Source organism: bacterium, assembly GCA_016703265.1.
Lineage (GTDB): Bacteria > Krumholzibacteriota > Krumholzibacteriia > LZORAL124-64-63 > LZORAL124-64-63 > CAINDZ01.
In genome coordinates this window covers 57,672-139,358 of the sequence record JADJCK010000002.1, presented here as the reverse complement: position 1 = coordinate 139,358, position 81,687 = coordinate 57,672, and the positions used below count along the sequence as shown (strand labels likewise).

Genomic DNA, 81,687 nt, shown 5'->3' with positions numbered 1-81,687 from the left:
CGCCAGTCGCTTTCCATCAGATAGTCGATGTCCGCCAGACCCTGCCAAAGCCGTCAGGCGTCCAGCAAAGTCTTCCAGCGCGACCGATTAATCGGTGAGGCCAGCGATGTCCACCTGGCCCGGCATCCGTTACACAACGCACGAGTTCTCGCGTTGCGTCACGCACCAGCCACCGGCCGCCTTCACGAGGCGCACGCCGGCCAGGCCGTACTCGCCCATGCCGGTCATAACGGCCGCGAGCACGCGTTGCGCACCGGCGATCCGGGCCAAGGAACGCAGCATCACGTCGGCGGCGGGGCGAACGCTCTGTTCCGGAGCGTCTTCATTCAACCTGACCACAGCCTGAGCGCCTTCCCGAACCGCCGTCAGGTGACGGCCGCCCGGCGCGATGTAGACCTTGCCTGCATGGAGCACATCGCCTTCGGCCGCTTCGACAACCGTCAGCGCCGACTTTGCATCGAGGCTGCGGCCAGGAGCGACACCGTGGTGGACCACGAAGTCCGGCAGCGAACCCGGCAGGCAGCCGCGGGATCACCCGCGACAGGGCTTCGGTGCCTCCTGTCGAAACGGCACGACCGTGATCCCGAAGCTGGCGGACGAGCCGCGCACGGATGGCACCTCCTCTTCCCGCTCTCGCTGGCCGCACATCGAGCACGCACGAATCCCAACGGGATCGGGGAAGGATCAGACAAGACCTGCGAGGACCGCGGCAGCGCGCAGGGTCCAGTCGGCATCAACAAGACGCGTCGGCGCAGCCGGGAACCGGCAGAGCCCCCGGTGACAACGATCTCCGATGGCCCGTGGGCGGCCTGCAGGCCGTGACGAGGTTCTCGACTCCGCCGATTCCGGCGTGGAACGCGCCGGCGGCCATGGCCGAAGACGTGTCGGCCCCGGCGACGAGGGGCACCTCGGCAAACGGGACGTGGCGCAACCGGGCCGCCCGCGCGCCGATCTGCTGCAGCGCGAACGCCATGCCCGGCGCGATCACCCGCCCTCGAAAACGCCTCGCGCTCAGGACATCGACCGTCGTGGCGGTGCCGACGTCGACACGATAAGGGCGTCGGTGAGCCCGGCAGCTACCGCCGCCGCGACATTGCTCAGGAACGGTCGGCACCAGTGGCGCCCGGTTCGGCGAGACGGTGCCGGTACGGCAGCTTTGCCGTGTGGTCAAGCTTGAAGAGTCCGGGAACGCCGATCGCCAACAGGTCGTCGACCCGCGGCACAACCGAGACCAGGATCACAGGGAGATCCGCGGTTACAGCCAGGATCGCCAGCGAATCCCTCAGGAAGGATTCGCCTTCAGGCCGGTTGCCGGGCGTCGCCAGTTCCCCGAGGCGGCGCAGTCGGGCGCCGCTCGCCGTCCCCCCGCCTCCCGCCGCGGGCAGTTGTCCGCGGCCGTCCAGGCGGCGAAAGCCACGCGGGTATTTCCGGCGTCAACGATCACCGCCCGCATCGGCGCCTCCTTCGCGGGGCTCATCGGCGGCAGGCAGCAGGTGTACGTCGCCCACTCGCACGGCATCGACACGCTTTGAACCGTCATCCAGCTGGGTTTCCACGAGCAACGCACCCTGGTCATCGATCCCGATCGCGCGACCCCGGATCTCGCCTTGTCGCGTCACGAGCCGGACCCGCTGGCCCAGCAGGCTGTCCAGCAGTTCCAGGGCCGGCCGGTACTCCGCCCAACCCTCGTCGCAGAAACGATCCAGTTCCGCCTCGACGCGCGAAAGCAGCCGGGCGCACAATTCCCCCAGGCGCGGCACGCGACCGCCTTCGGAGGCCAGGCTGGTTGCCGTCTCGCGCAAGGCCCACGGCATGTCGTGGGGCCCGGCCGACAGGTTCAGCCCCAGCCCGGCCACAACCTGCGCCGACTCGCCGGTTCCCGCGCGCTCGAGCAACAGTCCGCCCAGCTTGCGCCGGTCGACGACGATGTCGTTGGGCCACTTCAGGCGGGCGTCGATACGCTCACCCTCGCGCAGGACGAGCGCGACGATCAGTCCCAGCCAGACCGAGAAACCCCGGTTGAACGCCGCCCGGTGTCGCGGCACGGAGACCGAAAGGTGTAGCCCGCCGCAATCGACCCATTGGCGCCCCTGGCGGCCCCGTCCGGCGGTCTGGCGCCGGGCCACGACCACGGTTCCCGGCTTCAGCTCGCGGACCGGCGCCTGGCGCGACCGGGTCTGCGCCACCCAGCCCCAGCCGTCCCAGCGGCACAGCCGCCCCACGGCGTCCGGGCCCCGCCCGCGCAGGAAATCGTTCGTGCTCCCGACCTCGTCCAGCAGGTACAACTGACCGCCGTCGCGCGTGAAGCGCGGCCCCGGCAGGAACGCCTCGAGCCCGAACCAGTCCCGGTCGACCGGGCCGCTGCCGCTTCGCAATTTCATGTGAGGTCCAGGTCCAGTCCCAGGTCAAGGGCGGGCGCCGAGTGCGTCAGGCGCCCGACCGAGACGGCATCGGCGCCGGCCTGTGCGTACGCCGCGACCGTATCGAGCGTCACGTTGCCGGAGGCCTCGAGGCGGGTCGATGATCCCGCGCGGTTCCGCTCCCCGACCGCCGCCGCCACCTCGTCAGGCGTGAAGTTGTCGAGCATGATCCACTCCACGCCCAGCGGCAGCACCAGGTCCAGCTGCGCCGCCGTGTCCACCTCCACCTCGATGGGCAAGGCCGGCCACCGCAACCGCGCCCGAGCGACCATGTCGGCGATGCCGTCGCCGGCAGCCCAGTGGTTGTCCTTGAGCAGCACGCGATCGTAGAGCCCGAAGCGGTGGTTGGCGCCGCCGCCGCAGCGCACCGCGTACTTGGCGAGCTCACGATAACCAGGTAACGTCTTGCGCGTATCCAGCACCAGGCAGCGGGTGCCCGCCACCGCGGCCACGTACCGGGCGGTCAACGTCGCGATGCCGCTGAGATGCTGCACGAAGTTGAGGGCCGTGCGTTCACCCGTCAGCAGCGAACCCGCCGGGCCGGACAGTCGCGCCAGCGACTGGCCGGCGGTCACGGCCACGCCGTCCGCCACCAGGGGTTCGAAGGACACCCCGGGATCGAGTTCACGGTAGACCCGCGCCACGAGCGGCAGGCCCGCGACAACGCCGGCGCTCCGCGCGCGCAGGGCGCCGGCCGCCCGCGCGCCGGCCGCAACGGCCACATCCGTGCTGACGTCGCCCGGACCCACGTCCTCGCGAAGGCTGCGGACCACCAGCTGGTCCAGCCATTCACCAGCCGGGAACCCGGCAGCCGCACCCGCATCCATGCTCATGCCTTCCCCTCCGGCCCGCCCAGTCCCCATTGCGCCTCCAGGTCTTCCAGCCGGTCGCGCAGCGCCGCCGCCTTCTCGAACTCAAGGGCCTCGGCAGCCTCCAGCATCTCGCGCTCGAGAAGATCGGCCAGGTCCCGCGGCGAGAGGTCGCGCGCTGCCAGGTCGCGTGCACGCGCGTGCTCGCCGGCCATTGGTCCGGGCTCACGCCCGCGATCACCTGCCGCGGCGGTGGCCTGCATGATCTCCTGCCGCGTCTTGGTGATCGTCCGCGGCACCAGGTTGTGCACGCGGTTCCAGTCCAACTGGCGATTGCGACGCCGTTGTGTCTCGGAGATCGCCGCTGCCATCGAGCGGGTGATGCGGTCGGCGTACATGATCACCTCGCCGTTCACATTGCGCGCCGCGCGTCCAGCGGTCTGGATAAGCGAACGCTCCGAACGGAGGAACCCCTCACGGTCCGCGTCGAGAATCGCGACCAGCGAGACTTCAGGCAGGTCCAGTCCCTCGCGCAGCAGGTTGACGCCCACCAGCACGTCCGACTCGCCGAGGCGAAGGTTGCGCACGATCTCGATCCGGTCCAGGGCGTTGATGTCCGAATGCAGGTAGGCCACCTTGATGCCGGCCTGCCCCAGATACTCGGTCAGGTCCTCGGACATCTTCTTCGTCAGGGTGGTCACCAGCACGCGCTCGCCTCGGGCCGTAACCACGCGGATCCGCTCCAGCAGGTCGTCCACCTGTCCCGTTACCGGCATCACGGTAATGGGCGGGTCCACCAGGCCCGTGGGCCGGATGACCTGCTCGACCACCTCGCCCCCGCTTCGTTCCAACTCGTAGTCGGCGGGCGTCGCGGACACGAAGATCGTGCTCGGCATCAGCGACTCGAACTCCGCGAACAGCAGCGGCCGGTTGTCCAGGGCGCTGGGCAGGCGGAACCCGTGCTCAACCAGGTTCAGCTTGCGCGAGCGGTCGCCCTGGTACATCGCGCCGATCTGCGGGATGGTCGCGTGCGATTCGTCGATCACGAGCAGGTAGTCGCCCGGGAAATAGTCGAGCAGGCAGGCGGGCCGCTCGCCCGGCGACCGCGCGTCGAAATACCGGGAATAGTTCTCCACGCCTGCACAGTGACCGACCTGCTGGATCATCTCAAGGTCGTAACGGGTCCGTGAGGCAAGTCGCTGCGCCTCCACCACGCGGCCCGCCTTGTCCAGTTCGTGCAGTCGATCCTCGAGGTCCTTCGTGATCGCATCGACGATGGCACCCGTGCCGCCCTTCTCCGCCACGAACTGGGTTGCCGGGTAGATGGCCGCTTCGCCCACGGCGGCCAGCGCCCGCCCTGTCAGGGGCTCGACCCAGGTCAGCGCCTCGATCTCGTCCCCGAAGAACTCGATGCGCAGCACCCGTTCCTCGAACGCAGCCCGAACCTCGACGGTGTCACCGCGCACGCGGAACGTGCCGAATGCCGGGTCACGGTCATTGCGGGCGTACTGAATGGTCACCAGCGACTCGAGCAGTTCGTCACGGTCGCACGACTGGCCCCGCCTGAGCGCGATGATGCTCTCGCGGAACGTACGCGGATTACCGACGCCGTAGATCGCCGAGACGCTGGCCACGACGATTACGTCCCGACGCGTGAGCAGGCTGCTGGTCGCGCGCAACCTCAGCCGCTCGATCTCGTCGTTGATGCTCGTGTCCTTCTCGATATACGTATTGGTGGCGGGGATGAACGCCTCGGGCTGGTAGTAGTCGTAGTACGAGATGAAGTACTCGACGGCATTCTCCGGGAAGAACGCCTTCAGTTCGCCATAGAGCTGGGCCGCCAGCGTCTTGTTGTGGCTGAAGACGAGCGCAGGCCGGTCGAGCTGGGCTATGACGTTCGCGATCGTGAATGTCTTGCCGGAGCCCGTCACGCCCAGCAGTGTCTGGCAGTGACGCCCCGCGCGCACGCCGGCCGTCAGTGCGGCGATCGCCGTGGGTTGATCCCCGGTCGGTTCGAACGGGGCGACGAGCCGGAACACTCCCACGATGCGATCACGCCTTTCAAGGCAGCGGCGACGCCGCGGCTTCGAGGTCGAGAATGAGCTCGCCGCCGTCGAGAGGCAGGTCGACGCGTCGAGGTTCCCCGTTGACGGTCAATTCGACACCTTCCGCGGCGCCGAGCACCAGGCTCAGCCGCCCTACCGCGCCCCAGTAGATCACGAACCCGGTCGGCGTCGCATAGGCGCTTCCGGCGACAATGGCCCCCACGGGAACCGGCTGATGCGCCCCATCCGCGGGCCACGCCACATCGGCGTAGAACTCGTCCCCGTCGCGCCGGGCCCTGACGAGCGCCGGCGATGCCAACTGCAAACGCACGACCAGGGGCCAGGTCATCCCGTCGGCGAACCCGAGCCCGGGCCGCCCCGTCGGCAGCGAATCCGCCGCTGCAGCCACCGGCACCGCCGGTTCGACCTCCGGCAGTGCGTTCCCGCGCACGGATGGCCCGGCAGCCGCCCTGGCTACCGGCTGCGAGGCGACGGCGGCCTGGCTGTCCGATGCGTCGTTGCCCGGGCGGGTCAGCACAAACGACAGTACCGCCAGCCCCGCAACAGCGGCGAAACCCACGGCCAATTTGGCCCACGGCAGCCCGACACGCTTGATACGTACGGCGGAAGGCACCTGCGGCGGCTCGCCTGGCGCTCGGACCGTCTCGCCGCTGTGGCGGTTGTAGAGGTCGAGCACGTCTTCCACCGGCAAGCCGAGTTCCTTGGCGCAGGACCGCAGGAAACTCCGGGCGTACAGAGGGCCGGACAGGCGGTGGTACTCGTCCGCTTCCAGCGCCACCAGCAGGGTGACGGGGATCTTCGTGCGCTCGGCAAGATCGTCGGCTGAAAGTCCCCGCTTCCGGCGGGCTTCGGCGATCATGGCGCCGGGCGTCCTGGCTTCGGGCAGCTTGGCTTCGGGCAGCTTGGCTTCCGGCTTCCGGGCATCCGGCACCTGGGCATCCGCCTTCCGGGCTTCCGGCTTCAGGGCCTCCGGCCTTCTGGCGCCGGGCAACTTGGGATCGGAAGTGCCGGACATATCGGTCCTTTCAGCTTGCCGCGACGGCCGGCGCCTCAGGTCAGCGACCTGATGCGCTCGGCAATCGTTGCGGCCTTCGCCTCATTCTCGGCCAGCATCTCGCGTTGCTGCGCGACCACCTGCGGCGGGGCGTTGGCCGTGAACTTCTCGTTGCCCAGCTTCGCCCGCGTCCCTGCCAGCCAACCCTGCAGCTTGTCGAGTTCCTTCTGCAACCGCTGGCGCTCCTTGTCGAGGTCGACCAACCCCTTCATGGGCAGGTAGATCTCCACGGCGCCCGCGACACCGATCCCTGCCGGGTCCGGCGCGTCTCCGCCAGCCGACACGGTAACGCTTTCCAGCTTGGCCAGCAGCGCCACCAGCGGCGCCTGCGCGCGCAGGGCCCCGCAACGACCGGCGTCGGCCGGCCGCAGCACGCCTTCTCCGCGCAGTCCCGGTGCGACGCCCAGTTCCGCGCGCAGGTTCCGCAGCACGCCCACGATCTCCATGACCTCGGCAAACGACGCGGCTTCCGCGGCGAAAGGCGCCGGCCCCGTGCAGACCGGGAACGAAAAGGTCATCAGAAAGCCGCGCGCCGGAGGCAGCCAGCTCCACAGTTCCTCGGTGATGAACGGCATCACCGGGTACAGCAGCTTGTAGGAGATCCCCAGGGTCAGGACCGAGACGAGAAGCACCGGCTGGCGCCGCGACTCGTCCCTCAGGCGCGGCTTGATCGCCTCGAGATACCAGTCGCAGAACTCGTGGCGGAAGAAATTGAACACCTCGTATGAGGCATCGTTGAGCCGGCGCCGCTCCAGGTTGGCATCGCAGTCGGCCGTCACGCGGTGCAACTGGGCGATGAGCCAGCGGTCGGCCGGCTCCAGGTCGTCGTCCGTCACCGCCACCGGCAACTCGCCGCCGAACACGCCTCGCCAGAGTGCGCCCAGCGACGCGGCCGGCGCGGCGTCCCAGCCGGTGGCCGGCGCCACCGTCGCCAGGTCCAGTTCACGCGGCGCGGCCGGCTGCTGCTCGCTGCCGGCGCCCAGGCCGGCCTCGTCCCAGGAGCCCAGCACGAGCTTGGTGGCCTGGAAGATCTTGTTGCAGAAGTTGCGCCCCACCTCGAGCGTCGTCTCGTCGAAGAAGACGTCGGCGCCCGTCGGCGTCAGCATGACCAGGCTGCAGCGCAGCGCATCGGCGCCGTACTTGTCCATCAGGTCGACCGGGTCGGGGCTGTTGCCCAGCGACTTGCTCATCTTGCGGCCCTGGCCGTCGCGCACGATGCCCGTGAACAACACTTCGCCGAACGGCTTCTCGCCCAGGAACTCGTAACTGGCCATGGCCATGCGGGCGACCCAGAAAAAGATGATGTCCGCGGCCGTCACCAGCACGGACGTCGGATGGAAGCGCTTGAGATCGTCGGTCTGCTCCGGCCAGCCCAGGGGCGAGAAGGTCCAGAGCCAGCTGCTGAACCAGGTGTCCAGTACGTCGGGGTCGCGCTCCAGCTTCGCACTCCCGCATTTCGGGCAGGTCTGGGGCGTCGCAGCCGCAGCGATGTCGGCGCCGCAGTCCTGGCAGTACCAGACGGGGATCTGGTGCCCCCACCACAGCTGCCGGCTGATGCACCAGTCGCGGATGTTCTGCATCCAGTTGTTGTAGACACCGACCCAGCGTTCGGGATAGAGCCGGATCTCGCCGTCGGCGACGGCCGCCAGCGCCGGCTTCGCCAACTGGTCCATGCGCAGGAACCACTGCCGCGACAGGTACGGCTCGATCACGGTGCCGCAACGGTCGTGGTGGCCCACCTGGTGCACGTGCTTCTCGATCTTGTCGACCAGTCCCTCGGCTTCGAGAGCCGCGACCACTTCCTTGCGCGCCCGCTTGCGGTCGAGGCCGGCGAACCGGCCGGCCTGCTCGTTCATCACGCCCGACGGCGTCATGCACACGACCTGCGGCAGCCCGTGCCGGCGGCCGACCTGGAAGTCGTTCGGGTCGTGCGCCGGCGTGATCTTCACGAAGCCGGTGCCCTTCTCCGGATCGGCATGGTGGTCGCCGATCACCGGAATCTCGCGATCGGTCAGCGGCAGCCTGACGAGCTTGCCGATGAAGCGGCTCCGCTCCGGATCGTTCGGGTGCACAGCCACCGCGACATCGCCGAACATCGTCTCGGGCCGCGTCGTCGCGACCGTGACATGCCCCGACCCGTCTGCCAGCGGGTAGCGCAGGTGCCAAAGGCTGCCCTCCACCTCGCGGTGTTCCACTTCGTCATCGCTGATCGCGGTCAAGTCGTGGGGGCACCAGTTCACCAGGTAGACGTCCCGGTGGATCAGCCCCTTCTCCCGCAGGCGCAGGAAGGCCTCGGTGACGGCGCGATTGCGCGCCTCGTCCATCGTGAACGCCTCGCGGCTCCAGTCGAGCGAACAGCCCAGGCGCCGGATCTGCGTGGTGATGCGCCCGTGCGTCTGCTCCTTCCACTCCCAGGCCCGGCGCAGGAACTCCTCGCGGCCCGCCTCACGCTTGTTGAGCCCCTGCTCGGCCATCTGCCGCGACACCACCTGTTCGGTGGCGATGCTGGCGTGGTCGGTACCCGGCACCCACAGCGTGGGCCGGCCCTTCATGCGGGACCAGCGGATCAAGGTGTCCTGGACAGAGTTCCCCAGGCAATGCCCCATATGCAGGATTCCCGTGACATTCGGCGGCGGCAGGGTGATGACGAACGGGTCGCCGGTGGTATCGGCCGCCGGCTGGAACAGCCCGGCCTCCTCCCAACGCCGGTACCATTTTTCCTCAAGGCCGCCGGGGGTATACTGGGCCATCTCACGGAGTTCAGACACGGGATGCGCTCCTGTCGGGACGTTCAGCGGAATGCCGGAATCGCTGGCCAACCAGTGAGTTGGGAAACTAGCATCCAGCCGCCGGGGGGGCAACGGGTTTGGACCCGCAACGCCGCCTGAAGAACCGGTATCCGGCTGGCTGCGAGGGTCAAATCGTATATATATTCATTAAATACAACAAGTTAAACAATCATTGCCTCGATTCACGAGAAATTTGCCGAGACAGGTAAAAATTATGCTTCCCATCGCGGATCGTTTCGGGTAGTTTAGCTGAGCAACGAGCAGGAGTTCGCCCGGGCTGTCTCGTCAACAGTTGAGCTACGAGACCCAACACCGTGGGGGATTGTCATGAGGAAATTGCTTCTCGCGCTGTTCATTCTGCCGGCCCTCGCCGGTGTTTCCTATGCCCAGCTGGATCCGGATGACGACGGCATCGGCGTCTACTTCGATCCCTGTGCCTGCAACAACTGCATCTCCATGGATGTCGGCGCGCACCGCGGCTACCTGGTGATCACGCACCCGACCAGCCCCGCCGGCGTGCATGGCTGGGAATGCAAGCTGACGACCACGGGCCCGATCTTCCTGACGAACGTGGGTATCCAGGGCTCCGCGGTCAACGTCGGCCTGCTGCCCGGCGAGTACATCGTCGGCACGCTCGCGCCGCTGATCAACCCGTACACGTACCCGGCCGTCGTGATCGCGGTCCTCGACTTCTACCTGACGGACACCGCGACCCCGTCGCAGTTCTTCATCGACGGCGTGTTCTTCCATTCGCTGCCGGAGAAGGTGCCTGCGTATCTGGACGGCGCGAACATCGATTCGATCAAGGAACTGCGGCAGTCGACCGGCGGCCGCACCTTCCCCGTCGCCACGATCAACGGCGACTGCGCCGTGGCGATCGAGGGCGAGACCTGGGGTGGCGTGAAGGCCCTGTTCCGCTAGTCCCACGATTCCGACAGATCGTTCCCAAGGGGCCCGGCAATGCCGGGCCCCTTTCATTTCCCAGGAAGCCATCCCCCGCCTTCGACCATTGGGATCTCCAGCATTTCGTGGTAGGATCGGGCAGCGCGGCGTGGGACCACGCCGGCCGACAGCCCCCATGCGCGGAGCTTCATTGTGCGGCACCCAGCCGGGCATCGCCAAACCCGCTTCGAGAGCGTGACGCGCACCATCGCGCTGCTCCTGCTGGCGCCGATGATGCTGGCCCTGTCCCTGCCCATCACCTTCCACATTGCCCGTCGCGCAGAATACGGCTTATCCGTCCTCGACCTGCGCGTGCTGCGCGTCGAGCCCGGCGGCCCGGCCGACCGCGCCGGGGTTCGCGCGGAGGATCGCCTGCTGACGGTGGACGGCCGCCCCCTGGCGCGCATGATGGACTACTACGCAGCAACCGCCGGTCACTATCGCCTGGAGCCGCTGGCGCTGCAGTTGCAGCGCGACGGAAGCACCGTGGCCGTCGTCGTCAGGCCGGATCCGCCCTCGCAGGCGGTCATGATCACGCAGTACACGCAGTGGGTCAGCGGCCTGGCGTTCCTGCTCATCGGCTGGTGGGTCCTTTCCCGGCGCGCCGACCCGGTCGCCCGCCACTTCTTCGCGATGTGCGCGATCTTCGCCTTTTTCCTGATCGACATCCCGGACGTGGACCGCATCGGCTACGTCAACGTCAAGTACCACCTGCGCGCGCTGCTGCAGATGCTCCTGCCAGCCTACGTGCTGCGGTTCTTCCTCCAGTTCCCCTCGCCCTGGCGGACCGGCGCCGACGGCGCCGCGCCGCACCGCTGGATCATGATCCCTGCCTGGGTCCTGTTCGGCCTCACCTCGGCAAACGAGATCCTGCGCGGCCAGCGCCCTCACGGTGGCATCGATACCGTCATCGAGACCGTGTCGCTGATCTATATGCTCGCGTGTTTCCTGATCGGTCTCGGCCGCTTCGGACGCGGTGCCTTCCGCCGCGACAGACCCATTCGCCGCACGAAGATGCTGGTGATCCTCACCGGCCTGACTGCCGGTCTGGTGCCGTTCCTGGTGACCATGGCGCTCGGCAACCTGGCCCCAGGTTCGAGCGTGCCCCATCTGCGCTACCTCGGCTTGTCCCTGCTGCTGGTGCCGGCCAGTTTTGCGCTGGCGATCATGCGCTACGGCGCGCTCGACACGGCGTTCGTGGTCCGCATCGGGCTTATCTACGGCTCACTGACGGCGCTCATTGTCGTGTGCTACCTGCTCGTGACGGTCGCCGTCGGCACCTTCCTGTCGACGCAGTTCGGCGTGGACTCGTCCTATGTCCTGGTGCTCCTGGTCGCGGGTACGGCCCTCGTTGTCGCGCCTTTGCGTGAACGCGTGCAGCGCCTCGTCGACCTGGCGTTCTACCCTTCACGACGGGTGAACCGCGAGGCCATTGCCCGCCTGGCGGATCGCCTGACGGGCCTGATCGAGGCCGATTCCGTGCTGGAACACCTGGCTGCGGCGCTCGGCGAACTTTTCCGCCCCCGCTCGTTCGCCATCGTCCTGGCGGCACCGGCCCCCGGCAAGGGCTTCAGCCTGCGGACCTCCTGGCCCGCGTCAACGCCCGGAGCGCCCCAGCTGCCGTCCCTGCCACCGGACGACCCGCTGACCCTCCTCCTCGACCGCGTGCGCCGGCCCGTCTTCTGCGAGGAGCTCGAGGATCTCGGGCCCGGCGGCCGGCCCGACGACCCGTCGTGGCAACTGCTCCGCGGACTGGACGCCTCGCTGCTCGTACCTCTGGTGTCGGGCAACCGCCTGCTCGGCTTCCTTGCCTTCGGACCCAAGGCCGGCGGTCAGCTCTACGGCCAGGAGGATATTGCGAACCTCCAGGCTTTGGCCGTGCAGGCCGGCCCCGTGGTCGAGAGTCGCCAGTTGTACGAGGAACGGCTGCGCGGCAAGCGCCTGGAAACCGAGTTGGCGGTGGCCCGCGGCATCCAGGCGAACCTGCTGCCCGTGGCGCCGCTGGTCACCCCGCACGGCACGATCTGCGGACGCAACGAGCCGTGCCGCACCGTGGGCGGCGATTATTTCGACTACTTCACCATGGATGGCGGTCGCCTCGCACTCGCCATCGGCGATGTCTCGGGCAAGGGGATCCCGGCGGCGTTGATGATGAGTTCCTTGCGCGTCGCCTTCCGGCTGGCTGCCGAGAAAGGCGCCCCGCCGCGCGATGTGGTCTCGCACATGAACCCCGTGGTGGCGTCGCTGGTCGGTCCCAGCCACTTCATCTGCTTCTTCTACGGTGTCTGGGATCCGGCTGCGGGTCTGCTCCGTTACTGCAACGCGGGCATGGATCCGCCGGTGCTCCTGCGCCGGCAGGCGCCGCGCCGCCAGCACCTGCGCAAGGGCGGCCCCGTCCTGGGCGTGGAACCCGAGTTCGCCTATCGCGAAGGTACCGTGGCCCTGATGCCCGGCGACCGCCTCTTCCTCTACACCGACGGCCTCACCGACCAGCGCGATCCGGAAGGCTGCTTTTTCGACAGTGAGCGCCTGCTGGCCCTCGTGGAGGGTGACCTGGACGACGATCCATCGGGCGTCCTCGAACGGGTGTTTGCCACCATCAGTGCGTTCGGCCATCACCACCGCTCAGACGACCAGACAGCTATGCTATTGCAAGTAAAGTAATTAACGTCACGATGCCCGATTCGGCCCCGATATTGCTAATGATTTCCCGGATGCACCGGAGGCCCCTCTCCCAGTCCCTGAGGGAATTTCTCAAGCCGACCCGGCGCGATCCGATCCCTGTGCTGGTGTCCCTTCCGGCCCCAACCGCAGAAAGGGGGGGATCGAGATGGAAACCGGAATCATCGTGCTGGCCTTGTCGTTGCTCGATCTCTTTTGGTGGTTGAGAAAATGATCAGCGCTCTCTAGCCCCTGGCTGCGGGTTCACGCCACAGCCAGGGGTTCTTCTTTTTGTCATCCGTGCGCACCAGGACCATCGGCCTCACCTGCACTCCGCTTCACGACGGCAACAGCGCCTTGACCGCCCTCTCGTACACAGGCAGCGATTGCGACCCGACCCAGCGGCGCTGGATCACGCCATCAGGCCCGACCAGGAAAGTTGTCGGCAACTGCTCGACGGCGCCGAAAGCCGCCGTCAGGTCTCCCTGCGCCTCGAACATCATCACCGGGAAGGGCAGTTGCAGCTTTGCGACGACGTCGCGCACCTTCGCCTCTCCCTCCTGCCCGAGCGCTACCGCGATGACCACCACGTCGTCCGGGTGACTCGTGCTCAGTTCCTTCAGGTGGGGCATCGCGCGAAGGCAGGGGCCGCACCAGGTATCCCAGAAATCGACCACGACAACCTTGCCGCGCAGCGAGGCGGTCGTGTACTCACGGCCGTCCAGCGCCGTCAGCTTCACTTCAGGAAGGGCGGAACCTTCGCGGCCCCCCGCCCCCTTGGACGCGGCCTGCCCGTTCCCGCAGCCGAACAAACCCGCGATACAGACGACAAGGGCGATCGCGACCATGGCTCCCGGCCGCAACCGGCGAAGATCCTGTCCTGCTGAACGCATCTCGACTCCAATGTGGGAAGTGCCAGCCACCTGTCCGGCGCCCGCCGCTGCAGGCGCCGCTGTGTTCCAACCCGACACGCCGGGAACCCGGGCTTGTCGCGCGGCCTATATGGCTTATTCTAGGCGCAACCGAACCCCCAACGCCAGCCGCAAACCTGCGCAGCCGACCCGGGAGAACGCGATGAAGTCCGCCAGAGCCGCCCTTGTTCCCGCCTGCGCCCGCCTGTTCACGATTGCGCTCCTGGCCGCCGCCTTGCCGGCCATGGCGCTGGACCTGCAGGTGACGCCGCGCACGGCGGAAATCGAGCCCGGGCGTGACCTGGTGCTGGACCTCGTCGTGACCCCTGCCGACGACGAATTCCTCGACTCCGGCAGCCTGCAGGTGAAGGTGACCCTTCCCGACGCACCGGGATTCGTCGGTGAGCCGTACCCGCTCCGCGTCACGCCGGGCGAGAACGGTGCGCTCCTGCTCGAATGGGCCGCGCCGGTGCCGGGCAATGCCCCGACCGGTGAACATCGGACCGAAGTGACGGTGACCGGTGCGACCGTCGATGCCCGCGCCCTCAGCGCGACCTGGCAGGGCACCGTCACGGGCGCCTATGGCGAGGGCTGGTCGGCGGATCGCATCCAGAATTTCCTCGACCGCCGCGGCCTGCCGTTCTTCCTGGTCCTCGTCTTCGGCTTCGGCCTGTTGATGAGTCTCTCGCCGTGCATCTACCCGATGATCCCCATCACCCTGGCCGTGATCGGCGCACGCAGCCAGGAAAAGGGCGCGCTCCACGGGCTGGGCCTCTCGGTCACCTATGTGCTGGGCATGGCGCTCGTGTACGCCGTGCTCGGCGCCCTCAGTGCCTCGGTCTTCAGCGGGATCACCGCCTTCATGCAGAGCCCGGTGGTCGTGGCGCCCATTGCCGTGCTGCTGATGGTGCTCGCCTTCAGCATGTTCGGCGCCTTCGAACTCCAGGCACCTGCTTTCCTGCGCGACCGGCTGGCCGGACCCGGCGGCGCGCGCGGCGGCATCTTCGGTGTCTTCGCGATGGGCCTCGTCGCAGGGCTCGTGGCCTCGCCGTGCGTCGGCCCGTTCCTGGCAGCGCTGCTCGTGTGGGTCGCCACGACAGGCAACTGGGTGCTCGGGTTCTTCTCGCTGCTGACGTTCGGGCTCGGCATGGGCATGCTGCTGATCGGTGTCGGCACCTTCCCCGCGCTGCTCGGCACGTTGCCCCGCAGCGGCGGCTGGATGGACACGGTGAAGAAGGGCATGGGCCTGTTGCTGGTGGTCATGGCGTTCTGGTTCGTACGGCCGGGCGCCGTGCTGCCGGCTGCCGTCTTCTATCCCCTGGCCGGCGCCGCCGCCATCCTGACGGCCGTCTTCATGGGTGCGTTCGACCGGCCGCAGGAAGGCTGGGGCTGGTGGCCGCGCACCCGCATGGCCCTGGGCTTGGTGGTCTTCGTGGCGGGGCTGTGGCTGCTCGTCGGATCGTTCCTGGCCCACGGGTTCCTGCTGCCTTCGCCCCTGCAAACAGCAATCGGCCCGGTGGCCGGTCACGGTGAATCGGCGGTCGTTGCCGCGGCAAACGCACCCCGGACTGCCCCGGCGACGATCACGGCGACCGGGAGCGCGACACCGTCGGGAAACGCGCCGGCAACGGCGACCGCTGACGCGGGCAAGGTGGCCTGGGACGTGATCGCAACGGGTGCGAACGCCTCGGCGCGGCTCGAGGCGATCCGCGCTGCTGCGCGCGCGGCAGGACAGCCGGTGCTGGTCGACTTCTGGGCTTCGTGGTGCGTCTACTGCAAGAAGCTGGACAAGTCGGTGTGGAATGATCCTGCGGTCGTCGCCGAGTCGCAGCGCTGGGCGACCGTGAAGATCGACGCCACCGCGACCGACGACGACGAGATGGCCGCGATCAAGGCCGAGTTCCAGGTAACCGGCCTGCCGCGCGTGATCTTCATCGACAGCCGCGGCGCCATCCTGCACGCACGCGCCACGGGCTTCGTGCCGGCGCCGGAAATGCTGGCCCTCATGCAGAGTGTGCGCTGAGGCGGCTGCCCGCCCTACTGGAAGCGCACCTCGCGGCGGCCGCCGATATCGAACACCTTGAGCGGGCCGCCGCCCGGCGTCTCGGTCAACACTTCGAGAACGCCGTTTCCGTCGAGGTCCAGCAATTCGATCTGGCCGAAGAACGGCTCATCCTCCCACTCCACATCGCCGGAGCGGGCATCGACGACCTTGCCCGAGTTGAGCACGACCTCGGCGCTGCCGTCGCCGTCCACGTCGCCGCAGCGGATCTGCGTGGCGGAATACTCGTTGATGCTCGTGAACTGCTTGGTGAAGGAACCGCCGTCCACGTAGACGATGCGCTGGTCGGCGATCATCACGATTTCCGCTGCCGGGTCCTCGTCCACGTTGGCGGCCGTGAAGCACTGCACGATCGCGTACTCACCCGACAGCGATTCCCAGAGCGGCGAGAACTCATCGAGCGCCCACGCGTAGATCCGCGCGGCCGAGGTACGGCACAACAGCGCGTCGTCGAGTCCGTCGCCGCTGAGGTCGGCAACGATCACTTCCTCGGGAATGCCTGCCAGCTGGTTGCTCTTCCAGACCGTGCGGACGCCGCGTCCGTCAGCCTTCAGCACCTGCACTGTGCCGAAGCGTTCGGCGATCGCGAAGAACATGCCCGGCTCACCCTGCAGGGGCTCGAACTGGGCGACATGCTCGAACCGGTCCGCAAGCGCCGCCAGGTCGCGATACTGCCGATAGCTGAGTTCCGACTGGGCCAGCACCGCCCCCGGAATCATGACGGCCAGAAGAAGGATGGACAGGCAGGCCGGGCGCACACGGGAAGTGGCCATGCGGGACTGCGAAAGCGGGCCCATGCGAAACCTCGCGGGCGCTGCCCGGCAGCGGGCGCGTCGGAAGAGCGTGGTGGAATTCACTGACCCCGGGAGTATAGACGATCCGTTCCCGCCAGCCAGCAGGTTTCCCGGCGCTCTACCAGGGGAAACGGCAACTACCAGGGGAACGGCAACCCGGCCCCGACCAGCACGGACCAGGTCGACCAGTCGACACCGTCCTGGCGCAGCAGGCGCAATTGCCCCTTGGCGAGCAGCAGCCAGCCTCCGTCGAAGCGCCATTCCTGCCCCGCCTCCAGCACGAGCGACCAGTACTTGAGCCCCGGCGCATCACCGGAGGTTCCGGGCCAGGCGCTGGTGGCGCCGAAGCCGCCGCCGACGAAGGGCAGGATCGAGGTGCCGGTGCCGCCGCGCTCGGCCAGGTAGCGGCGGAACAGGAGGTCGGCCGAAAGCAGGCGACCGCCGTTCCCCAGGGAGAAGCGGTCAACCTGCAACACGAGCCCCGTGTTCCAGTCATTCAGGAAATCCAGGAAATCAGCGGCCGCCGGCGGCCGGAAGATAACCGAACCGCCGTAACCGAAATTCCCCTGCTCATGGGAGAACGTGCCGCCGAACGACAGGTGCCCGCAGATGAACGGCGGCTCGCCCTCGGGTCGGTTCAGGCGGCTGACCGGGGACGACAGGCGGCGATTCGTCTTCTGGTCGCTCCCGGCCCGACCCGCCCCGAAGGCCGTCCCGGGCATGGACGTCCAGAGCAGGACCAGCGCCAGGACGACGGCCAGTGGACGCGTGGTGCGGGTAAGGTCGGCAGACGACACGGGACTTGTCCTTTCGGCCCGCGCCGATTCCGGCGTCGCGGGACAGACGGAGTTTGCAATCCCGATGCCAACCACAGATTTCCTCCCGTGAGGCAACCGCTTGCCTGCCAATCATCTGCACGTTAGGATGCCGGCATAGCGCCGGGCCACGCCCCCGTGGGTGAACGGTTTCGGGCCGCCTGCGGAAAGGACGGATCGTGACGGACCAGTCGACCTTCGAGCCCGGGCTGCCGGACAGCGTTCGGGTATTGGCCGGCCCCGGCCAGGGGGAATTGACGGAACAGCGGTCGCGCTTCCTGGCTTTCGCGTTCCCGGCGCCGGACGAAGCTGCGGCGCGCGAGGCCATCGCCGGGGTGGCGCGGCGCTACCACGATGCCCGCCACGCCTGCAGCGCCTGGCGCCTGGGCCACGGCCCGCTCCCGCTCGAACACCGCAATGACGACGGCGAGCCATCGGGCACCGCCGGCGAGCCGATTCTCGCAGCCATCCGCAAGCGGGACCTGACCGATTGTGTCGTCGTGGTGGTCCGCTATTTCGGCGGCGTCAAGCTCGGCACCGGGGGGCTGGCGCGCGCCTACGGCGGCGCCGCGGCACTGGCCCTGGACTCCGCGCCGGTTGCCGACCTGCCGCTCGGGCGTCGGTTCCGGCTGCGGTACCCGTATCCGCTGCGGCGGGTGATCGAGCACCTGCTCCACGCCCGTGGCGGACGCACCGAGACCGAGGACTACGCGGTGGAAGTCACCTGGGAGGTCTGGCTGCCCCATTCCGGGAGCCGTGGCTTCACTGCGGCGGTCTTCGAGGCGACCGCCGGCGCAGTCACGGCCGAGGAAATCACGCAGGCCTGATCCCGCGCTCGGGAAACGCGGCTGGCAAGAACGCGGCTGGAAAAAACGGGGACCCTGGCCACTCGGCCAGGGTCCCCGCGCTTCGCTCGTCTTCCCGTCATCCGGTCGTCCTGTCGGCCCGCTGTCCGGTCAGCCTCACCGGAACGATCGGACCCTCCGCGCGCCCTCAGACCTGGCGGTCCTCGGCGTAGTCCTGCATGTACTTGAAGGTCTTGCTGGTCCTGATCTTCTCGAAGGCCTCTTCCTTGATCTGCCGGATGCGCTCACGCGTCAGGCCCATGATCTGGCCGATCTCCTCGAGCGTCAGTTCCTGGTCGGTGCCCAACCCGTAGTAGAGCTTGAGGACCTTGGCCTCACGGTCCTTGAGGTCGCAGAGCATGCGCCCGATGCTCGAATTCAGGTCGTCGTCCAGGACCTTCGAGTCCGGACCTTCGCTCGCCGTGTCTTCGAGGAAGTCGAGGTACGTGCTGTCCTCGTCGTTGCCCACGAAGTCATCCAGGAAGAAGTTATCCTGCATGAGGGGCAGCGTATCCTTGACCTCTTCGACCGACAAGCCGAGGAACTTCGCGATCTCCTCCGGCTCCGGCTTGCGACGCAGCTTCTGCTGCAGCTCGCTGCTGGCCTTCTTGATCTGGTTCAGCACACGCGCGCGATTCAGCGGCATGCGCACGATCTTGCTGTGGTTCGCCAGCGCGGCGAGGATCGACTGCCGGATCCACCACACCGCGTAGGAAATGAACTTGAAGCCACGCGTCTCGTCGAAGCGCTGGGCGGCCTTCAGCAGGCCGAGGTTGCCCTCGTTGATCAGGTCCTCCAGGGGCACGCCGTAGTGCGCGTATTCCTTGGCGATCGAAACCACGAAGCGCAGGTTCGCCTTCACGAGCTTGTGCAGGCTCTCGTTGTCGTTCGCGTGGATGCCGCGGGCCAGTTCGCATTCCTCGTCACGGGTCAGCAGCGAGTACGCCTTGACCTCCTGGAAGTACAGGTCGAGGTTGCTCATCAGCTGGGCAGCGGGAGCCGCCTGCTCCTGGGCGGCACGAGGGCCCCGCTTGGCCTTGGCGCGCGCCCGCGGGGCGGCCTTGACCGCCACGCCCTTCTTCGCCGCTGCCGCCGCCGGAGCCGCCTTCGCGCTCAACGTGACGGCTGCCTTCTTCGTCGTCCGGACCTGCTTGACAGGCTTGGCCATGATTGCCTCTCCATCCGCTTGGCTTTTGGGTCGCCGGCAGTGGGGCCGCGCTTCCCGTGGCGTCCCGGCGGGCAGCGCCGGGGAGCGTGTTTCTTTTGTGACCTGAGCCCCTCTATACAAGTTGTATACCAGCCGCATCATTTCCGGGCATGTTTGTTCAGTATTGTAAGTGTCACCTTAACAATCTGTTACATCGACATCAGGACACGTTAAGCGAAGGCTGGAAACGTTTTCAGGCGACTTTTGACAATTTGGCAAAAGCAGCCTGCGTGCTGTCGCCAGATTGTCAAGAAGGTGTAAGCACCGGCTCCCCGGCTGGTGCGACGGCCCGGCCCCTGTTAAGGTTGCCGCGGCTCTTTCCAGACAAGGCGGCGGTTCGATGCGTCCAGACCCGGCTCCCGGCCCCCAGGGGCGAAGCGAAGTGAAGGCGTCCCGCACCGTCAGCGGCGACCGCGCCGTGCCGCGTCCGGAGATCGCCCTGCCAGGCGACCCGGCGCGGGGTGTGGTGCTGCAGGGCATCGTCGTGGCCGCCGTGCTGACCGTTGCCCTGCTGCTGGCCTGGCATCCCCTCGAGGACCTCGACATCTGGTTCCACCTCCGCGCCGGCACCGACCAGCTCGCGCACGGCCCCCTGCCTGCACTCAACCAGTACAGCTTCACCGAGCCGCGCCATCCGTGGCTGAACCACGAATGGCTGTTCCAGGCACTGGTGCATGCGACCGCATCACATGACGCCCTGCCCGCGGTTGACGCCGCAGGCTGGAACCTGCTGCGCACAGCACTGGCTGGCCTGCTGGCGCTGCTGCTCGTCCTTGGTGACGGCGGCCTGGCGCGCCTGCAGGGCCGCGCGGACGGGACTGCGGCGCCGGGAACCGGACTGGTGCTGCTTGCGGCCCTCGGGCTGCTGTGGCCGCGGCTCATGCTCCGGCCTGAATTGCTGTCGTACATCGCCATCGTCCTGCTCGTGCGCTGGACCGAGGGGCTCGGCACGGAAGTCGCGCGCGATGGACTCGGCGCCCTGCGGCCGCGCCGATGGCTCGACCCGCGAACAAGTGCAGGACGTGTGTGGTGGCTCGTGCTGATCTGGGCCCAGGCACATGGCTTCTCCTCGGTGGCCCCGCTGATCGTCGGCATCGGCCTCGTCGGCGGCACCGCCGACGGACGGCTGCGCCGGCCCACCAGCGCGGCCTGGCGGGCAGCGGGCCTCGGCGTGTTGGCCATGCTCGTCGCGTTGCTGGCCACCCCCAACGGGTGGCAGGGGCTGGTCTTCCCGTTGCGCGCGATCGGCCAGTTCCGCGGCGCGGATGCCGACCTCAGGCGCACTGTTGCCGAGCTGACCCCGTTGCTGGCCAGTCCGGATGCGCTGCACGCGACGATCCTGTTGTTCAAGCTTAGCCTGATCGCCGGCGTGCTGCTGGCCGTCACCGGCTGGCGGCGCATCGGCCTGCTGCGACTGGTGCTGTGGGCGGCGACGGCCGCGGCGGCCTTCGCCACGCAGCGGGCCCTCGGCCCCTACGCTGTGGCCTTCGCCCTGCTCGGAATGCGCTACGCACCCTCGTTGCCGCTGGTCAGCGTTCCGGTGGCGAGACTGTCGTCGCGCGCCCGCGTGGCCTGGGCCGTCGGCATGGCGACGGCTGTGGTCGCGGGCGCCGCCTGGTGGACGCAGGGCATCGTGAGCAACGGCTTCTACCTGGCCGAAGGCGTCGCCCGCCGCTACGGCGACGGACTGGCGACTGCCCAGTACCCGCTGATCGCGGCCGGGCGCCTTGCCGGGAGCCGCCATCGCGCGTGTTCGCGAACCTGGGCGCGAGCGGCCTGCTGCTCGGCACCACGCGGGCCGAGCTCTGCATCGACGGGCGGACCGAAGCCTATTCGCCGGCGCTGTGGCGGGAGTACCTCGAGATCAAGCGTGGCGGCGACCAGGCCCTGGCGCTGCTCGACGCGCGCCATGTCGACCGCGTGTGCCTGGCCGGTCCCGACGGCGCCTTTGCGACGCTGGCCCGTGACCTCCTCGCCTCGCACCGCTGGCAACTCGAGAGCGCCGAAGGCGCCGGCCTGCTCCTGCGCCGCGAGAGCCTGCCCCCTGGCCCCGACGCGGCGCCGCTGCAGGAAGCCGCCAAGAGAAGCGAACTGATGCGCGCCGCCCGCGCCCAGGAACAGGAAGCGCGCGACCGGGGGCTCAGCGCTGCCCGCGCCGCGGATGCCCTGCTGGCGGCCGCATCCCTTCACGGACTGGCCGGCGACACAGGATCGCAGCGTACCTGCCTGGAGCAGGCCGCGCAGCGCGCGCCGCGGCACGGTTTGGCCCAGCACAACCTCGGCAACCGGTTGCTGGCTGAAGGCAGGTTCGACCTGGCGCTGGAACGCTTCAAGGCCGCGGCGGCAGCCAACCGGCGCCTCGGCGGCCCGCGGCTGAACGCAGGGGTCTGCCTCATGCGCATGAACCGCCCTGGCGAAGCCGCGCGGTGGTTCGAGCAGGCCACCCGGCTGGACAATGGCGGCTTCGAGGCGTGGGCAAACCTGGCGATTGCCCGCAACGCCGCGGGGGGACCGGGCCGGGGCGCTGTCGGCCATCGACCGCGCCCTGGTCCTGTCCCCCGCCAATGCCCGCCTGACCGGCCTGCGCGACAGCCTGCGCCGGTCCGGCTCCGCTCAGTAGCGTACGTCGACGCTGTAGGTCAGTACCGTCTCGCCTTTCGCCGGCACGGGCACGGCGAACGACAACGTCGACGCATCGACCTTCCTGGCCGGCAGCGACGACGTCTGCACTTCCCAGAAACCGCCCACCGGCTCGATCACGTCGACGGTGACGGCTTCGCTCTTGTGATTGCGGATGGTGATCGAGAAGCTGTGCCGGTAGAGATCCTCGGCCAGCTTGCGGCTGTCGGTGCGCACGCGCTCGACCACGATGTCGAAGGCGTTGCCGATGCGCAGCTCCACCGTCTCGTCGACGGGCGTGTGCTTGATGCGGTCCTCGCCCAGCAGCTGGCGGCCGCCGCCCGACGAACGTCCATACACCCGCATGACACCGGCCGGCAGCGGCTTGCCGAGGCCGTTCTTCTGCGTATTCGCCCACGAATAGAACACCTCGACCGCCGGTGCGTCGTCGAGCCGGCCCATACCGCGGAAGAAGTACGTTTGTCCCGTTACCCGGTAATGGCGCTGCACACTGAGGCCCGAAGCCTCGAACAGGCCGATCTGCTTGATCTGGTTGTCGAGAAGCGTGGTGGGGTTCTGCAGCGTGTACAGGTGGTAGTCGTAGAGCTCTTCCTCCACGAAGGCGTTCCCGGCGCGCGAGACCTTGGCCATATCCATCGCCATCAACATCTCGGGTTGCGGCCGCACCTGGTTGACGTCGCCGGCCACCAGCAACAGGCGCGCACCCTCGAAGGAACCGCCGCTGCGGTTGTCCACCGACACCCAGGACTGCAGGTCACCGCGCTTGCCCGCCTCGTCGAGTTGCAGCACATAGTCAGCCTGCCAGGACATCCCCTGCGTCACGTACGAAGCCTCGATGTCCAGCGTGCCCTTCCTGGCGCTTTGCGCCAGCCAGGCCAGTGTCGGACGATCGCGGAGGTTTGCCGGCAGTTCCGGCAGGGCCAGGCGGCCGGGCACGTCGAACACGATCTCGTTGCCGACCCGGAACACCGGACCGCCGCTCATGCCGAGGAGCGTCCCCTGCACGCGCGTGCCGTCCTCCTGGATCCAGGCCACGTCGCGCCCGACGTACTTCTCGAGGATCCGTTCGCGCGAAAGCAGGTCGAATTCGTAGTTCTGCTCGAGCAGTTCGAAGCGCCCGTCCGCACCGCCGGTGACCAGCAGCGTGACCGGGCTGATCCTGGCCGGGACGTCACGGAACTCCAGGCGGACATCGCCCGCCGGCAGGTCGACGGTGCGCGTCTCCCGCACCAGGGCCATGTCCTGGTTGTAGACCGTCACGTCGACGCCGCGCCGGGCGCCGGCACCGCTGATGACGGGTCCCGCAGCGTCCGTCGCCGCTGCCGCAGCCGTCGCCAGGGCCGACAGCATGAGGCCCAAAACCGTCCATTTGCGCAACATCCGGCAAACCTCCTGAAAATGCGGCCACCTGCCCGCGCCGACGCGACACTCCGTGGTAAAGTCGGTCCCCGATCCGTCGATCATGGCCGAGTCCGGGAATGATCATTGCCCGAGCCGCCGCGCCGCCGAGCGTCGGCAACGGCTTCCGGTGAACAGCGGAACGCCTGTGGCGTTCCCGCGGAGGATCCTGTGAGCCACGCCGTCCTGATCGTCGATGACGCCGAATTCACGCGCAGCCAGCTGTGCGACATCGTCCACGGCCTGGGCTGGACGGTCGTCGCCGAAGCCGGCGACGGGGCTGCGGCGGTAGCCCTTCACGCGAAGCTCCGGCCCGACCTGGTGCTGCTCGACATCACCATGCCGACGATGGACGGCAACGAGGCACTGGTCGCTATCCTCGCCGCCGACCCCGCAGCCAAGGTCGTCATGATCACGGCGCTCGGCCAGAAGGACCAGGTCCTTGCCGCGATCAAGCTGGGCGCCCGCGATTTCATCATCAAGCCGTTCGACGACGAACGCGTCTCGGCGACGCTCACGCGCCTGCTCGGCGCGGCAGTGCCGGTCGGCGCCGCCTGACCCCTACCGAAGCCCTGTCCAATCCTCTGGATTTCCGGCTGCTCAGGCCGTCCCGCGCTGTTCGCGGGCCGCGCGCGCCTGGCTGTAGTGCAGCCGCGCTTCCTGCGGCATGCCCAGCGCGTCGCAGGTCAGGGCCAGCTGGTAGTGCAGGCGCCCGTCCTCGGGCGTGAACTCGAGCGCCTTCTCGAGCGCCAGCCTGGCTTCCTCGTAGCGCTGCAGCTTGTGCAGGCAGGAACCCAGGTAGAACGGCACCCGCACCAGCCGCGGGTCGAGCCGCCAGGCGGCCTCGAACCGCTTGCAGGCGTCGGCGTACATGCCGCACTTCATCTGGCACAGCGCGGCGTAGTACTGGCCGCGCGTGAATCCCGCGTCACAGCCCAGGGCACGCTCGAAGCACTCGAGCGCGCGCAGGTATTCGGCGGCCCCGTAGTGCACCAGGCCGAGGTTGTGGTAGCCCTCGGCATCGGGCTCGATCGCGATGGCGGATTCGAAGGCGCGGATGGCCTCCTGTGAGCGACCGGCTTCGGCGTAGATCGCACCGAGGTTGTGGAAGGCCACGGCGCTGCCGGCGCCCTTCTGGGTGGAGCGGCGATACCAGAGGACCGCCTCGTCGCGACGCCCCTGGCGATCGCAGCAGACGCCCAGGTTGGTCAGGTAGGCGTGGGCATCGGGTTCAAGTTCGACGGCCCGGCGAAAGACCATCTCGGCGTCGCCCACCAGGTCCAGCTTGAGGAGCACGCAGCCCAGGCGATAGAGCCACTCGTGCCGGGCAGGCTCCTGCTCCAGGGCCAGTTCATAGGCCCGTCGCGCCTCGTCCAGGCGGCCGGCATTCTCCGCCCGGCGCCCGTTCTCGAAACAGGCTGCCGCCGGCGGGGATGTCGTTGCCCTGAGGCTGGTTGTCACGATCGCGTGGTGTCATCAGCGGAATCTAGCTGCAGGGCGCGCGGCGGTCAATGGCCGGCTGCAGGGCATGGGCAGGCATCGCGCGACGGGGCGCAGCCACGGGCGCCGCTGCCTAGAGCGGCGACTCGTCGTCGATCTCGACCTCGAGCAGCAGGCGTACCGGCGTGCTGCCCTGCAGCAGACGACGCGGGATCTTCACCGGCACGATCACCGTCGGCCTCAGTTCGTGGTAGATGGCATCGCTGAGGGCCCGGGTCGATTTCCCGACCTCCGAGCCGGGCAGCGGCGGACCGTAGTCGAAACCGAGCGTCGTGGACGGGGCCGGCCCCGGTGCCGGGGCAGCGGGCCGCTCGGGCGGCGGCGGCGGCGCCGACGCAAGGGCGGCCGCGGCCGGGTTCGACGCCAGGTGGTTGACCGTCAGGCCCAGGACGGCCTTCAGCGTCTCGCGGGCCCCGTCGCCGTTGGCCGCATTGGCCGGGAACGACAGCAGGCCCCAGGGATTGAGCAGGCTCTCCAGGCGATCCACCGGCAGCGTGTCGGGCCGGTCACGCCGGTTGTACTGGATCACGATGGGGATCCGCATCAGGTCGAGGTCCCACGACTCCAGCCACGCCTTGAGCGATTCGAGGGCGGACAGGCTCTGGTCCAGCATGGCCGCGCTCGAGTCGACCACGAACACGATGCCGTCGAAGGGCGGCCGCGCCTCTCGCCCGGCCGTGCGCAGCCGCTCGCGCCCCGCGTCGACTGCCTGCACCAGCACCTGCCAGTCGCCCTGGGCGCCGTGGCGGACGCGGAAGGCGATCTGCCGCTCGGGGTCATCGGTGGCCAGTGCCAGCCGCTGCTCCGGCGGGATCGACCGGTGGATGACGCGCAGGTTGGCGCGCTTGCCGGCGCTCGCGGGCCCGTAATAGAGCACGCGACAGGTACGGCTGGCTGTGAGCTGGGTGGTGGCCACGACTTCCGTCCTTGGTGATCACCGGCGCTGGCAAACCCGCCGGGGCGGGCGCGAACACCCATGCGAAGCAAGGGATGTGCCACGAAACGACAAGTATCTTCTTGTCATTTCATCAGATCCCGCTCCCTTCCCGGGAACGGGCAAGCATTTTGCAACATCGCCCGGGAATTACAGGGCACTACGGCGTCCTGCCCGGTCGGGCCGCCACCGCCAAACCACCGCCCCGGGAGCACTTCATGACCACGAACACCGACAAGATCCTCAAGACGATGTTCGCACGGCTGCTGCAGATCGAGATCGACGATCCGCTCCTGCAGAAGCTCTGCGCGGTCATCGACAGCGTGACCGAACGGGTGGGCGGCAATTTCGACCTCGAGACGGTGCAGGGGCAGAATACGTTCCGTGCGCTGCTGTGCTCCATGGTGGTCCACGGCTGGGGCAACGGCATGCACCCCTACCACAACCCGGCAGCCAACCAGGACGGCAACCCGGTCGAGGTGCGCGTCAGCAAGGACATCCTGATGTCCATGCTCGACCTGCAGGCGCTCCGCTACGTGAAGAAGGACTCGCAGGGCCGGGTCAAGCAGGCCCTCTTCGAACCGGATCACAACGCCCGCGTGCGGCAGCAGATCGACGACATCCTGGCGGAAATCAGCCAGGACAAGTGGACTTCCTGACACCGGCGCCTTTCGGGACCGGGTCACCCGCCCCACGGGACGCCGTGAGACGAAACGGCCGCCAGCCACGAAGGCAGGCGGCCGTTCCGTTGAAAAGCGCGATGCGACTAGAAGACGTTCCGGCCGTCGGCCAGGATCTCGTTCAACGCATCGCGGAAGTAGTCCGTCGAGCCGGCCACCTCGGGCGTGACCTTCTCCTTGTAGAGCTCCCACGACTTCTTGATCTCGGGCCCGAGGGCGTCCAGCAGGTTCCCCTCGGCCAGGGCCCGCTCGTAGACCTCGCGGTTGTAGACCTTAATGTCGGAAACCAGCGCGCGCGCCAGCATCTCTTCCTTGCTCCGGCGGCGACGCGCGGTGGCGGGCTGGTCCATGACCGCGGTGCCCGACGGCGCGGGCCCGCGGACGACCTCGGCGGCCGGCGTGCGGGTCGCGGTGACCGGCTGCGGGCGCGCCGGCGCCGGCGGGGCGCGGTGCGGCTCGGGTGCCGGGCGCACGGGCTGGCGGGATTCGACGTGGACCTCGGGCGCATGGGTCGCCGGCGCCTGGAATGACGGCGCCTGGGCCGCCGCTTCCTCACTGCGCGAACGGTGCCGTCGAGCTGGAAAACGCCGCGGCAGGACGGGCAGCGGACGCGGATCTTGCGGTGCGGCACGCGGTCGGCTTCCAGGCGGTAGCGCGCGTGGCAATCGGTGCACGTGGTGATCATGTACCCGCTCCTTATGGGTGACTCGGAACCCGTCATGAGGCACGACAGGTTTCGGCCGCCGCGGGTCGGCATTTAGCGCAATTTCGCGCCGCGGTTCCCGGGAACGATACTGGCAATCAGGGTCGGTAGACGAGGTCGGTCACCAGCCGCCCCACCTGCCCGAGGGTGGCTGCTGAGCAGCGCTCGGGGGTGTCGTCGGCGGTGTGCCACTGAGGGTAGTCGAAATCGATCAGGTCGACCGCAGGGATGCCGGCCATGAGGAACGGCACGTGGTCGTCGAAAACGGCGCGCCCGGGCACGGCTTCGAAGACCGTGAGCCCCAGCGAGGCAGCACGGGCGAACACGGCGCGGGTCCATTCCGGGGCCCGCTCCAGTGAATAGGCCTCCTGCGGGATCCGGGCGCCGGCCTCGCCGACCATGTCGAGCAGGACCAGGCCGCGCGGGTATCCCTCCGCCAGGGGGCTGCCGAAATCCCCACGCGTGGCCACGAGATGCCGGCTGCCGAGGCAGAAGCCTTCGATGTCGTGCGCCGCGCCCGAGTCCTCCGCGTCGAAGAAGAGCAGGTCCACGCCCTGCGGCGGCGGCGTGCGCCCCAGCAACTCGATCAGGTGCAGCAGCACGGCCGTCCCGCTGGCGCCGTCGTTGGCGCCGATGACCGGCTGCTTGCGCCGGGCGGCGACCGGGTCACGGTCGGCCCAGGGGCGCGTGTCGAAATGGGCGCCGAGCCACAGGCGCTCGCCCCCGGACGGCCCGGCCGAAACGACTAGGTTGCAGGCCTCGATCGCCGATCCGCCGGGGCCCAGCGGCACCTCGAAGCAGACCGGGACGACGCGCAGCCCGGCCTTGCGCGCCGCGGCTTCGATCAGGCGCCGCAGTTCCAAGTTGCCCGGCGAACCGGGCGTGCGCGGTCCAAGGGCGCATTGCTCGCGAATCAACTCCAGGGCACGCTCGCCCGAGAACCCGGGAACAACAGGGCCCGCCGCAGCGGCAGTGCCGACGCCGATGGTCGTCATGATCACGCACACCACCCCGGCAAGGGTTGCGGAAATCAGCCGGTGCCTAGAAGACAAAGGTGGCCTCCACGCCCAGGCCGAGCGTCGTCTGGGTCTGGTCGGTGGCGATGTTGGCGTTGCGGCTGAACTTGAAGCGCATCGCGCCCGTCAGGTTCCGGGAAATCTGGTACGTGAACCGGGGCTCGACGCTGATGCGCTTCGTCCCGGTCGGAGCCGTGGCTGCCAGTCCGGGATTCTCGCGCTCCGTGCGGTCGGACTGGTAGGAGATGTCGACGTCCATGTTCACGTTCTGGCTGGCCCCGGGCTTGTAGAGGCCCATCTTCGCCAGGAAGCGCTCGGCACGGAACTGGTGGCGCAGCTGCAGGCCGTAGCGCGACTGCGTCGTCGAGGTGATCACGCCGTTGCCCCGGGCATCGTCCCACTTCAGGTTCGCATTCAGGGTCGCCGAGAGCCCGCTCGGGAAGGTGAACGACCAGCGCGGCTGCAGCGTCGTCGAGATCGTGGGGTTGTAGACGGTCTCCGTGTAGTTGTTCACGGTCAGTCCGCGCTTGTAGCCGACGTTGAAGCTCGACGAGCGGAACCAGCCCTCGCCTTCCTTCTTGCCCCCGCCGAGCAGGCCCCACTTCTCGATGCCCGACAGGCTCAAGGTCACGTCGGGCCAGTCCTCGCGCCGGTTTTTCGACTCCGAGCCCACCTGCTCCCGCCGGCTGTCGGTCTTGGCATACTTGAAATCCAGTGAGAGCGTGCGCGTGACCTTCATCGACGTCGCCAGCGACAGTGTTTCCTGGTGGTCGAACGAACTGGCCGCATAGCGCGATTCGTCGGAGTCGATGTCCGAAGTGAAACCCGCCTGGTACCAGAACGTGGCCTGGTCCAGGAGGCGCGCGTAGCTGCTGTTGTCGCGGGTGGTGAACGTCACCTTCAGGGCCTGCGTGTTGCGCAGAAGCGACAGGACCGGTTCCACCAGCGACCGCGGCCCGAACCCGCCGCCTCCACCCTCCACTGCCTGCTCGGCCGGGACGACTTCGCCGTCCAGGCGCTGCCGCTCGCGCTCGAGTTCGAGCCGCTCCTCGGCGGCTGCCAGCAGTTGCTCCTCTTCGCGGCGCTGCCGTTCCTCGGGAGTCAACAATTCGTCTTCGGCGGGCGGCACCGTCGGCGCGACGGAGGCGCCCGCGGTCGTACTGTCGGCCGGCGTCGTACCGCCGGGCGGGACGTCGGGCGTACCGCCGCCGGGGCCCGCACCGGGGAACCCGCCCTGGGGCCGCCGCGAGTTCTGGCCTTCCAGCCGGCGCTGCTGATTCACCATCTGGTCGCGCTGGCCGGCACTGTACTTCTGCTCCGGGAACAACGCCTTCACCGCATCGCCGATCGGCACGCTCAGGCGCAGGTCCCAGTTCGCCGAGTTGCTGATGCTCCGGATGTCGTCCGGATCGCCGGGCTGCCGCAGGGCCGGATCGTGCACGTCGTTGAAGCCGCCGCTGTACTGCAGCGAAGGGTTCACCTTGTCCAGCGTCTTCATGAACAGGCGGGCCGGCGCGAACAGGAGCCCGGGGGGAATCTTGACGCCCTTCGGGGTCGAGAAGGTGATGCGGAGGTCGTAGCTGCGCCGGTTCTCCTCGCCGATGTTGACCCCGAACCGTGTCTGCTCACGCAGCAGGTCGCGGTCGGAGTTGGCGCTGAAGGCCATGTCCATGACCGGCAGCGGCGCGTAGTCGAAGGAGCCGGTCAGCTTCCCGGTGCGCTTGCGATCGACCGGGCGCACGGTTTCCACGCCCGTGTCGGTGATGGTCGTCGAGGCGCCCTCGCTGGCGGCAAAGCTGGCGCCCAGCGCCACCTTGCGCGGCACCAGCGAGATGCTCTTCAGGATCGGGACGCGCCCGACCACAGGGTAGCTGGCCAGCGAATAGGCCCCGGGAATGCGCAGGTCGAAGTTGAGGCTGCCCTGCAGGCTCTTGCTGCGGCTGCGCAGGAGCGGCCCCTCGTTCGAATCGCGCGACCCGCTCATCTGCAGCGACCAGGGATCGACCAGGTAGCGCAGCAGCACCGCCTTCGCCGGCGTGTGGTTGAGCCGGGCGGAGACCTGTTCACGGGTGCTGATCGAGGTCATGGCGCCGAGCAGGTCGTTGTCGAGGATCTCGATATCGCTGTTGGCCACGTACCGGGGCTGGTCGATCGTCTGGCGGCGGCTGCCGCTGACCGGCAGGCGGAATCCCGCCAGGGGCACGTAGTCCTCCAGGTTCAGGCTGTTCGCCACGCTCCATTCCTCGTGGTCGATGCCCGAGCCGACGCGCTTGTCCAGCCCGTGGAACGTGTCGTCGTTGTGCTTCCAGTCGAAGTCGACCTTGAAGACATCGGCCATGTTCAGGCGCAGGCCGGCCCGCTGCGCCATGCCGTTCTCGCGCTTGATGCCCTCCAGCCGCACGTCGTTGATGTACAGGTACCCGCTCGCCGGCGTGGTCAGGAGGTTGTTGGCGACGGCCATGTAGTAGCGGCGCACGCGCCTCAGGTCGGGCCGCCCCACCACCCGTACGCGATACTCCTCGCCGGTCTCCAGGTCGGCCAGTCGCGAGTGGACGGCGCCGTCCTCGCGCAACTCGCCGTTCTTGGCGTTGGACAGCTCGGCCAGTCCGACCGACATGCGGCGCCAGCCCGTTTTGGACCCGCTGTCGCTGAACCGGTAGGCCACCTCGTAGTAGTTCAGGGTGTCGGCGCCGACGCGGAACAGCAGGTCGAGGTCGGCCGTGTCGTGCGACGGGTTGTACCAGTACCACGACATGTTGCGGTAGGCGGTGTAGTCGTCACCGCGCGGCGAGACCTGCTTGCTCACGCGCATCATGTGGCCGCGCTCGAGGTCCTGGTAGTTGAGGACCAGCGACTGCTCCTTGTCCGGGATGTTGTTCTCGCTATGGACCGCGAACGGCGGCGGATAGTCCGGGTTCTCCTTGTTGTTCACCTCGCCGAGGAAGAACTCCTCGTCCGGCAGCCGCTCGCCGGGGCTGAGCAGGATTTCGCCGTCGATGCGCCGCACGCCTTCCCGCTCCCAGCGGCTGCCGAGGAATCGCAATTCCGAGATCTGCAGGTGCATGGCCGCGGGCGCCGTCGGGCTGTCGTTCTCGTACCAGATGCGCGCGTGCGTGACCGCCTTGATGTCGGGCGGCGCGTTGCCCTCGACCTGGTCGATGGCCGCCAGCGGGATGCGGTACTTGCGCCAGGCGATATTCCCGGCGACCAGGTCCGCGACGTTGTCGTAGTCCTGGACGACATCCACCAGCGGTTCGGTATCCTTCAGGTCGATCGTGACCGTGAAATAGCCGTCGGTCCGGTCGAGGTTGCCGTTCGCGTTCAGGTCCTCGGTGTCCTCGCGGTTGTTGCGCGAGGTGTTGTTGATGCGCGGATACGGGGAATCGCCTTTGTAGTCGTAGTCCGCACTGTACAGCAGGGCTTCGGCTTCGCTGCCGGACAGCCCGATGTCCTCGGTGGATTGCCAGACACCGTCCCCGATCCCGTCCTCGCCAGGATGCCGTCCTCCTTCTCGTACTCGCCGACCACGAGACCGCCGGCGCCGTCGGAAGGCCAGTAGCCGTCCTCTTTGATGTAGCCGAAGTCGATGTGCAGGCGTCCTGAGCGCGCCGTCGGTTCGCGGCGACCTTGTCGTTGATCCATACCTCGACGAACTGCGACTTCGACAGGTCCAGCCCGGTGCGGCTGATGCCGCGCATGATGCCGCCCCAGTTCCCCGTCTGCCAGGTCCCGTCCGCGCGCAGGTACAGATCCATGGCCGTCTGGGTCTCGTCGCGCTCCTGGTTCACCAGGTCCGGGTTCAGGTACCGCCGCAGCACCCGGTCCTTCGGCAGGAACCAGCGTATCGTCTTCACCCGATCCGTGGGCGCGAAGGTCCGCGTATCTGGATTGTCGCGCAGCCACTCGGCGCCCAGTTGCGGCACGCTGGCGTAAGACCAGCTCAGGCGATTGAGGCTGACCATGTCCGAAGCGTCGACGCCCTCGAAGTCCTCGAGGTAGACGAGCCCCTTGGTGTTGGGATTGGGCTTGCTGATCGCCAGTTCGCCCGAGAACTGCACCGTGCTCTCGCGCTCCGAGTCGTTACGGCTGAGGAAATTCGCCACCTTCGTGAGGAACGTGGGCTTGAACGTGTGCTGGACGTTGAAGTTGCCGACCAGGTTCTTGCTCGGCTCCTCGCCCAGCTTGGCCTTCTCGCCGACGATCGACTCGCTCTGGTACAGCCAGGTGGTGGCTATCTTGCTGTCGCGGCCGAGGTCGTAGCCGAGGCTCAGGCCCATCAGGCTCGTGTTGCCGCCGCCCAGGAAGGGCGCGTACTGGTAGTCGACGCCGATCTTGCTGTCGGCAGAAAGATTCGCCGCCTCGCCCTTGAGCTGGATCTCGCCGAAGGTGTAGTCGATCTCGTAGTCGACGTCGCGTGTCAGGGTACGGCCGTCGAGCGTGACCGTCTCGGAGCCCTCCTCGATGTTCGAGGCGCCGAGGTTGAAGCTGCTGGCGGCGGCGGCGTGCGTGGCGATGATCTCGAAATGGGCGTAGTCCGGGAACTGGGTCGCCTGGGTGTCGACTTCGTACAGCAGGCTGTCCTGCGGGTTGTCGGCCAGTCGGCTCTGCGCCCAGACGAAGTCGGCCGACCCGGCGTACTGCTCGTACTTCTCCCTGGGTCCGGCGAACGGCCGCGGGAAATCCAGCGGGAATTTCAGGAGGCCCTTCGTCAGGTCGAACAGCACGGTGTTGTGGTCGACCTTGCCGTCGGGGACCGGCTCGCCCTGCTCGTTCTGCTGGTCCAACCCGAAGATCCGGATATACTCCAACCCGAGCAGTTCGGTGGTGCCGTCCTTCCCATTCCGGTCCAGCGTCGGTTCGTTCTCGGTGGCTGTCGTCTCGATGCGGAGCGAGAACGTGGTCGCGTCGATATTCGTGCCGCCCAGGGAATAGATGTTGCGCAGCACGTAGTCGAACACATGCGCCACACGCGTGGCGTAGGTGGTCTTCAGCACCTTCATCCGGTAATAGACGCCCTCGACGCCGTTCACGGCCTGTTCCGGGTTCACGAGGTCGGGATCATCGCCGACGCGCTGCGTCACTGCGCCGGCGGCATCAATGACGGCATAGACGACCGCCAGCACGTCGCCGGCATCATAGGAAGAGCGCATGTCGAGGGCGACGAGGTTTCCGTTCGTGTCCTCCATCAGGTCGAAATTCGTGATCTTGCGCCAGCGCGCACCCGTGTAGTGTGCGTTGCTGAAGTCCTTTTCGTCCCAGGCATAGCACCCGAGGGTGTCGACGTACACGGCCACGTTCCGGATGTCGTCGACCCCGAACTGCCCGGTCGGCATCAACTGGTACACCCTGATCGAGCTGGGATCGATCTTCTCTCCCGGAATCTGCCGCCCGAACGGCTCGCGCTCCGGCAGGTCGAGCTTGAAGAACCGGTTGTTGAGGTAGTCCGACGAGCGGATGATGTTGTCGGAGACCTGCCCGCCCTTCGCGTTGAACGACTTCGAGCTGGACTCGGCCTTCTGCTTGGAGGCCACGACGGTGAAATCGGCGCGGCCCACCTGGCCGGTGACCTTCAGGCCGAACAGGCCGGTCTTGTTCGAGCTGTAGCCGAGCAGCTGGCTGCCGGGCAGCGTCAGGCCGACGTCGCCGGTCTCGATGGTCTTGATGATCTCGTCCTCGAGGCCCTTGTACATCAGCTTGATCTTGGTCGCCTCGGGTCCCATCTGTTCGCTGTTGTGGTCGACCTCGAGGATGATCTTCTCGCCGATCGTGCCCGAAAGGTTGATCTGCAGCTGCTGTTCCATGTCGAGCGTCGGGAACAGCGACTGGCTCGTGACGCGCTCGCTGGCGACGAACGGCTTGGTCACCGTGCTCTCGCCGCTGAGGGCGATGTGTTCGCGGCCGGTGATCTTGATGCGTGTCTTCTCGCCCTTGCCGATGATCTTCTCCAGCGTGCGCGGGAGCTTCACCGGGATCGTCAGGTTGATGAGGCTGGTTTCCTGCGCGTTCTTGCCGCTGCCGCTGCGGTCGAGCGCGTCGGTGCGCGTCAACACCGCGCCCACGGCGTGCCGCCGGGCCAGGAACCGATCGATATCATCGACAAAGACATCGACCGACGGGTCGCCGAGGGGCCGCGGCGGGTACCAGGTGAAGCCGCCCGGCAAAGGCTCGGCCAGCGGCACCAGGATGAAGAAATCGGGGTGCGTGATCTCGGTCAGGATGCCGAGCGGGCCGTTGTACTCGCGCAGCTCGGTGCGTCGTTCGAGGTCGATGTTGCCCCGCTCGTGCCACTTGAGCCGGACGAGGCTGGCCATGTCCGGGCGGCGCCCCGGCTCGCGCAGCGGGTCGACGCCCTGGCGGAGCAGGCGCTCCCGCAGGATCAGCCGCTCGGCGCCCAGCAGGCGCGGTTCGGCGGTGGACTTGAGCAGGGGGTCGAGTCCCGGCAGGATGGGACGGCCGTAGTCGGGGTCGGCCAGCGACGGCGCGGCACCCAGCGCCAGCAAGGCCCACAGGGCCAGCACGGCCCCTGGCAGGCGCCGGCCGGGGCGCGCGGCGGCCAAAGGCCGGGCGGCGGGGAACCACCGCCGGCGGAACGGGTTTCCGGACCTGCCATGCGACCGCGACAAAACTCGGGGAACTCCTTGCTGGGGCGGGCCCGGCCGCCGAAATACTGCTGGTCCGCACGGCGTTCGTCTACGAAAATGGTCAGGCTGTGCCCGGAACGATCCGGCCCTGACCGGACCGGCCGCAGCGGCGGGCAGTTTCCGGCGAGGTCCCGGCGGCCTTCAGGGGACGGTACGCAACCCGCGTCAGGTCCAGGTCGGCCGCCGGCAACCGGCGCCCCGATCCGGAGCCCGCTCAACCACGAAAGCCTCTCATGCGCTTGATTGACAGGCACTTGCTGACAGCGACAGCAGGACCGTTCCTCTTCGGCTGGTTCGTCATCACGTTCCTGCTGATGATAGATGTGCTGTTTCGGTACGTCGACCTGTTTGTCAGCAAGGGGGTCCCGTTCCTGTTGGCGACGCGCGTCCTGGGACTGAGCCTAGGGTATACTTTTGCATTATCCGTACCAATGGCGGTGCTCGTCGGGGTGCTCATGGGCGTGGGCCAACTGGCGGCCGATCATGAAATTACGGCCATGAAAGCCAGCGGCCTGAGCCTCTGGGCCCTGGCCCGGCCGCTGTTCGTGGCGGCGGCCCTGATCACCGCCTCGCAGGTGGCCTACAACCACTATGTCTACCCCCGGTCCAACCACACGCTGGTCAACCTGCTGCAGGACATCGGGCGGCAGAAACCGATGCTGGAAGTCCGCGAGCAGCAGTTCACCGACCTGAACGAGCACCTGACCATCTTCGTGCGCCGCAAGGACGACCTGACCGGCGTCATCGGCGACGTCACCATCGTCGAGAAGGGCCAGCCGGGCGACCTCTCCCCCCGGTTGACCATCGCCGAACGCGGCCGCATCGTGCCGGACCATGAGAACGACCTGCTGCGCATCGAACTGGAAGACGGCGAGATCCACGAAGTGCCCGATCCCGAGGATCCGGACACCTACCAGCTGACCCGCTTCCGGCGCCACAACCTGGTCGTCGAGAACATGGAGCAGGATTTCCAGATCTCCGAACGCAGCGCGCGCAGCGACCGTGAGATGGACCTTGGCGAGCTCATGGCGGCGGCGACCACCGAGCGCGAACATCAGGACGATGTGCGCGGGCGCGTGCGCGAGCTGGCCGGGACGGTGCTCGACGCGCAGTGGCGGGTCATGGACGACGGCTATCGCACGGAACTGGGCAACGCGCGGGCCGGCTCCCAGCGCCCGGCCGCGGCCGTGCTGGAAAACCACTTCCGGTCCAGCCGGCAGAAGGTGGAGCGGGCCCTGGAGCAGGACCGCTACCAGTCGCGCCTGCTGGAAAGCTACCGCGTGAAGGAGGCCAAGTACCTGGTCGAGTACCACAAGAAGTTCGCCATTCCCGTGGCCTGTGTCGTCTTCGTGCTGCTGGGAGTGCCGATGGCGGTGGCGGGTTCGCGCAGCGGGCGCGGGATCAGCGTCTCGCTGGCGCTGGCCGTGTTCCTCGTCTACTACGCCTTCCTGATGGGCGGCGAGAAGCTGGCCGATCGCGGCCGCCTGGACCCGGTCGTGGCCATGTGGAGCGCCAACGTGGTGCTGACGGCCATCGGCATTCCGCTGTTCATGCGCACCGTGCGCGAGGGGCGGCTGCCCGACCTGCCTGCCTGGCCCTGGCGCCGCCGCAGTGCGCACCCCGCCGCGACGCCGGGCGGCGCAGCCTGATGACCATCATCCACAGGCAGCTCCTGCTGACCTTCCTGCGCTACCTCGTGATGGCGCTCGTGGGCTCGCTCATCCTGTTCACTCTGATCGACCTGCTCGACCACATGGGCAGCCTGGTGGACAACGCCGCCACGGCGGGCGAAGTCGTGCGCTACTACCTGTACAAGGCCGCCTGGACGCTCGACATCGTGCTGCCGATCTCGATGCTGATGGCCACGCTGTTCTCGGTCGGGCAGATGGCGCGCTACCTGGAACTGACGGCGCTGTTCGCCGCCGGCTGGTCGCTGTTCCGGGTGACCCGGCCCCTGGTGGTGGCCGCCGCGCTGGTCTCGCTGCTGTCGCTGGGTTGGCGCGAATACGTGCTGCCGAAGGCCAACGTGGCGCGCGAGCGCGTCTGGGAAGTGGATATCCACGGACGGCCGGAGACGATCCGGCCCACGCAGAATATCGCCCTGACGGGCCCCGACGGACGGCTGTACTACGCCCGGCGCTACGACCCGGCCGCGAACCAGCTCACCGGCCTGAAGATCGTCACGCGCGAGGGCTCGCGCGTGACCGAGCGCGTCGATGCCGCACGCGCCGAGTGGGACGGCGAGCACTGGACGCTGGTGGACGGCACGCGGCGCGTCTTCGACGGCGAACTCGAGCGCCTCGACGCGTTCACGCGCCTGACCGCCGCCGACCTGACGATCACCCCGCGCGCGTTCGAGAAGGATCGCGTGGCCCAGGAGGACATGAACATCCGCCAGCTCCGCGAGCACGTGGTCCTGGTGCGCCAGACCGGCGGCGACCCGCGGTCGGCCGAGGTCGACCTGCAGTTCAACCTGGCCTTCCCGCTGGTGAACCTGATCGTCGTCCTGCTCGGGGTCGTCCTGGCCTCGGGCCCCCGCAAGACTACCGTGGCGTCCGGATTCGGCCTGACGATCGGCATCAGTTTCGGCTACTACCTGTTCATGAACTTCGGCCGGGCGCTCGGCCACGCCGGCGCGATCCCGCCCCTGCCGGCCGCCTGGGCCGGTAACGTGTTCTACGGCCTGCTGTTCCTGATGTTGTTCGCCCGGGCCCGCCGCTGAACCCGGCCCGCCGATTTTGGCTGGACTCCTTGCCCGGACAGCCCTAACTTGGTACATTGAATTGTCTTGTTGCCTAGATCGTGATGCCCGTGACCAGGCAGATTGGTTCCGGAACGGGGTTTCCGGGGCCGCTGATCGGCACCTCCACGCGACCCCACAGGGAGAGCAGACAAGCTCATGAAACGCGTATCCAAACTCCTGTCGATCTGCCTCGCCACGCTGGCGCTGGCCTTCCTGGCCACCGGCTGCAAGGAAGACAACAAGCCCCGCATCACCCGCATGAACGTCAGCCCTGCCTGCGGCGTGGCGCCGGTCGAGGTCATTGCCACGGCGTACGTCTCCGGCGGTGACGAAACGGGCGATCCCCTGGGCGGCAACAACGGCCTGGACATGACCTGGAACTACGGCGATGGCGGTACGGGCTCGACGTCGGTTTCCTACCACACGTACAACACGCCCGGCGAATACACTGTCGTGGTGACGGCCACGGATCCGGGCGGCGAAGCAGCAAGCGCGTCAGTGCCGGTCGTGGTGCTGCCTGACAGCCTGGTCGTCGAGGTGTCGACGAACTTCCCCGGCAACAATCCGACGACTGCTGATGTCGTACGGTTTGATGCCGTGGTCCAGTCTTGCGCTGTGGATTACCCGGCCGTTCCCGGCGACGCCGTGAAGCTCGCCTTCCGGTGGGAGATGAACGACCCGACGAACCGTGTGTTCACCGAGGCCCAGCCCGATTCCAGCTGACGCCCGAAGGCGACAATGGATTCCGCTTCGCGACAGCCGGTGAATATGATGTTGAATTGGCCGTCACCTATCCCGCCTGGGCCGTGACACGCCACCGGACGATCCACCTTTCCGTGTCCGCTGCGCCGACCACCGAGTAGTCGGGCTGAAGGCGTGCTGAGATCGCGCCGTGGCGAGCTGACATGGTGAAGTGCCGATCATGGTGAAGTGGAAGAGCGGCGGGACATCCGGATGTCCCGCCGCTCTTTCTTCTGCAGGTGTCTTCCACCGGTGCTCGACAGATGTCCTAGCGGATCGCTGCCTTCAGCTTTTCCACCAGGTCACGCCGCTCCCAGGTGAAGTCCTGGTCGTCGCGCCCGAAGTGGCCGTAGGCGGCCGTCGGCGCGAACACCGGGCGACGGAGGTCGAGCCGCGTGATGATGCCCTTGGGCGTCATGTCGGCCACCTCGCGGATCGCCGCGACGATCTTCGCCTCGGGGACCTTCGCGGTGCCGAAGCAGTCGACGTTGATCGACACGGGCTCGGCAACGCCGATCGCGTAGGCGACCTGCACCTGGCAGCGGTCGGCCAGGCCGGCCGCCACGACGTTGACCGCCAGGTGGCGGGCCGCGTAGGCGCCCGAGCGGTCGACCTTCGTGGGGTCCTTGCCGCTGAAGGCGCCGCCGCCGTGGCAGGCGCTGCCGCCGTAGGTGTCGACGATGATCTTGCGGCCGGTCAGGCCGCAGTCGCCCTGCGGGCCGCCGACCACGAAGCGACCGGTCGGGTTGATGTGCTTCTTGAAGCCCTTGTGGTCGACGTTGAACGTCGCCAGCACGGGCTCGATCACATGCGTCGCGATGGCCGCCTGCAGGTCGGGCAGCGTGACCTCGGCGTCGTGCTGCGTCGAGACGACAACCGTCTCGACCTTGATGGGCTTTCCGTCCTCGTACAGGCAGGTGACCTGCGTCTTGCCGTCGGGGCGCGCCCAGGGCAGCGTGCCGTCCTTCCGCTTGGCCGCCAGGCGTTGCGCCATGCGGTGCGCCAGCGTGATCGGCAGCGGCATCAGCACGTCGGTCTCGCGGCAGGCGTAACCGAACATCAGGCCCTGGTCGCCGGCGCCGCCGGTGTCCACGCCCATCGCGATGTCCGGCGACTGCTTGTCGATGGAGACCAGGACCGCGCACGAGTCGGCGTCGAAGCCGATGGCCGACGAGGTGTAGCCGATGCGGCGGATCGTGTCGCGGACCAGTGTCGGGATATCGACGTAGGTCGAGGTCGTGATCTCGCCGGCGAGGCAGGCCATGCCGGTGGTGACCATGGTCTCGCAGGCAATGCGGCCGGTCGGGTCGTTGGCCAGGATCGCATCCACGACCGCGTCGGAGATCTGGTCGGCCACCTTGTCCGGATGACCTTCGGTCACCGACTCGCTCGTGAACAGGTACTGATTGCTCATGTCGACGGTCCTTCCCCTCGTGTCCGTGCCGCCCTGCCGGCGACCTGCTGGATCATGGGTTCTTCGCCCTTGCGAGCGCTTCCTTGAGCCTGATGATGCGTTCGACCGGAACCGGGTCGACCTGCCTGACCTCTGCCAGGTGGCAGCTCAGGTAGTCGCCATACTGCACCAGGGACATGACCCTGGAAAGGGCGTCGGCTCCCCCGCCCCGCAATTCATGGATGGCTGCGAACTGGCCCGCCAGCAGGTCCCGGGTCAACCCCACGCGCAGCGTGGTGCGCGGGTGCTCGTCGGCGGCGCGCAGGATCAACAGGACGAACCGGCGGCGGTCGTCCTCGTCCAGGCACCAGCCGACCAGGTCGTTGTGGTCGAGCTCGGGGAAGGCCGCCAGAAGGGCCGGAACCTTGCTGTTCTCGTTGAGCTGGGCCCTCAGGCGAAGGCCGACGGCGTGGCTCTCCCCGCCGCAAGTGTAGATCACCGGCACCCGGCCCGCCAGTTCGCGCGCCAGGGCCTCGGCCGGCGGGTTGCCGTCCGGGTCGCTGCCCGCGGTTTCCGCACCGGGGCCCCAGGGGTGGCGCCGGGGCGCATCGGCCCGGTCAAGGGTCGCTGCGGCGGCTTCCACGAGGTCGCCGGCGGCGGCGACCAGGCCCAGCCGCCCGAGCACGCGGGTCAGGGCACCCAGGCCGTAGCCGAGGCTGGCCCGCGGCGGCAGGCCGCCCGGCAGCGTCACGGCAGGCACGCCGTCGGCGCCCGCGCGCGCGACGAGTTCACCGCCGCTGGCGATGGCCAGCCGCCGGCAGCCCCGCCGGCCGGCTTCGGCATAGGCCGCCAGGGTCTCTTCGGTGTGCCCGGAGTAGCTGGCGCAGATCACCAGGTCGTCGGGGCCGGTCCAGGCCGGCAGGCCGTAGTCGCGCCAGACGGTCAGCGAAACCCGGCCGGCGGCGAGCAGAGGCTGCACGAGGTCGCCGGCGATGGCCGAACCGCCCATCCCGCACAGCACCAGGCGCCGGACGCCGGACGCCGCGGCCACCGTATCCAGGCCTGCGAGCGCAGCGCTCGCCCGGAGCTGGTCAGGCAGGGCGGCGACGAGGCGGAACATGTCGCCGCTGCCGGCACTTGGCCATTCACTCACGAGGTGCCTCCTTCGGTGGTTCGCTCGCGCTTGCGCGTGGCGATGTAGTCGGCCAGCCAGGCATCAGCCTCGTCGGCGGTGCGCGTTGTCATCAGATGGTCGACCACCGCGCGCGCCTCGCTGTACGGCGTCCAGCGGATCACCTGCTTCACCTTGGGCAGCGCGGCGCCGTGCGTGCTGATCTCGTCGAGGCCCAGCCCGAACAGCACCTCGGCCAGGCGCGTCTCGGCGCTCATCTCGCCGCACAGCCCGGCCCAGATGCCGGCGTCGTGGGCCGCCTCGACGGTGCGCTTGATGGCGCGCAGCACGGCCGGGTGCAGCGGGCGGTACAGGTAGGAGACACGGCTGTTGCCGCGGTCCATGGCCAGCGTGTACTGGATCAAGTCGTTGGTGCCGATGCTGAAGAAGTCGCACTCGCTGGCCAGCAGGTCGGCTTCCAGCACCGCCGAGGGCGTCTCGATCATGATGCCCACGGGCAGGTCCGCCGTGTGCGCCTGGCCTTCGGCGGCCAGTTCGGCAACGGCTTCGGCGCAGACCTCGCGGGCCTGCCGCAACTCTTCGACACCGGTGATCATGGGAAACATGAGCTTGGCCTGGCCCGCCACCGCGGCGCGGTAGATCGCCTTGACCTGCGTCTTGAACAGCCCGCGATTGGCCAGCGAGAAGCGGATGCCGCGCCAGCCGAGGAACGGGTTGTACTCGCGCTTGGCGCCGAGGTAGTCGGACACCTTGTCGCCGCCCACATCGAGCGTGCGGAAGATGACCGGCCTGCCGCCCATGCGGCGCACGATCTCGGTGTAGACCCGGACCTGGTCGTCCTCGGTCGGGATGGTGCCGTGCTGGAAGAACAGGTACTCGGTGCGCAGGAGGCCGATGCCCTCGGCGCCGCGCGCCAGGGCCTCCTCCACCTCGATCGGCAGCTCGATGTTCACCATCATCTTCACGCGGCGGCCGTCGGGCGAGACGGCCGGAAGATCGCGCAGGTAGGCCAGCTTCTCGTTGACCACGACCTGCTGCCGCGTGAGCACGCCGACGCGCTGGCGCGTCTCCTCGTCCGGGTCGACCAGGACCTGCCCCTCGGTGCCGTCGACGACGACGACCTGGCCCACGGCCAGGGCAGCCGCGGCCCCGCGCAGTCCCACGACCGCCGGTACGCCCAGGGAACGGGCAAGGATGGCCACATGGCTGGTGTTGCCGCCTTCATCCATCACGAAGCCGAGGACGTTGTGGCGACCGAGGGCGGCGGTATCCGAAGGCGTGAGGTTGCGCGAGGCGATGATGCTCGGCACCGGCGGTGGCACGGGCCCGGACAGGGCGCCGTCGGTGAAACCGCGCAGCACGCGCTGCTCGACGTCGCGCAGGTCGTTCACGCGTTCGCGAAACGTGGCGTCCTCGATCTCGAGGAAGCGGGCAGCCAGGTCGCCGACCGTGCGCGCGAAGGCGGCCTCGGCGTTGATGCGCTCGAGCCGGATGGCCGCCAGCGTGGCGTCCCAGATCATCTCGTCCTCGAGGATCAGGAGCTGGCTGGCGAGGATGGCGCCCTCGTCGGCGCCGAGTTCGCTGCTCATCCGTTCGCTGAGTTCGCGGATCTGCTCGCGCGCGCGCTCGACCGCCACGCGGAAACGCTCGATCTCCTGCGGCACATCCTTGACCGCGACCGCCCGCCGCCGCGGCACGATGGTGGCCAGGCGGATGGTGTGGATGGGACCGAGCGCGTAACCCGGCGAGGCGCCGATGCCGGCGAGCGTCTGCACCTCAGGCCTCTGATTCCGGCTGCGCGAGCCCGACCTCGATCAAGTGGCAGAGGGCGGCCAGGGCGGCGGCTTCGTCGGGGCCGTTGGCCTCGACCTGGACCAGCGTGTCGAACTCGGCGGCCAGGCTCGCCAGTCCCATGATGCTCTTGGCGTTGGCTACGCGGCCTTCGTAGCGGATCGTCACTTCCGACGCAAACGACTTGGTGAGCTTGACGATACGTCCAGCTGCACGCAAATGGAATCCGACCGGATCGGACACTCGGGCCGTCGCCGACTTCAAGGTTCGCGCTTTCGGTGATCGTGGAGAATGAAAGTCAGGATCCGCATATTAACTCCCCTGTTCGCCGAGCGCAAAGGCCAGGACCACACCCAGGATCCCGGCCGCCATGATGAGGAACTCGCCGGCCGGACGGCGCCGGGCGAGCGAGGGAAACGCCAGTGCCGCCACCAGCAGGGACATGACCACCCAGCCGCCGGTCGCCGGCCGCGATGAGACGTCCCAACCGCCATGCAGTATCCAACCGCCGAGTACGCCGGCGAGCACGAGTGTCGCGCGCTTGGCGGCCCTGATGGCCCGGTGCCAGCGCGGGTCGCCCAGCAGCTCGACGATGTCATAGCCGGCAGCGTAGCCGCGCCCGATGGCCCGCCAGCGCCACACCAGCTGCCCTGTCACGACCAGCAGCGCCAGCAGGCCCAGCGCCAGCGGTGCCGCACCGACGGCGACCAGGCTCACGACGCAACCCAGCAACGCCACGGCAGGGCGCAGCCCGAGCCAGAACAGCTGGTCGCCCAGTGAGGCCAGGGCCCTGCCGAGCGAGTCGCGAAAGGTCTGCGCCTGCCCACGCGGCAACCCGCCCTGGCCCTCGCGTTCCTGCTCCAGCCGCAACAGGCCGCCGATGACATAGCCCGCCAGGTACGGGTTCGTGTTGAAGAACTCGTAGTAGCGCCGGCAGAACAGGCGATCGCGTTCCGGGTCGCGCTCACGGGCGCGCAGCCACGGCATCAGGCAGACCAGCAGACCGAGGTTCTGCATGCGCTGGTGGTTCCACGAGGCCTGCAGGCCCAGCGAACGCGCGAAAACCTGCCACCGAACGCCCTGCGCCAGCCGTGGTGCGGTGCCGTCGGCGCCCGGTTCGATGCGGACGCTCATGTCAGCGCCCCCAGCAGCCAGCCGGCTCCCAGTCCCGCGCCCAGCCAGCCCCAGTGACGCCGCGCCCCGTAGCGCTCGAACACGGCGCCGAGGCCGAGGGCCGCCGCCAGCCAGGGCAGCCAGGCGAACCCGAACCCGAGCCCATGGGGCAGGCGCGCGTAGAGCGGCAGCCACACCGCCGCCATGGCCAGCAGGGCCAGGGCCGCGAACAGGCCGCCGCGCACGAAAGCGGTGAGCAGACAGCGCCCGTGGATGGCCTCCACGCGCCCGAGGTTGCCGTCACGCAGGGTGTGCCGGCCCTCGAGCATCCAGACCATGTGGAGCCGGCGTTCGGCCTGCACGAGCGGGTGTCCGGCCAGGCTCACGGCGGCGGCGCCCAGGAGCAGCCAACCCGTCAGGACCGGGTCGCCCTCGCCGCCCAGTGGCGCCGGCGTGCGCCCGGCCAGCACGGCGCCGCCGACGCCGGCAACGGCAGCGCCCGAAGCATCGCCCGTCACGGTCTGGCCCACCGGCAGGTTCATCGTCAGGGCCATCTGCAGCGGCAGCCCGACGGCCAGCCCGGCGGAAGGCTCCCCGCAGACCAGGCCTGCCAGGAACGCCGCCGGCAGCGGCTGGCTCAGCCAGGTCTGCGCCAGCGCCGTCTCGTCGAGCGCCAGGCAGCCGGCCAGCAGCGCCAGCCAGCCCAGGAGCGCCCAGTCGGCGCCGCTCAGGGCAAAGGCCAGTTCCGGCGCGGTCACAGGCGCGCCTCCATGTCGGCCAGCTGCTGGGTACCGACGGAGTACTCGCGCCCGCCCGGGACCTGCTGGGCGTGCAACGCCAGTCCCGCAGCGAGCAGCCGCTTCAGCGCCTCGAGGTCGCGCCGGTCGACGAACACGAACGGGAGCATCTCGAGCTTGCCGGTCGCGAAGTGCATGCCGCCGAGGTTGACGCCCGGCAACGGTGCGCCGAGGTGCGCGAGGTCGCTCATTTCCGTGGGAGTGCCGGTCAGGACGATCGTGCGTTCGTCCGTCGCTTCCGGCGAACGCAACGAAGCGGCGGCCCGCGCCAGCGAGACGACCGAGACGGCGATCGACGGCGGGACCGAGCTCGCATAGACGCGGCTCTGCCAGGGATCGGCGGCAATCTCGTTGCTGGCCAGGACGATGCGATCGGGCCGCAGGCGTTCGCTCCAGCCGACGGTGACCTGTCCGTGGATGAGGCGGTCGTCGACACGCGCCAGGATCACCGGCATCAACGGCCCCCGACCACGGTGATGGCTTCGCGTCCCTTGCGCACCAGGCGCCCGACGAGTTCGGCGAACTCGTCGTTCTCGCGCCAGGTCAGGAATCCGAGCAGCATGGCCAGGTTGACCCCGCTCAGGATGGCGCGGTCGGGTTCGTGGCCGCAGGCGAGCTGCGCCGCGGTCGCGCAGCTGCCGCCGTAGTCGTCGACGAAGATGACGCCGCCGGTGGCGCCCGAAGCGGCGCCTTCGGCCAGCCACTCGGTGATCGCCGTCCGCAGGTCAGCCAGCGACTTGCCGCTGTTGCTGAGCGCCGCCAGGCTCTTCGACCGGGCCCAGGATGAGCCCGGTGACGCGAACCAGTTCGGCGCCGATGTTGCCGTGGGTGATGACCAGAGCGCGGATCATCCCGCTGCCTTTCCTGCCGGCCGCGCTATTCGCGGTCCTGCTCGAGGTAATCGCGCAACCTCGTGCTCGAGCGCATCGACTGCAGGATGCGCTCGTTCAGCACCTGGGCCGCGTCGTAGCCGTAGATCTTGAGCATGAAGTTCAGGGCGATCACTTCCGAGATCACCGTGATGTTCTTGCCCGGGAACAGTGGTACCGCCACCTGCGGGATGCGCACGCCGAGGATCTCGGTGGTGCGGTTCTCCAGACCCATGCGTTCGTAGTCGGCGGCATCGTCCCATTCCTGGAGCTGGACTTCCAGCTCGACGCGCTTCTGCATGCGAATGGAACGGACACCGAAGATCGCCTGCACGTCGATGACGCCGACGCCGCGGATCTCGAGGTGATGCCGGAGCACCTCGCGATGCCGGCCGATGAGCACATCCTCGGCCGTGCGGCGGATCTCGACGATGTCGTCGGCCACGAGCCGGTGGCCGCGCTCGATCAGGTCCAGCGCGCACTCGCTCTTGCCGATGCCGCTGCGGCCCGTGAACAGCAGGCCGACGCCGTAGACGTCGACCAGCGTGCCGTGGACCTCGGTACTGGGCGCGAACCGGCGCTCGAGATGATGCGCCAGCTCGGTCATGAATTCCACCGCCGGCAACGCCGACCGCAGGAGCGGGAACTCGCGCTCGCGCGCCAGCGACAATACGCCCTCGGGCACTTCCTGGTCCATGGCGATGAAGATGACCGGCGGGTCGAGGCTGAGCACGCGTTCCACCGCCACGCGCTGGCCCGCGTGGTCGAGGGTGGCCAGGTAGGCGGTTTCCGATTCCCCGAAGACCTGGATGCGCGACGGCAGGAAGTTCTCGGCGAAACCCATGAGCGCCATGCCCGGACGATGGACGTCCGGTGCCAGGATGGTCACGGGCCGCTCCGGCAACGCGACCAGGGGCTCGAGCAAGAGCGTCTCGCGCAGCTCCTGGTAGAGCCCCTGGACGGTCACCTTCGACATCGGGCCAACTCCTGCCGTCGCACGGTTGGCGGGACAGCGGTCCCGCGGAGCACCGGTCACTCGCCGGCGGACTCCATGTGCCCGAGCGCCCCGTCGGCGCGGCGGTAGATCACGCCCAGGCGCAGGGTCTGCGCGTTGCGGAAGACCAGGAACGGCAGGGTCCCGGCCGTGAAGCGCGCCTTGGCGTCCTCCACGTCCAGGTCGGGCAGCACCAGGCCCTCGACTTCTCCGCTCGTGTCGCCGACCATCATCTCGCCGTCCACCATCACACGGCCGAGGCCGCCGTCGTCGCCCTTCTTGCGGTCGTCCATGCGCCCCTTGAACTTCACCAGCTGCTTCTTGAGGCTCTCGAACATCTCGTCGACGGCGTATTCGGGCTCGCGGGCCTCGCCGCTGGCACGGAACTCGTGGTTCTTCAGCTGCAGCACGCCGCCGGCCACGAAATGACCGGCATCGTGGTCAATATTGATCTTGAAGCTCTGCACGGGTCGCGGAATGAATTTCTCCAGTTTCTCGAGCGCCGCCTCCACTGTGGCCCGCTGATCGTCACCCAGGGTGAAGTGGCGGGTCTTGATCTCCATCTGCATGGCGTCCTCCTGCGTGGCTGGCGAATTCTCCGCGCTGCGGCCGGCCGGTGGCCGGTCCCTCCCGATTCTAGAACTGCTTGCGCATGCGCGCACTCAAAATCCCCATCTGTTCCCGGTACTTGGCCACGGTTCGCCGGGCAATTTTCAGGCCCTTTTCCTGGAGCATGTCGACAATTTTCTTGTCCGACAGGGGGCGGGCCGTGTTTTCGCCGTCGATGATCTCCCGGATCATGATCTTGACGGCCTTGGCCGAGACATCCTCGCCGCGGTCGGAATCGAGGCCGGCGCTGAAGAAGAACTTCAGCGGGAACACGCCCCGGGGCGTCTGGACATACTTCTGGCGCGTCACGCGGGAGACCGTCGACTCGTGCATGCCGATGGTCGAGGCGACCTGCTGCAGGGTCAGCGGCCGCAGGGCGATGGCGCCCTTCTCGAAGAACTCGCGCTGCTCGCCGACGATGGCCTCCATGACCTTGATCATGGTGCGCCGACGCTGCTCAATGGTCTTGATGACCCACTCGGCGTGCCGCTTGCGCTCATCGATGAACTTCACGGCATCTTCGTTGGTCTGCACGGTCCCTTCGTAGGCCTGGCTGACGCGCAGGCGCGGGATGTTCGCGTCGTTCAGGTAGACGGCGTACTCGAGGCCGTCTTCGTCGACCTTGACCACCTCGAGGTCGGGCACGACGGCGCGCGCACCTTCCGTGTTGACCGACAGGCCGGGGCGGGGATCGAGTTCGCCGATGCGCTGCGCGATCTCCTGCACCTGCTTCACCGGCAGGTGCATGTCGCGCGCGATGTCGTTCAGCTTGCGGTTCTTCAGGGCCTCGAAATGGTGCTTGATGACCACGGCCTCGTCCGACTCGGCCATGCCGCGGGCCTCGAGCTGCAGCAGGAGGCACTCCTGCAGGTCCCGGGCCGCCACGCCCGGCGGGTCGAAGCCCTGGATGATGCGCAGCACCGCCTCGACGGCCGTCGCGTCCACCTCGAAATAGGAGGAGATCTCCGCGATCGTGCAGCCCAGCAGGCCGTCGTCGTTCAGGCTGCCGATGATGTACTCGCCGATCGCGCGTTCCAGACCCTCGGGAATCGCCAGGTGCAGCTGGTCGGTCAGGTCTTCCTGGCCGCTGGGCAGGTATTTCTGGGGCCGCTCGAGTTCGTCCTCTTCGTCCCAGTTCTGGTCCAGCGACACCGACTGGAAGCCGTCGTCGAACGTGTCGCCCCAGTCCTTGCGGTCGTCGGGACCGTCGCCGGTGCCTTCGCTGCCGTCCTCGTCGAAACCGGCGTTCTCGTCGTCGCGATTCATCTCGGCTTCGTGGTCGGCATCGGAATCTGCCGCAGCCACCTCGTCGGCCTGGTCCTGGCCGTCGGTCTCGTCGTCCGGCTCGATCTCTTCCAGCAGCGGGTTGCCCTGCAACTCGATGCGCAGGATCTGCTCCAGTTCAAGGGTCGGGACCTGCAGGAGCTTCAGCGCCTGCTGTAGTCGCTGCGTCATGACCAGTTGCTGGCGCAACTGCATGTTCTGCCGCAGTCCGAGGTTCGGTGCCATCGCGCTCTGCCTTCCTGCGGCTCCTAGAGCCGGAACTTCTCGCCCAGGTAGATCTCCCGGGCCTTGGGAGAAGATACGATTTCGTCGGCGGTACCCGCCAGTTCGATGCGCCCCTCGAAGAGGATGTAGGCGCGATCGGTGATGGTGAGCGTCTCTCGCACGTTGTGATCGGTGATGAGGACGCCAAGCCCCTGCTCCCGCAGGGTGGAGACCACGTGCTGCAGGTCGGCGACGGCAATCGGGTCGATGCCGGCGAACGGTTCGTCGAGCAGCATGAACTTGGGCTCGCTGACGAGGGCACGGGCGATCTCGACGCGACGCCGCTCGCCACCCGACAGTTCGTAGCCGCGGCTGCGGCGGATATGGGCCACGCCCATCATCTCGAGCAGGTGATCGAGCCGCTTCCGCCGTTCGGGGCCGGGCATGCGCCGGCTCTGCAGGATGGCCAGGACGTTCTGCTCGACCGTCAGCCGCCGGAAGATCGACGACTCCTGCGGCAGGTAGCCGATGCCCAGGCGGGCCCGCTTGTACATGGGCAGGCGCGAGAGTTCACGGCCATCGAGCAGCACGCGTCCGCGGTCGGGCGTGATGAAGCCGACGATCATGTAGAACGACGTGGTCTTGCCGGCGCCGTTCGGGCCGAGCAGGCCCACCACCTCGCCCTGGTGCAGTTCGAGGTCGACGCCGTCGACGACGGCACGACCGCGGTACACCTTGCGCAGTCCCTCTGCCCTGAGAACCGATCCGGTCGCGGTTACGGTCACGGCTGGCCTCCGGTGGAGTCTGCGGGCGCGGCGGGCGCGGCGGCGTCGGCGGGGTCCGCCACGTCGGCGGCGACCTCACGCTTGATCTCGACGTACTCCAGGTCAGGCGTGGCGTCCAGGCCATAACCCGTAAGCACGTCTACACCGCGGGTAAAGCGGTTGAAGACCTCGTTGCTGATGCGCCCGGTCACGTTGTCGAACACCAGGTCCTCGGTCTGCAGGCGGCGGCCGTCGTCGGTGACGATGTCGACGGTACCCCAGACATGGACGGCGCGGGTGCGCGGGTTGACCCGCCCGCTGTCGGCATCGAGCACCGAGAAGTGCTCCCCTGCGCGGTAGAAATCCATGTGCACGTCCAGCAGTTCCAGGTCTTCACGACCTGCGTACTTGCGCATCTGCACGCTGGCCAGCATCCACTGCCGCACGCCGCGGCTGGTTTCGGTCAGGCGGTAGTCGACGAGTTCCTGCAGCGGGCGACGCACGCTGTCGCCGGCGGCGGCCGCAGGCACCGCGGCGATCGCGGACGGGGCCGGCTCGGCCGCCCGCTGGCAGCCGGAGGCTGCCAGGAGCGCGATCATCGCCGGTATGCCCCACCTCGTCGTCATGCCCCGCCTTCCGCCTGCCCGTTGCCTTGTCCGTCAGCCGTACGCGATGCCGTCCCGGTGTCCCAGCGGCGATGGTACCAGACCCACTCCGCCGGGTTCCGCCTCACCTCGGCTTCGAGCTGGGCGTTCGTCCAGCGCAGGCACGCGGCCACCTCGACGTCGACCGGCCGGATCGGGTCGGCGCGCCACACGGCGCCGTGGCGCACGACGTGCCCGTGGCCGGCCGCCGCCCGGCCGATGGTGGCCACGACCACCGGTATCTGCAGCCTGACCGCCAGGCGCGCCGGGCCTGCCGGAGTCGGCGCCGGGTGCCCGAAGAATGGAACCGGCTCGTTGCCGACGCCCGTGTTCTGGTCCACCAGCACCGCCAGCAGGTGTCCCTGCCGCAGGCAGCGCACCAGCGGCGCGACCCCGGCGGCGCGCGGCAGCGGCACGAGGCCGAACGATCGGCGACGGTCGGCCAGCCAGGTGTCCACGGCCGGGTTGCGCACCGTCCCGGTCACCACATGCAACGGCCCCACGCCTGCTTCGGCCAGCCGCCCGGCCAGCCAGGCGCCCATCAGCTCCCAGCAGCCGAGGTGCCCCGAGAGCACCAGGACCCCCCTGCCGGCCGCCGCTTCCCGGCAGACGGTTTCCACCAGGGTGCGGCCGTCCGGCCCCGGCTCGTCGCGAACCAGCCCGGGTCGGGACCGCAGGCGCCCCGCCGCCAGGGTGTCGAACAGGTTCTCGCCCGCGGCCACGGCGGCCCGCCCCAGCAGCCGCCGGCGCGCGGCCTGGTCCAGGTCCGGATACGCCAGCGCGAGGTTGGCGAGCGCCAGTTCCCGTTCGCGCCGCCGCCATCGCAGCCCCAGCCGCGCCAGGGACCGCCCTGCGGCCCGCCCGGCGCCCGTCGGCAGGCAGGCAGCCACGCCCGCCACCGCCAGCAGCACCAGCCACCAGGCACGTCGCCGCGCCCGCCGCCAGGCAGGCAACGGCGCCTGGCCGCCGGCATTCCGGGCAGGGGACGGCGGGACGGGCCTGTTCGTTGCCCTGTGTTCAGGAAACGGCCGCCCGGAGGCACTCGTCAAGCATGAAATGTGCCACAGTTTTAACACATTTATCGACAACATGTTACAACACTCAGGCCGGGTCCGCCACCGTCACCCGGCAGCGGCGGTACGGGTTCACAGGAGTCCCGCCCGGAGAATATCGTGGATGTGCAGCAGACCGGTCGGGCGGCCAGCCTCGTCGGCGACGATCAGCAGCGTGACGGCGCCCCCTTCGCGCCGTTCCATCAACCGGAGCGCCCGGATCGCCAGTTCGCCGGCAGTGATCGTGGTCGGCCGGGGGTTCATGGCCTCGGTGATCGGCAGGTCGAGCGCCTGCTCGCGATCCAGAAGGACGCGCTTGATGTCACCGTCGACGCACAGTCCCACGAGCCGGCCGTCGTCGTCGACGACGCAGGCGCCGCCAAGCCGCTTGCCGACGATCTCGGGCAGCGACTGGCGCAGGGTGAGCCGGTGCGAGACGACCGGCAGTTCGGCGCCCGAGTGCATGAGCTCGCCCACCGTCAGCAGCAGGCTGCGGCCGAGGGCGCCGCTCGGGTGGAACATCGCGAAATCCTCGGCGGCGAAACCGCGCAGGCGGATGAGCGCCACAGACAGGGCGTCCCCCATGGCCATGGCCGCGATGGTCGAGGTGGTCGGCGTCAGGTTGAGCGGGCAGGCTTCGCGTTCGAACGGCGTGTGCAGCACCACGTCGGCCGCACGCGCGGCGTCGCTCACCGCGTCGGCCGTGATGGCGATGGTGCGCATGCCGAACGTGCGGCAGAACGCGAGCAGGGCCGTCACCTCGGGATTGGCGCCGCTGCGCGAGATCGCGATCAGCACCTCGCTGCCCGAGACGATGCCGAGGTCTCCGTGCGCGGCCTCCACGGGGTGGATGAACTGGCTCGGCGTGCCGGTGCTCGTCAAGGTCGCCGCGAGCTTGCGCGCGACAAAGCCGCTCTTGCCGAGGCCGGTGACCAGAACACGCCCCCGCGAGCGCAGGAGGATGCGGACAGCAGCGGCGAACGAGTCATCGAGTACGGCCGCCAGGCCGCGCAGGGCCTCGGCTTCCTGGGCGACGGCCTCACGGCCGAGTGCGACCAGGTCGGCGTCGCTCCAGGCGGCCTCTGTCCGGTCGGCTTCATCGTTGCGCGCACGATGGCGCGCGTCACCGGCACCGCTCGTCTTGCCGGATCCGTCGCTGCTCATGAACGCTCCGGTTCACTGCCATAGTCGGACGACAGCTCGCTCCGGGTGGGTTGCCAGGCCTTGTCGCGCAGGCGCACCAGCGCTTGGCCGTAGATTCCCGCGCTCTTCAGGACGAGGTCGATCACTTCGCGCACGGCGCCCTCGCCCCCGCGCGCCTGGGTCACGTAGACGCAGTGGTGGCGCACCTCCTGCGGCGCGCACGGCACCGCAACCGGGACGCCGACCTGGTACAGGGCCGGCAGGTCGATGACGTCGTCGCCCATGTAGAGCGTCTCTTCGGCAGCGCAGTCGGTCTCATCAAGGATCTCGCCGAGCGCGTCGACCTTGTCGAAGCGACCCAGCTTCATCACGTCGAAGCGCAACTCGCTGCAGCGCCGCTCGACGATCGCACTGTTGCGCCCCGTCAACACCGCGAGCTTGAGCCCGGCCGCGCGCGCAAGCACCAGTCCCAACCCGTCCCGGCTGTGGAACGACTTGAATGCCTCGCCCTGCGCCCCGTAGACCATGTGGCCCGAGGTCAGGACGCCGTCGGCATCCAGCACGACCAGCCGCACCTGGGCGAAGCGGTCGGCGAGCTCGCCACCGGCGCGAACGACGGCTTCCTGGCGATAGTCCTCGTCGCTGGCCGGTGGCCACGGAAAGTCGCGGGGATACCTGCGCGAATCGGTCATCACGCCTCGCTTTCGCGGTAGAGTTCTCGGGCCTTGGCCAATTGCGCCAGCAACGGCGCCGCCGCCTCGAGCGGCAACTGGCTGGCTGCGTCCGACCGCGCCCGCGCGGGCTCGGGATGCACCTCGAGGAAGACGGCGTCGGCCCCGGCAGCGATACCGCAGCGGGCCAGCAGCGGGATCATCTCTGGCTGCCCGCCGGTGACGGAGCCCGTGCTGCCCGGCGACTGCACCGCGTGCGTGGCATCCATCACGACCGGATAACCGAGGGCGCGCATCCGCGCGATGCCCCGGAAGTCGACGACGAGGTCGCGATAGCCGAAGAACGAGCCGCGTTCGGTCAGCATGACACCGGCGCCGCCCGCGGCCAGCACCTTGCGCGCGCCGTGCCGCAGGTCTTCGGGCGCCAGGAACTGGCCCTTCTTGACGTTGACCAGGCGGCCCGTGCTGCCGGCAGGCCTCGAGCAGCGACGTCTGCCGGCACAGGAAGGCCGGGATCTGCAGCACGGTGGCGACCTCGGCCGCCGCTGCCGCTTCCTGCGGCTGGTGGATATCGGTGAGCACCGGCACGCCGACCTCGCGGCCGATGCGGCCGAGCAGCGCCAGCCCCTCCTCAGCGCCGGGCCCGCGGTAGCTGTCGCCGCTGGTGCGGTTGTCCTTGGCGTAGCTCGCCTTGAAGCAGTAGCCGAGCCCGAGGCGCCGGCAGGTGTCGGCCAGGTGCGTAGCCACCTGCAGCATCTCGTCGGGGTCCTCGAGCACGCAGGGGCCCGCGATCACGAACAGGGGCTGCCCCCGGCCCACGCGATGGGTCCCGATGGTGACCGGCTCGGCCGGTCCGCGCTCCTGCTCGTTCACGACGTTTCCTTTCGGCGGCTAGCCGGCTGCGCGTTCGGTTGCCTGGGCTTCGGCCGCATCGCGATGGACGACGGCCGCGGCGACAAAGGACCGGAACAGCGGGTGCGGACGGCGCGGACGCGACTTCAGTTCGGGATGGAACTGCGCCGCGATGAAGAAAGGATGCCCCGGCAGTTCCATGATCTCGACCAGGTTGCCGTCCGGGGAGGTGCCGGAGAACACGACGCCCGCACGCGTGAAGGCCTCGCGGTAGTCGTTGTTCACCTCGTAGCGATGGCGATGCCGCTCGGAGATCTCGTTGCGACCGTAGCAGCGGTGGGCCAGGCTCCCCGCCTCGATCACGCAGGGATAGGCCCCCAGGCGCATGGTGCCGCCGAGATTCACGATCCCCTTCTGCTTCTCCATCAGGTGGATGACCGGGTGCGGCGAGTCCGGATCGAACTCGGCACTCCCGGCACGTTCGAGGCCGACCAGATCACGGCCGATCTCGATCATCGCGCACTGCAGGCCAAGGCAGATGCCGAGGAACGGGATGCCCTGTTCCCTCGCGAAGCGGATCGCATTGACCTTGCCGGGAATGCCGCGGTCACCGAAGCCGCCCGGCACGAGCACGCCGTGGACCGTTGCAAAGATCTCGCGAAGCCTCGCGTCGCCGACGTCGGCGCCTTCGAGCGACTCGGAATCGACCCACACCTGGTCGACGCCCACGTGGTTGGGTATGCCGGCGTGGATGAAGGCCTCGGTGACGCTCTTGTAGGCATCCTTCAATTCGATGTACTTGCCCACGATCGCGATGCGGACGCGGTCGGGCGGGTTCAGGATGAGACCGACCATGCGCCGCCACTCGGTCAGGTCGGGCTCGTGCGTCGCCAGTTGCAGGCGCTTGCAGAGCAGCCCGTCGAAGTCCTGCTCGTGCATCGTCAGCGGCACCTCGTAGATGCTCGCGACGTCGCGGCCGTCGAACACGTGCGACACCGGCAGGTTGCAGAACAGGCCGATCTTCCGACGCGCCTCCTCGCCCAGCGGCTGGCAGGTGCGGCACATGAGGAAGTCGGGCTGGATGCCGATGCTCCGCAGTTCCCGAACCGAATGCTGCGTGGGCTTCGTCTTGATCTCACCGGCTGCCGCGATGTACGGCACCAGCGTCAGGTGCACCGAGGCGGTATCTTCCGGCGGCTCCTCGAGCCGGAACTGCCGGATGGCCTCGAGGAACGGAAGGCTCTCGATGTCGCCGACGGTGCCGCCGATCTCGGTGATGACGACGTCGACCGTCGGGTCGCTCTGCGCCGGCAGCAGGATGCGTCGCTTGATCTCGTCGGTGACGTGCGGGATGACCTGCACCGTGCGGCCGAGGTACTCGCCCTTGCGCTCCTTGGCGAGGATGGTCTCGTAGACGCGGCCGCTGGTCAGGTTGTGGATCTGCGCGAGGTCGGTGTCGGTGAAGCGCTCGTAGTGGCCGAGGTCGAGGTCGCATTCGGCGCCGTCGTCGAGCACGAACACCTCGCCGTGCTGGAAGGGGCTCATGGTGCCGGGGTCGACGTTCAGGTACGGGTCGAACTTCTGCAGGACGACCTTCAGGCCGCGCGCCCTGAGCAGGTTCCCCAGCGATGCGCTCGCGATACCCTTGCCGAGCGCCGAGACGACGCCCCCGGTGACGAACACGTATTTGGCCATGCTGGATCCATCCACCTTTCGCCCTGCATCCCCGGACATCAACCGGCCCTCAGCCACCGCCCTGCCGGTCGGCAGGCCAGGCGGCGCGTACGCGCTCGAGGTCGGCCGGCGTGTCTACACCCACGGGCCCGGCCGCAATGGTGACCACGCCGATACGCAGGCCGTTCTCGAGGGCGCGCAGTTGTTCGAGACCCTCGACCTGCTCCAGCGGCGTCGGCGCCAGCGCGGCGAAGCGCAGCAGCGCCTCGCGCCGGTAGGCGTAGATGCCGACGTGCCGCAACGCCGCCGTGTGGCCCGACCGCCCCGACCCCGGGAACATACCGGGAATCGGCGCGCGCGAAAAGTACAAAGCCCGCCCCGCCAGGTCCGTGACCACCTTGACCACGTTCGGCTCGGCCCACGGCGCGGGGTCGGCGAAGGCATGGCCGCAGGTGCCGATGTCCCAGTCGGGCTCCTCCTGCATGCGTGCGATCAGCGCGTCGACGTCGGCGGGCGGGAGCAGCGGTTCGTCCCCCTGCAGGTTCACCACCAGTGAAGCTTCGTGCCGGGCGGCCACTTCGGCAATGCGGTCGGTGCCGGTGGGGTGCTGCGCAGTCATCTCGCAGACGAGGCCGGCCGCGGACACGGCGTCGGCGATCCGCGCGTCGTCGGTGGCGACGATGACGCGATCGGCCAGGCGGACGCCGCGCGCGTTCTCGGCCACGCGCACGATCAACGGCTTGCCCGCAATGTCGGCCAGGGCCTTGCCGGGAAACCGGGAGGAGCCGTAGCGGGCCGGGATGACCACCAGGACGCCTTCGGGCTTGGCAGGGTTCACGGCATCTCCGATCCGGGAAGTGAATGCCAGGGTCCGTCGCCAATAGCGAAGCCCACCCCGCGTGGGGTGGGCTTGGTTTCCTGGCTGCTGTCCATCGGCTACAGCGGCAGGATGTTGACCCGCTTCTTGGTCCCGCGGAAGTCCTGGAACTCCACGGTACCGTCGATGAGCGCGTACAACGTGTCGTCGTTGCCCTTGCCCACGTGCTTGCCCGGGTGGATGCGCGTGCCGCGCTGGCGCACGATGATCGTGCCCGCGCTGACGGTCTGGCCGCCGAAGCGCTTCACACCGAGGTTCTGCGGATTGGAGTCGCGCCCGTTCCGGGTCGATCCGCCTGCTTTCTTATGAGCCATGTCGCACCTTCTCTGTTCGGCTGGCCCCCGCGTCCGTCAGTCGGCCGCGTGGAGGCGGTTCGGCTTCAACCGGTGATGCCGGTGATGCGGATCTGCGTGAACGGCTGACGATGACCCGTCTTGCGCCGGTAGTTCTTCCGCCGCTTCTTCTTGAAGATGACGATCTTGCGGCTCAGCCCGTGGGCGACCACTTCGGCGCTGACCTTCGCTCCGGCCACGATCGGGTTGCCGACCTTGACCGACGCTCCGTCCGCGTACATGAGCACCTCGTCGAAGCTCAGTTTGGCGCCGACCTCGTCCGCCAGGAGCGGAACCTGCAGCGTCGTGTCCGGCTCGACCCGGAACTGCTGCTTCTTGATCTTGACTACAGCGTACATCGCGTTCCTACCGGTTGGCGTTCCGAAGCGTCTGGAACGGGCAAAAGCCGAATGGGCAAAAGCCGCCAGATCGGCATCACCCGCTGATTGGGCATGAGCCGCCTTTGGCACAAGCGCCAATAATAGTGCCACGGCAGGCAGGGCGTCAAGGCTGGCCCCGGGTATTTTTGCCCGCGCCCGGACCGCTTCTGGCGGGTTGACATCCGGCCCGCCGGCCTTACCCTGAAGGGTCGTTATCAGGCACCGGGCGGGCTGCGGCCCGTCATCCCCCTCCACCGGAGTCGAGCGAGCATGAGTGCGTCCCCCGCCCCCAAGGCCATTATCGTGGGATCCGGGCCGGCCGGCCTGACCGCGGCCATCTACCTGAGCCGGGCCAATGTCCCCAATCTCCTGTTCGAGGGCCAGCAGCCGGGCGGTCAGCTGACGATCACGACCGAGGTCGAGAACTTCCCCGGCTTTCCCGACGGCATCACCGGGCCGGAACTGATGATCCGCCTGAAGGCCCAGGCCGAACGGTTCGGCACCGTCGTCAAGGGCGAGACGGTCGAGGCGGTCGACCTGTCCGCGGGGCCGTACAAGGTGCGCACCAATGCAGGCGCCTACGAGGCGCCGGTGGTCATCATCGCCTCGGGCAGCACGGCGCGCTGGCTCCACCTGCCGGACGAGGAACGATTCCACGGCAAGGGCCTGAGCGCCTGCGCCACCTGCGACGGGTTCTTCTTCCGCGGCCAGGAGATCGCCGTCGTCGGCGGCGGCGACACGGCGCTGGAAGAAGCCACCTACCTGACGAATTTCGCCGCGAAGGTGACCCTGATCCATCGCCGCGACGAGTTCCGGGGCTCGAAGATCATGCAGGACCGCGCCCTGGCCAACCCGAAGATCGAGGTGGCCTGGAACAGTGTCCCGAAGCAGTACCTGGCCGACGACAAGGGCATCCTGCGCGGGCTGGTGCTGCAGGACACGACCGGCGGCCCGGACCGCGAACTGCCGGTGACCGGCTGCTTCATCGCGATCGGCCACACGCCGAACACGGCGTTCCTGAACGGGCAGCTGCCGACCGACGCCTCGGGGTACCTGGTCACGACGCCGGGCACCACCTCGGTCGGCAAGCCGGGCGTCTATGCCTGCGGCGACGTGCAGGACCATGTCTACCGCCAGGCGATCACCTCGGCCGGCACCGGCTGCATGGCGGCGATCGATGCGGAGCGCTGGCTCGCGGGGCACGCTGACTAGGCGAGAGAGCGCCTGCCGGAAGCGGGCGCCCCTTGCAAAGCGATGGCCCCGGCCAGGAGCACACAGCCGGCCGGGGCCGTTTGATTTTCTCTGTCGACTATGGTATCGTTATCTGACAAGCGGCCTTAGCCGCCCAGTTTCATGTGATACAATAGTGCGTTATGCCGCGGAGCGTTCCATGCATCGCCGGCGTCCGGCCCGGGTCACCTCCTGGAGTCGGCGCGGCGCGTCCCCACCACCTCGCGGCGGCTGGACGCGCTAACGGCAACGGCCGCTGGGATCGGCCGGGTCCGGGCAGGAGGCCCACCGGGGGAGGCAGTTCCTTGTTCAAGAAGTTCCTGATGGCGGCGGCCCTGCTGCTGGCCGCTTCGCCCGCGGCCGCGGTGGTCGACCTGCTCGCAAGTTGCGACCAGGCCACCGGCACCTTCGAATTCACGATCGTCGTGGTCAATGACCTGGTGGACGGCGACCCTGCGGGCTACGAGATCGTCCTTGAGCAGACGCTGGCCGGTTCGTGCGACAAGCCGACGCTCGCCACGCTGCCGACCATGCCCCTGCCCGCCTGGCAGCAGGAGGCGACCTTCACGGTCAGCCTGGCTGCCCCGTGGCCGGAGCGCACCTGGCACTACCGCGCCGCGCTGCGGCAGTCTGACGGCAGCGTCGAACTGCTCGGCCCCTTCGGCAACGTGACGCCCGTGGCGGCACTGGCCTGGGGCACAGCGCCGGCCGTACGCGGCGTGCTGATGGCCGATGACACGGGCCCGTTCCACCACGTCGTCGCCTGTGTGCAGGACTGCGGCCGCTGGCTGAGCTACGACGCCATCGACCTCAGCCGGATCCACCCCGCGCAGTACGAGCCGTTCCTGCGTTCGGGCGAGGCCGTCGACATCTACGGCGAGTTGCAGGCCTCGGTGCCGGTGGGCGGGCCCCGCCTCTACGCCACCGCCGTCGAGCCGGCGCGCGGCGACCCGTGTGCCCCCACGCCCACGAGCGCCACCTCCTGGGGCGCCCTCAAGTCCGCGTACCGCTGATATGGAGTGACCCATGTCAAGGGCCGTCTTCCTTCAGGGAGGCGGCCCTTCCCTTTTCTGCTTGTGGCCACAGCAACCGGAGAGGGCGGACGGGCAGGACCTTCGACGACGTGTCACCTGATATACGCGGGTTGCGCCGGCGCACCGGTGCCGTGCCGCATGACCGTGCTCCGTCGGGAGGTACCGCCTCTAGCAACGCGAATCTGGACTGTTCGGCCCAGCATAGCGTTAACGCGGGTTCTCCGGATCGTGCCTGCTCTCATCCGCCGTCTCCGATTGCCGACCAGGGTCCGGCCGATTGGCTGCGCTTCCCGCGTCTCCACACCCATCAGCATCGTGGATGGCCGCGATGGTGTTGGGTGTTCCTGCCGACCAGCCCGTTGCGGCCTGTTGTGCCGGTCAGCCCGATACCTGGGGGTTGACCGCCGCGCAGCCTCGCCCACCGCCGCGTGCCGTAGTGCCAGGCGGTCTCGATCGAGGCTCTGATGCGGTTGCCGTCTTGGTGATCTTGCCTCGCGTCGCTGGTCGCCCTGCTGTGCTGCTCGGCCCAGTCCCGTAAGCCAGCAAGGGCGGTGGACCCTGACGTTGCAACCCGCGGCCAGGGACAGGGGTGACCGTGTCATGCCCGCGCGCAGCTGGGCCACCGGTGCGCGGTACGGTTCCTGCGCTGCCACAGCCACCAGTTGCTCGTCCAGAGCCGCCACCCGAGCCTGTGCTGTTCGAGAGCCAGCATGTAATCCTCGAACACGACCTGGTCGGCCGTCCCAGAACTCAACCCTGAGCCAGGTGCGTGCGTCTGCGACCACTGGTTGCCGTCGTGGAAGACCAGCGCCCGACGCGCGGAACTTGCTGAGCCGGGCCGCGCGCCACCAGATCCAGCTGCGCCCTGCAGCGGCACAGGTCGCGCACCGACTCCGTCCTCGGTCGGCGGATGCACCGCCGTCAGCAGCCCGCGGCGTGCAACTGCGCCAGCTTGCGGGCGTCCGATGGTCGGTCTTGATCCGGTCCCTGCGCACCGGGATCGCGACGGAGCGGCGATCGCACTCGATCCCCTCCTTCTGGAGCAGCCGCTGCAGGGCGTAGCCGGTGGGACCGGCCTCGTAGACGCAGCCAACGGTGCGGCGGCGACTTGCGGATCCCCTTCAAGGCAGTGGCCGTTGGCCACATCCCACTGCTGCACTTCCCCGGTTCCGGTCTGGAGCATCGCCACGGCGATCGTCCTCTGTGCATCCAGCCCGACGTGGTATACTGCTCATTGCCGGCTCCCTTCGTCGTCTGCGGCTCTGGCCCTCGGCGCTAACCCGCGACTGCGGTGCTTGCCACCCGGCCGCCATCGCCTACCACCTGAACGACGGTGGCGACGATACGACAAGGGGGCCGGTCACTCCATAGGGTCTAGCTGGGGTTTCTTGTCGCGCTGCGCGTCAGCGAGGCACAAACGATTCGGGGTGCAATCCGCAGGGCCGCAGGCCCGAGGACAGCACCCCGAATCGTTTGTGCCTCGCTGACGCTCAGCTCCAGGGCTTCTCGCGGATCAGGGTCAGGAACTCGCCCCGCGTCTTCGGGCTCTTCTTGAAGCAGCCGAGCATCTCGCTGGTGACCGCGTAGGAATTCTGCTTCTGCACGCCGCGCGTCATCATGCACAGGTGCTGCGCGCGCAGGACGACCGCCACGCCCAGCGGCTGGAGGTTTTCCATCAGGCACTGCGCGATCTGCCCCGTCATGCGCTCCTGCACCTGCAGCCGGCGGGCATAGGCCTCCACGACGCGCGCCATCTTCGACAGGCCGACGATGCGCCCGTTCGGGATGTACGCCACATGGGCCTTGCCGAAGAACGGCAGCAGGTGATGTTCGCAGGTGCTGTAGAAATCGATGTCGTTGACGACGACCATTTCCTTGCTCTCGGCCGTGAACAGCGCGGCGCGCACCATGGCGCCCGGGTCCTGGCTGTAGCCGACGGTCATCTCCGACCAGGCCCGCGCGACGCGGGCAGGCGTCTTGGCCAGTCCCTCGCGCTGCGGATCCTCGCCCAGTTCCACCAGGAGCCGGCGGATGATCTCTTCCATGCGGATTCCCCGTCCTTTCGCATCCTGCCTTGCAGGGTGCACGCCCGGCGGCGGCGGCGGAGGCGCGCAGACCTGCAGCGCGCGGCGGCCAAACCGCTTCCTGTCGCAAGATCGGGGCGCCGCGGGCACCGTCAAGGCGGCACCTGGCCGGCGGCACGATCCATGCAGCCTTCTTGATCGGCGAACGGACCTTCAGGTGTGACAGCGCAAGGGGCCGCCGAACGTATCCGCAGGCCCGTCGAACGTTCCCCCCGTTCGGCGGGCGGAGTTCCGGCGGCCCCTTGACCTTCTCCCGCTGCTTCGCGGTTCCCGCCGCGACCGCCAACGCGCCAAGTCGTTGAAAACGCTAATCATTGTCACAGTTTTGCGCTTGCATGCCCCGGCCGGGACGGTAACTTTGCCGCCACAACCGCAGCGACGGCCGCACGGCCGGCCGCCTGCCGCGAAAGCCCACCGTGCCCAAGGAGCTTGCCGTGGGGAACAAGATCGTTCGCGTCCAGGAACTGGCGCCCCGCACCCGCCTCTTCGAGATCGAAGCCCCGCACATCGCGCAGCGCGGCAAGGCCGGGCAGTTCGTGATCCTGCGGGTCAACGACGAGGGCGAGCGCATCCCGCTGACCCTGGCGAGCCGCGACCCCGGCAAGGGCACCATCACCCTGGTCTTCCAGGAAGTCGGCAAGACGACCGAGATGCTCGGGCGCCTGCAGCCGGGTCAGGAGATTCATGACCTGGCCGGCCCTCTGGGCAAGGCTACGGAGATTCCCACCGGCAAGACGGTGGTCTGCGTCGGCGGCGGCATCGGCAACGCCGTCGTGTGGCCGCAGGTGCAGGCGCTCAAGGAGGCGGGCAACCGCTGCATCGCCATCCTCGGCGCACGCACGAAGGAACTGCTGATCCTCGAGGACGAGATCCGCGCCCTTGCCGACCAGACGATCATCACCACCGATGACGGCAGCTACGGACGCAAGGGCATGGTCACGCACGCGCTCACCGACCTGATCGAGGGCGGCGAGAAGGTCGACGAGGTCATCACCATCGGGCCGGTCGTGATGATGAAGTTCGTGTGCAGGGCCACGCTGCCGTTCGGGATCCCCACCCAGGCTTCGCTGAATCCCATCATGGTCGACGGCACGGGCATGTGCGGCGCCTGCCGCGTGACCGTGGGCGGCAAGACGCGCTTTGCGTGCGTCGAGGGACCCGAGTTCGACGGCCACCAGGTCGATTTCGACGAGCTGATCACGCGGCTGGCGTACTACCAGCCGGAAGAGCGCTCCTCGCTGGACAGTTACCACCGTTGTCGCCTGGAAGCTGCCGCTGACCAGCTGCGGAACTAGAAGGAAGGACCCGTCATGAGCGACGAAAGCCCGAAGCCCAAGAAGGTCCTCAACAAGGCCAAGACCAAGGTTCCCATGCGGGAACAGGCGGCCACGGCGCGCATCTTCAACTTCGAGGAAGTGCCCCTCGGTTACAACGAGCAGGAAGCGACACAGGAAGCACTGCGCTGCATCGATTGCAAGGACAAGCCGTGCGTGTCGGGTTGCCCTGTCGGCATCGACATCCCGGCGTTCCTGCAGCTCGTCGGCCAGAAGGACTTCGAGGGCGCCCTGCGCAAGATCAAGGAGAAGAACTTCCTGCCGGCGATCTGCGGTCGCGTGTGCCCGCAGGAGGACCAGTGCGAGATGGTCTGCACGCTGAACCGGCCGGACAAGGGCCGCGAGCCCGGCGGCATCGGGCGCGTGGAGCGGTTCCTTGGCGACTACGCCATGGAGCACAACCTGAAGATCACCCCGACGGTGGCTGCGCCCACCGGCAAGACCGTGGCCATCATCGGCTCGGGGCCGGCCGGGCTGACGGCAGCCAGCGACCTGGCGCAGAAGGGCCACAAGGTCACGGTCTTCGAGGCGCTGCACAAGCCGGGCGGCGTGTTGTTCTACGGCATCCCCCAGTTCCGGCTGCCGAAGGAGATCCTCATGCGCGAGGTCGACGGCATGCGCGACATGGGCGTCGAGTTCGTCATGAACTACCCGGTCGGCAAGGCCGAGTCGCTCGACAGCGTGCGCGCACGGTTCGACGTCGTGTTCGTCTCGACGGGCGCAGGCCTGCCCTGGTTCCTCGGCATTCCCGGCGAGAACCTCAACGGCGTGTACAGCGCCAACGAGTTCCTGACGCGCGTCAACCTGATGGGCGGCTACAAATTCCCCGAAGGCGCCGACACGCCGGTCAAGAAGATCAAGCGCATCGCGGTGATCGGCGCCGGCAACACGGCGATGGATTCCGCGCGCACGGCCAAGCGCCTGCGGCCCGAGGTGGTCTATCTCGTCTACCGCCGCAGCCGGCTGGAGATGCCGGCCCGCGTCGAGGAGATCCACCACGCCGAGCAGGAAGGCGTCGAGTTCAACCTGCTGCACTCGCCGCTCGAGATCGTCAACGACGGCAAGGGCGCCGTGGGCGCGATCCGCTGCCAGGAGATGGAACTGGGCGAGCCCGACGCCAGCGGGCGCCGCAAGCCCGTGCCCATCGAGGGCAAGGTGCGCGAGTTCGCCGTCGACACCGTGGTGATCGCCATCGGCCAGGGTCCCAATCCCCTGCTGACGGCCGACTGCCCCGAGCTCGACCGCGACGCGAAGAAGGGCACCATCAAGATCAACGACCTGATGCAGACGAGCCTGCCGAACGTGTTCGCCGGCGGCGACATCGTGACCGGCGGCGCCACCGTGATCCTGGCCATGGGCCAGGGCCGCGTGGCCGCCGACGCCATGCATCGCTACCTGATGACGGGCAATCCGCGCGACCCGTTCGCGACGGTGGGCGACAGCGGCGTGTGCCCGAACCTGATGTAGGACCGCTGCACACCGGCAGGAAAGCAAAGTCCCGCGGCCGTGAGACCGCGGGACTTCGTCATGTGGCCGCGTCTGCCCTGCTCAGCGGAAGATGGCCTTCACGGCGCCGAACGTCGACGCCTCGACCGACACGGGCACCCCGTTGAGCCAGGCCACTGCGGGCGTCCCCCACGGCTGTCCGCAGGGCACGGGGCCAGTGCCGGCATAGTCGACCACCGGCAGGTCGCCGGGCAGCGACGGCGGCGCGGCGGCTCCGAACGAGATCTCCTCGAAGTCAGTGCTCGCGGTCGCCAGGAACACCGTCGCCAATACCGTGCCGCCGGCGAGCGCCGGCTTGGGCGACATGAACGTGACACGCTGGTTCACGTTCGAACCCAGGTTGGTGTCGAACATCAGGTTCGTCAGCGGAATGCCGAAATCGCCGGCCGTGCAGGTGATGCCCACCTCATAGCCCTCGATGACCGCTCCCGTCGGGTTCGTCAACACGATGTAGGCAGCGGTCAGGAAACCAGGCGACACCATGGCGCTGGCGGTGGCCGGCGTGAACGTACTGCCGCTGAAGTACAGGCCCAGGGCATTGTCCTGGGCCGGCGCGAGCGCTGCGCAGCAGATCACGGTGCAGATGACGGCGATAGCGAGTCGTTTCATGTAAGTCCTCCCTCATGCGGCGAACTGTCATGACGCGAGGCCCAATGGGCGAACCGGGCAGGTGCATAGGCTCGGGATGTGCGGCGCTCACGGTGACAATACGGGAATGGGCGAGGCGAGGTCAAATCGGCGGCAGTTCACGGGCCAGTGCGGCGAGCACCTGCGGATAGAGTTCGCACTCGGCGGCAAACACGCGCGCAGCGAGGCTGCCCACGTCGTCACTGTCCAGCACCGGCACACGCTGCTGGCCGAGGATGCGACCGCTGTCGTACTCCGCGTCGACCAGGTGCACGGTGCAACCGCTCTCGCGATCACCGGCCGCAAGCACCGCCTGGTGAACCTTGTCGCCGTAGAAACCCTGGCCGCCGTACTTCGGCAGCAGCGCGGGGTGGATGTTCACGACGGGGCCGCCGAAGCCCTGCGGCGGTTCGTAGCGGCAGAGGTATCCCGCCAGCACGATCAGGCGCGGGGCGTGCGGGGCCAGGAAGGCGTTGATCGCCGCGTTGTGTGCTGCCGTGTCGGCGTAGTCCTTGCGGCGGAAGATCCCCACCGGCAGGCCGGCCGCGCGCGCGACCTCGACACCCTTCACGTCACTGCGGCTCGAGACGACGGCGACGATGCGCAGTGGCAGCGAGCCGTCATCGATGCGTTCGAGGAAATTGGCGAGTGTGCGGCCGCTGCCCGAGAGCAGGACCGCGGCGGCGACGGGCGTCACGGCTGTGCTCCCGCGCTGCCCCCGGCCGGTTCGGCGCGAAGTCTCTCGAGCACGCGCCGATGCGAGGCAAATGCGATGGGGCCGGGCAGTTCGTCGAGCAGGAAGAATCCGGCCTCCTCGGCGTCGTCGCCGGCCTGCAACGTGCCGCCGGTTTCCCGGGCCGCATAGAAAATGACGACCACGGGCGTGTCGGGCGGCAGCAGGCCGGACTCGACGGCGTAGAGCGCTGTCAGCTCCACCTCGAGCCCGGTCTCCTCGAGCGCTTCGCGGCGCGCCCGTTTCGGCGGGATCTTCCCCCACTCCATGAATCCCGTCGGCAATGACCACAGTCCCTGTTTCGGCGCGAAGCGGCGCTTGACCAGGCAGACGCGGTCGCCTCGCATGAGCACGATGCCCGCTGCCGGGGCCGGGTTCAGGTACTGCACCAGGCCGCAGGCCGGGCACACGGGACGCTCGGCGCCGCCGTCGTGGCGGCGCGTCATCTCCGTCCGGCACTGCGGGCAGTAGCGGAAGACGTGGCGCTCGGACGGGATCACGGCGCAACCTCACTTTCGCCGGCGCAACGGCTCCAGGGCCCGGCGAGCGTCACCAGCACCCACAGGACAAGGAACCAGGTCACCGGAGCCGATCCCCAGCGCACGTAGCCCGTGCGCGCGTCGCCGGGGCTGATCGTGGCGCTGACGACGCCGCGCTCGCCCAGCTCGAGCCAGCCCAGCAGCCGGCCGTCACGGTCGGCAATGAAACTGATGCCGTTGTTGGCGCAGCGGATCACCGGCACGCCGCACTCGACAGCGCGCAGCCTGGCCAGCCACGCATGCTGCCGCGGACCGGCCGTGCGGCCGAACCAGCCGTCATTGGTGATGACGGCCAGGCAGCGGCTCCCGCGCCGCACGCTGTCGCGCGCGAGCGAGCCGAACACGGACTCGAAACAGATCAGCCCGCTGAAGGGGAAGTGCCCGTCAGGCAGCTTGGCCACCAGCGCGCGTGGCGGGTCGCCCGGGTCCCATTCGGCCTGCCCCACGTTGAGCTGGCCCAGGAACGGCAGGTAGCGCTGGAACGGCATCGCCTCGCCGATGGGCAGCAGGTGATGCTTGGCGTAGCGGTCGACGATGACGCCGTCGGGCGACAGCAGCCCCGACGAGTTGTACAGGCGCATGCGCCCGTCGGTGCGGCGATCCCCGTCGGGGAACCCCGCGTAGAGCCACACGCCCGATTCACGCACCAGGCGGCGCAGCCAATTGAGGTTCGCCACGTCGTAGCGCAGGTAGCCCGGCACGGCGGTCTCGGCCCAAACGACGAACTCGGCGCCAGCGGCGGCAGCCTTCTTCGTGAGTGCGGCATACGGCACCCGCGTGGAGTCGATGCGCGCGGTGTCCCACTTGTCGGCCAGGGACACGTCAGCCTGCACCGCGGCCACGCGCAGCGGCCTCGCAAGCAGCGAATCGGCGTTGATCGCGAACGGTCCGCTGGCGGGCGGCGGCGGCGGCGCGGGATTCATGGCAGCGCCGGCCGCGAGCGCGGTCCAGGCGAGTGCCGTGACAATGGCCAGGGGCCGGCGCGCGCGTCGGCGCGCAGCGTGGGCCGCATCGGGGATTGCAGCAGCATCGCCGCCGCGAGCGGTCCAGGCCACGATGGTCGCCGCCGTGAAGGCGAGCGCACAGCCCAGGCCGAGTTCGCCGGCCCCACGGACCAGCACCATGAACGGCGTGCCGATCGTGCTCGAGCCCGTCAGGCACCACGGAAACCCGAGCTCACCGAAGGAGCGCACGGCCTCCATCGCCGTCCACAACGCCGGCATCAGCAGCAGGGCGCGGGTGGAGCCCAACCGCTGGCGGGCGCGGCCGCAGAGCCAGCCCCAGCCCAGGTAGAACACCGACACGTAGAGGATCGTCAGGCCCGCCTGGATGGGCACCAAGGCCCGCGTGGGGATGCTCTTGGCGGGGTCCAGCAGGAAGAGCCAGTAGAGCAGCGTGGACTGGTGCGCAAGCGCGAAGAACCAGGCGAGGCGCGCCGGCCGCGGCGCGGCGAGCACGAGCGCCATGAGCAGGGCCAGGCCGGCCGGCACCAGCACCCCGGTCCAGGCATGCGGCGGCAGCCCGCCCGTGACCATCATCCCTGCTAGCAGGGCCAGGCCCGTGGCGCGCGAGGGGCGGCCGAAACGACGGCGCCGCAACTGGACCTGGACAGGGTCGCGCATGCGCGGAACATAACCACGCGATCGCGACCCTGTCCAGACACACCACGGACATCGGGTCCACCGGGGCCGGCGCGCTGTCAGCCGGCCCCCGTGGAGATGAGGTCGAGCATCCCGTAGCGGGCGATCTTCTTGTAGAGGCCCTGCCGCGAGAGGCCCAGCCGCCGCGCAGCCGCCGCCTTGCGTCCGTCGCAGGCGGCGATCGCCTTCCGGATGAGGTAGCGCTCGAGCAGCTCGCCGGCCTGGTCGAGTGCGCGCAGGGTGCCGAGGTCGGCGGCCTCCACGCTGTCGCCGCCGGCGCCGCGGATCTCCCGCGACAGGTGCGCGTGACGGATGACGGGTTCCTCCGGGTAGAGCGCCGCCAGGCGCTGCGCTTCGTTTTCCAGCTCGCGCACGTTGCCGGGCCAGTGCCAGCGCTGCAGGGCAGTGAGTGCCTCTTCCGTAATGCGAGTCTTCTCAAGGCTACGGCCTGATCTCTTGAGGAAATACGCGAACAGCGGCGCAACGTCCTCCGGCCGGTGGCGCAACGGCGGGATGACGACGCTGACGACCTTCAGCCGATAGAAGAGATCGAGCCGGAAGCGCCCCTCCCGGATCTCGGCTGTGAGGTCCTTGTGGGTGGCGGCGACGAAACGCAGGTCGACGGGCACACTCTTCAGTTCGCCGATGCGCCGGACCTGGCGCTCCTGCATGACCCGCAGGAGCTTGATCTGCAGCGCCAGCGGCATGTCGCCGATCTCGTCCAGAAAGAACGTCCCGCCGCTGGCGGAAGCGAGCAGCCCCTTCTTCTCCGTGGCGGCGCCGGTGAAGGCGCCGGCGCGGTGGCCGAAGAGTTCGGACTCGAAAAGCGTCTCGGGCAAGGCGGCGCAGTTCTGGGCCACGAACGGCCCGACAGCCCTGTCGCTGCTCACGTGCAGGGCGCGGGCGACGATCTCCTTGCCGGTGCCGCTTTCGCCGTGCAGCAGCACATTGACCCCGCTGCGGGCGATATTCGCCAGGCGCTGCCCGAGCCGGGCCATTTCGGCGCTGATGCCCACGCAGCCGGGAATGCCCGGGACGGTGACCGGCCGCGGCAGCGACAGCAGGGGCCCGCCGCTTTCGCCCGCGACGCGGGCGACCGGACCGGATCCGCCACGGGCGCGAGCGGGCCTGGCCGGGCGACCGCCGGCCGGATCGTCGCCCGCCAGGGAGTACAGCGGCGCCAGCGGGAACAGCGTGGGCTGGTTGAGGGTCTCCCCCGGCACCGGCCCCTGCGATTCCAGCACCCCCAGCACCGGCAGCAGGCGCGGCACCAGGCGCTGCCCCCACAGGAAGATCCCCTCGCGCCAGGCCTCGGCGGCGTCCATCCAGATGCCGAGGCAGCCGACCACCTGGCCGCCCTGGCGCAGCGGCTCGACCCAGAGCGCCACCTCGCGGCTCTTGCGGATCAGTTCCTCGCGATCATCGCCCATCGCGCGCAGGAGGGCGCCCAGCGGCGGACGCGCCGCCAGTCCGTCGCGACGCGCCTGCCCGCTGTCCCAGGCCAGCAGCAGGCGCAGCGGCGCGCCCGGTTCGGCGCCGTCGCGGCGTACGACCCACACGGCGGCGCCGCGGCCGCCGTGTGGAAAGGCGCGCAGTTCCTCGTCCCAGAATGTGCGGTGTTCCATCGCTCCTCCCGTCGGGTGGGGGTACGGGGAAGCGAGGGGCACGAGTCGTGCCGCACGTCAGGGATGTGCCGCGTGGAAGTGATGAGGTTGGCGGGCCGCGAGTTGGCGAGCGCTGCGGCGGGAAGACAAGCCGTGGCCTGTCCCGCCTGTGCCGTGGCCGCCGGGTTATCCCCAGCGGTTGCGGGACATTACGACAGCCACGCGCTGCTCTTCACCAGGGCAGCGCGACGCGTTGTTCTCCAGCGCGGACTTCGCCGATGAGGCGCGCATCGCTGCCGGGCACGGCGGCCAGATCGCATCCGGGCGGCGTGACCACGACCAGGCCGATGCCCATGTTGAACACGCGGTACATCTCCGCGTCGGCCACCCGCCGTGCTCCTGGATGAGCCGGAAGACCGGCAACGGCTCCCAGGCCGTCGGGTCCACGTGTACGCAGAGGCCGTCAGGGACCACGCGAGGGATATTGTCGTAGAAGCCGCCGCCGGTGATGTGGATGAGCCCGCGTACCGCCTCGCGCCCGCAGGCCTTCCACATCGCGCGCACGGGCGTCAGGTAACTGCGGTGCACCGCCAGCAGGGCGTCGGCGACGGTGGCGCCCCCAGTTCCGGCGGCGTGTCGGTGACGGCAAGGCCGGCGCGCTCGAAGAGCACCTTGCGCGCCAGCGAATAGCCGTTGGTGTGCAGCCCCGTGCTCGGCAGGCCCCACACGCGGTCGCCGGCCCGCATGGCGCTGCCGTCGATCACGTGTTCGGGCAACACGCGGCCGACGATGGTGCCGGCCAGGTCGAACTCGCCGTCGCGGTAGACGCCGGGCATCTCCGCCGTCTCGCCGCCAAGCAGGGCGCAGCCGTTCTCGCGGCAGGCTTTCGCGAAGCCGGCCAGCACCTCGGGCAGCACGGCTTCGTCAAGCTTCGCGGTCGCGAAGTAGTCGAGGAAGAACAGCGGTTCGGCGCCCTGCACGAGGATGTCGTCGACGCAGTGGTTGACCAGGTCCTGTCCCACCGTGTCGTAGCGCCCGGCCTGCACGGCCACCATCACCTTGGTGCCCACGCCGTCGACACTCGCCACCAGCAACGGTTCGCCCGGCGCCGGCTGGAACAGGCCGCCGAAGGCGCCGATCTCGTTGCGCACACGGGCATCCCAGGTGGAGCGCACGTGATCGCGGGAGCGGGCGAGCGCGCGTGTCGCGGCGTCGATGTTGACACCGCTGTCGGCGTACTTCATGGCGGTCCTTTCGCGGGCTGCGGCGTTCGGGCGGTGCGGCCGGGGCGGAAACAGGGCCGCCGGCCCGGGCATGATAGGTGCCCGGGGCCGGCGGTTCAAGGCGGGTTGCGGTCCGCCGCGACGGGCGCGGTTCAGCCCTCGGCAGAAGCTTCGCGCAGGGCGAACAGGCCCAGGCGCCGGTTCAGGGCGGCCAGCACCGCGTGCACGATCGACTGTTGCCGGTTGTGCCGGGCGGCACACGCGCCCAGGAGCGTCTCGGTGCGGCGCGATTCCACCAGGTCCACGGCCACGAGCACGGTCGACTGTCCGCCGATCACGTCGAGACGTGCTTCGCGCAGGTGCAGGACCACCGGCAGCGCCAGCAGCCGCCCGACGGCCTCGACCGTCGCACGCGCGATGCAGAGCACGTCGCTGTCGGCATGGTTCGCGCCCTCGGCCACGCCGGTGGCCTCGAGCCCGCCGGCGCCCAGCCGCACCTCGGCGCGCACGGAACGGTCGGAAACGAGCAGGCTGACACCGAGGCAGACAGGACGCGGGAAGGCATCCTCGGCGACGAGGATGGCGGGCAGCGGTTCCGGCGGTCCTGCCGGCTTTTCGGGAACGACCGGCGCGGCAACCGGCGGCAGCGGCGCGCCTGGGCTCGGCACGCGGCGGCAGGAAGGTCACGCCGGCGGCTGCAGGCGACAGCGCGCGCGGGGCGGCATGCGCGGCACCCGCAGCCGTGTCATCACCGCGAGGATTCTCGACCACCTGCACGACACCGATCTTCTTGTAGTAGACGTCCATCTGCAGGCGGGCCTTCAGCAGGCTCTCGACGTCGCGAACGATATGCCGCGGATCACGGTCGAGCCCGGCCACCACATGCACGCCGGCGATCTCGCCCTGTGCGTCGAGGTCGATCTTGCACTGCAGGACGCCCTTGATCTGCGTGATCCAACGCTGTGCGTCGGTCACCCAGGCGTCGCGCTCGTTCGGCTCCCACTCCAAATCGGGTGCTCCAGGACTAGGGTCTGGCCAACATTGGCGCTGAGGCGATCGAATCTTTTGCGAACGGGGATGTTACCACATTGATATTCTTCCCACAACCGGCATTTCCAGGTGACGAAATGCCAAGGACTAGCGCCTGCAGCATGACGAAAAAAGCGCCGCCGGCCCTGGCCTGGGCCGGCGGCGCCCGTCATCGACCCGATCAGGGCGTCATCATGCTCCGCAGTTCGTGCAGGCGGGCATCGTAGGCCGCCTGGTCGACCCGCAGCAGGCCCTCCACGTTGAACCCTTCGGGGCAGAAACTGGCCGTCACGGTACCGTCGAGCATGGCCTGCCGGAAGGCTGCGTCGGGGGCGTCGCGGCCGATCCCGGCCTCGGCCAGCGAGCCCATGAAGCCGCCGGCGAAACAGTCGCCGGCGCCCGTGGGGTCGACGACCTCGTCGAGGATCAGCGCCGGCACGGCCAGCACCGAGTCGCGGCCGAAGAACACCGCGCCGTGCTCGCCCTTCTTCACGATGACACGGGCCGGCCCCATCGCACGGATGGCCGCAGCCGCGCGCGCCAGGCTGCGCTGCCCCGTCAGCAGCCGCGCCTCTCCCTCGTTGACCAGCAGCACGTCCACGCGGGCCAGGATCGTGCGCAGCAGGTCCGGCGTCGTGTCGATCCAGAGGTTCATGGTATCGAGCGCGACAAGGCGCGGTCCGCGCATGAGGTCGAGCACGCCCGCCTGCAATGCGGGGTGGATGTTGGCCAGGAACAGGTATTCCGAATCGCGCCACATAGCGGGAATCTCGGGCTGGAAGTCGGCGAAGACGCCGAGTTCCGTGGCCAGCGTGTCGCGTTCGATCAGGTCGGCGTGATAACGCCCCGACCAGTGGAAGCTCTTCCCGGGCACGCGCTTGATGCCGCTGATGTCAGCGTGCTTTGCCAGCAGCGCCAGGTCCTCTTCGCGGAAATCGTCGCCGACGACGCCGACGCAGCGCACCTGGCCGCGGCCACGCGCAGCCACGGCGAAGAAGCTGGCGCTGCCGCCGAGCTGGCGCTCGCGCCGCTCGCGAGGCGTCTCGACGGTGTCATAGGCGACAGAACCAACCACCACGATAGACATGTCAATCCCTCTTTTCCATCTTCTCCGGCGCCTCGACGCCGACCAGGTCCAAAAGCACGCGGATGACGTGCCGCGTCACCAGGCTCAGGTGGAGCTGCGAGCGGCGCCGATCCTCGGGCTGCTCGAGGATCCGCCGGCACTTCGTGTAGAACTCGTTGTAGAGAGCGGCGATCTCGTCCGCATAGACGGCCAGCCGGTGCGGCTCGCGGGACCATGCCGCCGAGACGATGATGCGCGGCAGGCGGATCAGTTCCGCCACGAGCGCCCACTCGGCCTCGTGCTCGAGATGCGCCAGCGAGGCGGCATCGGGTTCGCCGATGTCGATGCCGCGGGCAGCGGCCTCGGACAGCAGCGAACAGATGCGCGCGTGGGCATACTTGATCTTCAGCACCGGGTTCTTCTCGGTCTGGTCCTTGGCCAGGTCCAGGTCGAAATCCAGGTGGCTGTTCGGCTTCCGGGTCAGGAAGATGTACTTCGTAACGTCGGCGCCCACCTCGTCGATCAGCGCGTCCATGGTGACGAACGAGCCGGCCCGCTTCGACATCTTGATCGGCTGGCCGCCCTCCAGGAAGGTGACATGCTGGAGGATCTGCACCTCGAGCCAGCCTTCCTCGATGCCGAGGGAGGTCATCGCGCCCTGCATCCGGCTGATGTAGCCGTGGTGGTCGGGGCCCCAGAAGTCGATCGCGTGCTCGAAGCCGCGCTGGAACTTGTGGTAGTGGTAGGCGATGTCAGCCAGGAAGTAGGTCGGCCGGCCGTCGGCTCGCACCAGTACGCGGTCCTTCTCGTCGTCGTGCGTCGTCGACTTGAACCAGACGGCGCCGTCCTCCTCGTACACCGCCTCCAGCTTGCGCAGGCGCTCCAGGGCGCGGTCGAGTCGCTTCGTCTCGTGCAGCTCGGACTCGAAGTACCAGGTGTCGAAACGGAGTCCGAAACGCCGGCAGGTCTCCCGCTGCCAGCCGAGGATCGTCATCAGCGCATACTTCGAGAAGCAGCGCACCGATTCCTCTTCCGGCAGGCGCCGCCAGTCGTCGGCGCAGCCGCTCGGTGCGGCAACCCGCTGGAAGCTCTCGTCGTTGAAGGCCGCCGATGCGGCGCGGATGGCCGTCTCGTCCTGTTCGAGCAGCCCGGCAGCCATGGTCTCGAGGTACTGGCCGTGGTAGCCGTCTTCGGGGAACTCGACCGGCTCGCCGAGCAGTTGCAGGTAGCGCGCCCGCAGCGACTGCCCGAGCAGCTCGACCTGGCGGCCGGCGTCGTTGACGTAGTACTCGGCATGCGCATCGTAACCGACGGCCTCGAGCAGCCGGACCATGGTCATGCCGAACGCGCCGGCGCGGGCCGACACCACGTTCAGCGGGCCGGTCGGGTTGGCGCTGATGAACTCGACGTTGATGCGCTTGCCGCCGGCCGTCTGGATGTTCGCCAGCGCACCGGCCGGGTTCCACACGTCGAGCAGCAGGTCGACCTGGTGCTCGCGCGCGATCCGGAAGTTGATGAACCCCGGCCCGGCGATCTCGACCGATTCGATCACCTCACGGGGGAACTTGATGTCGGCGGCGATCTCGCCGGCCAGCTCGCGCGGCTTGCGCCCCAGGCGCTTGCCCAGGACCAGCGCCAGGTTCGTGCTCAGGTCGCCATGACTGCGTTCGCGCGGCTTCTCGAGCTCGACCTGCACATCCTCCTCGAAGACGCCGTACTTCTCCAGCACGGCCAGCAGGCTCTTCCTCAGCAGGTCCTCAAGCATGGCGTCACGACTCCCGGCCGGCGGTTCCCGGCCTCGCGATGGTGAAATTCAGGCCCGGGTGGCGTGCGGCCACTTCCGGTTCGGCGAACCAGCCCGGCACCAGGTCGAGGCGCGGGCAATCGCCCCACAGCCGCTCGAGCTGGAAATACTCGCGCGACTGCTGGTGGAAGACGTGGACCACGACGTCGAACAGGTCGAGCAGCACCCAGCGCCCCTCGGTCATCCCCTCGATGGAATGGGCGTGGTGTCCGGAAGCCGCCAGTTGGTCGTGCGTGTAGCGCGCGCCCGCCTGCACCTGCGTGTTGGCCGTGCCGGAGCCGATGACGAAGAAGTCGCAGACATCGGAACTCCCCCGCAGGTCCAGCACGATCACGTTCTCAAGGTTCTTCTCGAGCAGATGCCAGGCGCAACGTTCGGCCAGCGCGAAGCCAGGCGTGTCGTCGGGAAGGCGCCGCTCGGGATCCTGGTTCCGCTTCGAGCCGCCGGTGGGGTCGTTCTGCATGGTACCTGCCTAGTTCAAACGGTTGATGACGTACTCGACGGCGACCGCCAGGAGTTCCTTCTGGGGTCCCGACGCTACCGGGCCCAGGGCCTGTTTGGCGGCGTCGCCGTAACTGCGCGCCGTGGTGAATGCATAGTCGACGCCGCCGTGGTCCGTCACGAAACTGCGGACCTCGGGCCAGCAGGCCGCGCGTTCCGCGCGATCACGGATGACTGCCAGTTCTTCCAGGCGAGCCCGCGCCGCCGACGGAGCCTGGCGATAGGCGGCGATCAGGGGCAGCGTGATGCGCCCCTCCTCCCAGTCCTGGCCGGTGGGCTTGCCCAGGCGCCGCTCGTCGCCCAGGTAGTCGAAGATGTCGTCGGTGATCTGGAACACCCGACCCGTGTTGGCACCGAAATCGCCGAACTCCGACTCGCAGCCGGCCAGGCGCGCATTGAACGAGACCCCGATGCGGCAGGCGTTTTCGATGAGCGAGGCCGTCTTCTGGTAGATGATCTGCAGGTAACGCTCCTCGCTGATCGCCATGTCGTACCGGTGCTCGAGCTGCAGCATCTCGGCTTCACTCATCAGTACCGTCGTCCGCGCCAGGAGCTCGACCGCGTGGTGCAACCCGGCCGCGCACAGGTTGTGCAGGGCCGTCGAGTACAGGTAGTCGCCCATGATCAGCGCCGCGCTGGGGCCATACTTGACGTTGACCGCCGGAAGGCCGCGGCGGGTGACGGCGTCATCGATGAAGTCGTCATGCACCAGGGTCGCGGTGTGGACCAGTTCGACACTGGCGGCGGCGGTGATCGCCGCGGGCGCGAAGCCGTCCTCGTCCTGGGCCGCCAGCAGCAGCAGGGTCGGCCGGAACTTCTTGCTCTTGCCCTGCCGGATGTGTTCGCAGATCTCGCGCGTCAGGGGGCTGTCGCCGGTCGTGATGCGCAGGAACTCGCGGTCGACGGCCTCCAGGGCCGGGCCGATCTTCCGCTGGAGCGTGGCCAGTTTGATGCGTTCGCGATCGACGAGTCCCATGCCATTCCACTCTCGGGTTCGGGCTCCCGGCCGCCGCGGCCGGGGACGTTCTGGAGTATTCGCAAATCGAGGACCGTGTCAATCCCCTTCGGCCGCCTCCGCGGCCGCGCGGGCCCGATCCCGTTTCCGCACCAGGACCAGGGCCAGCACCGCCGATCCCAGGTAGAGCACCAGGACCGGCACCATCATCATGACCTGGCTGATCACGTCCGGGGGCGTGAAAATCGCCGCGACGATGGCGATGATCACGATCGCGTAGCGCCAGGTCCGCAGCAGCACCTGCGGACGGACGATCCCCGCGATGCAGACCCCCAGGATCACCATGGGCAGCTCGAACACCAGGCCGAATCCCAGACAGAGCCGGAACACGAAACCCAGGTAAGAGGTGACGCTGATCAGGGGCTTCAGCGTCTCGGTGCCGAAGCCCATCATGAAATTCATCACGTACGGGGCCACCACGAAGAACGCGAAGGCCACGCCGAGATAGAACAGGAGCGCCGTCCAGAACAGGATCGGCCCCATGACGCGCCGTTCCTTCCGGTACAGGGCCGGCAGCACGAACGCGTAGACCCGGTACAGAACGAACGGTGCCACGGCAAAGAGCCCGACCACGACGGCAACTTTCAGGCGCGCCATGAACGCGTCGTTGGGCGCCGTGAAATACACGCCCTGTTCGCTGACCGGCGCAATCACGATCTCCATCAGCTGCGCCGACCAGAACCAGCACAGCCCGGCGCCGACCCCCACCGCGACAAGGCTCTGGATGAGGACCTTGCGCAGTTCTTCCAGGTGGTCCAGGAGGCCCATACGTGCGCCTTCGGCCTCGCCCGACGGCAGGTCGGCATCGCCGCCACCGGCTGCAGCAGCGACCGGCGGCGGTGGCGGCGGCGAAACCGGGGGCGGCGGTGGCGTTGCCCCGATGCCCGACGGGATCGCAGGCGCGGACCCGACCCATCCCGGTGGCGGCGGCAGGTCGGCGAACCCCACCTGGTCGCGCGGCCCGGGCGGAAGATCGCCGGCCGGTTGCCCGGTCGGCGCCGCCTCGGATGGCCCGCCCGGCGTCTGCGCGGGCTCCAGGTTCTCGTCCCGCCCGTCGTTCACGGCTTCTCCGTCGCCTGCCGCATGGCGCTGAGCAGGGCGAAGAACTCGTCCACGCTCTGGAAGCTGCGGTAGACCGAGGCGAAGCGCACATAGGCCACTTCGTCGACGTGACGCAACTGTTCCAGCACACAGCCCCCGATCATCTCGCTGGGCACCTCGCGCCGGCCCGAAGCGGCCAGGTCGTGCTCGACCCGGTCGACGATGATCTCGATCTCCTCGGCAGACACCGGACGCTTCTCGCAGGCCTTGGTGACGCCGACGATGACCTTGCCGCGATTGTAGGCCACGCGCTCGCCGCTGCGCTTGACCACCAGCATCGGCCGCGTCTCGACGGCCTCATAGGTGGTGTAGCGTTCGCCGCAGGCCGTACACTCGCGACGGCGACGGACAGCGCGCCCGTCACGCACGGCGCGGCTGTCGATCACCTTGTCCTCGTCGCTGGCGCAGCGCGGGCACTTCATCGGCGGCCCCTTCCGGGTCAGCCCAGGTCCGGGTACAGCGGGAAGGCACGGCAGAGTTCGCTGCTGCGCCCGCGCAGGCGGGCCAACGCTGCATCATCGCCGCGTGCCGCCACGGCCTCGTCCATGATGCCGGCGATCTCGCGCATCTGTTCCGGGCCCATCCCCCGCGTGGTGAGCGCCGGCGTGCCCAGCCGCACGCCGCTGGTGACGAACGGGCTCTGCTGGTCGAACGGCACCGTGTTCTTGTTGGCGGTGATGCCGACGTGCTCCAGCAGCTCCTCCATCTCCTTGCCGGTGAGACCCTTGTTCGTCACGTTGACCAGCAGCAGGTGGTTGTCCGTGCCCCCGCTGACCAGGCGGAAGCCGCGCTCGGTCAACGCGCCGGCCAGGGCCTGCGCGTTGGTCACCATGCGCTTCGCGTAGTCGCGGAACGGCTCCTGCATCGCCTCCTGGAAACAGACGGCCTTGGCCGCGATCACGTGCATGAGCGGCCCGCCCTGCACGCCAGGGAAGTTCAGCTTGTTGATGGCCGCGAAGTGTTCCTTCGTGCACAGGATGAGACCGCCGCGCGGCCCGCGTAGCGTTTTGTGCATCGTCGAGGTGACCACGTCGCAGTGCGGCACCGGGCTCGGGTGGACGCCGCCGGCCACCAGGCCCGCGATGTGCGCCATGTCGAACAGGAACACGGCTCCGACCTCGTCGGCGATGCTGCGCAGCGCCGCGAAATCCCAGGCCCGCGGATACGCGCTGGCGCCGCCGATGAGCAGGCGCGGCTGCTCGCGCTTCGCCTGGTCGCGCAGGCGGTCGTAGTTGATCATCTCGGTGCCCTCGTCGACCTCGTAGTGCGAGGCCTGGAACAGCAGGCCCGAGAAGTTGACCGGGTGCCCATGGGTCAGGTGGCCGCCGTGCGACAGCGACAGGCCGAGCACCTTGTCCCCCGGCTTGAGGAAGGCGAGGTAGGCGGTGAGGTTCGCCGTCGAGCCGCTGTGCGGCTGCACGTTCGCCTTCTCGGCGCCGAACAGCGCGCAGGCGCGGTCGCGCGCCAGCGTCTCGGCGACGTCGACGTTGACGCAGCCTCCGTAGTAGCGCTTGCCGGGATAGCCCTCGGCATACTTGTTCGTCAGCGTCGAGCCCATGGCCTGCATGACGGCCGGGCTGGTGAAGTTCTCGCTGGCGATCATCTCCAGCTGGTCGCGCTGCCGCGCCAGTTCGCTGTCCAGTACCGCCGCGATTTCCGGATCGACCCTGCGCACTACGTCGTGCATCGCGTCACTCCCCCGCCGTTCGGCCGTTCTCGTAGTCCATGATCATCCGCACGCGATTCGCGTGCCGGCCGCCCTCGAAGGACCCGGCCAGGAAAGCCTCGAGCACCGGCCACGCCTGTTCGGGCGTCAGGCCGTCGCCGCTCAGGCACAGCACGTTGGCATCGTTGTGCCGGCGCGTGCCGGCCGCCTGCTCCGGCGTGTGGCACAGCGCCGCGCGGACGCCGCGAACCTTGTTCGCCGCGATGCTCACGCCGATGCCTGAACCGCAGATCAATACCCCGAGCCCGGCCGCGCCGTCGCGCACGAGCGCACCCACGGCAAAGGCCGGGGCAGGGTAATCGACGGAACCGCCAGGGCTGCCGCCACAGTCGCTCACGACGTGCCCCGCTGCCGTCAGGCGCGCCGCCAGCAGTTCCCGGTGCGCGAATCCCCGATGGTCGGAACCGATGGCCAACTTCATGGATTCCATCTCCTTCAGGGGCAGAGTTCGCGAAACACTTCCGCCCAGGCGACGAGCCCGGCGTCGATCTGTTCGCCCGTCCGGCGATAGGTCGCCAGGTCCTGGTGCCAAGGATCGCCTATGTCCAGATCGGCAATGTCCGGATCGCCGATGTCCGGATCGCCGATGTCATGTCCCGTCCGGCCGTTCGCCGTCGAAGGCACGCCCGCGGTGCGCCAGTCGAGCCCCGGGGCCCCGAGCAGCCCCACGCGGCCCTGCCACCGCGGGCTCAGTCGCGCCCGCAGCACCGCCGCATGCATCCGGGTCATCCCGATCACCCACGCCGCGTCCGCCACCGCCCGGGCATCCACGGGCGCACTGCGATGGCCCTCGAGGTCCAGGCCGCGCTCCCGCGCGATGGCGCACGCTTCAGCGGAGGCCGGCTGTCCGGCCGCCGCATCCGTGCCGGCGGAGGCGAAGATCAGGGGCAGTTCGGCGTACCGGGCCCGGGCCAGGACCTCGGCCAACGGGCTGCGGCAGGTGTTGCCCGTGCATACGAAAACGATCCGCCTGGGCATGGTCGCCTTTCGCGCCCGCGTTGCGGGCAGTGAAAGGTAAAGTCGGCGTCGCAAGCGTCAAGAAACGCCCGGGCCGGCCTCCGGCAGCGGCACTGGTCCGCGACGCAGCAGGGTGGGAGGATCGGTGGTCAGGTCGACCAGGGCGCTCGGACTGCCGGCGGCGGCGCCCCCGTCCCCCGGTGCCGGGACACCCTCCCACCAGCCGTCGACCTGGTCGCCGAACCCGTCCACAGCGGCCGCGAGAGCGGCCAACGGCGCCTGCCCCGAGCGGTTGGCACTTGTCGAAGCGAGCGGCCCCCCGGCCTGTTCGATGAGGCGGCGCAGGTCGGCGCGGGCCGGAACCCGGATGGCCACCGTGCCGCGGGCCGTATCGGTGACGGCAGGAGCCAGGCCTGCGCCGGCGGGCAGGATGAACGTGAAGGGGCCCGGCCAGGCGGCGCGGCAGAGGGCAGCCTGCCCCGCCGAAAGGGGACCACAGAGCGTGGTTGCCTGGTCGTAGGAGGCAGCCAGCACCAGCAGGGGCTGGCCGGCGGCACGCCCCTTGAGCGCGGCAATGCGCGCCAGCGCGTCGGGCCGGTCGGCGCGCGCGTGCAGCCCGCAGATGGTGTCGGTAGGCAGCAACAGCACGCCGCCGCCGGCCAGGACGGCGGCGGCGGCGGCATCGGTCAGCGGCAGGAGCATCAACGGCCGCCGTCGGCCAGTTCGCGCCGGTAGTCCTCGACGGCCGCGGCCACGCGCGCGTCGCCCGTGCCGATGATGCGCGCGGCCAGGCACGCTGCGTTCCGCGCCCCGGCACTGCCGATCGCCACGGCAGCCACCGGTACGCCGGGCGGCATCTGCACGATCGACAGCAGCGCATCGACCCCGGCCAGCGGCCCTGCGGCCACGGGCACGCCGATGACCGGTCGCCCGGTCAGCGACGCCACCACGCCCGGCAGGTGGGCCGCCATGCCCGCCACTGCGACGAAGACCAGCGTGCCGCCCTCATTGGCCGCCTTCACGAGCCGGTGCAGCCGTTCAGGCTGGCGATGCGCCGAGGCGACGGCTGTTGCGTGGGTGAGCCCGAAGCGCTCGAGGAGCGACGCCATCTTCTCGATCACCGGCAGGTCGCTCTCGCTGCCGAGCAGGATCAGCACCTGTGGTGCTGCATCATCCGGATTCCAGATGGCGCCCATGTCAGTCCTTTCGCGCGGCGATGTCGCGCCGGTAGGTCAGGCCCTCGAAATGCGTGCCGGCCAACAGGCCGTAGGCCAGCTCGCGCGCGGCTTCCAGGCGCGCCGCCATCCCCACCGCCCCGAGCACGCGTCCACCGGCGGTCACGAGCACCTCGTCACGCTCCTTCGTGCCGGCGTGGATGATCCAGGCGTCGGGGCTCTCCTCCGGCAGCTCGATGGGACGCCCGGCCAGATAGCGGCCAGGATAGCCGTCCGACGCGCCGACAACCACGACACAATGCCGCCGCCACTCCGACAGCCCGGCCCCGGCCCAGTCGGCCGGATCATGCTCGCCGGCCGGGAAGCGCTGCAGGAACGTCCCCAGTTCGCCGGCGGCAGTGGCGGCACACAGTTCGTAGAGATCACCGCGCAGCAGCGGCAGCACCACCTGCGTCTCGGGATCGCCGAAGCGGCAGTTGAACTCGAGGACCTGCGGACCCGAGGCCGTCAACATGAGGCCGGCGTAGAGCACGCCGCGATACGGGATGTCGCGCCGGCGCAGCTCGGCCAGCACCGGCAACACCACGCGCGCATCGATCTCGGCCTGCAGCGCTGCCGGGAGCGCGACCGGCGCGAACGCACCCATGCCGCCGGTGTTCGGTCCCGTGTCGCCCTCGCCGATGCGCTTGTGGTCGCGGCTCGGCGCCAGCAGGCAGTAGTCCTGGCCGTCGGTAACGATGAGCACCGACAGTTCGGGCCCGAAGATGCACTCCTCGATGAGGATGCGCAGGCCCGAGCTGCCGAAGCGCTGCT

At 68.8% G+C, this 81,687-nt stretch carries 73 protein-coding genes and 1 pseudogene (1 of these 74 cut by a window edge); 15 read left to right on the top strand and 59 right to left on the bottom strand.

Annotation, left to right across the window (positions count from 1 at the left end):
• Window positions 1-129: 129 nt before the first annotated feature.
• From IPG61_04385 to IPG61_04355, 7 genes are all read right to left on the bottom strand, one after another.
• A complete protein-coding gene (locus tag IPG61_04385) occupies window positions 130-495 on the bottom strand; it encodes a chemotaxis protein CheB (GenBank protein ID MBK6733316.1) in 366 nt (121 codons plus the stop codon).
• A gap of 238 nt (window positions 496-733) precedes the next feature.
• Complete coding sequence (locus IPG61_04380; GenBank protein MBK6733315.1) at window positions 734-1,171, bottom strand: type III pantothenate kinase; 438 nt, start codon at window positions 1,169-1,171, stop codon at window positions 734-736.
• Window positions 1,172-1,433: 262 nt separating this feature from the next.
• Entirely contained in the window at window positions 1,434-2,381 is a 948-nt protein-coding gene (locus tag IPG61_04375; protein MBK6733314.1) for a biotin--[acetyl-CoA-carboxylase] ligase, read from the bottom strand.
• Window positions 2,378-3,247 carry a carboxylating nicotinate-nucleotide diphosphorylase gene (gene nadC / locus IPG61_04370; protein ID MBK6733313.1) on the bottom strand — a complete coding sequence of 290 codons (870 nt, stop codon included), beginning with the start codon at window positions 3,245-3,247 and terminating at the stop codon, window positions 2,378-2,380. Before nadC ends, IPG61_04375 begins: the two co-directional genes overlap by 4 nt.
• Before the next feature lie 2 nt (window positions 3,248-3,249).
• Window positions 3,250-5,277, bottom strand: a complete 2,028-nt coding sequence (gene uvrB, locus IPG61_04365; GenBank protein MBK6733312.1) for an excinuclease ABC subunit UvrB — start codon at window positions 5,275-5,277, stop codon at window positions 3,250-3,252.
• A gap of 13 nt (window positions 5,278-5,290) precedes the next feature.
• Window positions 5,291-6,310, bottom strand: a complete 1,020-nt coding sequence (locus IPG61_04360; GenBank protein MBK6733311.1) for a helix-turn-helix domain-containing protein — start codon at window positions 6,308-6,310, stop codon at window positions 5,291-5,293.
• Window positions 6,311-6,345: 35 nt separating this feature from the next.
• On the bottom strand, window positions 6,346-9,117 hold the full coding sequence (locus IPG61_04355) for a valine--tRNA ligase (protein MBK6733310.1): 2,772 nt from the start codon (window positions 9,115-9,117) through the stop codon (window positions 6,346-6,348).
• Window positions 9,118-9,465: 348 nt separating this feature from the next.
• Here IPG61_04355 and IPG61_04350 point away from each other — a divergent pair, with 348 nt between their 5' ends.
• Window positions 9,466-10,059, top strand: a complete 594-nt coding sequence (locus tag IPG61_04350) for a hypothetical protein (GenBank protein MBK6733309.1) — start codon at window positions 9,466-9,468, stop codon at window positions 10,057-10,059.
• 174 nt (window positions 10,060-10,233) lie between these two features.
• Window positions 10,234-12,744 (top strand): SpoIIE family protein phosphatase, encoded by a 2,511-nt coding sequence (locus tag IPG61_04345; GenBank protein ID MBK6733308.1) that lies wholly within the window; start codon window positions 10,234-10,236, stop codon window positions 12,742-12,744.
• A gap of 335 nt (window positions 12,745-13,079) precedes the next feature.
• Here the strand turns inward: IPG61_04345 and IPG61_04340 are convergent, their stop codons facing one another.
• Window positions 13,080-13,589 carry a TlpA family protein disulfide reductase gene (locus tag IPG61_04340; protein MBK6733307.1) on the bottom strand — a complete coding sequence of 170 codons (510 nt, stop codon included), beginning with the start codon at window positions 13,587-13,589 and terminating at the stop codon, window positions 13,080-13,082.
• A 226-nt stretch (window positions 13,590-13,815) separates the two neighbouring features.
• Here IPG61_04340 and IPG61_04335 point away from each other — a divergent pair, with 226 nt between their 5' ends.
• On the top strand, window positions 13,816-15,675 hold the full coding sequence (locus IPG61_04335; protein MBK6733306.1) for a thioredoxin family protein: 1,860 nt from the start codon (window positions 13,816-13,818) through the stop codon (window positions 15,673-15,675).
• Window positions 15,676-15,689: 14 nt separating this feature from the next.
• Here IPG61_04335 and IPG61_04330 read toward each other — a convergent pair whose 3' ends face one another.
• Both IPG61_04330 and IPG61_04325 read right to left on the bottom strand, forming a co-directional pair.
• Window positions 15,690-16,487 (bottom strand): hypothetical protein, encoded by a 798-nt coding sequence (locus IPG61_04330; GenBank protein MBK6733305.1) that lies wholly within the window; start codon window positions 16,485-16,487, stop codon window positions 15,690-15,692.
• Window positions 16,488-16,645: 158 nt separating this feature from the next.
• Window positions 16,646-17,305 carry a hypothetical protein gene (locus tag IPG61_04325; protein ID MBK6733304.1) on the bottom strand — a complete coding sequence of 220 codons (660 nt, stop codon included), beginning with the start codon at window positions 17,303-17,305 and terminating at the stop codon, window positions 16,646-16,648.
• Between the two features lie 197 nt (window positions 17,306-17,502).
• On the opposite strand from IPG61_04325, the gene IPG61_04320 reads away from it, so the two are divergent.
• Window positions 17,503-18,150: a YigZ family protein gene (locus IPG61_04320; GenBank protein MBK6733303.1), complete on the top strand. Its 648-nt coding sequence runs from the start codon at window positions 17,503-17,505 to the stop codon at window positions 18,148-18,150.
• 166 nt (window positions 18,151-18,316) lie between these two features.
• Here the strand turns inward: IPG61_04320 and IPG61_04315 are convergent, their stop codons facing one another.
• Complete coding sequence (locus IPG61_04315) at window positions 18,317-19,150, bottom strand: RNA polymerase sigma factor RpoD/SigA (GenBank protein ID MBK6733302.1); 834 nt, start codon at window positions 19,148-19,150, stop codon at window positions 18,317-18,319.
• A 607-nt stretch (window positions 19,151-19,757) separates the two neighbouring features.
• Between IPG61_04315 and IPG61_04310 the strand changes: the two genes are divergently transcribed.
• Complete coding sequence (locus tag IPG61_04310; GenBank protein MBK6733301.1) at window positions 19,758-21,470, top strand: hypothetical protein; 1,713 nt, start codon at window positions 19,758-19,760, stop codon at window positions 21,468-21,470.
• Between the two features lie 518 nt (window positions 21,471-21,988).
• On the opposite strand, the gene IPG61_04305 is transcribed toward IPG61_04310, so the two are convergent.
• Window positions 21,989-23,395, bottom strand: a complete 1,407-nt coding sequence (locus IPG61_04305; GenBank protein ID MBK6733300.1) for a DUF4139 domain-containing protein — start codon at window positions 23,393-23,395, stop codon at window positions 21,989-21,991.
• A gap of 189 nt (window positions 23,396-23,584) precedes the next feature.
• On the opposite strand from IPG61_04305, the gene IPG61_04300 reads away from it, so the two are divergent.
• Window positions 23,585-23,971 (top strand): response regulator, encoded by a 387-nt coding sequence (locus IPG61_04300; GenBank protein MBK6733299.1) that lies wholly within the window; start codon window positions 23,585-23,587, stop codon window positions 23,969-23,971.
• Window positions 23,972-24,013: 42 nt separating this feature from the next.
• Here IPG61_04300 and IPG61_04295 read toward each other — a convergent pair whose 3' ends face one another.
• Complete coding sequence (locus IPG61_04295; GenBank protein ID MBK6733298.1) at window positions 24,014-24,874, bottom strand: tetratricopeptide repeat protein; 861 nt, start codon at window positions 24,872-24,874, stop codon at window positions 24,014-24,016.
• 112 nt (window positions 24,875-24,986) lie between these two features.
• On the bottom strand, window positions 24,987-25,829 hold the full coding sequence (locus tag IPG61_04290; GenBank protein MBK6733297.1) for a hypothetical protein: 843 nt from the start codon (window positions 25,827-25,829) through the stop codon (window positions 24,987-24,989).
• 236 nt (window positions 25,830-26,065) lie between these two features.
• Between IPG61_04290 and IPG61_04285 the strand changes: the two genes are divergently transcribed.
• Window positions 26,066-26,506: a hypothetical protein gene (locus tag IPG61_04285; protein ID MBK6733296.1), complete on the top strand. Its 441-nt coding sequence runs from the start codon at window positions 26,066-26,068 to the stop codon at window positions 26,504-26,506.
• A gap of 142 nt (window positions 26,507-26,648) precedes the next feature.
• Here IPG61_04285 and IPG61_04280 read toward each other — a convergent pair whose 3' ends face one another.
• From IPG61_04280 to IPG61_04270, 3 genes are all read right to left on the bottom strand, one after another.
• On the bottom strand, window positions 26,649-27,212 hold the full coding sequence (locus IPG61_04280) for a zinc-ribbon domain-containing protein (protein ID MBK6733295.1): 564 nt from the start codon (window positions 27,210-27,212) through the stop codon (window positions 26,649-26,651).
• A 116-nt stretch (window positions 27,213-27,328) separates the two neighbouring features.
• Window positions 27,329-28,231, bottom strand: coding sequence for a M28 family peptidase (locus IPG61_04275; protein ID MBK6733294.1), 903 nt, complete (start codon window positions 28,229-28,231; stop codon window positions 27,329-27,331).
• Between the two features lie 40 nt (window positions 28,232-28,271).
• Entirely contained in the window at window positions 28,272-31,997 is a 3,726-nt protein-coding gene (locus IPG61_04270; GenBank protein ID MBK6733293.1) for a hypothetical protein, read from the bottom strand.
• Window positions 31,998-35,120: 3,123 nt separating this feature from the next.
• On the opposite strand from IPG61_04270, the gene IPG61_04265 reads away from it, so the two are divergent.
• The 3 genes from IPG61_04265 to IPG61_04255 all read left to right on the top strand — a co-directional run bounded on the left by IPG61_04265 (window position 35,121) and on the right by IPG61_04255 (window position 38,353).
• Window positions 35,121-36,536, top strand: coding sequence for an LptF/LptG family permease (locus IPG61_04265; GenBank protein ID MBK6733292.1), 1,416 nt, complete (start codon window positions 35,121-35,123; stop codon window positions 36,534-36,536).
• A complete protein-coding gene (locus IPG61_04260) occupies window positions 36,536-37,609 on the top strand; it encodes an LptF/LptG family permease (GenBank protein MBK6733291.1) in 1,074 nt (357 codons plus the stop codon). Before IPG61_04265 ends, IPG61_04260 begins: the two co-directional genes overlap by 1 nt.
• Window positions 37,610-37,786: 177 nt before the next feature.
• Window positions 37,787-38,353 carry a PKD domain-containing protein gene (locus IPG61_04255; GenBank protein MBK6733290.1) on the top strand — a complete coding sequence of 189 codons (567 nt, stop codon included), beginning with the start codon at window positions 37,787-37,789 and terminating at the stop codon, window positions 38,351-38,353.
• Window positions 38,354-38,639: 286 nt separating this feature from the next.
• Here IPG61_04255 and IPG61_04250 read toward each other — a convergent pair whose 3' ends face one another.
• The 21 genes and pseudogenes from IPG61_04250 to rplU all read right to left on the bottom strand — a co-directional run bounded on the left by IPG61_04250 (window position 38,640) and on the right by rplU (window position 56,925).
• Window positions 38,640-39,785: a methionine adenosyltransferase gene (locus IPG61_04250; GenBank protein MBK6733289.1), complete on the bottom strand. Its 1,146-nt coding sequence runs from the start codon at window positions 39,783-39,785 to the stop codon at window positions 38,640-38,642.
• A 52-nt stretch (window positions 39,786-39,837) separates the two neighbouring features.
• Window positions 39,838-40,917: a bifunctional phosphoglucose/phosphomannose isomerase gene (locus tag IPG61_04245; protein MBK6733288.1), complete on the bottom strand. Its 1,080-nt coding sequence runs from the start codon at window positions 40,915-40,917 to the stop codon at window positions 39,838-39,840.
• Window positions 40,914-42,671, bottom strand: a complete 1,758-nt coding sequence (ptsP, locus tag IPG61_04240; protein MBK6733287.1) for a phosphoenolpyruvate--protein phosphotransferase — start codon at window positions 42,669-42,671, stop codon at window positions 40,914-40,916. Before ptsP ends, IPG61_04245 begins: the two co-directional genes overlap by 4 nt.
• Window position 42,672: 1 nt before the next feature.
• Window positions 42,673-42,930, bottom strand: coding sequence for an HPr family phosphocarrier protein (locus tag IPG61_04235; protein MBK6733286.1), 258 nt, complete (start codon window positions 42,928-42,930; stop codon window positions 42,673-42,675).
• Between the two features lie 69 nt (window positions 42,931-42,999).
• Entirely contained in the window at window positions 43,000-43,821 is an 822-nt protein-coding gene (locus IPG61_04230) for a PTS system mannose/fructose/sorbose family transporter subunit IID (GenBank protein MBK6733285.1), read from the bottom strand.
• A complete protein-coding gene (locus tag IPG61_04225) occupies window positions 43,818-44,558 on the bottom strand; it encodes a PTS sugar transporter subunit IIC (GenBank protein MBK6733284.1) in 741 nt (246 codons plus the stop codon). Before IPG61_04225 ends, IPG61_04230 begins: the two co-directional genes overlap by 4 nt.
• Entirely contained in the window at window positions 44,555-45,052 is a 498-nt protein-coding gene (locus IPG61_04220) for a PTS sugar transporter subunit IIB (protein ID MBK6733283.1), read from the bottom strand. Before IPG61_04220 ends, IPG61_04225 begins: the two co-directional genes overlap by 4 nt.
• On the bottom strand, window positions 45,052-45,360 hold the full coding sequence (locus IPG61_04215) for a hypothetical protein (GenBank protein ID MBK6733282.1): 309 nt from the start codon (window positions 45,358-45,360) through the stop codon (window positions 45,052-45,054). Before IPG61_04215 ends, IPG61_04220 begins: the two co-directional genes overlap by 1 nt.
• A 113-nt stretch (window positions 45,361-45,473) precedes the next feature.
• Window positions 45,474-46,442 carry an HPr(Ser) kinase/phosphatase gene (gene hprK / locus IPG61_04210; GenBank protein MBK6733281.1) on the bottom strand — a complete coding sequence of 323 codons (969 nt, stop codon included), beginning with the start codon at window positions 46,440-46,442 and terminating at the stop codon, window positions 45,474-45,476.
• 56 nt (window positions 46,443-46,498) lie between these two features.
• Complete coding sequence (locus IPG61_04205; protein MBK6733280.1) at window positions 46,499-47,029, bottom strand: HPF/RaiA family ribosome-associated protein; 531 nt, start codon at window positions 47,027-47,029, stop codon at window positions 46,499-46,501.
• A gap of 67 nt (window positions 47,030-47,096) precedes the next feature.
• Window positions 47,097-48,578, bottom strand: a complete 1,482-nt coding sequence (gene rpoN / locus IPG61_04200) for an RNA polymerase factor sigma-54 (protein MBK6733279.1) — start codon at window positions 48,576-48,578, stop codon at window positions 47,097-47,099.
• A 23-nt stretch (window positions 48,579-48,601) separates the two neighbouring features.
• A complete protein-coding gene (lptB, locus tag IPG61_04195) occupies window positions 48,602-49,342 on the bottom strand; it encodes an LPS export ABC transporter ATP-binding protein (GenBank protein MBK6733278.1) in 741 nt (246 codons plus the stop codon).
• Window positions 49,339-49,947 carry an LPS export ABC transporter periplasmic protein LptC gene (gene lptC, locus IPG61_04190; protein ID MBK6733277.1) on the bottom strand — a complete coding sequence of 203 codons (609 nt, stop codon included), beginning with the start codon at window positions 49,945-49,947 and terminating at the stop codon, window positions 49,339-49,341. The genes lptB and lptC overlap by 4 nt, the downstream gene beginning before the upstream one ends.
• On the bottom strand, window positions 49,944-50,918 hold the full coding sequence (locus tag IPG61_04185; protein MBK6733276.1) for a lysophospholipid acyltransferase family protein: 975 nt from the start codon (window positions 50,916-50,918) through the stop codon (window positions 49,944-49,946). The genes lptC and IPG61_04185 overlap by 4 nt, the downstream gene beginning before the upstream one ends.
• A 192-nt stretch (window positions 50,919-51,110) precedes the next feature.
• On the bottom strand, window positions 51,111-52,181 hold the full coding sequence (locus IPG61_04180; GenBank protein ID MBK6733275.1) for a KpsF/GutQ family sugar-phosphate isomerase: 1,071 nt from the start codon (window positions 52,179-52,181) through the stop codon (window positions 51,111-51,113).
• Window positions 52,178-52,852: an HAD hydrolase family protein gene (locus IPG61_04175; GenBank protein MBK6733274.1), complete on the bottom strand. Its 675-nt coding sequence runs from the start codon at window positions 52,850-52,852 to the stop codon at window positions 52,178-52,180. Before IPG61_04175 ends, IPG61_04180 begins: the two co-directional genes overlap by 4 nt.
• A pseudogene (kdsA, locus tag IPG61_04170) lies at window positions 52,852-53,587 on the bottom strand (3-deoxy-8-phosphooctulonate synthase). Before kdsA ends, IPG61_04175 begins: the two are co-directional and overlap by 1 nt.
• Before the next feature lie 135 nt (window positions 53,588-53,722).
• Entirely contained in the window at window positions 53,723-55,378 is a 1,656-nt protein-coding gene (locus IPG61_04165) for a CTP synthase (GenBank protein ID MBK6733273.1), read from the bottom strand.
• Window positions 55,379-55,427: 49 nt separating this feature from the next.
• Entirely contained in the window at window positions 55,428-56,168 is a 741-nt protein-coding gene (gene kdsB / locus IPG61_04160; protein ID MBK6733272.1) for a 3-deoxy-manno-octulosonate cytidylyltransferase, read from the bottom strand.
• A 125-nt stretch (window positions 56,169-56,293) separates the two neighbouring features.
• On the bottom strand, window positions 56,294-56,548 hold the full coding sequence (gene rpmA, locus IPG61_04155; protein ID MBK6733271.1) for a 50S ribosomal protein L27: 255 nt from the start codon (window positions 56,546-56,548) through the stop codon (window positions 56,294-56,296).
• A gap of 65 nt (window positions 56,549-56,613) precedes the next feature.
• Window positions 56,614-56,925: a 50S ribosomal protein L21 gene (rplU, locus tag IPG61_04150; GenBank protein ID MBK6733270.1), complete on the bottom strand. Its 312-nt coding sequence runs from the start codon at window positions 56,923-56,925 to the stop codon at window positions 56,614-56,616.
• Window positions 56,926-57,216: 291 nt separating this feature from the next.
• On the opposite strand from rplU, the gene trxB reads away from it, so the two are divergent.
• Complete coding sequence (gene trxB, locus IPG61_04145) at window positions 57,217-58,158, top strand: thioredoxin-disulfide reductase (GenBank protein ID MBK6733269.1); 942 nt, start codon at window positions 57,217-57,219, stop codon at window positions 58,156-58,158.
• 323 nt (window positions 58,159-58,481) lie between these two features.
• Entirely contained in the window at window positions 58,482-59,189 is a 708-nt protein-coding gene (locus tag IPG61_04140; GenBank protein ID MBK6733268.1) for a hypothetical protein, read from the top strand.
• Window positions 59,190-60,700: 1,511 nt separating this feature from the next.
• On the opposite strand, the gene folE is transcribed toward IPG61_04140, so the two are convergent.
• The gene (gene folE / locus IPG61_04135; GenBank protein ID MBK6733267.1) at window positions 60,701-61,255 is read right to left on the bottom strand and encodes a GTP cyclohydrolase I FolE; all 555 of its coding nucleotides are present in this window, start codon (window positions 61,253-61,255) and stop codon (window positions 60,701-60,703) included.
• A 473-nt stretch (window positions 61,256-61,728) separates the two neighbouring features.
• Here folE and IPG61_04130 point away from each other — a divergent pair, with 473 nt between their 5' ends.
• Both IPG61_04130 and gltA read left to right on the top strand, forming a co-directional pair.
• Entirely contained in the window at window positions 61,729-62,589 is an 861-nt protein-coding gene (locus IPG61_04130; GenBank protein ID MBK6733266.1) for a sulfide/dihydroorotate dehydrogenase-like FAD/NAD-binding protein, read from the top strand.
• Window positions 62,590-62,604: 15 nt separating this feature from the next.
• Window positions 62,605-64,095, top strand: coding sequence for an NADPH-dependent glutamate synthase (gltA, locus tag IPG61_04125; GenBank protein ID MBK6733265.1), 1,491 nt, complete (start codon window positions 62,605-62,607; stop codon window positions 64,093-64,095).
• Between the two features lie 81 nt (window positions 64,096-64,176).
• On the opposite strand, the gene IPG61_04120 is transcribed toward gltA, so the two are convergent.
• From IPG61_04120 to IPG61_04085, 8 genes are all read right to left on the bottom strand, one after another.
• Window positions 64,177-64,743, bottom strand: a complete 567-nt coding sequence (locus IPG61_04120; protein ID MBK6733264.1) for a hypothetical protein — start codon at window positions 64,741-64,743, stop codon at window positions 64,177-64,179.
• Between the two features lie 121 nt (window positions 64,744-64,864).
• Window positions 64,865-65,458 (bottom strand): phosphoribosylglycinamide formyltransferase, encoded by a 594-nt coding sequence (locus IPG61_04115; protein ID MBK6733263.1) that lies wholly within the window; start codon window positions 65,456-65,458, stop codon window positions 64,865-64,867.
• Window positions 65,455-65,994: an NUDIX hydrolase gene (locus IPG61_04110; protein MBK6733262.1), complete on the bottom strand. Its 540-nt coding sequence runs from the start codon at window positions 65,992-65,994 to the stop codon at window positions 65,455-65,457. The genes IPG61_04115 and IPG61_04110 overlap by 4 nt, the downstream gene beginning before the upstream one ends.
• On the bottom strand, window positions 65,991-67,655 hold the full coding sequence (gene lnt, locus IPG61_04105; GenBank protein MBK6733261.1) for an apolipoprotein N-acyltransferase: 1,665 nt from the start codon (window positions 67,653-67,655) through the stop codon (window positions 65,991-65,993). The genes IPG61_04110 and lnt overlap by 4 nt, the downstream gene beginning before the upstream one ends.
• Window positions 67,656-67,732: 77 nt before the next feature.
• Window positions 67,733-69,298 (bottom strand): sigma 54-interacting transcriptional regulator, encoded by a 1,566-nt coding sequence (locus IPG61_04100; GenBank protein MBK6733260.1) that lies wholly within the window; start codon window positions 69,296-69,298, stop codon window positions 67,733-67,735.
• A 211-nt stretch (window positions 69,299-69,509) separates the two neighbouring features.
• Window positions 69,510-69,665, bottom strand: coding sequence for a hypothetical protein (locus IPG61_04095; GenBank protein ID MBK6733259.1), 156 nt, complete (start codon window positions 69,663-69,665; stop codon window positions 69,510-69,512).
• A gap of 181 nt (window positions 69,666-69,846) precedes the next feature.
• Window positions 69,847-70,521 carry a phosphoribosylformylglycinamidine cyclo-ligase gene (locus tag IPG61_04090; GenBank protein ID MBK6733258.1) on the bottom strand — a complete coding sequence of 225 codons (675 nt, stop codon included), beginning with the start codon at window positions 70,519-70,521 and terminating at the stop codon, window positions 69,847-69,849.
• A 131-nt stretch (window positions 70,522-70,652) separates the two neighbouring features.
• Window positions 70,653-71,168 carry a hypothetical protein gene (locus IPG61_04085; GenBank protein ID MBK6733257.1) on the bottom strand — a complete coding sequence of 172 codons (516 nt, stop codon included), beginning with the start codon at window positions 71,166-71,168 and terminating at the stop codon, window positions 70,653-70,655.
• A gap of 55 nt (window positions 71,169-71,223) precedes the next feature.
• Here IPG61_04085 and IPG61_04080 point away from each other — a divergent pair, with 55 nt between their 5' ends.
• Window positions 71,224-71,592, top strand: a complete 369-nt coding sequence (locus IPG61_04080) for a hypothetical protein (GenBank protein MBK6733256.1) — start codon at window positions 71,224-71,226, stop codon at window positions 71,590-71,592.
• Between the two features lie 118 nt (window positions 71,593-71,710).
• Here the strand turns inward: IPG61_04080 and IPG61_04075 are convergent, their stop codons facing one another.
• The 12 genes from IPG61_04075 to purD all read right to left on the bottom strand — a co-directional run.
• The gene (locus IPG61_04075; GenBank protein MBK6733255.1) at window positions 71,711-72,616 is read right to left on the bottom strand and encodes a sugar kinase; all 906 of its coding nucleotides are present in this window, start codon (window positions 72,614-72,616) and stop codon (window positions 71,711-71,713) included.
• Between the two features lies 1 nt (window position 72,617).
• Entirely contained in the window at window positions 72,618-74,360 is a 1,743-nt protein-coding gene (locus IPG61_04070; protein ID MBK6733254.1) for an arginine--tRNA ligase, read from the bottom strand.
• 4 nt (window positions 74,361-74,364) lie between these two features.
• Window positions 74,365-74,862: a ribosome silencing factor gene (gene rsfS / locus IPG61_04065; GenBank protein MBK6733253.1), complete on the bottom strand. Its 498-nt coding sequence runs from the start codon at window positions 74,860-74,862 to the stop codon at window positions 74,365-74,367.
• Between the two features lie 9 nt (window positions 74,863-74,871).
• Window positions 74,872-75,876 (bottom strand): polyprenyl synthetase family protein, encoded by a 1,005-nt coding sequence (locus tag IPG61_04060; GenBank protein MBK6733252.1) that lies wholly within the window; start codon window positions 75,874-75,876, stop codon window positions 74,872-74,874.
• Between the two features lie 78 nt (window positions 75,877-75,954).
• Window positions 75,955-76,977 (bottom strand): twin-arginine translocase subunit TatC, encoded by a 1,023-nt coding sequence (tatC, locus tag IPG61_04055; protein ID MBK6733251.1) that lies wholly within the window; start codon window positions 76,975-76,977, stop codon window positions 75,955-75,957.
• Complete coding sequence (gene nrdR / locus IPG61_04050) at window positions 76,974-77,438, bottom strand: transcriptional repressor NrdR (GenBank protein MBK6733250.1); 465 nt, start codon at window positions 77,436-77,438, stop codon at window positions 76,974-76,976. The genes tatC and nrdR overlap by 4 nt, the downstream gene beginning before the upstream one ends.
• A gap of 17 nt (window positions 77,439-77,455) precedes the next feature.
• Window positions 77,456-78,703: a serine hydroxymethyltransferase gene (locus tag IPG61_04045; protein ID MBK6733249.1), complete on the bottom strand. Its 1,248-nt coding sequence runs from the start codon at window positions 78,701-78,703 to the stop codon at window positions 77,456-77,458.
• Between the two features lie 4 nt (window positions 78,704-78,707).
• Window positions 78,708-79,163, bottom strand: a complete 456-nt coding sequence (locus IPG61_04040) for an RpiB/LacA/LacB family sugar-phosphate isomerase (GenBank protein ID MBK6733248.1) — start codon at window positions 79,161-79,163, stop codon at window positions 78,708-78,710.
• Between the two features lie 14 nt (window positions 79,164-79,177).
• Complete coding sequence (locus tag IPG61_04035) at window positions 79,178-79,720, bottom strand: hypothetical protein (GenBank protein MBK6733247.1); 543 nt, start codon at window positions 79,718-79,720, stop codon at window positions 79,178-79,180.
• Between the two features lie 57 nt (window positions 79,721-79,777).
• Entirely contained in the window at window positions 79,778-80,401 is a 624-nt protein-coding gene (locus IPG61_04030) for a threonylcarbamoyl-AMP synthase (GenBank protein MBK6733246.1), read from the bottom strand.
• On the bottom strand, window positions 80,401-80,895 hold the full coding sequence (purE, locus tag IPG61_04025) for a 5-(carboxyamino)imidazole ribonucleotide mutase (protein ID MBK6733245.1): 495 nt from the start codon (window positions 80,893-80,895) through the stop codon (window positions 80,401-80,403). Before purE ends, IPG61_04030 begins: the two co-directional genes overlap by 1 nt.
• Before the next feature lies 1 nt (window position 80,896).
• On the bottom strand, window positions 80,897-81,687 hold the 3' portion of the coding sequence (gene purD, locus IPG61_04020) for a phosphoribosylamine--glycine ligase (protein MBK6733244.1). The gene runs 538 nt beyond the window's last position; the window shows 791 of its 1,329 coding nt (coding positions 539-1,329); its start codon lies off the right edge, out of view; the stop codon is at window positions 80,897-80,899.

What these genes read in the sequence shown, in the direction of transcription:
- IPG61_04305 (MBK6733300.1), bottom strand. Translation starts at nt 23,395, where the DNA reads ATGTTGCGCAAATGGACGGTTTTGGGCCTCATGCTGTCGGCCCTGGCG.
- IPG61_04335 (MBK6733306.1), top strand. Translation starts at nt 13,816, where the DNA reads ATGAAGTCCGCCAGAGCCGCCCTTGTTCCCGCCTGCGCCCGCCTGTTC.
- IPG61_04075 (MBK6733255.1), bottom strand. Translation starts at nt 72,616, where the DNA reads ATGTCTATCGTGGTGGTTGGTTCTGTCGCCTATGACACCGTCGAGACG.
- IPG61_04175 (MBK6733274.1), bottom strand. Translation starts at nt 52,852, where the DNA reads ATGACCGATTCGCGCAGGTATCCCCGCGACTTTCCGTGGCCACCGGCC.
- IPG61_04120 (MBK6733264.1), bottom strand. Translation starts at nt 64,743, where the DNA reads ATGAAACGACTCGCTATCGCCGTCATCTGCACCGTGATCTGCTGCGCA.
- IPG61_04100 (MBK6733260.1), bottom strand. Translation starts at nt 69,298, where the DNA reads ATGGAACACCGCACATTCTGGGACGAGGAACTGCGCGCCTTTCCACAC.
- IPG61_04250 (MBK6733289.1), bottom strand. Translation starts at nt 39,785, where the DNA reads ATGAGCAATCAGTACCTGTTCACGAGCGAGTCGGTGACCGAAGGTCAT.
- IPG61_04255 (MBK6733290.1), top strand. Translation starts at nt 37,787, where the DNA reads ATGAAACGCGTATCCAAACTCCTGTCGATCTGCCTCGCCACGCTGGCG.
- folE (MBK6733267.1), bottom strand. Translation starts at nt 61,255, where the DNA reads ATGGAAGAGATCATCCGCCGGCTCCTGGTGGAACTGGGCGAGGATCCG.
- IPG61_04350 (MBK6733309.1), top strand. Translation starts at nt 9,466, where the DNA reads ATGAGGAAATTGCTTCTCGCGCTGTTCATTCTGCCGGCCCTCGCCGGT.
- IPG61_04030 (MBK6733246.1), bottom strand. Translation starts at nt 80,401, where the DNA reads ATGCTCCTGCCGCTGACCGATGCCGCCGCCGCCGCCGTCCTGGCCGGC.
- lnt (MBK6733261.1), bottom strand. Translation starts at nt 67,655, where the DNA reads ATGCGCGACCCTGTCCAGGTCCAGTTGCGGCGCCGTCGTTTCGGCCGC.
- rsfS (MBK6733253.1), bottom strand. Translation starts at nt 74,862, where the DNA reads ATGCAGAACGACCCCACCGGCGGCTCGAAGCGGAACCAGGATCCCGAG.
- IPG61_04360 (MBK6733311.1), bottom strand. Translation starts at nt 6,310, where the DNA reads ATGTCCGGCACTTCCGATCCCAAGTTGCCCGGCGCCAGAAGGCCGGAG.
- IPG61_04340 (MBK6733307.1), bottom strand. Translation starts at nt 13,589, where the DNA reads ATGGTCGCGATCGCCCTTGTCGTCTGTATCGCGGGTTTGTTCGGCTGC.
- IPG61_04080 (MBK6733256.1), top strand. Translation starts at nt 71,224, where the DNA reads ATGCGCGGCACCCGCAGCCGTGTCATCACCGCGAGGATTCTCGACCAC.
- rpoN (MBK6733279.1), bottom strand. Translation starts at nt 48,578, where the DNA reads ATGGCACCGAACCTCGGACTGCGGCAGAACATGCAGTTGCGCCAGCAA.
- IPG61_04205 (MBK6733280.1), bottom strand. Translation starts at nt 47,029, where the DNA reads ATGCAGATGGAGATCAAGACCCGCCACTTCACCCTGGGTGACGATCAG.
- IPG61_04230 (MBK6733285.1), bottom strand. Translation starts at nt 43,821, where the DNA reads ATGAGCGTCCGCATCGAACCGGGCGCCGACGGCACCGCACCACGGCTG.
- IPG61_04280 (MBK6733295.1), bottom strand. Translation starts at nt 27,212, where the DNA reads ATGATCACCACGTGCACCGATTGCCACGCGCGCTACCGCCTGGAAGCC.
- IPG61_04165 (MBK6733273.1), bottom strand. Translation starts at nt 55,378, where the DNA reads ATGGCCAAATACGTGTTCGTCACCGGGGGCGTCGTCTCGGCGCTCGGC.
- IPG61_04265 (MBK6733292.1), top strand. Translation starts at nt 35,121, where the DNA reads ATGCGCTTGATTGACAGGCACTTGCTGACAGCGACAGCAGGACCGTTC.
- IPG61_04285 (MBK6733296.1), top strand. Translation starts at nt 26,066, where the DNA reads ATGACCACGAACACCGACAAGATCCTCAAGACGATGTTCGCACGGCTG.
- IPG61_04035 (MBK6733247.1), bottom strand. Translation starts at nt 79,720, where the DNA reads ATGCCCAGGCGGATCGTTTTCGTATGCACGGGCAACACCTGCCGCAGC.
- lptC (MBK6733277.1), bottom strand. Translation starts at nt 49,947, where the DNA reads ATGACGACGAGGTGGGGCATACCGGCGATGATCGCGCTCCTGGCAGCC.
- IPG61_04040 (MBK6733248.1), bottom strand. Translation starts at nt 79,163, where the DNA reads ATGAAGTTGGCCATCGGTTCCGACCATCGGGGATTCGCGCACCGGGAA.
- trxB (MBK6733269.1), top strand. Translation starts at nt 57,217, where the DNA reads ATGAGTGCGTCCCCCGCCCCCAAGGCCATTATCGTGGGATCCGGGCCG.
- IPG61_04330 (MBK6733305.1), bottom strand. Translation starts at nt 16,487, where the DNA reads ATGGCCACTTCCCGTGTGCGCCCGGCCTGCCTGTCCATCCTTCTTCTG.
- IPG61_04315 (MBK6733302.1), bottom strand. Translation starts at nt 19,150, where the DNA reads ATGAGCAACCTCGACCTGTACTTCCAGGAGGTCAAGGCGTACTCGCTG.
- IPG61_04070 (MBK6733254.1), bottom strand. Translation starts at nt 74,360, where the DNA reads ATGCTTGAGGACCTGCTGAGGAAGAGCCTGCTGGCCGTGCTGGAGAAG.
- IPG61_04045 (MBK6733249.1), bottom strand. Translation starts at nt 78,703, where the DNA reads ATGCACGACGTAGTGCGCAGGGTCGATCCGGAAATCGCGGCGGTACTG.
- IPG61_04260 (MBK6733291.1), top strand. Translation starts at nt 36,536, where the DNA reads ATGACCATCATCCACAGGCAGCTCCTGCTGACCTTCCTGCGCTACCTC.
- IPG61_04060 (MBK6733252.1), bottom strand. Translation starts at nt 75,876, where the DNA reads ATGGGACTCGTCGATCGCGAACGCATCAAACTGGCCACGCTCCAGCGG.
- IPG61_04375 (MBK6733314.1), bottom strand. Translation starts at nt 2,381, where the DNA reads ATGAAATTGCGAAGCGGCAGCGGCCCGGTCGACCGGGACTGGTTCGGG.
- IPG61_04220 (MBK6733283.1), bottom strand. Translation starts at nt 45,052, where the DNA reads ATGCCGGTGATCCTGGCGCGTGTCGACGACCGCCTCATCCACGGACAG.
- rplU (MBK6733270.1), bottom strand. Translation starts at nt 56,925, where the DNA reads ATGTACGCTGTAGTCAAGATCAAGAAGCAGCAGTTCCGGGTCGAGCCG.
- IPG61_04180 (MBK6733275.1), bottom strand. Translation starts at nt 52,181, where the DNA reads ATGAGCAGCGACGGATCCGGCAAGACGAGCGGTGCCGGTGACGCGCGC.
- rpmA (MBK6733271.1), bottom strand. Translation starts at nt 56,548, where the DNA reads ATGGCTCATAAGAAAGCAGGCGGATCGACCCGGAACGGGCGCGACTCC.
- purE (MBK6733245.1), bottom strand. Translation starts at nt 80,895, where the DNA reads ATGGGCGCCATCTGGAATCCGGATGATGCAGCACCACAGGTGCTGATC.
- gltA (MBK6733265.1), top strand. Translation starts at nt 62,605, where the DNA reads ATGAGCGACGAAAGCCCGAAGCCCAAGAAGGTCCTCAACAAGGCCAAG.
- IPG61_04090 (MBK6733258.1), bottom strand. Translation starts at nt 70,521, where the DNA reads ATGAAGTACGCCGACAGCGGTGTCAACATCGACGCCGCGACACGCGCG.
- nadC (MBK6733313.1), bottom strand. Translation starts at nt 3,247, where the DNA reads ATGGATGCGGGTGCGGCTGCCGGGTTCCCGGCTGGTGAATGGCTGGAC.
- nrdR (MBK6733250.1), bottom strand. Translation starts at nt 77,438, where the DNA reads ATGAAGTGCCCGCGCTGCGCCAGCGACGAGGACAAGGTGATCGACAGC.
- hprK (MBK6733281.1), bottom strand. Translation starts at nt 46,442, where the DNA reads ATGTCGAAGGTGACCGTCCAGGGGCTCTACCAGGAGCTGCGCGAGACG.